At 60.0% G+C, this 111208-nt stretch carries 113 protein-coding genes (2 of these 113 running past the window's edge); 58 read left to right on the top strand and 55 right to left on the bottom strand.

What is annotated here, in order from left to right; translation table 11 throughout:
- On the bottom strand, positions 1–517 hold the 5' portion of the coding sequence (gene thpR, locus ACOYXJ_RS21250; RefSeq protein ID WP_460371295.1) for an RNA 2',3'-cyclic phosphodiesterase. The gene continues 5 nt to the left of window position 1, outside the view; only the first 517 of its 522 coding nucleotides appear in the window; the start codon lies at positions 515–517; its stop codon lies off the left edge, out of view.
- A 107-nt stretch (positions 518–624) separates the two neighbouring features.
- Here thpR and ACOYXJ_RS21245 point away from each other — a divergent pair, with 107 nt between their 5' ends.
- On the top strand, positions 625–819 hold the full coding sequence (locus tag ACOYXJ_RS21245) for a hypothetical protein (RefSeq protein ID WP_460371294.1): 195 nt from the start codon (positions 625–627) through the stop codon (positions 817–819).
- Positions 820–981: 162 nt separating this feature from the next.
- Here the strand turns inward: ACOYXJ_RS21245 and ACOYXJ_RS21240 are convergent, their stop codons facing one another.
- Both ACOYXJ_RS21240 and ACOYXJ_RS21235 read right to left on the bottom strand, forming a co-directional pair.
- Positions 982–1335 carry a DUF1428 domain-containing protein gene (locus tag ACOYXJ_RS21240; protein WP_150793721.1) on the bottom strand — a complete coding sequence of 118 codons (354 nt, stop codon included), beginning with the start codon at positions 1333–1335 and terminating at the stop codon, positions 982–984.
- Positions 1336–1337: 2 nt separating this feature from the next.
- A complete protein-coding gene (locus ACOYXJ_RS21235; RefSeq protein ID WP_460371293.1) occupies positions 1338–2420 on the bottom strand; it encodes a hypothetical protein in 1083 nt (360 codons plus the stop codon).
- Positions 2421–2707: 287 nt separating this feature from the next.
- Between ACOYXJ_RS21235 and ACOYXJ_RS21230 the strand changes: the two genes are divergently transcribed.
- Positions 2708–2983: a hypothetical protein gene (locus ACOYXJ_RS21230; protein ID WP_460371292.1), complete on the top strand. Its 276-nt coding sequence runs from the start codon at positions 2708–2710 to the stop codon at positions 2981–2983.
- Between the two features lie 95 nt (positions 2984–3078).
- Here the strand turns inward: ACOYXJ_RS21230 and ACOYXJ_RS21225 are convergent, their stop codons facing one another.
- Both ACOYXJ_RS21225 and ACOYXJ_RS21220 read right to left on the bottom strand, forming a co-directional pair.
- Positions 3079–4146 carry a hypothetical protein gene (locus ACOYXJ_RS21225; RefSeq protein WP_224793251.1) on the bottom strand — a complete coding sequence of 356 codons (1068 nt, stop codon included), beginning with the start codon at positions 4144–4146 and terminating at the stop codon, positions 3079–3081.
- 110 nt (positions 4147–4256) lie between these two features.
- On the bottom strand, positions 4257–4460 hold the full coding sequence (locus ACOYXJ_RS21220) for a hypothetical protein (RefSeq protein ID WP_007918829.1): 204 nt from the start codon (positions 4458–4460) through the stop codon (positions 4257–4259).
- 243 nt (positions 4461–4703) lie between these two features.
- On the opposite strand from ACOYXJ_RS21220, the gene ACOYXJ_RS21215 reads away from it, so the two are divergent.
- The 4 genes from ACOYXJ_RS21215 to paoC all read left to right on the top strand — a co-directional run bounded on the left by ACOYXJ_RS21215 (position 4704) and on the right by paoC (position 10653).
- On the top strand, positions 4704–6458 hold the full coding sequence (locus ACOYXJ_RS21215; RefSeq protein WP_460371291.1) for an L-lactate permease: 1755 nt from the start codon (positions 4704–4706) through the stop codon (positions 6456–6458).
- Positions 6459–6881: 423 nt separating this feature from the next.
- Entirely contained in the window at positions 6882–7505 is a 624-nt protein-coding gene (gene paoA, locus ACOYXJ_RS21210; RefSeq protein ID WP_095118347.1) for an aldehyde dehydrogenase iron-sulfur subunit PaoA, read from the top strand.
- Positions 7502–8458: an FAD binding domain-containing protein gene (locus tag ACOYXJ_RS21205; protein WP_460371290.1), complete on the top strand. Its 957-nt coding sequence runs from the start codon at positions 7502–7504 to the stop codon at positions 8456–8458. The genes paoA and ACOYXJ_RS21205 overlap by 4 nt, the downstream gene beginning before the upstream one ends.
- Positions 8455–10653 carry an aldehyde oxidoreductase molybdenum-binding subunit PaoC gene (gene paoC, locus ACOYXJ_RS21200; RefSeq protein ID WP_460371289.1) on the top strand — a complete coding sequence of 733 codons (2199 nt, stop codon included), beginning with the start codon at positions 8455–8457 and terminating at the stop codon, positions 10651–10653. Before ACOYXJ_RS21205 ends, paoC begins: the two co-directional genes overlap by 4 nt.
- Positions 10654–11942: 1289 nt before the next feature.
- Here the strand turns inward: paoC and ACOYXJ_RS21195 are convergent.
- Complete coding sequence (locus ACOYXJ_RS21195; protein ID WP_150793716.1) at positions 11943–12419, bottom strand: (R)-mandelonitrile lyase; 477 nt, start codon at positions 12417–12419, stop codon at positions 11943–11945.
- 97 nt (positions 12420–12516) lie between these two features.
- Here ACOYXJ_RS21195 and ACOYXJ_RS21190 point away from each other — a divergent pair, with 97 nt between their 5' ends.
- Positions 12517–13410 (top strand): LysR family transcriptional regulator, encoded by an 894-nt coding sequence (locus ACOYXJ_RS21190; protein ID WP_150793715.1) that lies wholly within the window; start codon positions 12517–12519, stop codon positions 13408–13410.
- A gap of 8 nt (positions 13411–13418) precedes the next feature.
- Here the strand turns inward: ACOYXJ_RS21190 and ACOYXJ_RS21185 are convergent, their stop codons facing one another.
- Together ACOYXJ_RS21185 and ACOYXJ_RS21180 are read right to left on the bottom strand one after the other, a co-directional pair.
- Positions 13419–13622 (bottom strand): hypothetical protein, encoded by a 204-nt coding sequence (locus ACOYXJ_RS21185; RefSeq protein WP_034156108.1) that lies wholly within the window; start codon positions 13620–13622, stop codon positions 13419–13421.
- A gap of 147 nt (positions 13623–13769) precedes the next feature.
- Positions 13770–14714, bottom strand: a complete 945-nt coding sequence (locus ACOYXJ_RS21180) for an aldo/keto reductase (protein WP_460371288.1) — start codon at positions 14712–14714, stop codon at positions 13770–13772.
- Positions 14715–14826: 112 nt separating this feature from the next.
- Between ACOYXJ_RS21180 and ACOYXJ_RS21175 the strand changes: the two genes are divergently transcribed.
- Entirely contained in the window at positions 14827–15597 is a 771-nt protein-coding gene (locus tag ACOYXJ_RS21175; RefSeq protein WP_460371287.1) for an alpha/beta hydrolase, read from the top strand.
- A gap of 274 nt (positions 15598–15871) precedes the next feature.
- Positions 15872–16738: a CAP domain-containing protein gene (locus ACOYXJ_RS21170; protein WP_460371286.1), complete on the top strand. Its 867-nt coding sequence runs from the start codon at positions 15872–15874 to the stop codon at positions 16736–16738.
- Here ACOYXJ_RS21170 and ACOYXJ_RS21165 read toward each other — a convergent pair.
- From ACOYXJ_RS21165 to ACOYXJ_RS21155, 3 genes are all read right to left on the bottom strand, one after another.
- Entirely contained in the window at positions 16708–17649 is a 942-nt protein-coding gene (locus tag ACOYXJ_RS21165; protein WP_460371285.1) for a DHH family phosphoesterase, read from the bottom strand. The genes ACOYXJ_RS21170 and ACOYXJ_RS21165 overlap by 31 nt on opposite strands.
- A gap of 101 nt (positions 17650–17750) precedes the next feature.
- Positions 17751–19034 (bottom strand): Zn-dependent hydrolase, encoded by a 1284-nt coding sequence (locus ACOYXJ_RS21160; RefSeq protein ID WP_150793711.1) that lies wholly within the window; start codon positions 19032–19034, stop codon positions 17751–17753.
- A gap of 136 nt (positions 19035–19170) precedes the next feature.
- Positions 19171–20655 (bottom strand): NCS1 family nucleobase:cation symporter-1, encoded by a 1485-nt coding sequence (locus ACOYXJ_RS21155; protein WP_460371284.1) that lies wholly within the window; start codon positions 20653–20655, stop codon positions 19171–19173.
- Between the two features lie 626 nt (positions 20656–21281).
- Here ACOYXJ_RS21155 and hydA point away from each other — a divergent pair.
- From hydA to preA, 3 genes are all read left to right on the top strand, one after another.
- Entirely contained in the window at positions 21282–22721 is a 1440-nt protein-coding gene (gene hydA, locus ACOYXJ_RS21150) for a dihydropyrimidinase (RefSeq protein ID WP_150708831.1), read from the top strand.
- A gap of 156 nt (positions 22722–22877) precedes the next feature.
- Positions 22878–24245, top strand: a complete 1368-nt coding sequence (locus ACOYXJ_RS21145) for an NAD(P)-dependent oxidoreductase (protein ID WP_460371283.1) — start codon at positions 22878–22880, stop codon at positions 24243–24245.
- Positions 24246–25520, top strand: coding sequence for an NAD-dependent dihydropyrimidine dehydrogenase subunit PreA (gene preA, locus ACOYXJ_RS21140; protein ID WP_077573438.1), 1275 nt, complete (start codon positions 24246–24248; stop codon positions 25518–25520).
- A 283-nt stretch (positions 25521–25803) separates the two neighbouring features.
- Here preA and ACOYXJ_RS21135 read toward each other — a convergent pair whose 3' ends face one another.
- Positions 25804–26424 carry a TetR/AcrR family transcriptional regulator gene (locus ACOYXJ_RS21135; RefSeq protein WP_007919317.1) on the bottom strand — a complete coding sequence of 207 codons (621 nt, stop codon included), beginning with the start codon at positions 26422–26424 and terminating at the stop codon, positions 25804–25806.
- A gap of 139 nt (positions 26425–26563) precedes the next feature.
- Between ACOYXJ_RS21135 and copC the strand changes: the two genes are divergently transcribed.
- Both copC and copD read left to right on the top strand, forming a co-directional pair.
- Positions 26564–26926 (top strand): copper homeostasis periplasmic binding protein CopC, encoded by a 363-nt coding sequence (gene copC / locus ACOYXJ_RS21130; protein WP_460371282.1) that lies wholly within the window; start codon positions 26564–26566, stop codon positions 26924–26926.
- Between the two features lie 3 nt (positions 26927–26929).
- Positions 26930–27787, top strand: a complete 858-nt coding sequence (copD, locus tag ACOYXJ_RS21125) for a copper homeostasis membrane protein CopD (protein WP_460371281.1) — start codon at positions 26930–26932, stop codon at positions 27785–27787.
- A 115-nt stretch (positions 27788–27902) separates the two neighbouring features.
- Here the strand turns inward: copD and ACOYXJ_RS21120 are convergent, their stop codons facing one another.
- Positions 27903–29045, bottom strand: a complete 1143-nt coding sequence (locus ACOYXJ_RS21120) for an HlyD family secretion protein (RefSeq protein WP_150793705.1) — start codon at positions 29043–29045, stop codon at positions 27903–27905.
- Positions 29042–30697, bottom strand: a complete 1656-nt coding sequence (locus ACOYXJ_RS21115) for an MFS transporter (RefSeq protein ID WP_460371280.1) — start codon at positions 30695–30697, stop codon at positions 29042–29044. The genes ACOYXJ_RS21120 and ACOYXJ_RS21115 overlap by 4 nt, the downstream gene beginning before the upstream one ends.
- A 294-nt stretch (positions 30698–30991) precedes the next feature.
- Between ACOYXJ_RS21115 and ACOYXJ_RS21110 the strand changes: the two genes are divergently transcribed.
- The 6 genes from ACOYXJ_RS21110 to ACOYXJ_RS21085 all read left to right on the top strand — a co-directional run bounded on the left by ACOYXJ_RS21110 (position 30992) and on the right by ACOYXJ_RS21085 (position 37238).
- Positions 30992–32287, top strand: a complete 1296-nt coding sequence (locus ACOYXJ_RS21110) for an OprD family porin (RefSeq protein ID WP_460371279.1) — start codon at positions 30992–30994, stop codon at positions 32285–32287.
- Between the two features lie 282 nt (positions 32288–32569).
- A complete protein-coding gene (locus tag ACOYXJ_RS21105; protein WP_460371278.1) occupies positions 32570–33394 on the top strand; it encodes an NAD-dependent epimerase/dehydratase family protein in 825 nt (274 codons plus the stop codon).
- Between the two features lie 30 nt (positions 33395–33424).
- Positions 33425–34318: an SMP-30/gluconolactonase/LRE family protein gene (locus ACOYXJ_RS21100; RefSeq protein ID WP_460371277.1), complete on the top strand. Its 894-nt coding sequence runs from the start codon at positions 33425–33427 to the stop codon at positions 34316–34318.
- A 64-nt stretch (positions 34319–34382) separates the two neighbouring features.
- Positions 34383–35354, top strand: a complete 972-nt coding sequence (locus tag ACOYXJ_RS21095) for a TRAP transporter substrate-binding protein (protein WP_095118327.1) — start codon at positions 34383–34385, stop codon at positions 35352–35354.
- Positions 35355–35430: 76 nt separating this feature from the next.
- Positions 35431–35958, top strand: a complete 528-nt coding sequence (locus ACOYXJ_RS21090; protein WP_150650396.1) for a TRAP transporter small permease — start codon at positions 35431–35433, stop codon at positions 35956–35958.
- Positions 35958–37238: a TRAP transporter large permease gene (locus tag ACOYXJ_RS21085; RefSeq protein ID WP_102899273.1), complete on the top strand. Its 1281-nt coding sequence runs from the start codon at positions 35958–35960 to the stop codon at positions 37236–37238. The genes ACOYXJ_RS21090 and ACOYXJ_RS21085 overlap by 1 nt, the downstream gene beginning before the upstream one ends.
- Before the next feature lie 49 nt (positions 37239–37287).
- On the opposite strand, the gene ACOYXJ_RS21080 is transcribed toward ACOYXJ_RS21085, so the two are convergent.
- The 3 genes from ACOYXJ_RS21080 to ACOYXJ_RS21070 form a co-directional block, all read right to left on the bottom strand.
- Complete coding sequence (locus ACOYXJ_RS21080; RefSeq protein WP_460371276.1) at positions 37288–38088, bottom strand: sulfite exporter TauE/SafE family protein; 801 nt, start codon at positions 38086–38088, stop codon at positions 37288–37290.
- A gap of 9 nt (positions 38089–38097) precedes the next feature.
- Positions 38098–39342: an NAD(P)/FAD-dependent oxidoreductase gene (locus tag ACOYXJ_RS21075; protein ID WP_460371275.1), complete on the bottom strand. Its 1245-nt coding sequence runs from the start codon at positions 39340–39342 to the stop codon at positions 38098–38100.
- Positions 39343–39507: 165 nt separating this feature from the next.
- Positions 39508–39849: an ArsR/SmtB family transcription factor gene (locus ACOYXJ_RS21070; RefSeq protein WP_007915092.1), complete on the bottom strand. Its 342-nt coding sequence runs from the start codon at positions 39847–39849 to the stop codon at positions 39508–39510.
- A gap of 92 nt (positions 39850–39941) precedes the next feature.
- Here ACOYXJ_RS21070 and ACOYXJ_RS21065 point away from each other — a divergent pair, with 92 nt between their 5' ends.
- Positions 39942–40805, top strand: a complete 864-nt coding sequence (locus ACOYXJ_RS21065) for an MBL fold metallo-hydrolase (protein ID WP_460371274.1) — start codon at positions 39942–39944, stop codon at positions 40803–40805.
- 125 nt (positions 40806–40930) lie between these two features.
- The gene (locus tag ACOYXJ_RS21060) at positions 40931–41788 is read left to right on the top strand and encodes a tyrosinase family protein (protein WP_460371273.1); all 858 of its coding nucleotides are present in this window, start codon (positions 40931–40933) and stop codon (positions 41786–41788) included.
- 3 nt (positions 41789–41791) lie between these two features.
- On the opposite strand, the gene bkdR is transcribed toward ACOYXJ_RS21060, so the two are convergent.
- Positions 41792–42280 carry a Bkd operon transcriptional regulator BkdR gene (bkdR, locus tag ACOYXJ_RS21055; RefSeq protein WP_016985245.1) on the bottom strand — a complete coding sequence of 163 codons (489 nt, stop codon included), beginning with the start codon at positions 42278–42280 and terminating at the stop codon, positions 41792–41794.
- A gap of 185 nt (positions 42281–42465) precedes the next feature.
- Between bkdR and ACOYXJ_RS21050 the strand changes: the two genes are divergently transcribed.
- From ACOYXJ_RS21050 to ACOYXJ_RS21030, 5 genes are all read left to right on the top strand, one after another.
- Entirely contained in the window at positions 42466–43701 is a 1236-nt protein-coding gene (locus ACOYXJ_RS21050) for a 3-methyl-2-oxobutanoate dehydrogenase (2-methylpropanoyl-transferring) subunit alpha (protein WP_102899278.1), read from the top strand.
- Position 43702: 1 nt separating this feature from the next.
- On the top strand, positions 43703–44761 hold the full coding sequence (locus ACOYXJ_RS21045; protein WP_003224000.1) for an alpha-ketoacid dehydrogenase subunit beta: 1059 nt from the start codon (positions 43703–43705) through the stop codon (positions 44759–44761).
- A complete protein-coding gene (locus ACOYXJ_RS21040; RefSeq protein ID WP_460371272.1) occupies positions 44762–46033 on the top strand; it encodes a dihydrolipoamide acetyltransferase family protein in 1272 nt (423 codons plus the stop codon). It begins immediately after the preceding gene.
- A gap of 7 nt (positions 46034–46040) precedes the next feature.
- Entirely contained in the window at positions 46041–47414 is a 1374-nt protein-coding gene (gene lpdA / locus ACOYXJ_RS21035; RefSeq protein WP_460371271.1) for a dihydrolipoyl dehydrogenase, read from the top strand.
- Positions 47415–47659: 245 nt separating this feature from the next.
- The gene (locus tag ACOYXJ_RS21030; protein WP_008086978.1) at positions 47660–48679 is read left to right on the top strand and encodes a branched-chain amino acid aminotransferase; all 1020 of its coding nucleotides are present in this window, start codon (positions 47660–47662) and stop codon (positions 48677–48679) included.
- A 270-nt stretch (positions 48680–48949) separates the two neighbouring features.
- Here ACOYXJ_RS21030 and ACOYXJ_RS21025 read toward each other — a convergent pair whose 3' ends face one another.
- From ACOYXJ_RS21025 to ACOYXJ_RS21015, 3 genes are all read right to left on the bottom strand, one after another.
- On the bottom strand, positions 48950–49774 hold the full coding sequence (locus ACOYXJ_RS21025; protein ID WP_460371270.1) for a TIGR03915 family putative DNA repair protein: 825 nt from the start codon (positions 49772–49774) through the stop codon (positions 48950–48952).
- Entirely contained in the window at positions 49771–50991 is a 1221-nt protein-coding gene (locus tag ACOYXJ_RS21020; RefSeq protein WP_257355460.1) for a putative DNA modification/repair radical SAM protein, read from the bottom strand. The genes ACOYXJ_RS21025 and ACOYXJ_RS21020 overlap by 4 nt, the downstream gene beginning before the upstream one ends.
- 147 nt (positions 50992–51138) lie before the next feature.
- A complete protein-coding gene (locus ACOYXJ_RS21015) occupies positions 51139–51897 on the bottom strand; it encodes an ArsR/SmtB family transcription factor (RefSeq protein WP_460371269.1) in 759 nt (252 codons plus the stop codon).
- A gap of 79 nt (positions 51898–51976) precedes the next feature.
- Between ACOYXJ_RS21015 and ACOYXJ_RS21010 the strand changes: the two genes are divergently transcribed.
- Positions 51977–53080, top strand: coding sequence for a cytochrome P450 (locus ACOYXJ_RS21010; RefSeq protein WP_460371268.1), 1104 nt, complete (start codon positions 51977–51979; stop codon positions 53078–53080).
- A 128-nt stretch (positions 53081–53208) separates the two neighbouring features.
- On the opposite strand, the gene ACOYXJ_RS21005 is transcribed toward ACOYXJ_RS21010, so the two are convergent.
- Together ACOYXJ_RS21005 and ACOYXJ_RS21000 are read right to left on the bottom strand one after the other, a co-directional pair.
- Complete coding sequence (locus ACOYXJ_RS21005) at positions 53209–54528, bottom strand: Nramp family divalent metal transporter (protein ID WP_095113623.1); 1320 nt, start codon at positions 54526–54528, stop codon at positions 53209–53211.
- Between the two features lie 72 nt (positions 54529–54600).
- Positions 54601–55137, bottom strand: coding sequence for a chalcone isomerase family protein (locus ACOYXJ_RS21000; protein ID WP_460371267.1), 537 nt, complete (start codon positions 55135–55137; stop codon positions 54601–54603).
- A 147-nt stretch (positions 55138–55284) separates the two neighbouring features.
- On the opposite strand from ACOYXJ_RS21000, the gene ACOYXJ_RS20995 reads away from it, so the two are divergent.
- A complete protein-coding gene (locus ACOYXJ_RS20995; RefSeq protein ID WP_460371266.1) occupies positions 55285–56058 on the top strand; it encodes a hypothetical protein in 774 nt (257 codons plus the stop codon).
- 84 nt (positions 56059–56142) lie between these two features.
- Entirely contained in the window at positions 56143–56700 is a 558-nt protein-coding gene (locus ACOYXJ_RS20990; protein ID WP_460371265.1) for a DcrB/PsbP domain-containing protein, read from the top strand.
- Here ACOYXJ_RS20990 and ACOYXJ_RS20985 read toward each other — a convergent pair.
- From ACOYXJ_RS20985 to ACOYXJ_RS20970, 4 genes are all read right to left on the bottom strand, one after another.
- Entirely contained in the window at positions 56690–57406 is a 717-nt protein-coding gene (locus ACOYXJ_RS20985) for an alpha/beta hydrolase (RefSeq protein WP_150793688.1), read from the bottom strand. The two genes, ACOYXJ_RS20990 and ACOYXJ_RS20985, sit on opposite strands and share 11 nt — an antisense overlap.
- A gap of 181 nt (positions 57407–57587) precedes the next feature.
- Complete coding sequence (locus ACOYXJ_RS20980) at positions 57588–58700, bottom strand: succinylglutamate desuccinylase/aspartoacylase family protein (RefSeq protein ID WP_460371264.1); 1113 nt, start codon at positions 58698–58700, stop codon at positions 57588–57590.
- 198 nt (positions 58701–58898) lie between these two features.
- On the bottom strand, positions 58899–59678 hold the full coding sequence (locus tag ACOYXJ_RS20975) for an ABC transporter substrate-binding protein (protein ID WP_460371263.1): 780 nt from the start codon (positions 59676–59678) through the stop codon (positions 58899–58901).
- A gap of 247 nt (positions 59679–59925) precedes the next feature.
- Positions 59926–60354: a rhodanese-like domain-containing protein gene (locus ACOYXJ_RS20970; RefSeq protein WP_460371262.1), complete on the bottom strand. Its 429-nt coding sequence runs from the start codon at positions 60352–60354 to the stop codon at positions 59926–59928.
- Positions 60355–60454: 100 nt separating this feature from the next.
- Between ACOYXJ_RS20970 and ftrA the strand changes: the two genes are divergently transcribed.
- The 3 genes from ftrA to ACOYXJ_RS20955 all read left to right on the top strand — a co-directional run bounded on the left by ftrA (position 60455) and on the right by ACOYXJ_RS20955 (position 62520).
- Positions 60455–61429 carry a transcriptional regulator FtrA gene (gene ftrA / locus ACOYXJ_RS20965; protein WP_460371261.1) on the top strand — a complete coding sequence of 325 codons (975 nt, stop codon included), beginning with the start codon at positions 60455–60457 and terminating at the stop codon, positions 61427–61429.
- Between the two features lie 438 nt (positions 61430–61867).
- Positions 61868–62248: a DUF6124 family protein gene (locus ACOYXJ_RS20960; protein WP_460371260.1), complete on the top strand. Its 381-nt coding sequence runs from the start codon at positions 61868–61870 to the stop codon at positions 62246–62248.
- Between the two features lie 2 nt (positions 62249–62250).
- Entirely contained in the window at positions 62251–62520 is a 270-nt protein-coding gene (locus ACOYXJ_RS20955; protein ID WP_116030089.1) for a hypothetical protein, read from the top strand.
- Positions 62521–62659: 139 nt separating this feature from the next.
- Here ACOYXJ_RS20955 and ACOYXJ_RS20950 read toward each other — a convergent pair whose 3' ends face one another.
- Both ACOYXJ_RS20950 and ACOYXJ_RS20945 read right to left on the bottom strand, forming a co-directional pair.
- Positions 62660–63073 (bottom strand): hypothetical protein, encoded by a 414-nt coding sequence (locus ACOYXJ_RS20950; protein WP_460371259.1) that lies wholly within the window; start codon positions 63071–63073, stop codon positions 62660–62662.
- A 35-nt stretch (positions 63074–63108) separates the two neighbouring features.
- A complete protein-coding gene (locus tag ACOYXJ_RS20945) occupies positions 63109–63447 on the bottom strand; it encodes an FKBP-type peptidyl-prolyl cis-trans isomerase (RefSeq protein ID WP_053121462.1) in 339 nt (112 codons plus the stop codon).
- 163 nt (positions 63448–63610) lie between these two features.
- Between ACOYXJ_RS20945 and ACOYXJ_RS20940 the strand changes: the two genes are divergently transcribed.
- Positions 63611–64684 (top strand): diguanylate cyclase domain-containing protein, encoded by a 1074-nt coding sequence (locus tag ACOYXJ_RS20940; RefSeq protein WP_460371258.1) that lies wholly within the window; start codon positions 63611–63613, stop codon positions 64682–64684.
- A 111-nt stretch (positions 64685–64795) separates the two neighbouring features.
- Here the strand turns inward: ACOYXJ_RS20940 and ACOYXJ_RS20935 are convergent, their stop codons facing one another.
- Both ACOYXJ_RS20935 and ACOYXJ_RS20930 read right to left on the bottom strand, forming a co-directional pair.
- Complete coding sequence (locus ACOYXJ_RS20935; RefSeq protein WP_460371257.1) at positions 64796–66493, bottom strand: ATP-dependent nuclease; 1698 nt, start codon at positions 66491–66493, stop codon at positions 64796–64798.
- A gap of 244 nt (positions 66494–66737) precedes the next feature.
- Positions 66738–67046 (bottom strand): RcnB family protein, encoded by a 309-nt coding sequence (locus ACOYXJ_RS20930; RefSeq protein WP_150793677.1) that lies wholly within the window; start codon positions 67044–67046, stop codon positions 66738–66740.
- Between the two features lie 125 nt (positions 67047–67171).
- On the opposite strand from ACOYXJ_RS20930, the gene ACOYXJ_RS20925 reads away from it, so the two are divergent.
- The 4 genes from ACOYXJ_RS20925 to ACOYXJ_RS20910 all read left to right on the top strand — a co-directional run bounded on the left by ACOYXJ_RS20925 (position 67172) and on the right by ACOYXJ_RS20910 (position 72082).
- Positions 67172–67768 carry a LemA family protein gene (locus ACOYXJ_RS20925; RefSeq protein ID WP_460371256.1) on the top strand — a complete coding sequence of 199 codons (597 nt, stop codon included), beginning with the start codon at positions 67172–67174 and terminating at the stop codon, positions 67766–67768.
- 22 nt (positions 67769–67790) lie between these two features.
- Positions 67791–69746, top strand: a complete 1956-nt coding sequence (locus ACOYXJ_RS20920; RefSeq protein WP_460371255.1) for a M48 family metallopeptidase — start codon at positions 67791–67793, stop codon at positions 69744–69746.
- A gap of 260 nt (positions 69747–70006) precedes the next feature.
- On the top strand, positions 70007–71299 hold the full coding sequence (gene tcuC, locus ACOYXJ_RS20915) for an MFS transporter (protein ID WP_077573511.1): 1293 nt from the start codon (positions 70007–70009) through the stop codon (positions 71297–71299).
- A 12-nt stretch (positions 71300–71311) separates the two neighbouring features.
- Positions 71312–72082, top strand: a complete 771-nt coding sequence (locus tag ACOYXJ_RS20910; RefSeq protein ID WP_460371254.1) for a substrate-binding domain-containing protein — start codon at positions 71312–71314, stop codon at positions 72080–72082.
- Here ACOYXJ_RS20910 and ACOYXJ_RS20905 read toward each other — a convergent pair.
- Positions 72072–72986 (bottom strand): LysR family transcriptional regulator, encoded by a 915-nt coding sequence (locus ACOYXJ_RS20905; protein WP_460371253.1) that lies wholly within the window; start codon positions 72984–72986, stop codon positions 72072–72074. The two genes, ACOYXJ_RS20910 and ACOYXJ_RS20905, sit on opposite strands and share 11 nt — an antisense overlap.
- Positions 72987–73238: 252 nt before the next feature.
- Here ACOYXJ_RS20905 and ACOYXJ_RS20900 point away from each other — a divergent pair, with 252 nt between their 5' ends.
- Positions 73239–75047: a monovalent cation:proton antiporter-2 (CPA2) family protein gene (locus tag ACOYXJ_RS20900; RefSeq protein ID WP_435037225.1), complete on the top strand. Its 1809-nt coding sequence runs from the start codon at positions 73239–73241 to the stop codon at positions 75045–75047.
- A 118-nt stretch (positions 75048–75165) separates the two neighbouring features.
- On the opposite strand, the gene hcnC is transcribed toward ACOYXJ_RS20900, so the two are convergent.
- The 4 genes from hcnC to ACOYXJ_RS20880 all read right to left on the bottom strand — a co-directional run bounded on the left by hcnC (position 75166) and on the right by ACOYXJ_RS20880 (position 78930).
- The gene (gene hcnC / locus ACOYXJ_RS20895) at positions 75166–76425 is read right to left on the bottom strand and encodes a cyanide-forming glycine dehydrogenase subunit HcnC (protein ID WP_460371252.1); all 1260 of its coding nucleotides are present in this window, start codon (positions 76423–76425) and stop codon (positions 75166–75168) included.
- Positions 76418–77827, bottom strand: a complete 1410-nt coding sequence (gene hcnB / locus ACOYXJ_RS20890; RefSeq protein ID WP_460371251.1) for a cyanide-forming glycine dehydrogenase subunit HcnB — start codon at positions 77825–77827, stop codon at positions 76418–76420. Before hcnB ends, hcnC begins: the two co-directional genes overlap by 8 nt.
- Positions 77824–78141, bottom strand: coding sequence for a cyanide-forming glycine dehydrogenase subunit HcnA (gene hcnA / locus ACOYXJ_RS20885; protein ID WP_034156200.1), 318 nt, complete (start codon positions 78139–78141; stop codon positions 77824–77826). Before hcnA ends, hcnB begins: the two co-directional genes overlap by 4 nt.
- 240 nt (positions 78142–78381) lie before the next feature.
- Positions 78382–78930 (bottom strand): hypothetical protein, encoded by a 549-nt coding sequence (locus tag ACOYXJ_RS20880; protein ID WP_318187453.1) that lies wholly within the window; start codon positions 78928–78930, stop codon positions 78382–78384.
- On the opposite strand from ACOYXJ_RS20880, the gene ACOYXJ_RS20875 reads away from it, so the two are divergent.
- Positions 78914–79120 carry a hypothetical protein gene (locus ACOYXJ_RS20875; protein ID WP_150793668.1) on the top strand — a complete coding sequence of 69 codons (207 nt, stop codon included), beginning with the start codon at positions 78914–78916 and terminating at the stop codon, positions 79118–79120. The two genes, ACOYXJ_RS20880 and ACOYXJ_RS20875, sit on opposite strands and share 17 nt — an antisense overlap.
- Before the next feature lie 24 nt (positions 79121–79144).
- Here the strand turns inward: ACOYXJ_RS20875 and ACOYXJ_RS20870 are convergent, their stop codons facing one another.
- Positions 79145–80074, bottom strand: a complete 930-nt coding sequence (locus ACOYXJ_RS20870; RefSeq protein ID WP_435037230.1) for a hypothetical protein — start codon at positions 80072–80074, stop codon at positions 79145–79147.
- Between the two features lie 307 nt (positions 80075–80381).
- Between ACOYXJ_RS20870 and ACOYXJ_RS20865 the strand changes: the two genes are divergently transcribed.
- Together ACOYXJ_RS20865 and ACOYXJ_RS20860 are read left to right on the top strand one after the other, a co-directional pair.
- Complete coding sequence (locus ACOYXJ_RS20865) at positions 80382–81065, top strand: response regulator transcription factor (protein WP_007914996.1); 684 nt, start codon at positions 80382–80384, stop codon at positions 81063–81065.
- Positions 81043–82437 (top strand): sensor histidine kinase, encoded by a 1395-nt coding sequence (locus ACOYXJ_RS20860; RefSeq protein WP_150793667.1) that lies wholly within the window; start codon positions 81043–81045, stop codon positions 82435–82437. The genes ACOYXJ_RS20865 and ACOYXJ_RS20860 overlap by 23 nt, the downstream gene beginning before the upstream one ends.
- A gap of 47 nt (positions 82438–82484) precedes the next feature.
- On the opposite strand, the gene ACOYXJ_RS20855 is transcribed toward ACOYXJ_RS20860, so the two are convergent.
- Genes ACOYXJ_RS20855 through ACOYXJ_RS20845 form a run of 3 tightly spaced genes read right to left on the bottom strand, consistent with a single transcriptional unit; the run spans position 82485 to position 84735 of the window.
- On the bottom strand, positions 82485–82895 hold the full coding sequence (locus tag ACOYXJ_RS20855; RefSeq protein ID WP_460371250.1) for an SRPBCC family protein: 411 nt from the start codon (positions 82893–82895) through the stop codon (positions 82485–82487).
- A 23-nt stretch (positions 82896–82918) separates the two neighbouring features.
- Complete coding sequence (locus ACOYXJ_RS20850; RefSeq protein ID WP_460371249.1) at positions 82919–83716, bottom strand: SDR family NAD(P)-dependent oxidoreductase; 798 nt, start codon at positions 83714–83716, stop codon at positions 82919–82921.
- A complete protein-coding gene (locus ACOYXJ_RS20845) occupies positions 83713–84735 on the bottom strand; it encodes an aldo/keto reductase (protein WP_460371248.1) in 1023 nt (340 codons plus the stop codon). Before ACOYXJ_RS20845 ends, ACOYXJ_RS20850 begins: the two co-directional genes overlap by 4 nt.
- A gap of 112 nt (positions 84736–84847) precedes the next feature.
- Here ACOYXJ_RS20845 and ACOYXJ_RS20840 point away from each other — a divergent pair, with 112 nt between their 5' ends.
- Positions 84848–85744: a LysR substrate-binding domain-containing protein gene (locus tag ACOYXJ_RS20840; RefSeq protein WP_460371247.1), complete on the top strand. Its 897-nt coding sequence runs from the start codon at positions 84848–84850 to the stop codon at positions 85742–85744.
- Between the two features lie 148 nt (positions 85745–85892).
- Positions 85893–86552: a methyltransferase family protein gene (locus ACOYXJ_RS20835; protein ID WP_460371246.1), complete on the top strand. Its 660-nt coding sequence runs from the start codon at positions 85893–85895 to the stop codon at positions 86550–86552.
- A gap of 123 nt (positions 86553–86675) precedes the next feature.
- On the opposite strand, the gene ACOYXJ_RS20830 is transcribed toward ACOYXJ_RS20835, so the two are convergent.
- Both ACOYXJ_RS20830 and ACOYXJ_RS20825 read right to left on the bottom strand, forming a co-directional pair.
- Positions 86676–87344 carry an HAD-IA family hydrolase gene (locus ACOYXJ_RS20830; RefSeq protein WP_460371245.1) on the bottom strand — a complete coding sequence of 223 codons (669 nt, stop codon included), beginning with the start codon at positions 87342–87344 and terminating at the stop codon, positions 86676–86678.
- A gap of 69 nt (positions 87345–87413) precedes the next feature.
- Positions 87414–87827: a response regulator gene (locus ACOYXJ_RS20825; RefSeq protein WP_110719418.1), complete on the bottom strand. Its 414-nt coding sequence runs from the start codon at positions 87825–87827 to the stop codon at positions 87414–87416.
- A gap of 199 nt (positions 87828–88026) precedes the next feature.
- Here ACOYXJ_RS20825 and ACOYXJ_RS20820 point away from each other — a divergent pair, with 199 nt between their 5' ends.
- On the top strand, positions 88027–88968 hold the full coding sequence (locus tag ACOYXJ_RS20820) for a class I SAM-dependent methyltransferase (protein ID WP_460371244.1): 942 nt from the start codon (positions 88027–88029) through the stop codon (positions 88966–88968).
- 121 nt (positions 88969–89089) lie between these two features.
- Here ACOYXJ_RS20820 and ACOYXJ_RS20815 read toward each other — a convergent pair whose 3' ends face one another.
- Complete coding sequence (locus ACOYXJ_RS20815; protein WP_150793659.1) at positions 89090–89869, bottom strand: helix-turn-helix transcriptional regulator; 780 nt, start codon at positions 89867–89869, stop codon at positions 89090–89092.
- A 110-nt stretch (positions 89870–89979) separates the two neighbouring features.
- On the opposite strand from ACOYXJ_RS20815, the gene ACOYXJ_RS20810 reads away from it, so the two are divergent.
- Together ACOYXJ_RS20810 and ACOYXJ_RS20805 are read left to right on the top strand one after the other, a co-directional pair.
- A complete protein-coding gene (locus tag ACOYXJ_RS20810; RefSeq protein ID WP_150793658.1) occupies positions 89980–91095 on the top strand; it encodes an extracellular solute-binding protein in 1116 nt (371 codons plus the stop codon).
- A 159-nt stretch (positions 91096–91254) separates the two neighbouring features.
- Complete coding sequence (locus ACOYXJ_RS20805) at positions 91255–92373, top strand: DmpA family aminopeptidase (RefSeq protein ID WP_460371243.1); 1119 nt, start codon at positions 91255–91257, stop codon at positions 92371–92373.
- A 348-nt stretch (positions 92374–92721) separates the two neighbouring features.
- Here ACOYXJ_RS20805 and ACOYXJ_RS20800 read toward each other — a convergent pair whose 3' ends face one another.
- Complete coding sequence (locus ACOYXJ_RS20800; protein ID WP_460371242.1) at positions 92722–93354, bottom strand: TetR/AcrR family transcriptional regulator; 633 nt, start codon at positions 93352–93354, stop codon at positions 92722–92724.
- Between the two features lie 161 nt (positions 93355–93515).
- Between ACOYXJ_RS20800 and ACOYXJ_RS20795 the strand changes: the two genes are divergently transcribed.
- Complete coding sequence (locus tag ACOYXJ_RS20795) at positions 93516–93956, top strand: hotdog fold domain-containing protein (protein WP_102899314.1); 441 nt, start codon at positions 93516–93518, stop codon at positions 93954–93956.
- Between the two features lie 64 nt (positions 93957–94020).
- Here ACOYXJ_RS20795 and ACOYXJ_RS20790 read toward each other — a convergent pair whose 3' ends face one another.
- The gene (locus ACOYXJ_RS20790) at positions 94021–94707 is read right to left on the bottom strand and encodes a GNAT family N-acetyltransferase (RefSeq protein WP_150793655.1); all 687 of its coding nucleotides are present in this window, start codon (positions 94705–94707) and stop codon (positions 94021–94023) included.
- 276 nt (positions 94708–94983) lie between these two features.
- On the opposite strand from ACOYXJ_RS20790, the gene ACOYXJ_RS20785 reads away from it, so the two are divergent.
- Both ACOYXJ_RS20785 and ACOYXJ_RS20780 read left to right on the top strand, forming a co-directional pair.
- Positions 94984–95307 carry a YXWGXW repeat-containing protein gene (locus ACOYXJ_RS20785; RefSeq protein WP_007908150.1) on the top strand — a complete coding sequence of 108 codons (324 nt, stop codon included), beginning with the start codon at positions 94984–94986 and terminating at the stop codon, positions 95305–95307.
- Positions 95308–95349: 42 nt separating this feature from the next.
- Positions 95350–95562, top strand: a complete 213-nt coding sequence (locus tag ACOYXJ_RS20780; protein WP_150793738.1) for a YXWGXW repeat-containing protein — start codon at positions 95350–95352, stop codon at positions 95560–95562.
- Positions 95563–95577: 15 nt separating this feature from the next.
- On the opposite strand, the gene ACOYXJ_RS20775 is transcribed toward ACOYXJ_RS20780, so the two are convergent.
- Together ACOYXJ_RS20775 and ACOYXJ_RS20770 are read right to left on the bottom strand one after the other, a co-directional pair.
- Positions 95578–96141 carry a YceI family protein gene (locus ACOYXJ_RS20775; RefSeq protein ID WP_460371241.1) on the bottom strand — a complete coding sequence of 188 codons (564 nt, stop codon included), beginning with the start codon at positions 96139–96141 and terminating at the stop codon, positions 95578–95580.
- Between the two features lie 74 nt (positions 96142–96215).
- Positions 96216–97571 (bottom strand): MATE family efflux transporter, encoded by a 1356-nt coding sequence (locus ACOYXJ_RS20770; RefSeq protein WP_460371240.1) that lies wholly within the window; start codon positions 97569–97571, stop codon positions 96216–96218.
- A gap of 200 nt (positions 97572–97771) precedes the next feature.
- On the opposite strand from ACOYXJ_RS20770, the gene ACOYXJ_RS20765 reads away from it, so the two are divergent.
- From ACOYXJ_RS20765 to ACOYXJ_RS20755, 3 genes are all read left to right on the top strand, one after another.
- A complete protein-coding gene (locus ACOYXJ_RS20765) occupies positions 97772–98335 on the top strand; it encodes a chorismate mutase (protein WP_460371239.1) in 564 nt (187 codons plus the stop codon).
- 164 nt (positions 98336–98499) lie between these two features.
- A complete protein-coding gene (locus ACOYXJ_RS20760) occupies positions 98500–98940 on the top strand; it encodes a phage infection protein (protein WP_460371238.1) in 441 nt (146 codons plus the stop codon).
- Positions 98941–99087: 147 nt separating this feature from the next.
- Positions 99088–100731, top strand: coding sequence for a sensor domain-containing diguanylate cyclase (locus ACOYXJ_RS20755; protein WP_460371237.1), 1644 nt, complete (start codon positions 99088–99090; stop codon positions 100729–100731).
- Here ACOYXJ_RS20755 and ACOYXJ_RS20750 read toward each other — a convergent pair whose 3' ends face one another.
- The 3 genes from ACOYXJ_RS20750 to ACOYXJ_RS20740 form a co-directional block, all read right to left on the bottom strand.
- A complete protein-coding gene (locus ACOYXJ_RS20750) occupies positions 100732–101025 on the bottom strand; it encodes a hypothetical protein (RefSeq protein ID WP_150708907.1) in 294 nt (97 codons plus the stop codon). It abuts the gene before it with no gap.
- A 187-nt stretch (positions 101026–101212) separates the two neighbouring features.
- Positions 101213–101599 carry a c-type cytochrome gene (locus ACOYXJ_RS20745; protein ID WP_150793647.1) on the bottom strand — a complete coding sequence of 129 codons (387 nt, stop codon included), beginning with the start codon at positions 101597–101599 and terminating at the stop codon, positions 101213–101215.
- Positions 101600–101651: 52 nt separating this feature from the next.
- Complete coding sequence (locus ACOYXJ_RS20740) at positions 101652–102983, bottom strand: aminotransferase-like domain-containing protein (protein ID WP_460371236.1); 1332 nt, start codon at positions 102981–102983, stop codon at positions 101652–101654.
- A gap of 89 nt (positions 102984–103072) precedes the next feature.
- On the opposite strand from ACOYXJ_RS20740, the gene ACOYXJ_RS20735 reads away from it, so the two are divergent.
- Positions 103073–103966 (top strand): DMT family transporter, encoded by an 894-nt coding sequence (locus tag ACOYXJ_RS20735; protein ID WP_460371235.1) that lies wholly within the window; start codon positions 103073–103075, stop codon positions 103964–103966.
- A 3-nt stretch (positions 103967–103969) separates the two neighbouring features.
- Here ACOYXJ_RS20735 and ACOYXJ_RS20730 read toward each other — a convergent pair whose 3' ends face one another.
- Entirely contained in the window at positions 103970–104785 is an 816-nt protein-coding gene (locus ACOYXJ_RS20730) for a cupin domain-containing protein (RefSeq protein WP_460371234.1), read from the bottom strand.
- Between the two features lie 131 nt (positions 104786–104916).
- Here ACOYXJ_RS20730 and ACOYXJ_RS20725 point away from each other — a divergent pair, with 131 nt between their 5' ends.
- Positions 104917–105429, top strand: coding sequence for a carboxymuconolactone decarboxylase family protein (locus tag ACOYXJ_RS20725; RefSeq protein WP_110719398.1), 513 nt, complete (start codon positions 104917–104919; stop codon positions 105427–105429).
- A 582-nt stretch (positions 105430–106011) separates the two neighbouring features.
- Here the strand turns inward: ACOYXJ_RS20725 and ACOYXJ_RS20720 are convergent.
- A complete protein-coding gene (locus tag ACOYXJ_RS20720; protein WP_150793642.1) occupies positions 106012–107457 on the bottom strand; it encodes a SulP family inorganic anion transporter in 1446 nt (481 codons plus the stop codon).
- 156 nt (positions 107458–107613) lie between these two features.
- Between ACOYXJ_RS20720 and ACOYXJ_RS20715 the strand changes: the two genes are divergently transcribed.
- Both ACOYXJ_RS20715 and ACOYXJ_RS20710 read left to right on the top strand, forming a co-directional pair.
- Positions 107614–107931: a DUF7693 family protein gene (locus ACOYXJ_RS20715; protein WP_460371233.1), complete on the top strand. Its 318-nt coding sequence runs from the start codon at positions 107614–107616 to the stop codon at positions 107929–107931.
- Between the two features lie 53 nt (positions 107932–107984).
- A complete protein-coding gene (locus tag ACOYXJ_RS20710; RefSeq protein ID WP_016986914.1) occupies positions 107985–108530 on the top strand; it encodes a hypothetical protein in 546 nt (181 codons plus the stop codon).
- Between the two features lie 41 nt (positions 108531–108571).
- Here the strand turns inward: ACOYXJ_RS20710 and ACOYXJ_RS20705 are convergent, their stop codons facing one another.
- Together ACOYXJ_RS20705 and ACOYXJ_RS20700 are read right to left on the bottom strand one after the other, a co-directional pair.
- Positions 108572–109207, bottom strand: a complete 636-nt coding sequence (locus ACOYXJ_RS20705) for a hypothetical protein (RefSeq protein WP_150793640.1) — start codon at positions 109205–109207, stop codon at positions 108572–108574.
- Between the two features lie 129 nt (positions 109208–109336).
- Positions 109337–109795, bottom strand: coding sequence for a GNAT family N-acetyltransferase (locus tag ACOYXJ_RS20700; protein WP_460371232.1), 459 nt, complete (start codon positions 109793–109795; stop codon positions 109337–109339).
- A gap of 143 nt (positions 109796–109938) precedes the next feature.
- Here ACOYXJ_RS20700 and ACOYXJ_RS20695 point away from each other — a divergent pair, with 143 nt between their 5' ends.
- Positions 109939–110583, top strand: coding sequence for a TetR family transcriptional regulator C-terminal domain-containing protein (locus tag ACOYXJ_RS20695; RefSeq protein ID WP_460371231.1), 645 nt, complete (start codon positions 109939–109941; stop codon positions 110581–110583).
- 19 nt (positions 110584–110602) lie between these two features.
- Here the strand turns inward: ACOYXJ_RS20695 and ACOYXJ_RS20690 are convergent, their stop codons facing one another.
- A protein-coding gene (locus ACOYXJ_RS20690) for a lysozyme inhibitor LprI family protein (protein WP_460371230.1) crosses the window boundary here: on the bottom strand, positions 110603–111208 show its 3' portion. 408 nt of this gene lie beyond the right edge of the window; only the last 606 of its 1014 coding nucleotides appear in the window; its start codon lies off the right edge, out of view; its stop codon occupies positions 110603–110605.

The raw sequence follows: 111208 nt of genomic DNA, 5'->3' as shown, positions 1-111208 counted from the left end.
TCAATGGCCAGTCCTGCAGGATCCGGTAGCGCCCTTTGTGCGATTCGAACAAGGCAAAACGCTCAGCGCGCAGGAAAAACTCTGGCGGCGTAGCAGATTCCGGTTCCGGCGCACGGTAGTCGCGGGCCAGGGTCAGGTGCGGGCGAAACTCGCGGGGCGTCTCTTCCAGACCAAAAGGTAACATCGCCTGTTCCAGCGCGTAGACCAGGCGCAGTAACGCCGGCGGTGCCTGCTCCGGCGCGAGCGACAACACCCCGGCGCGATGCCAGACCTGCAAACGATCCAGCGCAATCTTCAATGTTTCACCCGGCGTGCGCACTTGCCCGGCCGCTTCACAGACTTCACTGATCTGCGCCAATGGCACCGCGCCAAGGAACAGCAACGTCAGATGAAAATTATCCGCAGGCACCGGTTTGCCGGTTCTCAAACCCAGATCCGCTCGCCATTGCGCAATCGCCTTGCGCTGCGCCGGCGGGCAATCGAGGGCGAAAAACAGTCGCTTCGCTTCATCGGTCATGGCCCTGCTCCCCTGTTCATCGTGATCCGCCGGATTCTACACAGCCTGATCTGACGACTCGTGACAGGAAGCTATAGTTCAAGGATTGCCATCAACCGGAGGCCGCCATGCGCGAGATCCTCAGCAAAGAACCATGGTGGGCCCGACCGCCCAATCCCGGGCAGGATGAAAGCGAACTGGAATGGGGCTGGCTGGTGCATTACGGCGAGGGTGAGCCGCGTTTCGAGTTCGTCCGCGAACGCCCGACGGACGAGCAGATCCGCAACCGCAAAAGCTGCAGAATCACGCCCTCAACCGAGTGAATACAGCCGGTAAACACTCACCCTGTGGGAGCGAGCCTGCTCGCGAAAGCGGAGTATCAGTGACCTTTTTGTCGATTGACACACCGCATTCGCGAGCAGGCTCGCTCCCACAGGGGTTTGTGGTGAAGCATGAATCTTGCCCATTCCGCAATTGGCAGGGGTTCAAGGTTCGAGGATATTTTTAAAACCACCAAAGATCATGCGTTGACCATCGAACCCCATCGGGTTGACGTCCGGTTGCATGCGCGGGTCTTCCATCATTTTGCCCATGCCGGCGTCGCGTGTGGCTTTGTCCGGCCAGATCAGCCAGCCGGACGACACCGTCTCGCCTTCCTTGAGTTTGACCGCCATCGGGAATGAGGTGACTTTACCCTCCGGCACGTCATCGCCCCAGCACTGAACCACTTCCTGTGCGCCGTATTCCTTGAACAGTTTCGCCGCGATTTCACAGTGCTTTTTGTACTGCTCACGATTGGCAGTCGGCACCGGCGCTACAAAAATATCGATGTAAGCCATGATCACTCTCCTTGCACGTTGGGTTCGATCTGCTGACTGGTCGATTGCGGCGGTTGCCATTCGACAGCATTCACCCCCAACCCGACCGACGGTTCATCGCCCCCGCCCAGATTGCGCTCGACTTGCCCGGCCATGTGCAGCGTGCCGGCCATGACGCCGGTGGTCGGGTTCTGCACCAGTTTCAGCCAGGCCTTGTCGAAGGTGCTGCCCAGACTGCTGCGGATCAGCGCTTCGCTGTCAGGGCGGTCATTGGCCTGAATGATCGCGCGAATGCCCGCCACTCCCACCGAAATCAGTCCGCCAGCCAGTTTCCCGGCCGCTGCTGCCACTGCACTGGCAGCCCCACGCGGGGCCATTTCCGCTTCCATGCGCTGACTGGCGCGCTTGGCCACCGGCGCCATGCCCGCGTCGGTCGAGGCAATGCCCTTGGCGCCACCCTCGGTGTGAATCTTGTCGATCAGCGCGGCGTAGGCCGGCAGCGTGTTCAGCGGCTCGGTACTGATGATCTGAAACAGCGAAGCATCCCGCGCCGGCGGCGGGCCCAGCGCAATGGCCGGGACTTTCTGCAAATGCCCATTGAGCTGACCAACGGGCACACCATGACGCTGGGCGATGAGCGGCATCTGCTGTGCCATCAACTGCGCATAGAACGCCGTGGCCTGGCCGAGAATCGCGTCCGGATCGACCTCCACCGCCACTGGCGCCAGCACCCTTTCCTGATATTGCTCAAGCAGATACGCCGCCAGACGCTTGGCCGACGCATCTTGCTCACCACCGGCATTGATCGTGTACCAACTGACCTTCATCGACAGCCATTCCTGGGTCCAGTAGCTGCTGAACCACGGGATGAAATTTTCTTCAGTTTGCTGATAGACCCGAGTGCGCCAATGTTCCATCGAGCCACGGGCGAAGACTTTGACCTGCTCGGTGGACTGCTGCGAAGCACTGACGATTTCCCGGTCGATCTGCTGCCAGGTTGCAGGCGAGATGAACACGGCCTGGGGCGCTGCCACCGGGGCCCGCGCGGAAGTCGCGCAGCCGGCCAGCAGAAGCAGTGCGGCGACGAGCAGCGCACGCGGGTTCACGGTGGCGGTTTCCTTTAAACAGGGACGATGCAGATCTGAGTATAGGTGTGAGTATCGGGCCGTTTGTCCGGTTGTGGCTGGACTGGCGCCTTCGCGAGCAGGCTCGCTCCCACAGGGGAATGCATTTCAAAGTGGGAGCGAGCCTGCTCGCGAAGGCGCCATCAGCAACACCCCAAAAGCCCCAACCATCACTGCCATCGATATTCACCATCGCCACGAATGCCTTCCGCCCACCCCCCATGAAAGGCACGATTAGCCCATCCGGAACACAACGAGGAGTTCACAACATGATTCACACCCACGTCACACTCTCCGTGAGTTTCCCGGTGTTCGGCAGCAACTATTACGACCAGCACGGCGTGTCGCACAAGGCGCAGGCACTGGTGTTCAACGAAGATTTCGAAGATCTGCTGATGCCGGCTGCAACCAATCACTTCAGCAATGAAGTGGTCGGCATCAACGATCAGTTCCGTTTTCTGAGCGACATTCTCGCCACCCATTTGCTGGACATCGAGGCCGCCGTGCCTGCGCGATCCAGCGTCCGGGCGAGCGCTCACTTTTAATTGCCGTAACGGACGCCTGGACAACCGAGCGCCCATGAAAAAGCCCACTGGTCATCACGACTCAGTGGGCTTTTTTACATCGGCGATAAATGCAGTCAGCGCTTCCAGCACTCGGAATAACGCGAGCACACGTCGTACTGCGTATCCATTTGCGCCATGCGCTCGAGATGATGATTGATGGTCTCGGCCATCACCTTATTGGTGGCCTGGAAATAATCCATGATCGCCAGTTTTTCCTGCTCGGCCGGCGCCGAATTAGCGCGCTTGCCGGACGTATCTTCGCTGTGCGACCACTCTTTCAACTGCTTGTCGTCAACGCTGCGCAGGCGCTGGCGATATTCATCGGTGGCCACTTGCAGCGCCCGCGTCCTGTTAGTGCCCGCCTCTTTTTCGAATTCAACAAGGTTCTGACGGTACAGCGTCCAATACTCGTCTGGCAGGGCAAAACCGAGTTTGCCCTTGCGCTCGCTGATCAGCGATTCGAGTTTCTCAGGCGTCATGCTGGCAGGCGGCTCCTTGGCCGGGTCGGGCTTGATCATGACAATCACGCTGCCATTGACGATCTGCTCGATCAGCGCAGCACGCTCTGGCGTGTCCGGCAGCAGCTTCGGCGGTTGCGGGAAAAGTGCGTTGCGCCCGTAACAGGCAGGAAAACCGCCACGCTTGACGGTCAGAGGCATACGCACATCCTTGCCATCCACCCGCTGCAAACGCTCCACCAACGTCGAACACTGGCCACGTCCGGTAAAGCCGAAGGTCACCTCGTATTCGGCGCCGCGCTCCGGTTTCAAGTTGAATCCGGTACCACAGGTACCATGCCCCAACTGAGTCATGACCTGGAGATACAGGTCTTTTTCCGGCGGCAATTTGATTTCCAGATAACCACGGGCGTCTTTGGGTGCGGCGACGCTCATGCCGACCCGGCGCTGGCTCTCGGCGATAAACAGATTGTTCAGCGGCCCGGTGCTCATGCCATCGCAATGCTCGGCATCGAAATAATTGAGGGTGGCATTGGACATGTTAGCGACGAAACGCAGTTTGGCTGCGTCAGGCACGCTGGCGTCCTGATAAGTCCCCGTCTGCGTGCAGCCGACGAGTGCAAAAGCGGCTACGACAGAGCTGAACAGCGCAGGCGAATAGCGCAGAAAAGAAGCGACAGACATGATCATCCTTGGAGAAAGGCGCGAAAAAGCGGCGATGCTACTGAATTGCCACTACTGCGTCCACCCTCGTCATGTCTGTTCGCTTGGGTGTCTGCCGATTACTTCACGGCTCAGTCATCATCCCGATCGCGATAGTAACGACGCCCGTCGCGGCGATCATCGCGATCATCCCAACGCCGATCGTGGTCGTAATTGCGGCCATGATCGCGGTCGTAATGCCGGCCATGGCGGTGGTCATCATCAAAATCCGCGACGCAGCCGCCGAGCAATACGGCGGCAGTCACAGTCAGCAGCATCGTTGTTGCACGCTTCATTCAACACTTCCCTAAAACCAAGGTCTTGACGACGGAATCGGCCACGCTGCCCACGCCTTCAGGACGCGGTGCGCGCAGCCGCAGATACGACCGGGCAAATCAGCGTTGATTCAGTGGCCACCATTGACCGTTGGTCGCCCCGTCCGCGCTGTACGAGCGGCGGCGAAATGCCACCTATACTGCTTGCAACCTAGCCCCACGCAATGGATCTGCGCCCTCAATAACAACAAGCAGAGGTGGACCATGGTCTGGCAGCAAATTTACGACCCGTTCGGCAACCCGGTGATCTCCACGCTCATGGCCGCCGTACCGGTGGTGGTGATGCTCGCGGCGCTGGCGTTCTTTCATGTCAAAGCGCATCTCGCGGCGCTGTTGGCACTGGCGTCCGCCCTGCTGATTTCGACTTTTGCCTTCGGCATGCCGGCGAGCATGGCCGGCTCAGCGGCGTTGTTCGGTGCCGCGAATGGCTTGCTGCCAATCGGCTGGATCGTCCTCAACATCATTTTTCTGCATCGCCTGACCACCGAGAACGGCTCGTTCAAAGTGCTGCAGGATTCTCTCGCGCGGATCACCGATGACCGACGTTTGCAGCTACTGCTGATCGCGTTCTGCTTCGGTGCGTTTTTCGAAGGCGCGGCGGGGTTCGGTACGCCGGTGGCGGTGACCGGGGCGATTCTGATCGGGCTGGGGTTTTCGCCGTTGGCCGCGTCAGGTCTGGCGCTGATCGCCAACACCGCGCCGGTGGCATTCGGCGCGCTAGGCACGCCGATCATCACGCTGGCCAAAGTCACCGGGCTGGATGAAATGGAGCTGTCGATGATGGTCGGTCGGCAGTTGCCGTTTTTCTCGGTGCTGGTGCCGTTCTGGTTGATCTGGGCGTTTGCCGGTTGGCGCAAGATGCTGGAGATCTGGCCGGCGATTCTGGTGGCCGGCGTCAGCTTCGCGATCCCGCAATTTCTGGTGTCGAACTACCACGGGCCAATGCTGGTGGACGTGATCGCCGCGCTGATTTCCATGGCCTGTCTGACGCTGTTTTTAAAGGTGTGGAAACCGGCGACCATTCACACCTCCGCTGCGCTTTCGGGGCGCGTAGACAACTCCAAGGTCGATGAAGAAAAAGTCACCGCCAGCGCCGCGTTCAGTGATCAGGCGCGCCCGGCGGTGATGCGCGCGTGGATGCCATGGATCATCCTCACCGTGTTTGTGTTTGCCTGGGGCACGCAGGGCTTCAAGAATATGTTCGACACCCGGCCCGCCATTGATCCGGTAACCCACTCGGCCAAGCTCGATCCCGCCGGCAAACCGCTGCGCGAGGCCAACCCGATTTTCGCCCCGGCCGTGACCTTTACCACGCTGCACCTGCAAATCGAAAAAGTCCCGCCGGTGGTTGCCGCGCCGAAAGCGGAAGAAGCGGTGTACAAATTCACCTGGCTGACCGCCACCGGCAGCGGGATCTTGCTGGCGGCGATTGTCGGTGGCCTGCTGATGGGCTACTCGATTTCGCAACTGATCAAGCAGTATCTGCGCACGTTGTGGGTCGTGCGGTTTTCGCTGATTACCATCGCGGCGATGCTGGCGCTGGGGTTTCTCACGCGCTACTCGGGACTCGACGCGACCATGGGCCTGGCGTTTGCGGCGACGGGGATTTTCTATCCGATGTTCGGCACCTTGCTCGGTTGGCTGGGTGTGGCGTTGACCGGTTCGGATACGGCGTCGAACGTTCTGTTTGGCGGGTTGCAGCGGGTGACGTCGGAACAGCTCGGGATCAGTCCGGTGCTGATGGCGGCGGCGAACAGCTCCGGCGGGGTGATGGGCAAAATGGTCGATGCACAATCGATCGTGGTCGCCTCCACCGCGACCCGCTGGTATGGGCATGAGGGCGAGATTCTGCGCTACGTGTTCTTCCACTCGATCGTGCTGGCGATCCTGGTCGGCGGACTGGTGACATTGCAGGCGTATGTGGCGCCGTTTACTTCGATGGTGGTGGGCGGGCATTAGTCCGGCCGGACACATATCCAATGTGGGAGCGAGCCTGCTCGCGAAGGCGTCCGGTCTGCCAATGAAGATATTGGCTGTGCCGGCCTCTTCGCGAGCAAGCTCGCTCCCACAGGTTTCAAGTTGTGAATGAAATGGTGGTTACCACACAGATCCCTGTAGGAGTGAGCCTGCTCGCGATAGCGGTAGACCTGTGAACGATATAGCGACCGGCACACCGCTATCGCGAGCAGGCTCACTCCTACAGTGGATCTGTGTTGGCCAAGCGATTAATGAGCCACCCGCATAACTCTATAGCGCAAATCCGACAAAACCTTTTCCTCTTCCCGGCAGTCACTCCTTAACGAGACCGGCGATGACGCTGGCTGCCCGCTTGGGCCATCCACGACCCTGCTGCCCTGATGAAGAGAAAAAAGGAATCGAACCATGACGATTTCCCGACGCGGATTTCTGATCCTCGGCGCCGTGACCGCCACCGCCTTCGCGATGCCGCCGTTTATCAGCCTGAAGGCCTACGCGGCCAATCTGGAGCAACCGGCCATGAGCAAAGTGACGATCAACGTCAACGGCAAGCCGCGTGCGCTTGACGTCGACACCCGCACCACCCTCCTTGATGCCTTGCGCGAGCACCTGCACCTGACCGGCAGCAAAAAAGGCTGCGACCACGGCCAGTGCGGCGCCTGCACGGTGATCGCCGATGGTCGACGGATCAATTCCTGTCTGACCCTGGCGGTGATGCACGAAGGCAGTGAGATCACCACCATCGAAGGTCTCGGCATGCCCGACAATCTGCACCCGATGCAAGCCGCGTTCATCAAGCATGACGGCTATCAGTGCGGCTATTGCACACCGGGGCAGATCTGCTCGGCAGTGGCGGTGATCAAGGAAATCCGCGATGGCATTCCCAGCCATGTCAGTGAAAGCCTCACCGAGGCGCCACGGTTGATTGCCAGTGAGTTTCAAGAGCGGATGAGCGGCAATATCTGCCGTTGCGGCGCTTACTCGAACATCATCGAAGCCATCACTGAAGTCGCGGAGGTGCCGGCATGAGACCGTTCAATTACAGCCGCGCCGACTCCCCCGCCGCGGCCGCCGCACAAGCAGCACAAGTTGAAGGTGCGCGGTTTATCGCTGGCGGCACCAACCTGCTCGACCTGATGAAACTCGACATCGAAACGCCGTTGCACCTGATCGACGTCAATCACCTTGGCCTGGACCAGATCGAAGCCACGCCTGAAGGCGGATTGCGCATCGGTGCGCTGGTGCGCAACACCGATCTGGCCGCTGACGCGCGCATCAGAAAAGACTACGCCCTGCTCTCCCGCGCCTTGCTCGCGGGCGCTTCCGGGCAGTTGCGCAACATGGCCACCACTGCTGGCAACCTGTTGCAACGCACGCGCTGTCCCTACTTCTACGACACGAATCAGGCCTGCAACAAACGCCAACCCGGCAGCGGTTGTGCAGCGATCGGCGGGGTCAGTCGGCAACTGGGCATCATCGGCGTCAGCGACGCGTGCATCGCCACGCACCCGAGCGACATGGCAATTGCCATGCGCGCGCTCGATGCGCAGATTGAAACGGTGAAACCCGATGGCACGACCCGCAGCATCGCCATTGCCGATTTCCATCAGTTGCCCGGCACCACGCCAAACATCGAAACCAGCCTCACGCCCGGCGAGTTCATCACCTCGGTGACACTGCCCGCACCGCTCGGCGGCACCCACGTTTATCACAAGGTGCGCGATCGATCCTCCTATGCGTTTGCGCTGGTGTCGGTCGGTCTGATCCTGCAAAAGGACGGCAGTGGCCGCATCGCCGTCGGCGGTATCGCGCCGAAACCATGGCGGGTTGAAGCCGCCGAAGCGTTGCTGCCCCAAGGCGCCAAAGCCGTCAGTGCACGCCTGCTCGACGGCGCCACGCCGACCCACGACAACCAATTCAAACTGACCCTGGTCGAGCGCACGCTCGGTTCGGTGTTGGCGCAAGCGAGGGATGAAGCATGAAATTCGACACGCCCGCCACCACCAACCCGATCGACCAGTTGAAGGTCATCGGCCAACCCACAGACCGCATCGAAGGCCCGCTGAAAACCAGCGGTCAGGCGCCTTACGCCTACGAGCAGCACGAGGCGGTGGCCAATCAGGCTTACGGTGTCATGGTCGGCTCGGCCATCGCCAAGGGCCGCATCAACAATATCGATCTTGAACAGGCGAAAGCCGCGCCGGGTGTGCTGGCCATCGTCACCGCCGCCAACGCCGGCAAACTCGGCAAAGGCCAATACAACGCCGCGCATCTGTTGGCCGGGCCGGAGATTCAGCACTATCACCAGGCTGTTGCGCTGGTGGTTGCCGAGACCTTTGAACAGGCGCGCGCCGCTGCGCAATTGGTCAAGGTCGACTACGTCGCGGCCAAAGGCGAGTTCGATCTGGCCAGCGTGCGCGACCAGGGCGTCGAGCCGAAAGACGAGTTGCCCGACGTCAGCCACGGTGATTTCGCCAAGGCGTTCGCCGCCGCGCCGGTGCAGTTCGATCAGACCTACACCACGCCGGATCAGTCCCACGCGATGATGGAGCCGCACGCCACACTGGCGGCGTGGAAAGGCGATCAACTGACCTTGTGGACATCGAATCAGATGATCGCGTGGAGCGTCGGCGACATCGCCACGACGCTCGGTTTGCCCAAGGAAAAGGTGCGGCTGATTTCGCCGTACATTGGCGGTGGTTTCGGCGGCAAGTTGTTCGTGCGCGCCGATGCGATTCTTGCCGCCCTCGGTGCGCGCATGGCCGGCAGACCGGTGAAAGTCGCCCTCGCCCGCCCGCAGATCGCCAACAACACCACTCACCGCCCGGCGACGATTCAGCGCATTCGCATGGGCGCGACAGCGGACGGCAAACTCACTGCGATCGCCCACGAAGGCTGGTCGGGCAACTTGGCTGAAGGCAAGGTCGAGGTCGCAGCGCAGCCGAGTCAGTTGTTGTACGCGGCGGAAAATCGGCTGGTCAGCATGCGTCTGGCGCCGCTGGATTTGCCCGAAGGCAACGCCATGCGCGCACCCGGTGAAACGCCGGGGCTGATGGTCCTGGAAATTGCCATGGACGAGATGGCCGAGCAGCTCAAGCTTGATCCGGTCCAGTTCCGGATTCTCAACGACACGCAGGTCGATCCGGTGAAAACCGAGCGGCCGTTCTCGCAGCGGCGCCTGATCGAATGCCTGCAGACCGGTGCCGAGAAATTCGGTTGGGACAAACGCAATGCGCAACCAGGTACACGGCGTGAGGGTCGCTGGCTGATCGGCATGGGCGTGGCGGCGGCGATCCGCAACAACCTGCTGGTCAAGTCGGGCGCACGGGTGCGGCTGGAGCGCGATGGCAAGGTCACGGTGGAAACCGACATGACCGATATCGGCACCGGCAGTTACACGATCATCGCGCAGACGGCGGCCGAGATGATGGGCGTTGGTTTGAAGGATGTGAGCGTGCATCTGGGCGATTCGAGTTTTCCAGTGTCGGCAGGTTCCGGCGGACAATTTGGCGCTAACTGCTCGACTGCCGGAGTGTATGCCGCGTGTATGAAATTGCGTGAGGCGGTGGCGGGCAAGTTGGGGATGGCGGCGGATCAGGCGGAGTTTGTCGACGGTGAGGTGCGGCTCGGCAGCAAGAGCGTGCCATTGAGCAATGCCGCGCAGAACGGCGTTGTGGAGGCCGAGGACAGCATCGAATTTGCCGACCTGGCCGAGCAGTATCAGCAGTCGACGTTTGGTGCGCATTTCGTCGAGGTTGCGGTGGATGCCGCGACCGGTGAAGTGCGAGTCCGCCGGATGTTGGCGGTGTGCGCGGCCGGGCGAATTCTCAACCCGAAAGCGGCGCGCAGTCAGGTGATCGGCGCAATGACCATGGGCGTTGGTGCGGCATTGATGGAAGAGTTGGCGGTGGACAAGAAGCTCGGTTTTTTCGTCAATCATGATCTGGCCGGGTATGAAGTGCCGGTGCATGCCGACATACCGCATCAGGAGGTGATTTTCCTTGATGAGACGGATCCGGTGTCTTCGCCGATGAAGGCCAAAGGTGTTGGTGAGTTGGGGATTTGCGGGGTCAGCGCGGCGGTGGCGAATGCGATTTACAACGCCACGGGGGCCCGGGTGCGGGAGTATCCGGTTACGCTGGACAAGATTTTGTCGTCGTTGCCGGAGATGATCTGAATGACCTGAAAAAGCCCCTCACCCTAGCCCTCTCCCAGAGGGAGAGGGGACCGATCCGGGGATATTCGGAAGCTGCACCGACTTGAACGTCTTGCTGTGAATCCATAATCGATACCGCCATTTCAGGTCGATGGATAGCGTTTTGCTGTGAATCCATAATCGACTCGGTCTCCCAGGTCGATGGATAACGCCAGACACCTCGGTCGGCCCCCTCTCCCTCCGGGAGAGGGCTGGGGTGAGGGAAATGGAAGAATTTCACCGATCTGAAAACCCCAATGTGAATCCATAATCGACTCGGTCTCCCAGGTCGATGTATGACGCCAGACACCTCGGTCGGCCCCCTCTCCCTCCGGGAGAGGGCTGGATGAGGGAAATGGAAGAATTTCACCGATCTGAAAACCCCAATGTGAATCCATAATCGACTCGGTCTCCCAGGTCGATGTATGACGCCAGACACCTCGGTCGACCCCCTCTCCCTCCGGGAGAGGGCTGGGGTGAGGGAAGTCAGAGAATTTCACCGATCTGAAAACCCCAATGTGAATCCATAATCGACTCGGTCTCCCCAGGTCGATGTATGACGCCAGACACCTCGGTCGGCCCCCTCTCCCTCCGGGAGAGGGCTGGGGTGAGGGAAATGGAAGAATTTCACCGATCTGAAAACCCCACTGTGAATCCATAATCGACCCGGTCTCTCAGGTCGATGGATAACGCCAGACACCTCGGTCGGCCCCCTCTCCCTCCGGGAGAGGGCTGGGGTGAGGGAAATGGAAGAATTTCACCGATCTGAAAACCCCACTGTGAATCCATAATCGACCCGGTCTCTCAGGTCGATGGATAACGCCAGACACCTCGGTCGGCCCCCTCTCCCTCCGGGAGAGGGCTGGGATGAGGGAAATGGAAGAATTTCACCGATCTGAAAACCCCACTGTGAATCCATAATCGACCCGGTCTCTCAGGTCGATGCATAACGCCAGACACCTCGGTCGGCCCCCTCTCCCTCCGGGAGAGGGCTGCGGTGAGGGAAATGGAAGAATTTCACCGATCTGAAAACCCCAATGTGAATCCATAATCGACCCGGTCTCCCAGGTCGATGGATAACGCCAGACACCTCGGTCGGCCCCCTCTCCCTCCGGGAGAGGGCTGGGGTGAGGGAAATGGAAGAATTTCACCGATCTGAAAACCCCAATGTGAATCCATAATCGACCCGGTCTCTCAGGTCGATGGATAACGCCAGACACCTCGGTCGGCCCCCTCTCCCTCCGGGAGAGGGCTGGGGTGAGGGAAGCGCTTCACTCGGAACCCGGATACTGCTCATCACTCACCTGCTCCATCCAATCCACTACTTTGCCATCCAACACCTCAGCAATAGCAATATGCGTCATCGCCGCAGTCGGCGCCGCCCCGTGCCAATGCTTTGCCCCCGGCGCGATCCACACCGTATCCCCAGGACGAATCTCACGCACCGGCTGCCCCCATTCCTGCACAAACCCGGAACCGGCCGTGACGATCAAGGTCTGTCCCAATGGATGCGTGTGCCAAGCGGTACGCGCGCCCGGCTCAAACGTCACCGTCGCACCACTGACCCGCGCCTCGTCTGTGCCTTTGAACGGCGCATCGACACGGACAGTGCCGGTGAACCAATCCGTCGGGCCTTTGGCCGAAGGTTGCGAGCCATTGGGCGTGACCGTCACACGCGGGGTTTCATCGGCCTGCACCTCACCCGCCAACAGAGAAAGGGTCAACGCAGAAGCAGCAATCGGGTTCATGGTGGTTCCTCCGGATATTCAATGCCACCACTGTACCGACACCAACTCTTCAGATAATCGACTAGAATTCAAAAAAACTTATGCAGGACACTCATCAATGCTGCGTGAAAATGCCACCGATCTGCTCGCCTTCCTCGCCGTAGCCCGCGAGCGCAGTTTCACCAAAGCGGCGGCCAAACTCGGCGTATCGCAATCGGCGCTCAGCCACACCATTCGCGCACTCGAAGCCCGTTTGGGCCTGCGTCTGCTGACCCGCACTACTCGCAGCGTCTCGCCCACCGAGGCTGGCGAACACTTGCTGCAAACCATCGGCCCGCGCTTCGAAGAAATCGAACTGGAACTCGCGGCGCTGAGTAACCTGCGCGACACCCCCGCCGGCAAGCTCCGCATCAGTGCCACCGATCATTCGCTGGACTGGCTGCTGCGCCCGGTGCTCAAAGACTTTCTGCCGCAGTACCCGGACATCGCCGTCGAAGTCTGCTGCGATTATGGTTTCGTCGACATCGCCGGCCAGGGTTTCGACGCCGGCGTGCGCCTGGGCGAAGACGTCGCACAAGGCATGATCGCCACCCGCATCGGCCCCGACATGCGCATGGCGGTGGTGGGTTCATCCGCCTATTTCGCCAAACGCCCCCCGCCGCAAACGCCACGCGATCTGACCGACCACGCCTGCAATAACCTGCGCCTGCCCACCAATGGCGGGTTGTACAGCTGGGAATTCGAAAAGGCTGGGGAAAGCCTGAAAGTGCGAGTATCCGGGCAGATCACCCTGAACGGCGTCTACCCGTTGCTCGACGCTGCGCTGGACGGTTTTGGCCTGAGTTACATCCCGGAAAACGTCGTCGCGCCATATCTGGCCGACGGCCGTTTACTGCAGGTGCTGGAGGATTGGTGCCCGACGTTTGCCGGGTATCACCTGTATTACCCGAGTCGACGTCAGGCAGCACCGGCGTTTGCGTTGTTGCTGGAGGCGTTGCGCTATCGCACTTGAGCGACTTGTCACGTTTTAAAGCAACCCGCAGCGCCCCAAGACGCCTTGGCTATCTGCACGGCCGCGTACACAGAGTTCGCCGTCACGGTTGCAATCTGCCCGCGCTGCATGCCCAGACAAACATACTGTTCGTTATGGGCGTACGCAGCGAACAAAATCAGCAAGAGACAAACCCCGGTGCAATAGGTGAACCTGCGGCCTTGCACGTCCATGATCGTTCTTCTTTGGTGAGGCAGGAATCTCCATACTCACCGACAAACACCCCCCTTCCAACTGTCAGATATGACAGTCTTTCAGACCGTTTCGAAATTAATACAACCCTGAACCAACGCGAAGTCGCGATCGTTTGGGGAGCTCGATCAACCCATCAACGCAATCAACTGATGCCGCTGCGCATCCGTGAGCATCGGCCCGAACCCGGCCTTGGCGTTATCGGCCATGTAACGTGGATTGCCCGTGCCCGGGATCACGCAGGTCACCGCTGAATGCGACAGCAGAAACTTCAACGCCAGTTGCGGCCAACTGTTGACCTGCACGTCCGACACCCAGCCCGGCAGCGGTTTGCCTTTGAGCCGGGCCAGCAGTCCCCCGCCACCGAACGGCCGATTACAGATCACTGCCACGCCACGCTCGCGACACAGTGGCAGAATGCGTTTTTCCACGCCACGGTCATCGAGGGCGTAATTGATTTGCAGAAAATCCAGTTGTTCGGCCTTCAGCACCGCTTCGACTTCTTCATAGGCCGAGTCCGTGTAATGGGTGATGCCGATGTAACGGATGCGCCCCTGGGCTTTCCATTCACGCAGGGTCGGCAGGTGGGTTTGCCAGTCGAGCAGGTTGTGGATCTGCATCAGGTCGATGCGTTCGGTGCGCAGCAGGCTGAACGACTGCTCCATCTGCGCGATGCCTTCCTTGCGCCCGCGCGTCCACACCTTGGTCGCCAGAAACGCCGGCGAGCGTGGTTCGTGGATCGACAGCAGTTCACCGGTGGTCTGTTCGGCGCGGCCATACATCGGTGAACTGTCGATCAGCGTTCCGCCCTTGGTGAACAGTTCATCAAGCACCGCCGGCAACTGCCGGTAGGCCGGATCGCCGGGCGCGACGTCGAAGCCGCGATAGGTGCCCAGACCCACGATGGGCAGCGACTCGACGCTGGACGGGATGGCGCGGGTCTGCATGGCGTGGCCTCCGGTAGTCGCGGACGTGGTGGTTGTGGCCAACGCCCGATCAAAGGTGAAGACCGCCGAAACCCCGGCAGCCAGCGTGAGCAATCGGCGACGGGAGTAACCCTCAGTGTGGCTCATGCTGGTTCCCCTGCTGCGTGAATCTGTTGCATGTTGTGTGTGCGATCGGCCCGGTTGCAGGGCTGGACTACACTGCGACAGCGATCCTTCACACACCGTTAAAAGTAGCCGAATGTCCCGAACCCTGATGTCACTCGTCGCATTGATCGTTGCCGTGTACCTGGTGCTGTGTGCGGCGCTGTTCTTTTTTCAGCGCTCGCTGATCTATTTTCCGCAGCCCAATGCCGTCACTTCCGCTGATTCACGGATGACACTGTCGATGCCGGACGCGCAGATTTCGCTGATCACCCGCGAACGCGCCGGGCCAAGAGCGCTGATCTATTTCGGCGGCAATGCCGAGGACGTGTCGCGCAATCTGCCGGAGTTTGCCGAGGCGTTTCCCGATTACGCGGTGTATCTGCTGAACTATCGCGGTTTCGGTGGCAGCGATGGTTCACCGTCCGAGGCGGCGATTGCCGAGGATGCGCTGGCGCTGTTCGATCAGGTCTACGCCAGTCACCCGCAGGTGGCGGTGGTCGGGCGCAGCCTCGGTTCTGGCGTCGCGGTGCGTCTGGCCAGTCAGCGACCGGTGCAGCATTTGATTCTGGTGACGCCTTACAACAGCCTTGAAGAAATCGCGGCGCGGCAATATCCGTGGGTGCCGGTGAAGTGGTTACTCAAGGATCGCTTTGAATCCGGCAAATACGCCGCGCATATTCGCGTGCCGACGCTGTTGCTGGCGGCGAGTGACGACGAGGTGATTCCGCGCGCCAGCACCCAGCGCTTGCTGGAGAATTTCCCGCAAGGCGTGGCGGTGCTCCGGGTGGTGCCGGATTCGGGGCATAACTCGATTTCCGACCGTGTGCAGTATTTGCAGTGGATGGGGGATGTGTTGAATCGGTGATAGTGGTCTGCCTGTGTCTTTTGTATTGTTTTCAGTGACGCCATCGCGAGCAGGCGAAGGCCTACAGGGGAACGCATTCCAAATGTAGGCCTTCGCCTGCTCGCGATAGCGTCATCCGGCGCAACATAGCGCTCTGTTTGATTCCAATGTTCGTCGCTTCGCCGTAAAGCCTTCACCGCCCCTTGAACCAAGTCCAAAAAACCCAGTCCTAGTCGCGCCGCTTTCTGCGGTTCACTCAACTTTTGCGCTGTCCTCCTTCAGAGCTGCCCGTCTCATGCGCCACGCCGTTCGCTCGTCTCGCTTGGTTTCGCTGTGCCTGCTGATCCTTTCGCCGCTGTTCGCTGCAACCGCCCATGCCGGCGCGGAGCGGCAACTGGTGGCCGCCATCAACGACTATCGCGCCCATCCGCAACGCTGCGATCGGCGCCCGGCGCAACGGCTGGCACCGTTGGCGCTTAAGTCGAACCTGGCCTTGCCGATCGGTTATCGCTACGCCGGGGGCATGCGTGAAGCGCTGAAGTCGTCCGGTTATTCCGCCGTTGCGGTGCGCAGTATTCGCGTGATCGGGGCCGAGGACGCCGAAGAAGCTTTCGACCTGCTGCAAGACGAGCACTGCGCCGCGCTGCTGGATGCAAACTACGCCGACATCGGTGTCAGTCGTTCGCGCAATGAATGGCAAGTGGTACTGGCGCAACCGGTGCTCGACAGCCGCGTTGGCGATAACCGCAGCGTCGGCAAGGCTTTGCTCGCTGAGGTCAATGCCGCGCGCGCCCGGCCACGGATGTGTGGACGCCAGCGCTTCGCCGCCGCCCGGCCACTGAGCTGGAACGCCGCACTGGGCGCCGCCGCACAGGGGCACAGCAAAGCCATGGCCTACGGCAACTATTTCGCCCACCGCGATCCGGACGGCGACATGCCCGCCGATCGCGCCCGCGCGGCCGGCTATCGTGGTCGGCAAATCGGCGAAAACATTGCCGCCGGGCAGCGTTCACCGGGCAAGGCCATGGCCGGATGGCTGGCCAGCCCCGGGCATTGCGCCAACCTGATGAACCCGATGTTTACCCAGGTCGGCGCCGGATTTGCCAGTGAGGCGCGCAGTGATGAAGGGGTTTACTGGACGATGCTGTTTGGCGCGCAGTGAATGGCAGCGTCCAGTGCCAATTTCAACAGTTCCTTGCGCAGCATTGACGGCGACCGCACGGCCAATCCGGCCTGCCAGTCGAGTGGCAACAAGCGATTGAGCTTTTGCTGGCTGACCTCGGTTGGCGCCAGAAAGCAGCTTTTGTGGTCGCGGATACTGATCACATTCAGCAGCCAGTCATCGCCCTGCTCTGCCATCCAGCGCGTGATCATCGGACGGTGTTTTTGCAGCAAGGTGTCGGCATCCCAAACAGTCATTTGCGCGAAAAAGCCTGGCAGGTTGCTTTCGGGTTTCATCCATTTCGAGTCGGCTGCCAATGCAGCGACCAGGTCCGATTCGATCGAGGCCTGGCATTCTAGAAAGTATTGCCGAGGCCAGTCTGCCGGCAGTTTTGCCCGTGAAGCGAGGTCGGCGTAGGCCTCGATGTCCGCTGGCGTGGTCATCTGCCCGGTGAAGTTCAGCGTGTTGTCGAGAATCGCGGTGGCCAGTAATGCGGCACTTTGCACGCTGATCTGCGGCAGCACACCGGCCGTCTGCCAGCGCTGAAAAACCTGGGTTGCCGCAGCGCCGATCGGGCGGATATCGGCGGCAGACCCAAGCTTCTGCGCCCAATAATGCTCGAACCCCGGATGATGATCGATGATCTCTACCACCCGCTCGCGCACCACCAACGGGTCGAAATGGTAATAGTCGGAGACATCGACCATGACAAACTCATCGTCCAGCGTCGGCAGGTAATCGTCAAAAGCAGCAGCCCAGCCGAGTACGGTGTGCGAAACGCTGGCGTTGGGTTGCGCGCTGCTGACGGCGCGGGCGGGAATGCCTTGCAGGTTGAGCAATTCTGCGTAAGCGATGCAGCAGGCGTAGGCGTCGATGTCCAGATAGGACGCGCCGGAGGTGATGATTTTCATGGGGCGGCAACATCGCACAGGTTTGTGACGTTTGGGTGACAGGAAAAGATCGCAGCCTCGTTTCACTCGACAGCTCCTACAAGGCTACGACCTTTTGATCTTCAGGCTGCGCGCTGCCCTCCCGCGACCATCGCCGAAGCCGCCAGCATCGCCCGCAACAACACCGCACACCCGGCCGCCAGATCGTCCGGCGCGGCGTTCTCGATTTCGTTGTGGCTGATGCCGCCTTCGCACGGCACGAATATCATCCCGGCCGGGCCGAGTTCGGCGAGAAAAATCGCGTCATGGCCGGCGCCGCTGACGATGTCCATATTCGACAAGCCCAGCCCTTTCGCCGCGCTGCGCACCGCTTCCACACAGCCTTTGTCGAAGTACAGCGGCGGGAAGTCCGCGGTCGGGGTCAGTTCGTAAGTCAGGCCGTGTTCTTCACAGGTGGCCTCGATGACTTGCTTCACCTCGGCAATCATCGAGTCGAGACGCGCCGGTTCCAGATGACGGAAGTCGAGGGTCATGCGCACCTCGCCGGGGATGACGTTGCGCGAACCGGGATAGGCTTGCAGGCAGCCGACCGTGCCGCAGGCATGGGGTTGATGGCCGAGGGCGGCGCGGTTGACGGCGCCGACGATCACCGAAGCGCCGACCAGTGCATCTTTGCGCAGGTGCATCGGCGTCGGGCCGGCATGCGCTTCGACGCCGCGCAGCTTGAGGTCGAACCACTTCTGCCCCAACGCGCCCAGCACGACGCCGATGGTTTTCTGTTCGTCTTCGAGGATCGGGCCTTGTTCGATGTGTGCTTCGAAATAGGCGCCGACTTTATGCCCGCTGACGTTGCGCGGACCGGCGTAACCAATGGCGTTCAGCGCTTCACCAACGGTGACACCGTCGGCATCGACTTTGGCGAGGGTTTCTTCGAGGGTGAATTTCTCCGCGAATACGCCGGAGCCCATCATGCACGGAGCGAAGCGCGAGCCTTCTTCGTTGGTCCAGACCACCACTTCCAGCGGTGCTTCGGTTTCCACTTTGAGGTCGTTGAGGGTGCGCATAACTTCGACGCCGGCGAGCACGCCGAAGCAGCCGTCGAACTTGCCGCCGGTGGGTTGGGTGTCAATGTGGCTGCCGGTCATCACCGGTGGCAGGTTGGGATTGCGCCCGGGACGACGGGCGAAGATATTGCCGACGGCATCGACCGTGACGCTGCATCCGGCGTCCTTGCACCATTGCACGAACAGGTCGCGGGCCTGGCGGTCGAGATCGGTCAGGGCCAGGCGACAGACACCGCCCTTGACCGTCGCGCCGAGCTTGGCCAGTTCCATGAGCGAGGCCCACAGGCGATCGCGGTTGATGTGCTGATGGCTCGATTGCAGAACGTCTACGGCTGCGTTCATGGGGATCTCCTCAGTGCTGATACCGATAGTTCCCACGCTCTGCGTGGGAAATTATCCATGGACGCTCCGCGTCCGCTGTTGGGACGCAGAGCGTCCCGGGCTGCATTCCCACGCAGAGCGCGGGAACGATCATGTGCTACACCGCCGTTTTAACGGCAGAGGGCTGCGCGCGCATCACGCACAACCCGTAATAAATAATCCCGCCCAGCGCCGAGCCGGTGAACCAGCCATAGCTGTAGAACCAGCTGAACGCATCGCTGCCCAGCGACAACAAGGTCAACACCACCGGCACGCCGAACGCGAGAAACCCGGCCCAGTTCCATGCCGGATAGACGTCGTCGCGGTACAACCCGGCCAAGTCCAGTTGCTGTTTCTTGATCAGGAAATAGTCCACCACCATGATCCCGGCAATCGGCCCGAGCAGGCTCGAATAACCGAGCAGCCAATTGGAATACACAGTTTCCAGGCTCACATCCGAAACGATCAGACCGAGTTTTTTCAGCAGTTCATGACCCATCAACAACAGCCCGACCAACCCGGTCAGCAACACCGCTTTGGTGCGGTTGATGACTTTGGGCGCGATGTTCTGAAAGTCGTTGGTCGGCGAAACAATGTTGGCGGCGGTGTTGGTCGACAGCGTGGCGATGATGATCAACGCCATGGCCACCGCCACCCACACCGGGCTCTGGATATGCCCGATCAGAGTGACCGGATCGGAGACGGTCACACCGACCAGCTTCACCGAAGCGGCGGTCATGATCACGCCCAGCGATGCAAACAAAAACATCGTCAGCGGCAGGCCGAAAATCTGCCCGAGGATCTGATCTTTCTGGCTCTTGGCGTAACGGCTGAAGTCCGGAATGTTCAGCGACAACGTCGCCCAGAAGCCGACCATCGCGGTCAGCCCGGCGGCGAAGTAACTGACCACACTGGCGCCCTCCGGACGTTTGGCCGGAATCGCCAGCAGCTCGGTCATCGACACATTGGGCATCGCCCACACCAGCAGGCCAATACCGACCGCCACCAGCAACGGCGCCGACAAGGTTTCCAGCCACTTGATCGACTCGGCGCCACGAATCACCACCCACAGATTCAAAGCCCAGAAGATCATGAAGCCAATCACCTCCCCGGTGCCGCCGAGAGATTTCCAGCCCTCGAACACCGAGCCGAGAAACAGGTGAATCGCCAGCCCGCCGAACATCGTTTGAATGCCGAACCAGCCACACGCCACCAACGCCCGAATCAAACACGGCACGTTGGAACCGAGAATACCGAACGATGAGCGCAGCAACACCGGAAAGGGAATGCCGTACTTGGTGCCGGGAAAGGCGTTGAGCGTGAGCGGAATCAACACGATGACGTTGGCGAACAGAATCGCCAGCAACGCTTCGCCGACGGTCAGGCCAAAGTAGGCGGTGAGCACGCCGCCGAGGGTGTAGGTCGGCACGCAGATCGACATGCCGACCCACAACGCGGTGATGTGCCATTTGTTCCAGGTTCGTTCGCGCACCTTGGTCGGTGCCATGTCGTGGTTGTAACGGGGACTGTCGAGGACGTCGCTGCCGGCTTCGAGTTCATACAAGCCGTCGCGCTCGGTCACTTGCGATCTGTTCTGTTGCATGGCCGCTCCACTGTTCTTCTGATTATTTTTTTGCTCATCAGGCGGCTGACACACGAGGGTGCGAGCCGGACGATGGCCGGAGGAACTGACAACTTTCGTGCACCGGCCATGGTGTCAGCGGCGGCATCAATAAACGTGCCGGGTGACCCGCTTGCGCATCGGGCGGTGTTTCAAACGCTTTGCAACTTTCTGATATTCATCAGTTTTAATTATTCATCGGATGAGTTCGCGGAAACTTGTCTGGGTGCTCAGGCTAAACACCTGGCAAGTTGTCCGAACAGACAGGACTCAATCTGGTGCACTGCATTTATTTTCATCGTGAGCGAGCAACCGCAGCTCAACTTCAAGCGGCTGATTTCACATAGGAAATCTTGCTCATATTTCCATCCTGTCAAGTGCGTCAAAATGGTGAGCAGCCTCACCATTTTGGTGATTTCCTATTTTTATCGTTATTTTTCAAACACTTAAAACAGTCATAAGCTTATAAAAAATAATCTTGCTCTATTGCAAATCTGCGACTAGTTTCTATTCCTGACAGCGCTGACAGGAATACACCTTGCAACGCCGTACATCAATAAAACATCTAGAACCGGCACAAGTCGGTCAATGCCTGCGAGGAACTCGGAATGTCTCTGTTGATCCGTGGCGCCACCGTTGTTACCCATGATGAAAGTTATCGCGCCGACGTCTATTGCGCCGACGGCGTGATCAAAGCCATCGGTGAAAACCTTGATATTCCCGCCGGCGCCGAAGTCCTCGACGGCAGCGGCCAATACCTGATGCCCGGCGGCATCGATCCACACACGCACATGCAGCTGCCGTTCATGGGCACCGTGGCCAGTGAGGATTTCTACAGTGGCACGGCGGCCGGTCTGGCCGGCGGCACCACGTCGATCATCGATTTCGTGATTCCCAATCCGCAGCAGTCATTGATGGAAGCGTTTCATCAGTGGCGCGGCTGGGCTGAGAAATCGGCGTCGGATTATGGCTTCCACGTCGCCATCACCTGGTGGAGCGAGCAGGTGCGTGAGGAAATGGCCGAACTGGTCAGCCATCACGGCATCAACAGCTTCAAGCATTTCATGGCCTACAAGAACGCGATCATGGCCGCCGATGACACGCTGGTGGCGAGTTTCGAGCGCTGCCTGGAACTCGGTGCGGTGCCGACCGTGCATGCGGAAAACGGCGAACTGGTCTATCACCTGCAACGCAAGTTGATGGCCCAGGGCATCACCGGGCCGGAAGCGCATCCGCTGTCGCGGCCGTCGCAGGTTGAAGGTGAAGCGGCGAGCCGGGCGATTCGCATCGCCGAGACCATTGGCACGCCGTTGTATCTGGTGCACGTTTCGACCAAGGAAGCCCTCGACGAAATCACCTATGCGCGCAGCAAAGGCCAACCGGTGTATGGCGAAGTCCTCGCCGGGCATTTGCTGCTCGACGACAGCGTCTATCAACACCCGGACTGGCAGACCGCTGCCGGTTATGTGATGAGCCCGCCGTTCCGCCCGCGCGGGCATCAAGAGGCGCTGTGGCACGGACTGCAAAACGGCAATCTGCACACCACCGCGACCGACCACTGCTGCTTCTGCGCCGAGCAAAAAGCCGCCGGCCGTGATGACTTCAGCAAGATTCCCAACGGTACAGCGGGTATCGAAGATCGCATGGCAGTGCTTTGGGATGAGGGGGTTAACTCCGGGCGTTTGTCGATGCAGGATTTCGTCGCTCTCACCTCCACCAACACCGCGAAGATCTTCAACCTCTATCCGCGCAAAGGTGCGATTCGCGTCGGCGCCGATGCCGATCTGGTGCTGTGGGATCCGCAGGGCACGCGGACCATTTCCGCCAAGACCCACCATCAGCAGGTGGACTTCAACATCTTCGAAGGCAAGACCGTGCGCGGCGTGCCGAGCCATACCGTCAGTCAGGGCCGGGTGGTCTGGGCCGATGGTGATTTGCGCGCCGAGCGTGGTGCCGGGCGGTACATCGAACGGCCGGCGTATCCGGCGGTGTTTGATTTGCTGAGCAAGCGGGCTGAGATGCATAAGCCAATTGCTGTGAAACGCTGAAATCCAGGCCTTCGGCCTTCGCGAGCAGGCTCGCTCCCACATTTGAAATGCATTCCCCTGTGGGAGCGAGCCTGCTCGCGAAGAGGCCAGTCCAGGCAACACAAAAACCAATGCCCATCAGAGGCAGCACCTCAAATAACCGTGAGGCCATAAACCGTGATCGAGACCCTGAACCATCTCCCCCACCCGCACGAAAGCGCGGCCGCCCTCGCCGGGCATTTCACCGATCTGGCGCCGCCGCTCAATGACCGGCAGGCGCATCTGGAAGCCTCGCGCTGCCTGTATTGCTACGACGCACCGTGCGTGAATGCGTGCCCGAGCGAAATCGACATCCCCTCGTTCATCCGCAACATTCATCAGGACAACGTCCCCGGTGCGGCGCAGAAAATCCTCTCGGCGAACATCCTTGGCGGCAGTTGCGCACGAGTCTGTCCGACCGAAATCCTTTGCCAGCAAGCCTGCGTGCGCAACAACGCTCAGGAATGCGCGCCGGTGCTGATCGGCCTGTTGCAACGCTACGCCGTGGACAATGCGCATTTCACCGAGCACCCGTTCCAGCGTGCCGCCGCCAGCGGCAAACGCATCGCCGTGGTCGGTGCCGGGCCGGCCGGTTTGTCCTGCGCTCACCGCAGCGCCATGCACGGTCACGACGTGGTGATTTTCGAAGCACGGGAGAAGGCTGGCGGTCTCAACGAATACGGGATCGCCAAGTACAAACTGGTCGACGACTACGCGCAGAAGGAACTGGATTTTCTCCTGGAGATTGGCGGCATCGAGATTCGTCACGGGCAGAAGCTCGGCGAGAATCTGACGCTGAGCGAACTGCATCAACAGTTCGACGCGGTGTTCCTCGGCCTTGGCCTCAGCGCCAGCAAGCAACTCGGCCTGCTTCACGAAGATGCCCCGGGCCTGCTCGCCGCCACCGACTACATTCGCGAACTACGCCAGGCCGATGACCTCACGCAACTGCCGCTGGCCGAACGCTGCATCGTCCTCGGCGCCGGCAACACGGCGATCGACATGGCCGTGCAAATGGCCCGCCTCGGTGCCCGTGATGTGAATCTGGTGTATCGCCGTGGCGCGGCGGACATGGGCGCCACCGGCCATGAGCAAGACATCGCCAAAGCCAATCAGGTACGCCTGCTGACCTGGGCGCAACCGGAAGAGGTGCTGCTCGACGATCAGGGCCATGTGCGTGGCATGCGTTTCGCTCGCACCGATCTGGTCGACGGTCGCCTGCAAACCACCGGCGAAACCTTCGAGCTGGCCGCCGATGCAATCTTCAAAGCCATCGGCCAGGCCTTCGACGGCAGTGCCCTCGCCGACCCGCTGGCCCGTGAACTCAAGCGTCAGGGCGAACGCATTCAGGTCGATGAAAACCTGCGCACCAGCATCCCCGGCGTGTATGCCGGCGGTGACTGCACCAGCCTCGATCAGGACCTCACCGTGCAAGCCGTGCAGCACGGCAAACGCGCCGCCGAGGCGATCAACGCTCAACTGATGCTTAACGTGGAGGCTGCGTAAATGGCCGATCTGTCGATTGTCTTCGCTGGCATCAAAGCGCCGAATCCGTTCTGGCTGGCCTCCGCGCCGCCGACTGACAAGGCCTACAACGTGGTTCGCGCTTTCGAAGCGGGCTGGGGTGGCGTGGTGTGGAAAACCCTTGGGGAGGACCCGGCAGCGGTCAATGTGTCGTCGCGCTACTCAGCGCATTACGGCAACAATCGCGAAGTGCTCGGCATCAACAACATCGAGCTGATCACCGACCGTTCGCTGGAAATCAACCTGCGCGAAATCACTCAGGTGAAGAAGGACTGGCCGGATCGCGCGCTGATCGTTTCGCTGATGGTGCCGTGCGTCGAGGAGTCGTGGAAACACATTCTGCCGCTGGTGGAAGCCACCGGTGCTGACGGCATCGAATTGAACTTCGGTTGCCCGCACGGCATGCCCGAACGTGGTATGGGCGCGGCGGTCGGTCAGGTGCCGGAGTACGTCGAGCAGGTGACGCGCTGGTGCAAGACCTATTGCTCGCTGCCGGTGATCGTCAAACTGACGCCGAACATCACCGACATCCGTGTCGCCGCCCGCGCGGCTCATCGTGGTGGCGCGGACGCGGTGTCGCTGATCAATACGATCAACTCGATCACCAGTGTCGATCTGGAGCACATGGTCGCCTTGCCCACCGTCGGCAGCAAAAGCACCCACGGCGGTTACTGCGGCTCGGCGGTGAAGCCGATCGCGCTGAACATGGTTGCCGAGATTGCCCGCGATCCACAGACCCAGGGCTTGCCAATCTGTGGTATTGGCGGCATTGGCAGTTGGCGCGATGCGGCGGAATTCATGGCGCTGGGCAGCGGCGCAGTGCAGGTGTGCACCGCGGCGATGCTGCATGGTTTCCGCATTGTCGAGGAGATGAAGGATGGGTTGTCGCGGTGGATGGACAGTCAGGGTTACGCCAACATTGCCGAGTTTTCCGGGCGTGCGGTGGGCAATACCACGGACTGGAAGTACCTCGATATCAACTATCAGGTGATCGCCAAAATTGACCAGGACGCATGCATTGGTTGCGGGCGTTGTCACATTGCTTGCGAGGACACGTCACACCAGGCGATCGGCAGTCTGAAGCAGGCGGACGGCACGCATAAATATGAAGTGATTGATGAGGAGTGTGTGGGTTGTAACTTGTGCCAGATCACTTGCCCGGTGGCGGATTGCATCGAGATGGTGCCGATGGAGACTGGCAAGCCGTTTCTGGACTGGAATCATGATCCGCGCAATCCGTATCACGTTGCGGTCTGAATTGGGGGCTGATCCTGAAGGGCCCTCACCCTAACCCTCTCCCATAGGGAGAGGGGACTGATCGGGGGATGCTTCAGAAATCCACCGACGTGAACGATTTGCTTTGAATCCAAAATCGATGCATGCACAGGCACGAACTGCTTTGAATCCATAATCGATACATGAACTGGCAAGGACTGCCTTGAATCCATATTCGACTGGATTTTTCAGGTCGATGTACCTCACAAGACACCTCGGTCGGCCCCCTCTCCCTCCGGGAGAGGGCTGGGGTGAGGGTCTGCTTCTAGGGCTCCAACCCGATCCCACGCAAGATCACACTCGTCACCGTCTGCACCGCCCGCTCGAACTGCATGTCCGACAACGGCTGATGCTCATTCAGAATATTCACCTGATGATCAAAGTCGGCGTAATGCTGGGTCGACGCCCAGATCATGTACAGCAGACTCGACGGCTCCACCGGCAGAATCCGTTTGTCCTCGACCCACTGCCGAATCTTCGCTTCCTTCATTTTCGCCCAGTCATACAGGCTGACATCCAGCGCCTCGCCCAAGGTTGGCGCGCCGTGAATGATCTCGTTGGCCCAGACTTTCGAACCATACGGACGACTGCGCGAGTGATTCATCTTGGCGCGGATATAGCTGCTCAGCACCACACGCGGATCGTCGAACATTTCGAAGCACAGCGCGTCCTGCTTCCATACTTCCAGCAGGTCGAACAGCACCGCGCTGTACAGCTCGCTCTTGGTTGAGAAGTAGTAATGCAGGTTGGAACGCGGCAGTTGCACTTCAGCGGCGATGTCGGCCATGGCGGTGCCGCCGAAGCCTTTTTCGGCGAAGACTTTTTCCGCCGCCAGGAGGATTTTCTCGACGTTATTGCGACGAATCTCGATCTTGTGATTGCCCATGAGGGCTCCCTGACAACAGCGTTGCCCAAGACTAGCATCCGCTCTGGTCCGGGGGCGACCGCTGCAAACAAAACTTCGTACTGACGTGAGCGGATGGCTAAACTGATGCCTCTTCGATCCTGCCTCAGAGGTATCCGCGATGCTGCTCAAGAACGTCCTGACCACCACTGCCCTGCTCGCTTCGCTGTTCGCCGCATCTTCCGTATTTGCCCACGCCCATCTGAAAAGCCAGACCCCGGCTGCCGACAGCACTGTCACAGCACCGGCCGATTTGCGCCTGACCTTTTCCGAAGGCGTTGAAGCCAGTTTCACCAAAGTCACCGTGACCAAGGATGGCGCACCGGTCGCGGTCAAGGCGCTGACCACCGAAGGCGACAAGAAAACCCTGATCGTCACCCCTGCTGCTCCGATGACCGCTGGCGAGTACAAAGTCGAATGGCACGCGGTGTCGGTCGACACGCACAAAAGCGAAGGCGCTTATCAGTTCAAGGTTGGTCAGTAATTCATGAGTGAAGCGCTGGTGCTGTGTCGCTTTGTGCATTTCATCGTGGTGTTGATGCTGTTCGGGGCCTGGCTGTTCAGGCCGTTGCTGCTCAAGGATGAAGCGCCGCAAGTGGATCGGCACCTGGCGCGACTGGCGCGTTGGCTGGCTGCGGTGGCGCTGCTCAGCGGGATTGCCTGGGCGCTGTTGATCACCGCGAGCATGGCCGGTTCGGCAGCGGCGGCGTTTGATCCGGACACGGTTGCGCTGGTGCTGGGCCATACGTTTTTTGGTCAGGTGTGGCGTTGGCATCTGCTGATCAATGCTGTGCTGTTGGCGCTGTTATTTACGCCTTGGCGTTCGAATATGCCATTGCGATTGGGCGTGAGCGCGTTGTTGCTGGCGACCCTGGCACCGGTCGGGCATGGCGCCATGCTCGATGGCGTGAGCGGGCAATTGCTGATTCTCAACCAGATTGTGCATCTGACCTGCGTGGCGGCGTGGTTGGGCGGGTTGTTGGTGCTGGTGCTGATTTTGCGTCAGCCGACGGAGCCGATGCCGGCGATTTTGCGGCGTTTCAGCGGGGTCGGTTATGTCTTGGTCGCGGGGTTGCTGATTACGGGTTTGATTAACGTCCGCGTACTGACCGGCCAGTGGTGGCCGACGCCATTGTTCAGCGGGTTTGCCTTGATTCTGTTGATCAAGGCGATGATCGTGCTGGGGATGCTTGGCTTGGCGCTGTTCAACCGCTTGCGGGTTGAGGATTGCGAGCAGCGGATGGGCGCGCTCAGGCGCAGTGTGATGCTCGAATGGCTGCTCGGCATTGGCGCGGTGGCGGCGGTTTCACTGCTGGGCACCCTGCCGCCGATGATCGCTGGATAAACACCGTTCAAATGTGGGAGCGAGCCTGCTCGCGAAAGCGGTGTGTCAGATAAAGAAATGTGACTGATACGACGCTTTCGCGAGCAGGCTCGCTCCCACAGGGTTATGCATTGTGTCAGTGGGGTTGTGTATCGCCCGCTGCGGTGTCGATGCTGACCACCACCGACATCCCCGGCCGCAACCGTTCCTCTTCCTGCTGATCCGGATCGATGGTGATCCGCACCGGCACCCGCTGAGCAATTTTCACAAAGTTGCCGGTCGCGTTATCCGCCTGCAACAACGCAAACTCAGAACCAGTCCCTGGCGAAATATGCTGCACATGCCCAGTGAATTTGCGGTGGTTCAGCGCATCGACAGTGAAGCGCACCGGTTGCCCGACGCGCACGTTGTCCATCTGGGTTTCCTTCATGTTGGCGATCACCCATTTCTGGTTCGGCACCAACGCCATCAACTGCGCCCCGGAGTTGACGTAGGCGCCGAGGCGCACGCCGATCTGCCCAAGCTGACCGTCACGCGGCGCGACGATGCGGGTGTTCGACAGATCGATCCGCGCCAGTTGCACCGCCGCTTCGGCGCTGGCCACTGCCGCTTCCAGCGAGCCGCGATTGACGATCACCGTTTGCAGATCCTGACGGGCAATTTCCAGATTGGCCTTGGCTTGCGCGACCGCCGCAATGCTTTGCGCATTCGCCGCCAGCGCGACGTCCATCTCGCGCTTCGACACCGAACCGTCGCGCACCAATTCCTGGTTACGACGAAGATCGGCCTCGCTTTTGCGCAACTGCGCTTCGCTGTCGGCCTGTACGGCTTGGCGCAATTTGATCGTCGCCTCGGCGCTGTTGCGTTGCTGCACCACATTAGCCAATGCGGCCTTCTGCACCGCCAGTTGTGCCAGTGACTGATCGAGGCGTTGCTGATAGATGCGATCATCCAGACGCACCAGCAAATCGCCGGCCTTCACGTACTGGAAATCCTGTACCGGCACTTCATAGACGTAACCGGCGAGTTGCGGGCCGATGATCGTCACCTGCCCGCGCACCAACGCGTTTTCGGTGGTTTCGACCGCACTGCTGAACGGCGGCAATTGCCAGGCATACAACACGATCAACACACCGACGATGGCAATCGCCGCGAAGCCCATTGAAGAGATGATCCGCACCCGCAGCGAACGTGGCGCGGTGTTTGGCGATGACGGCGGCGCCTCACCCTCGGGCGTGGCAGCGATGGCATTGGTGGTCGTGGTGGTCGGTTCGGTCATGAAGAAGTGGCACCGCTGGAAGGTGTGGATGACGCTGGGGCGACGGCTTTGGTGGTGCTCATCAACCACAGCGCACGAATGGACAGCCAGATCATGGTCAACACCGCAATCACGGCGATCAGCATGAATACATCGTTATAGGCCAGCACGTTGGCCTCGCGGGTGGCAGCATTGGCCAGGCTGCGAATCCCCGCAAGGTTGCGCAGACTCGGGTCGGCCAACAGCGAACCGTACGCCGAGCCGCCGCTCTGTACGCGCGCGGCCACCAAAGGGTCAGACAGCGTCAGGTGCTCAACGATTTGACTGGAATGAAATTTTTCCCGGACGATCTGAAAAGTGCCCAGAAGTGCCGCACCGAGCAGGCCGCCGAGGTTATTGCAGATCCCGAACAGCACGGAAAAACTCACCAGATTGCGCGGATTGGTCAGCACGTTGCGCGTGCCGAAAACCATGGTCGGGCCAAGGAAAAACGTGCTGCCGAACGCCAGCAGAAACTGACTGAAGTAAAGATTTTGCGGGCGGGTCAGGTTGTTGGAAAAGCTGTCCATCACCGACCCGGTGGCCATCAGACCCAGCGAGATAATCAACGGCATCAGCAGGTGCTTGGGGTCGATCGTCAGTGCGCTGGTCACCAAACCCGCGACGCTGCCGATCAGCATCACCACATAAAGGCTGTGCAACTGCTCGTAGCCCATGTTCAGGTTCTGCATGAAACCGACCGCACCGGTGGACTGCTCCGAGGTGACCATGCGAATCAGGGTCACCGCCAGCGCCAGCCGGATCATCGTCCCGCTGCCCAGCCAACGGGTCATCAGCAGCGGGTTGCTGCGGTTATGTTCGATCGCCAGACCGGCGATGATCAAGGCAATCGAAGCAGCCAACGCATAGCCGATCCAGTCGGCCTCCAACCACCAATCGATCCGCCCCAGCGACAACACCGCGCACAACAACGCCACACCCGTGGCGAGAATGGCGAAGGTGAGAAAGTCGAGCTTTTCGAAGGTTTTGAAGCGGTCGCCGGGCGGTAATTTGAGCAGCAATACGCAGCCTAGCGACAGTAACGCCATGCCCAATTCGAACAGGTACAAGCCGCGCCATTCGGCGATCTGCAGCAAGTCTTCGGAAAACAATCGCGCCAATGGCAGCGCCAGTTGTGACGTGCCGAGGCCGAGCACCAGCGCCTTCAGCCGCCACTTCGCCGGGAAGGCCTGGACCATGTAATACAGGCCCAGCGAGCTGAGCGCCGCGCCGACCATGCCGTGGGCCGCGCGCACCGCCACCGCCGAATTGAGGTCATTGACGAACAGATGGGCGAAGGTCACCAGCGCATACAGCACCAGAAACACCTCGGTGAATGCACGCAAACCGAACTGCTGGCGAAACTTCACCAGCAGCAGGTTCATCGACACGTTGGTCATCACGTACGCCGCCGGTAACCAGGCCATTTCCGCCGTGGTCGCGCCGAGTGCACCTTGCAGATAAGGCAGGTTGGCCACCACCAGCGAGTTGCCCAAGCCACCGGTCACCGCCACCAGTACGCCGACCAGCGCATAGGCCAGGCGCTTGGGGGTGGAGTGCAACGGCGTCGAGGGAGAACCGGGCAGACTGGGCTTTTCGTGGGGCTGCCAGTTGCGCGGGGCGTATTGATCCATGGAAAGGCCTTGTGCGGAGAGTGGGTGAAGTTTGCCGCAAATTCACGGTTAAAACACTTTCCCCCTTGTGGGAGCGAGCCTGCTCGCGAATGCGGTGTGTCAGTCGACAACTTTGTCGGATGAAAATCCGTATTCGCGAGCAGGCTCGCTCCCACAAGGGTTCTGTGTGATGGTCGGAGTCATCGCATAACTTGCTGTTGACATTCCCGTAAAACCTAGGAAATATCCGCACCCACGTTGTACGACGACGTATAACAAATAATAAAAACAACAAACGAAACAGGGAGCGTCACAGTGAGCACACTCGTCTGCAGTTCCGTCCGCCCTTCCCGTCTTTCCGTCACCCGCCCGCGTACCGCTTTAAGTCTGATCGGCTGCAGCAGCCTCGCCCTCGCCTTGCCGATGAGCGCCGAAGCCGAAGGTTTTCTCGACGACAGCAAAGCCACGCTGAACTTGCGTAACGCCTACTTCAATCGCAACTTCGTCAACCCGGCCAACCCGCAGGGCAAGGCTGAGGAGTGGACGCAGAACTTTATCCTCGACGCCAAATCCGGCTTCACTCAGGGCACCGTCGGTTTCGGCATTGATCTGCTGGGAATGTATTCGCAGAAGCTCGATGGCGGCAAAGGCACAGGCGGTACGCAACTGCTGCCGATCCACGATGACGGGCGCCCGGCCGACAATTTCGGACGGCTCGGCGTGGCGCTGAAAGCCAAGGTGTCGAAGACTGAATTGAAGGTCGGCGAGTGGATGCCAGTGCTGCCGATCCTGCGTTCCGATGATGGCCGCTCACTGCCGCAGACCTTTCGCGGCGGCCAGATCACTTCCACCGAGATCAATGGCTTGACCGTCTACGGCGGGCAGTTCCGTGGCAACAGCCCGCGCAACGACGCGAGCATGGAAGACATGTCGATGAACGGCCGTGGCGCGTTCACTTCCGATCGCTTCAACTTCGGCGGCGGCGAGTACAGCTTCAACGACAAGCGCACGCAGGTTGGTGTCTGGTACGCCGAACTCACGGACATCTACCAGCAGCAGTATTTCAACCTCAGCCACAGCCAGCCTGTGGGCGACTGGACGCTGGGCGCCAACCTCGGTTTCTTCACCGGCAAGGAAGACGGCAGCGCCCAGGCCGGCGACCTCGACAACAAGACTGCGTTCGCTCTGCTTTCGGCCAAATACGGCGGCAACACGTTCTATGTCGGCCTGCAAAAACTCAGCGGCGACGACGCCTGGATGCGGGTCAACGGCACCAGCGGCGGCACCCTCGCCAACGACAGTTACAACGCCAGTTATGACAACGCCAAGGAACGTTCCTGGCAGTTGCGCCATGACTACAACTTCGTCGTTCTCGGCGTTCCCGGTCTGACCCTGATGAACCGCTACATCAGCGGCGACAACGTGCACACCGCCACCACCAATGACGGCAAGGAATGGGGCCGCGAGTCGGAACTGGCCTACACCGTGCAGAGCGGGCCACTGAAAAATCTCAACGTGAAATGGCGCAACGCAACGATACGCAGGGACTTCAGCACCAACGAGTTTGATGAAAACCGGATCTTTATCAGTTATCCGATTTCGTTGTTGTAACCACCGGGCGCCACACCGAGTTCCCCTGTGGGAGCGAGCCTGCTCGCGAAGGCGGCGTGTCAGTCGACATCAATTCTAAATGACACACCGCTTTCGCGAGCAGGCTCGCTCCCACAGGGGATTGCATTGCAAATACAGAACTGTGGTGATTGAAAAGAGGCCAGGCCTTCCGTCATCTACACCAAAAGTCGCGTTGACAAGTTCCGGAAACCCTACCGATACTTCAGCGCAGTCATACGACAACCTACAACAAACCTAATAACAATCGTGTAAGGGATTGCCATGACATCTACCTCCACTCCCCGCGCCCCGTTCAACCGCCTGCTGCTGACCGGCGCTGCCGGTGGTCTGGGCAAAGTTCTGCGCGAACGTATGCGCCCTTATGCCAATGTCCTGCGCCTGTCGGACATTGCCGCCATTGCCCCGGCCGTCGATGATCGCGAAGAAATCGTCCCTTGCGATCTGGCCGACAAACACGCCGTGCATCAACTGGTCGAAGGTGTCGATGCGATCCTGCATTTCGGCGGCGTCTCCGTCGAGCGACCCTTCGAAGAAATCCTCGGCGCCAACATCTGCGGCGTGTATCACATCTACGAAGCGGCGCGCCGGCATGGCGTGAAGCGGGTGATCTTCGCCAGCTCCAACCACGTCATCGGCTTTTACAAACAGGACGAACCGCTCGACGCCAGCTCCGCACGGCGCCCCGACGGTTACTACGGCTTGTCCAAGTCCTACGGCGAAGACATGGCCAGTTTCTACTTCGATCGCTACGGCATCGAAACCGTCAGCATCCGCATCGGCTCATCGTTCCCCGAGCCGCAGAACCGCCGAATGATGCACACCTGGCTGAGCTTCGACGACCTCACGCAATTGCTCGAACGCGCGCTGTACACGCCCAACGTTGGCCACACCGTGGTCTACGGCATGTCCGCCAACAAGGACGTCTGGTGGGACAACAAATTCGCCAGCCACCTCGGCTTCGAGGCGAAGGACAGCTCCGAAGTGTTCCGCGAAAAGGTCGAAGCACAGCCAATGCCAGCCGTCGATGACCCGGCGCGGATCTATCAGGGCGGCGCGTTTGTCGCGGCCGGACCGTTCGGCGACTGATCACTCTGACAACGACGCAAAGGAATGAGTATGCAAGCCGAATTGATCGTCGATGCCCGCAACGCCGTGGGCGAAAGCCCGGTCTGGGTGGCAGAGGAAAACGCGCTGTACTGGGTGGATATTCCCAACGGCGGCCTGCAACGCTGGAGCGCCGAGAGCGGCCATGTGCATGCCTGGAAAACCCCGGAAATGCTCGCCTGCATCGCCCGCCACAGCCGTGGCGGCTGGGTTGCCGGCATGGAAAGCGGCTTCTTTCATCTGCACCCGCACAGCGACGGCAGCCTCGACAGCGAGCAACTTGCCAGCGTCGAGCACGGCCGCAAAGACATGCGCCTCAACGATGGTCGTTGTGATCGCCAGGGCCGCTTCTGGGCCGGCAGCATGGTGTTGAACATGGGCCTGAACGCAGCCGAAGGTCGGCTCTACCGCTACGGCGCCGGGCAGTCTGGCGTGATTGAAGCGCAACTCGACGGCTTCATCGTGCCCAACGGCCTCGGTTTCAGCCCCGACGGCAAGACGATGTACCTGTCCGATTCGCACCCCGATGTGCAACTGATCTGGGCGTTCGATTACGACACCGAGACCGGCACGCCGTCGAACCGCCGCGTCTTCGTCGACATGAACCACTTCCCCGGCCGCCCCGATGGCGCGGCCGTGGACGCCGAAGGCTTCTACTGGATCTGCGCCAACGACGCCGGCCTCATCCACCGTTTCGCGCCGGACGGCCGACTCGACTTCTCGCTGGCCGTGCCGGTGAAAAAACCGACCATGTGCGCCTTCGGTGGAGCCCGGATGGACACCTTGTTCGTCACCTCGATTCGTCCCGGCGACGACCACGATCCGCAATCCCTGGCCGGCGGCGTGTTCGCCCTGAATCCCAACGTCAAAGGCCTGCCGGAACCGCTGTTCGACGATTTTCTGTAACACCCGCCTCTGCTGCACCGCTGCGCCTTGAACACAACAATAACAAGACTGGAGACTCACCCCCATGAACTTCAAACGCACCTTGCTGGCCGCTGCACTCCCGCTGATGTTTACCTTCACTGGCGCCGCTCAGGCACTGCAACTCAAATTCGCTGACATTCACCCCGCCGGCTACCCAACCGTGGTGGCCGAAGAAAACATGGGCAAGACCCTGACCAAGGAGACCAACGGCGAACTGACCTTCCAATACTTCCCCGGCGGTGTGCTGGGCTCCGAAAAGGAAGTCATCGAGCAGATGCAAGTCGGCGCCGTACAGCTGTCTCGCGTCAGCCTGGGTATCGTCGGCCCCGTGGTTCCGGACGTGAACGTGTTCAACATGCCGTTCATCTTCCGCGATCACCAACACATGCGTAACGTCATCGACGGCGCAGTGGGCGACGAGATCCTCGACAAAATCACCAACTCTGAGTTCGGCCTGGTGGCCCTGGCCTGGATGGACGGCGGCACGCGCAACGTCTACACCAAGAAACCGGTGCGCAAGCTCGAAGACCTCAAGGGCATGAAAATTCGCGTGCAAGGCAACCCGATGTTCATCGACATGATGAACGCCATGGGCGGTAACGGTATCGCGATGGACACCGGCGAGATCTTCAGTGCCCTGCAGACCGGCGTGATCGACGGCGCGGAAAACAACCCGCCAACCCTGCTCGAACACAACCACTTCCAGAATGCGAAGTACTACAGCCTCACGGGTCACCTGATCCTGCCAGAGCCGATCGTGATGTCGAAAATCACTTGGGAAAAACTGACGCCGGATCAACAGGCGCTGGTCAAGACAGCCGCCAAGGCTGCCCAGGCCGAAGAGCGTGTGCTGTGGGACAAGAAGTCCGCTGCCAGTGAAGAAAAACTCAAAGCCGCCGGCGTCGAGTTCATCGAGGTCGACAAAAAACCCTTCTACGACGCCACCGCACCGGTGCGGGAAAAGTACGGCGCGAAGTATGCCGACCTGATCAAGAAAATCGAAGCCGTTCAGTAACACCTCCCGCTCCGTCCTCATGAACAAGGCCCGGTGCGCCCGATGACTGCGGCGCGCCCGGTTACGGTGGAACCCGATGAAGAATCTACTGCTGCGTATCAACGACAAGATCTACATGACGTGCATCTGGGTCGCCGGCCTTTCCGTCCTGGCGATTTCCCTGATGATTCCCTGGGGCGTGTTCGCCCGCTACGTCCTGGGCACCGGTTCGAGCTGGCCCGAGCCCACGGCGATTCTGCTGATGATGGTGTTTACCTTCATCGGCGCCGCCGCCAGCTACCGCGCCGGCGCGCACATGGCCGTGGCAATGCTCACCGATCGCATGCCAGCGCACGTGAGATCCGCAGCGGCGATTTTTTCCCAGCTGCTGATGGCGGCGATCTGCATCTTCATGACGATCTGGGGCGCCAAGCTGTGCATGTCCACCTGGAACCAGTTCATGGCGGCCCTGCCCGATCTGCGCGTTGGCGTGACCTACTTGCCCATTCCCGTGGGCGGCTTGCTGACGCTGATTTTCGTGCTGGAAAAACTCTTGCTCGGTGACCAGAGCAAACGGCGCGTCGTGCAGTTCGACCTGGTTGAAGAAAGTGAAGGTGCCGCTTAATGGACGCTCTGATACTGCTGGGCAGTTTTATCGCTTTGATCCTGATCGGCATGCCGGTCGCCTACGCGCTCGGCGCGGCCGCGCTGATCGGTGCATGGTGGATCGACATTCCGTTCCAGGCGGTGATGATTCAGGTCGCTTCGGGGGTGAACAAATTCTCGCTACTGGCCATTCCGTTCTTCGTGCTGGCCGGTGCGATCATGGCCGAGGGCGGCATGTCCCGTCGCTTGGTGGCGTGTGCCGGGGTGCTGGTGGGTTTTGTCCGCGGTGGTCTGTCACTGGTCAATATTGTCGCCTCGACTTTTTTCGGCGCGATCTCCGGTTCGTCGGTGGCCGACACCGCGTCGGTGGGTTCGGTGCTGATTCCGGAAATGGAGCGCAAGGGCTATCCACGGGATTTCTCCACCGCCGTGACCGTCAGCGGTTCGGTGCAAGCCCTGCTCACTCCGCCAAGCCATAACTCGGTGCTCTACTCCCTGGCCGCCGGTGGCACGGTTTCGATTGCCTCGCTGTTCATGGCGGGCATCGTGCCGGGCTTGCTGATGAGCGCCTGCCTGATGGTGCTGTGTCTGATTTTCGCGAGAAAGCGCAATTATCCGAAGGGTGAAGTGATCCCGATGCGCCAGGCGTTGAAAATCGTCGGCGAAGCCCTCTGGGGCCTCATGGCGATGGTGATCATCCTCGGCGGCATCCTGTCCGGTATCTTCACCGCTACCGAATCGGCGGCCATCGCCGTGCTCTGGTCGTTCTTCGTGACCATGTTCATCTACCGCGACTACAAGTGGAGCGAACTGCCGAAACTGATGCACCGCACGGTGCGGACGATTTCGATTGTGATGATCCTGATCGGTTTCGCCGCGAGCTTCGGCTACATCATGACCCTGATGCAGATTCCGGCGAAGATCACCACGATGTTCCTGACCCTCTCGGACAACCGCTACGTGATCCTGATGTGCATCAACGTCATGCTGCTGTTGCTCGGCACGGTGATGGACATGGCGCCGCTGATTCTGATCCTGACGCCGATCCTGATGCCGGTGATTCTCGGCATCGGCGTCGATCCGGTGCAGTTCGGCATGATCATGCTGGTGAACCTCGGGATCGGATTGATAACGCCGCCGGTGGGTGCGGTGCTGTTTGTCGGTTCGGCGGTGGGCAAAGTGAGTATTGAAAGCACTGTTAAAGCGTTGCTACCGTTCTACGCCGTGCTGTTCCTGGTGTTGATGCTGGTGACTTACGTGCCGGCACTGTCGCTGTGGTTGCCGCACTTGGTGTTGTAAGCCGATAGAAAAATCGCAGCCCTTGATGGGCTGCGATTTCTTCAGAACCTCACGCCCGCAACAACATATACCCCGCCACCACCAGACAGACACTGGCAAACCCCACCTGCAACGCCCGCGCCGGCACCCGCGCAGAGAGCTTGCGGCCGATGATCATGCCGACAATGCTGGCGACGATGAACGCCGCGCCCTGCCCGTCAATCCGCACACCGGCGTGAAACGAGCCGATCACGCCAATCGCCGAAATCAGGCTGATCACCATCAATGACGTGGCGACAATCCCGCGCATCTGCACATCGGTCAGTTGCTTGAACGCCGGCACAATCAAAAAACCGCCACCGACACCGAGCAATCCGGACACCACGCCGGTAATTGCGCCCAGCGCCGCCAATGTAGCCGTGCATTTGGCGGTCCAGTCGAAGCGCCCGGTTTCTTCATTGAGCATGCAATTCTTCTGGCCCCAACTGGCGTGGCCATGATCGCTCGGCCCTTCCTGCTGACGCTCGCGGCGCAGCATGCGCCAGGCCACCATGACCATCAGCAGACTGAACAGGACCATCAGGATTTTCTCCGACAACTGGTGCGCGAAGTAAATGCCCAACGGCGAAAACACCGCGCCCAACGCCGCAATCAACAACGCCGCACGATAGCGCACCAGGCCATGACGCAGGCCATCGATCGCGCCGACCGCCGCCGCACTGCCGACTGCAAACAACGCCACCGGCGCTGCCTGGGTCATCGTCCAGCCCAACCCAAGCACCAGCGCCGGCACCGCAAGAATCCCGCCGCCGGCCCCGGTCAAGCCGAGGACCAACCCCATCACCACGCCAAACAGACTTGCCAGCAACATAGGGTTTTCTCAGTCAACCTTGGACAGACCAGTCAGCCACTCGCGGCCCTTGAGCATGCCGTTCCAGTAGAACCACGGCAGCAAGGTTGCCTTTAGAAACCACGCCGAACGCCGCGCCACGGTCGGGTCCACAGGAAAGGTCGGCAGCAACTTCCCGGCATAACCGAATTCGGCGAGGATCACCTTGCCCTTCTCCACCGTCAGCGGGCAGGAACCATAACCGTCGTACTTCAGCGGCAGTGGTTGTTGCTTGCGCAGGGCCAGCAGGTTTTCCGCGACCACGACCACTTGTTTGCGCACCGCTGCGGCGGTTTTCGCGTTGCTGGTGCCGCAGATATCACCGAGTGCAAACACCTCGGGATAACGCGGATGTTGCAGGCTGTGCGGATTGACTTCGCACCAGCCGGCGGCATCGGAGAGAGGACTTTGGGCGATGAAGTCCGGCGAGATCTGCGGCGGCACGACGTGCAGCAGATCGAAGGTTTTCGCCACACGGGTGACGTTGCCGTCAGCATCCTTGATCTCGAACCACGCGGTTTTCGCCGGGCCGTCGACCTTGACCAGATTCGAGTTGAACGCCAACTGCGCGTTGTATTTTTCGATGTACTTCATCAGCGGCGGAACAAACGTCGCCACGCCGAACAGCGCGGCGCCGGCCAGGTTGAATTCGACATTGATGGTGTTCAGCGCACCGTTTTTACGCCAGTGATCGCAGGACAGGTACAGCGCTTTTTGCGGCGCACCGGCGCATTTGATCGGCATCGCCGGTTGGGTGAACAGCGCTTTGCCGCCGCACAGTTTCTGCACCTGATCCCAGGTGTACTGCGCGTGCTGATAGCTGTAATTGGAGGTGACGCCATGCTGGCCGAGGCTTTCCTGCAAGCCTTCGATCTGCTCCCAGGCCAGACGCAAGCCGGGACAGACAATCAGGTTCTGGTAGCCGACCGTGCGTTGATCGTTGAGGGTGAGTTGGCGTTTGTCCGGGTCGATTGCAGTGACCGCCGCTTGCAGCCAGTTTGCTTGCTTGGGCATGACCTTGTTCATCGGCCGTGCGGTGTCTTTGACGTCGTAGGCACCACCGCCGACCAGCGTCCACGCCGGTTGATAGTAATGCTGGGCGCTGGGTTCGATCACGGTAACTTTCAGAGCCGGATCACGTTTGAGCAGACTGGCGACAAAACCGATACCGGCGGTACCGCCGCCGATGACCACGATGTCTGCACTGATGGATGGGCCCCAGTGTTGATCGTTCATTGCTTGTTCCTTTTGCTGCACGCAAGGATTTCTCAGCCTTCACACAAATCCATTGTAGGAGTGAGCCTGCTCGCGATAGCGGTGTGTCAGTTAATGAATGTGTGGCTGACACACCGCAATCGCGAGCAGGCGAAGGCCTACATGGGATAGTGTCATGGCTGGCATTTATTGATGGCCCAGACTTTTCAGCACGGCGCCGCAATAGAGCCCGGAGAGGGTTTTCATCACCTGGATGACTTCCGGACTGGCAAGGCCGTAGAAAATGTATTTGCCTTCACGACGGGTCGCGACCAGCCCTTCATCGCGCAGGATGCCCAATTGCTGGGACAGCGTCGGCTGGCGCACGCCGGTCATCTTTTCCAGTTCGCCGACATTGCGCTCACCCTGGGTCAGTTGACAGAGGATCAGCAGGCGATCCTCATTGGCCATGGCCTTGAGCAAGGCGCAGGCCTTGGAGGCCGAAGCACGGAGTTGGGCGACTTCACATTCGGTCAGACTGGATTGCATTTGCACGATGCCTTCAAGGTCACTTAAGCTGCGAACATTATGTTTTTAGATAAAGTGTTGCAACCCATTTCCCTTGTTCAAGGTTGGTGTCCATGCCCGCGCAGATTGAATCGTTCCTCGACCCCGCCTCTTCGACCTACAGCTATGTGGTCTATGAAGCCGACGGCGGGCAATGCGCAATCGTCGATCCAGTGCTCGATTACGACGGTGCTGCCGGGCGCACCTGCACCGTGCAGGCCGACAAAATCATCGCCTTCGTTCGCGCGCACGGCCTGCAGGTACAGTGGCTGCTGGAAACCCACGCCCACGCCGATCACCTGTCCGCCGCGCCCTATCTGCGCCGGGAGCTGGGCGGGAAAATCGCTATCGGTGAATCGATCAGCAAAGTGCAGAACGTGTTCAAGGCGCTGTTCAATCTGGAGCCGGAGTTCTGCGTTGATGGCTCGCAGTTCGATCACCTGTTTGCACCGAACGAATCATTCCGCATCGGCAATCTCAAGGCTACGGCCCTGCACGTCCCCGGCCACACCCCGGCGGACATGGCTTATTTGATCGATGGCGAGCAGATTCTGGTGGGCGATACGCTGTTCATGCCGGACGTCGGCACCGCGCGTTGCGACTTTCCCGGCGGCAACGCCCATCAGTTGTTTGCTTCGATCCATAAACTGCTGGCCTTCCCCGCCAGCGTGAAACTCTACGTTTGCCACGACTATCCGCCCGAGGGTCGCGCCTCGCAGTGTCAGAGCACGGTCGGCGAGCAGCGCAAAAACAATATTCATGTGCATGACGGGATCGATGAAGCGGCGTTCGTCGAGATGCGTACAAAACGTGATGCCGGGCTGGGCATGCCGACGCTGTTGCTGCCGGCGATTCAGGTGAATGTGCGGGCGGGGAATTTGCCACCGGCGGAGGAAAACGGCGTGGTTTACCTGAAGATTCCGCTCAATTCCTTATAGGAAAAAACCGCTCGGGACGTCGCCGGATTATTTTTCCTACAAGCGCTGGCGATAGTGATGAACTGGTGAAAATCCTCTCAGCGATCAGACTCCATTGGGCAAACATTCAATGGAGTTTTCGCAATATGGATATTCGCCGTAATCACCGTGACATGAACGCGCAACAGAAATCCGCATTCATCGATGCCATCCTGAGGCTGAAGAACAACGTCGACAGCGTACTGCGCCCCGGACAGCAAAGCCGCTACGATGATTTTGTCCAGATCCACAAAAATTCGATGGGCCGGGGCAATCCGCTGACGCCCAACCCGCATCGAAGCCCGCTGTTCTATCCGTGGCACCGGATTCTGATCCGCCAGTTCGAACTGGCCCTGCAGTCCGCCGCCAATGACCCGACCATCACCCTGCCCTACTGGAACTGGCAACTGACCGGGGCCGACAACCCCTTCACCTCGGACTTCATGGGTTCAAACGGTGACAACCTGCAAGACCAGCGCGTCACCGGCGGCCCGTTTTCCAGAGAGCAATCGCAGTTTGAAGTGAGAGTCTGGGACGAGGGCATCGGCAACACCGGCATTCGTCGAAATCTCGGGGCAAACGGCGCACTGCCCACCGCAGAGACCGTCATATCGACGCTCAACAGGACGCCTTACTGGATGGAAGCAAGCGGCTGGGAAAACATCTCGGAAACCGAACTGCACAATCCGGTGCATGCGTGGATAGGTGGCAGCATGGGGGAAGCTTCCTCACCCAATGATCCAGTATTCTTCCTGCACCACTGCTACCTCGACTTGTTGTGGGAGCGCTGGAAACATCAGCACCCTGGCACACCCGGTTTTACCAATGAGGCCGGCTCGGCAGACATGAATGAAACCGTGCTGAGCTTTCATCCCGCCAATGAACTGGCGCCCTGGGCGCAAACCTTTACCGTCCAGCAAACCCTCTTCACTGCCGAGCTCGATTACCGGTATGACTACATCTGACCCTCAACTGCCCAGTGTCAAACCGTTAGCGGGTAACGGCAGCGCGGTCTTGTAGCGCACCTGCTTCAGCGCAAAGCTTGACCGGATATTCGCCACACCCGGCACTTTGGTCAGGAAGTCCATCATGAAGCGTTCGAGCGACTGAATGGTCGGCACCAGGACCCGGATGAGGTAATCCGGGTCTCCGGCCATCAGATAGCACTCCATCACTTCGGGACGATCGGAAATGGCTTCCTCGAAATGCTGCAGCGCTTCCTCGACCTGCTTCTCCAGGCTGACGTGGATGAACACGTTCACGTGCAGCCCCAGCAGGTCGGCATCCAGCAGCGTCACCTGCTCGCGAATCAGGCCTAATTCTTCCATCGCCTTGACCCGATTGAAGCATGGCGTCGGCGACAGGTTTACCGAGCGCGCGAGGTCGGCGTTGGTGATGCGCGCATTCTCCTGAAGGCTGTTGAGAATGCCGATGTCGGTACGGTCCAGTTTGCGCATGAGACAAAACCACCTGTTTTTTATGTTTATGCAGAATTTCTATCTGCAAATCGTCTTCAGCGCAACGAAACAGAGATAAATATTCTTCTTGCCCGGGCCTATGATTGTTGTAGGACAAGATTTCTTCTACCGAAGAATGACTGCCAGCTCACTACAAGAAATTCACAAGATCGAGCGTAGAAGCCATGACCCAAGCGTATGAACCGCTGCGTCTGCACGTCCCTGAACCCTCGGGCCGTCCAGGCTGCAAAACCGATTTTTCCTACCTGCATCTGACCGATGCCGGTACGGTGCGCAAACCTTCCATCGACGTCGAACCTGCCGACACCGCCGACCTGGCCCGTGGGCTGATTCGCGTGCTCGACGATCAGGGCAATGCCCTCGGCCCATGGGCCGAAAACGTGCCGGTCGAGATCCTGCGTAAGGGCATGCGCGCCATGCTCAAGACGCGGATCTACGACAACCGCATGGTGGTCGCCCAGCGTCAGAAAAAGATGTCGTTTTACATGCAAAGCCTTGGCGAAGAAGCCATCGGCAGTGCTCAGGCCCTGGCCTTGAACATCGACGATATGTGTTTTCCGACCTACCGCCAGCAAAGCATTTTGATGGCGCGCGAAGTGCCACTGGTCGACCTGATCTGCCAACTGCTGTCCAACGAGCGCGATCCGCTCAAGGGCCGGCAGTTGCCGATCATGTACTCGGTCAAGGAAGCGGGTTTCTTCACCATCTCCGGCAACCTCGCGACCCAGTTCATTCAGGCGGTCGGCTGGGGCATGGCTTCAGCAATCAAGGGCGACACCAAAATCGCCTCGGCGTGGATCGGTGACGGCGCCACCGCCGAATCGGACTTCCACACCGCCCTCACCTTCGCCCATGTTTATCGTGCGCCGGTGATCCTCAACGTGGTCAACAACCAATGGGCGATTTCGACCTTCCAGGCCATCGCCGGTGGTGAAGCCACCACCTTCGCCGGACGCGGCGTCGGTTGCGGCATCGCCTCGCTGCGCGTTGATGGCAACGACTTCTACGCTGTGTATGCGGCCTCTGCCTGGGCTGCCGAACGCGCCCGCCGCAACCTCGGCCCGACCATGATCGAATGGGTCACCTACCGCGCCGGTCCGCACTCGACTTCCGACGATCCATCCAAATACCGTCCTGCCGATGACTGGAGCCACTTCCCGCTCGGCGATCCGATCGCCCGCCTCAAGCAGCACCTGATCAAGGTTGGCCACTGGTCGGAGGAAGAACACACCGCCGTCAGCGCCGAGCTCGAAGCCGAGGTGATTGCCGCGCAGAAACAGGCCGAACAGTACGGCACCCTCGCCGGCGGCCAGATTCCTAGCGCCGCGACCATGTTCGAAGACGTCTACAAAGAGATGCCGGAGCACTTGAAGCGCCAGCGTCAGCAGTTGGGGATCTGACATGAACGATCACAACAACAATATTCAGTTGGAAACCGCCATGACCACAACCACCATGACCATGATCCAGGCCCTGCGCTCGGCCATGGATGTGATGCTTGAGCGTGATGACAATGTCGTCGTGTTCGGTCAGGACGTCGGCTACTTCGGCGGCGTGTTCCGTTGCACCGAAGGCCTGCAGACCAAGTACGGCACCTCACGGGTGTTCGACGCACCGATCTCGGAAAGCGGCATCGTCGGCGTTGCGGTCGGCATGGGCGCTTACGGTCTGCGCCCGGTCGCCGAAATTCAGTTCGCCGACTACGTCTACCCCGCGTCCGACCAGATCATTTCCGAAGCGGCGCGCCTGCGTTATCGCTCGGCCGGCGAGTTCACCGCGCCGATGACCCTGCGCATGCCTTGCGGCGGCGGCATCTATGGCGGTCAGACCCACAGCCAGAGCATCGAGGCGATGTTCACCCAGGTGTGCGGCTTGCGCACGGTGATGCCGTCCAACCCGTATGACGCCAAAGGCCTGCTGATCGCCTCCATCGAAAACGATGATCCGGTGATCTTCCTTGAGCCGAAACGCCTGTACAACGGCCCGTTCGACGGTCACCACGACCGCCCGGTAACGCCGTGGTCGAAACACCCGCAAGCCCAGGTTCCGGACGGCTACTACACCGTGCCGCTGGACGTTGCTGCGATCACCCGTCCGGGCAAGGACGTGACCGTGCTGACTTACGGCACCACCGTGTACGTCTCGCAAGTTGCTGCCGAAGAATCTGGCGTGGATGCCGAAGTCATCGACCTGCGCAGCCTGTGGCCGCTGGACCTGGAAACCATCGTCAAGTCGGTGAAGAAAACCGGCCGCTGCGTGGTGGTTCACGAAGCCACCCGCACCTGCGGTTTCGGCGCCGAACTGGTGTCGCTGGTGCAAGAGCATTGCTTCCATCACCTGGAAGCGCCGATCGAACGCGTCACTGGTTGGGACACCCCCTACCCGCACGCGCAAGAGTGGGCGTATTTCCCAGGGCCGTCCCGAGTGGGCGCAGCGCTGAAACGGGTTATGGAGGTCTGAATGGGCACGCACGTTATCAAGATGCCGGACATCGGCGAAGGCATCGCAGAAGTAGAACTGTCGCAGTGGCACGTCAAGGTTGGCGATCTGGTGGTTGAAGATCAGGTGCTGGCAGACGTGATGACTGATAAGGCGATGGTCGATATTCCCTCGCCGGTCCACGGCAAGGTGATTGCACTCGGTGGTCAGCCGGGGGAAGTGATGGCGGTTGGCAGTGTGCTGATCAGCATTGAGGTTGAAGGTGCCGGTAACTTGAAAGAGTCCGCCGCACCTGCGCCTGTTAAAGAAGCACCGGTTGCGCCGAAAGTTGAGGCCGTTGTTGAGAGCAAACCTGCTCCAACCGCCCCGCGTCCGGCGGCTGCTTGCCAAGGCCCAATGGTTGCTCGCGAAGCAGACGAACGCCCGCTCGCCTCGCCGGCCGTACGCAAACATGCGCTGGATCTGGGCATTCAGTTGCGTCTGGTGCGCGGTTCCGGCCCGGCCGGTCGTGTGCTGCACGAAGACCTTGAGGCCTATCTGGCGCAGGGTCAGTCGAATGCCTCCGCGCCGGTTGCTGCCGCGTACGCACAACGGAATGACGAAGAACAGATTCAAGTGATCGGCATGCGCCGCAAGATCGCCCAGCGCATGCAGGACGCTACCCAACGTGCCGCGCACTTCAGTTACGTCGAGGAAATCGACGTCACCGCGATTGAAGAACTGCGCGCGCACCTGAATGAAAAACATGGCGCCAGTCGTGGCAAGTTGACCTTGCTGCCGTTCCTCGTCCGCGCCTTGGTCGTCGCCCTGCGCGACTTCCCGCAGATGAACGCACGTTACGATGACGAAGCCCAGGTCATCACTCGCCTCGGCGCTGTACACGTCGGCGTCGCCACGCAAAGCGATGTTGGCCTGATGGTGCCGGTGGTGCGTCACGCCGAGGCGCGCAGCCTGTGGGACAGCGCCACAGAAATCTCGCGTTTGGCCAACGCCGCACGCAATGGCAAGGCCAGCCGCGATGAATTGTCCGGCTCGACCATCACCCTGACCAGCCTCGGTGCATTGGGCGGCATCGTCAGCACGCCGGTGCTGAACTTGCCGGAAGTGGCGATCGTCGGCGTGAACAAAATCGTCGAACGGCCAATGGTCGTCAAAGGCCAGGTGGTGATCCGCAAGATGATGAACCTCTCCAGCTCCTTCGATCACCGCGTGGTCGACGGCATGGACGCGGCGCTCTTCATCCAGGCCATTCGTGGCTTGATCGAACAACCTGCCACTTTGTTTGTGGAGTAAGGCGCGCATGCAATCTCTGAACACTACGCTGCTGATCATCGGCGGCGGCCCCGGCGGTTATGTAACGGCGATTCGCGCCGGACAACTGGGCATTCCGACAATTCTGGTCGAAGGCCAATCGCTGGGCGGCACCTGCTTGAACATCGGCTGCATCCCGTCTAAGGCACTGATTCACGTGGCTGAGCAATTTCACCAGACCCAGCATCACAATCAGCATTCGGCGCTGGGCATCAGCGTTTCCGCGCCGAGCCTCGACATCACTAAAAGCGTCGAGTGGAAGGACGGCATTGTTGATCGCCTGACCACCGGCGTCGCAGCCCTGCTGAAGAAGAACAAGGTTCAGGTTATCAATGGCTGGGCGAAAGTCATCGACGGCAAAACCGTTGACGTTGGCGACACGCGCATCCAGTGCGAGCACTTGGTGCTGGCCACCGGTTCGACCAGCGTCAATCTGCCGATCCTGCCGATTGGCGGACCGATCATCTCCTCCACCGAAGCACTGGCACCGACATCCGTGCCGAAACGTCTGGTGGTGGTGGGCGGTGGTTACATTGGTCTGGAACTGGGCATTGCTTATCGCAAGCTTGGCGCTGAAGTCAGCGTGGTCGAGGCGCAGGATCGCATCCTGCCGGCCTACGACGCCGAACTGACGCAACCGGTGCATGACGCGCTGAAGCAACTCGGCGTGAAGCTGTATCTGAAGCACAGCGTGCAGGGCTTCGATGGCACCTTGCAGGTGCGCGACCCTGAGGGCGAAACCCTGAACCTGGAAACCGATCAGGTGCTGGTCGCCGTCGGTCGCAAACCGAATACCCAGGGCTGGAACCTCGAAGCGCTGAATCTGGACATGAACGGTTCGGCAATCAAGATCGACAGCCGCTGCCAGACCAGCATGCGCAACGTCTACGCCATCGGCGACCTGAGCGGCGAGCCGATGCTGGCCCACCGCGCCATGGCCCAAGGCGAGATGGTTGCCGAGTTGGTCAGCGGCAAAACCCGCGAGTTCAACCCGACAGCGATTGCTGCCGTGTGCTTCACCGACCCGGAACTGGTGGTGGTCGGCAAGACCCCGGACGAGGCCAAGGCTGCGGGGTTGGACTGCATCGTGTCCAGTTTCCCGTTCGCCGCCAATGGCCGGGCGATGACGCTGGAGTCGAAAAGCGGCTTCGTGCGCGTGGTCGCTCGTCGGGATAACCATGTGATTGTCGGCTGGCAAGCGGTGGGCGTTGGCGTGTCGGAGTTGTCGACAGCGTTTGCGCAAAGCCTGGAAATGGGCGCGCGGCTGGAGGACATCGGTGGCACCATTCATGCGCATCCGACTTTGGGTGAAGCGGTGCAGGAAGCGGCGTTGCGTGCCCTCGGGCATGCGCTGCACCTGTAGCTGCGTTGATCGTTCCCACGCTCTGCGTGGGAACGCAGCCAAGGACGCTCTGCGTCCCAAAAGCCGAACGCGGAGCGTCCGATGAGGCATTCCCACGCAGAGCGTAGGAACGATCAAGCGTGGGAACGATCAGTGGAGCGAATTCCGGCTGCGAAACCGCTCAAGAATGAAGTATTGTTGTGCCCATCCAAAAAACGTCAGAAGCCTTGAACCGTTTCGGCGGTTGTTCAGTGATAGAGGGTGTCATGGGTAACGAAAGCATCAATTGGGACAAGCTGGGTTTTGACTACATCAAGACCGACAAGCGCTATCTGTCGTACTTTCGCGATGGCGAGTGGGACAAAGGCACCCTGACCGAAGATAACGTGCTGCACATCAGCGAAGGCTCGACTGCCCTTCACTATGGCCAGCAGTGCTTCGAAGGCATGAAGGCCTATCGTTGCAAAGACGGCTCGATCAACCTGTTCCGCCCGGACCAGAACGCTCTGCGTATGCAACGCAGCTGCGCCCGTCTGCTGATGCCGACGGTCGACACCGAGCAGTTCATCGAAGCGTGCAAAGCCGTGGTTCGCGCCAACGAACGCTTCATTCCGCCGTACGGCACTGGCGGCGCGCTGTACCTGCGCCCGTTCGTGATCGGCGTCGGTGACAACATCGGCGTGCGCACTGCACCCGAGTTCATCTTCTCGATCTTCTGCATCCCGGTCGGCGCCTACTTCAAGGGTGGCCTGACCCCGCACAACTTCCAGATCTCCAGCTACGACCGCGCCGCCCCACAAGGCACCGGCGCAGCCAAGGTCGGCGGCAACTACGCCGCCAGCCTGATGCCGGGCTCGAAAGCGAAGAAAGCTAACTTCGCCGACGCGATCTACCTCGATCCGATGACCCACACCAAAATCGAAGAAGTCGGCTCGGCCAACTTCTTCGGGATCACCCACGACAACAAGTTCATCACCCCGAACTCGCCGTCCGTGCTGCCAGGCATCACCCGCCTGTCGCTGATCGAACTGGCAAAATCGCGTCTGGGCCTGGAAGTGGTTGAAGGCGATGTGCTGATCGACAAGCTGTCGGACTTCAAGGAAGCCGGCGCTTGCGGTACGGCTGCGGTGATCACCCCGATCGGTGGTATCAGCTACAACGATCATCTGCATGTGTTCCATAGCGAGACCGAAGTGGGTCCTGTGACCCAGAAGCTCTACAAAGAGCTGACGGGTGTACAGACCGGCGACATCGAAGCGCCAGCGGGCTGGATCGTCAAGGTTTGATTTGACGGGTGTTGATGTAGAAAAGCCCTCCACCGAGTGATTGGTGGGGGGCTTTTTTGATTGTGGTTGTTGGTTTTTATTGTGTACGGCTGGAGATCTTTTCCCCCTCACCCCAGCCCTCTCCCCCAAGGGGGCGAGGGGGAAAGGGGGCCGATCTCGGTTGTTCTCCAGACAGAAGTTCGACGCGAACTTTCAGGTCGGTGTAGTACGGGAGAACACCTCGGTCGGCCCCCTCTCCCTCCGGGAGAGGGCTGGGGTGAGGGTAAGCTTTTAGCTCTTCAAGGCAATCCGTTTACCAGAGCGCTCAGCAATCCCGCTCGCCTGCCCATTCTGCTGCTTGCCCATCCGCGCCTGCGTAATCAACCCGGGAATCAACTCCCCCTCCGGCAGATTCTTCCAGAACCGCGCCGGCAAATGCCCCTGCATAACCTTCTCGTTCAACCGCGCTGGATTAAAGATGTGGCTGTAATAAGTCAGCCACAGATCGCCATGAGGATCGTCGGCATTCTGCGCCAACTGCTGCCATTCCAGCGGGCATTGACGTTGATAAGTCAATTGCTCGCCATCGTAATAAACCCCATCACGCGGCGTGGCGATCAACCAGCGATGGCGGCCCATTCGCCCGATGAAATGCTCACTGGCGCTGTGCAGAATGTCGTGGGCCGGCTCATGCCAAGCCACATATTGCGGACCCGCGCTGGATAACGGCCGCTCGATGAAGCGCACAAATGCATGCAGATGATGGGCTTCGCGATTGACTTGTTTGATCCGTCGCTGCAACTCGCTACCGAGTTTGTCACCGGCCATCATCGCCGTGCGGTCGCCGTGGCTGACGCGCCATAACACTTCATACAACAGGCTCCAGCGTTGATCGCCGCGATAACGCGAGGCCTGTTCCAGGGTGTCGAGCAACGCTCGCGGAATACGTGCCTGAAACGGCCCCTGCCCTTCAGGCACCGGCTCATCACTGGCAAACAGATCACCCACACCGTCCGAGGCCCAGCTCACCAGACTCGGATCGACTTCATGGCTCAGCAGCCAGCGCGCCTGCTGGCGCCACGTGTCGAACAAATCGTCGCAATCGAGATTGATCATCCCCACAGCCCCATCTGCTGCGGCATCGGCCGGTCGCGCAATTGCTGATAAAGCATATGGCTGGTGACCTCGGCCTGCTGCGGGTGATAGTCGCTGGTGATGATGAACGGCTTGGCCTTGGCCAGCACGCAGCGCATGCGCGCGACGTCTTCGTAGCGAATGCGCCGCTGGCGGCGCAGCTCGACCAGACGTTCGGTGGTGCGCAGGCCGATACCGGGAATACGCGCGATCAGGGACGCTTCGGCACGGTTCAGATCCAGCGGGAACACTTCACGATTCTGCAACGCCCAAGCCAGTTTCGGGTCGATGTCCAACGCCAGATTGCCCGGGCCCTTGAGCAACTCATCGGCGCTGTAGCCGTAGCTGCGCAGGAGAAAATCGGCCTGATACAAACGGTGTTCACGCATCAGCGGCGGCGCGGCCAGCGGTACGCTTTTCGGGCTGTCGGGAATCGGGCTGAAGGCCGAATAGTAGACCCGGCGCAGTCGGAAGTTACCGTACAAGGCCTGCGCGCTATGGAGGATGGTGCTGTCATCGGTGTCGTCGGCGCCGACAATCAATTGTGTGCTCTGCCCGGCGGGGGCGAACTTCGCCGAGCGCGGTTCGTTCAACACGGTCTGCACGCCGGTGTAGATGGTGTTCATCGCCTGCTTGATCGAAGCGATATCCTTCTCCGGCGCCAGCACTTGCAGGCTGGCATCGGTCGGTAGTTCGATGTTGACGCTCAGGCGATCGGCGTAGCGCCCTGCTTCTTCGATCAATGCCGGATCGGCTTCGGGAATGGTCTTGAGATGGATGTAGCCGCGAAACTCATGCTCTTCGCGCAGCAGCTTCGCCACCCGCACCAGTTGCTCCATGGTGTAGTCCGCCGAACGAATGATCCCCGAACTGAGGAACAATCCGCTGACACAGTTGCGCCGATAGAAATCCATGGTCAGCGCCACGACTTCCTCGGGAGTGAAGCGTGCACGCGGAACATCGCTGGAGCGGCGGTTGACGCAGTACTGGCAATCGTAAAGGCAGAAATTGGTCAGCAGAATCTTCAATAACGACACGCAACGCCCGTCCGGCGTGTAGCTGTGGCAGATGCCCATGCCATCGGTCGAACCCAGCCCGCTCTTGCCCTCGGAGCTGCGCTTGGGCGCACCGCTGCTCGCGCAGGAGGCGTCGTACTTGGCGGCGTCGGCGAGGATGCTCAGCTTGTCGATGATTTGCATGGCGCGGGCCCTTTACTGTTTGCATATACAGTATAGGGTCGTCTGCGGTGATACAAGGTGGCAGATGCGCCCCTCGTCGGTCGGATGCGCAAAATCAAAAGATCGCAGCCTTCGGCAGCTCCTACATGGATTGGGTAGGATCGAGATTTATCGGGTGTACGCGACTCTCGTAGGAGCTGCCGAAGGCTGCGATCTTTTGATCTGCCCGTCTACCGGCCACTCAACACCAAACCGTGCGCTGATCTCCTTGCGCCCCAACGCCGTCAACGCCAGCGCCCGACTGTCCAGATCCTGGGTCACCCACTTGCGCTTCAACGCGGTCTGCAGCAACGCCGCGCCCAGCGAGCCACCAAGATGCGGCCGACGCATGCTCCAGTCCAGGCATGGGCAGGCAAATTTACGGCGCAGCGTCGTCAAATCCTGCACTTCTATTCCCAAACCGAGAAACAACGCCTCGCCCGTCTCACTCAAGCGATACGCCTGCTCGTCGGTTGCCACCAACCAACCGCCCTCGATCAAACGGTCATGCAGCAACACCGCCAGCGTCCCGGCCATGTGGTCATAGCAAGTGCGGGCGAATTGCAGGCGATCCGGAGTGTGCGCCTTGAACGTCGGCGCGGCGTTCTGGCCAATCACCATCAACGCTTCCAGCGCCTGCGCCACGCGCTGATCGGCGAGGCTGTAATAGCGATGGCGGCCCTGCACATGCAGGCGCACCAGAGCCAGATCCTTGAGTTTCGCCAGGTGCACACTGGCAGTCGAGGCGCTGACTTCGGCGATCGTCGCAAGCTCCGTGCTGGTGCGGGCGTGGCCGTCCATCAGCGAACAGAGGATTTTCGTCCGCGCCGGCTCGGCGATGGCGGCGGCCACTTGGGAAACGCCGATGTCTTGATGTTCTGCGTGCATAGTTCGCTCCCGGACGAATCATCGTCGTTGCGCAGTGGAGATAGTAGCAACACTTTCCCCACCGACAAGGATGCACACCATGAATCCGATCAGCGCGGCAACGCATACCGACCCTTATCCCTACTACGCCGAACTGCGCGCAGAAGGTGGGCTGACGTTTCATCCCGAGCTGAAACTGTGGGTCGCCAGCAGCGCCCGGGCGGTGTGTGCGGTGTTGGCCCACCCCGATTGCCGGGTGCGTCCGGCGCAGGAGCCAGTGCCCAAAGCGATTGTCGAAAGCATGGCCGGCAAAGTTTTTGGCCAACTGATGCGCATGAATGACGGCGAACGCCAGCGCTGTCCGCGTTCGGCAATCGAGCCTGAGCTGGCAGCGCTGGACCTTGAGACGATCAATGCTTTGGTCGCCGCACGGCTGATCACAGCGGACGCCGACGGTGTGTACAAGGCAATGTTTCGTGGCCCGGTGTGCGTGGTCGCGGCGCTGCTGGGATTCACGCCAGCACAGGCCCGGGCAGTCAGCGAGCTGACGGCGGACTTCGTCGCCTGCCTGTCGCCGTTGAGCAATGACCTGCAATTGGCCGCAGCGGACGCGGCGGCCGAACACCTGCGCGGCTACTTCATCGAACTGGTCGCCGAACCCGCCAGCGATTTGCTCAGCGCGATCCAGCAGCGCTTTGTCGGCGATGAGGAAACCCTGATCGCCAACCTGATCGGCCTCTGCTCGCAGACGTTCGAAGCCTGCGCCGGGCTGATCGGTAACACGCTGTTGGCGCTACGTCGTCAGCCAGCACTGCGCGGCGAATCCATCGATGCACTGCTCAGCGAAGTGCAGCGCTTCGATCCGCCCGTGCAGAACACCCGACGCTTTGTCGCCGCGTCCTGTGAGATTGCTGGCGTACGTGTCGAAACCGGCGATGTGATTCTGGTTTTGCTGGCCTCGGCCAATCGTGATCCGGCGCTCAACGAACAGCCCGAGCAGTTTCTGCCGCAGCGCGCCAATCGCCGCAGTTTCAGTTTTGGCAGTGGTCGGCACCATTGTCCGGGGCAAGCGTTGGCGATGAGTATTGCCGGGGCGACGGTGAGGGAAATACTTGGGCGTGGCATCGATCTGAATCGCTTGAACTGGCACTACCGGCCTTCGCTCAATGGGCGCATTCCAATATTTAGCGATGTCGGCGCCTGAAACTCCGCATTCGCGAGCAGGCTCGCTCCCACAAGGTTACGAGGTGTACACACTGTTGAAATCACCTTGGAAACTGTGGGAGCGAGCCTGCTCGCGAAGAGGCCAGCCCAGTCACTGCAAATTCTGACTCAAACCGCCCACTGCAAAATCAACCAACTGTTAGCACCACTGATCACCACAAACAACCCCCACGCCAACACCCGGGTTGGCCAGCGATTCACAAACGGCCCCATCAGCTTTTTATCATTGGTCATGCGAATCAATGGATACAAGGCAAACGGCAACTGCAGACTCAACACCACCTGACTCAGCACCAGCAACTTGCCAATCGCGTTATCGCCCATCAGCCACACGCCAATAAACGCCGGAATCAACGCCAGCCCGCGAGTGATCAAGCGTCGCTGCCAGCACGGAATCCGCAGGTTCAGGTACCCCTCCATGATCACCTGGCCGGCGATGGTGCCGGTGAATGTCGAACTCTGCCCCGATGCGAGCAGCGCCACGCCGAACAACACGCTGGCCAATGCACCACCGACCAGCGGATCAAGCAAGTGGTAAGCGTCCTGAATGTCCACCACGTCGGTGTGCCCGGACTGGTGAAACGCTGCCGCCGCGAGAATCAGAATCGCCGCGTTGACCAGCAACGCCAGGGCCAGCGAACCGATGGTGTCGATGCGCGCCAGTTTCACCGCGTCCTGCTTGCTCGCCAGGTCCTTGCCGATCATCCGCGTCTGCACGATCGAGGTGTGCAGATAGAGGTTATGCGGCATCACCGTCGCACCGAGAATACCGATGGCCAGGTACAACGGTGCGGCCTCGCCAATCGCCGCCAGCGACGGCTTGAAACCCTGGGCGACGTCCGGCCAGTAGGGTTTGATCAGCAACAGTTCAACGAAGAAACACACGCCAATGGTCGCGACCAACACCAGCATGATCGCCTCAAGCCTGCGGAAACCGCGATTTTGCAGGGCCAGCACCAGCAAGGTGTCGAACGCCGTCAGGGCAATGCCGAAGGTCAGCGAACAGCCGAGCAGTAAGTGAAAGGCCAGCGCACAGCCGAGCACTTCGGCCAGATCGGTGGCGATGATCGAGATTTCCGCCAACACCCACTGCAGGCGCGCGGTCGGTGTGCTGTAGCGCTCGCGGGACAGCTGCGCCAGGTCGCGCCCGGTGGCAATGCCCAACCGCGAGCACAGGCACTGCACAACCATGCCGGCCAGACTCGCCAGCAACACCACAAACAACAGGCTGTAACCGAAGCGTGAACCGGCCTCGATGGCCGTGGCCCAGTTACCGGGATCCATGTAGCCGATCGACACCAGCAAACCGGGGCCTGCGAAACGCAGCACGCGTTTGAAGAACGAGGCATTGGGATCTACCGCAACACTGCCGGCCACTTCCGGCGGGCAAAACGGCGCGGTGGCGATTTTGGGCAAACTGAATTTCACGCACACATCCAGAAACAAGTCGGAAAGACGCAGCTTAGAGGTTTCCGCCGGAGCCTTGAAGTGCAAAAGAATCTATCGACTCACCCCCAACAACTGCTCGCGCAACTCGGGATTGCGCGTGCGCGGATCCAGCCAGATATCAAAAAACGCTCGGGCAAACAGCGGGTCATCGATCTCATGCTGCAACTGCTGACCGACAAAAAACCGCGCGCCCTGCCCCGGCAGATACACGCCGGTAATCCGCATGCCGGCCTGCACATCGACGAATGATTGCTGCATCTGAATCTGCCAACCAGCCAATTGCGCCGGGCTGACGCGGCCATTGGCCAGGCGTTTGATTTCATCGACGCTGGCCTTGACCAGATCATCGCGGGAAATGCTGCGGCGGTAGATCAACTCCAGCGCAAACGGCTGGCCGTCGACCAGGGGCCGCGCGGCACTCCACAAGCGCGCGTTATAGACATCGAAACCGAACACGCTGAAATCACCAGTGCCGATGATTTGCGCGCCGGGCACCGCGTCCTGCCAATTGGCCCACGTCGGCGTCAGCAAGAGCGCCCACAAACCGATGCCGCAGCATCCCCGCAACACCTTGGGTGTTCTGTTCATCGCGGCATCGACTCCGGCAAGCCCTGATAATCAGAGCATAGCCGGGTATCGTCGCCGGCACTTTGTATACAAAATCTGCGCACATAGGCAGCAATCGCCGATCGACAATGCTAACGTGGCGAACCTTCAACGGATGGAGACTCCTGCGTGCTGATCCTCAAACTGCTGCTGATTCCCGGATTTCTGCTGCTGATTTCCCTGGCGGGCAAACGCTGGGGGCCTAGCGTGGCCGGGTGGCTGTCGGGATTGCCAGTGGTGGTCGGGCCGATTCTGTTTTTCCTCGCCATCGAGCAGGGTCCGGCATTCGCCGCGCAATCAGCGGTGGCGGCGTTGTCGGCGATGTTCGCGATGATTGCGTTCTGCATCACCTATGCGCAGGTGGCGCAACGAGCGGCTTGGCCGCTGGCGCTGACGGCGTCGCTGTCGGTGTGGGCCGTCATCGCGTTGGTGTTGTCGCTGATCCCGGCGTCGCTGCCGTTTTCCGTGGTGGCGGCGGCAATTGCGCTGCTGGCATCGCCATACCTGTTTCCCACGGTGCAACCGGTGTTGAACGGCCCGGCGCCGAAGTCGGACAGATTGATCTGGCGGATGATCGCCGGCGCCGCGTTGACGCTGGTGGTGACGATGCTCGCCAGCACCGTCGGCGAGCGCTGGAGCGGTTTGCTCGCGGTGTTTCCGGTGCTCGGCAGCGTGATGGCGGTGTTCTCGCAACAGACACGCGGCGCGGCATTTACCGCCGCACTGTTACGGGCGACGACGACCGGCATGTATTCGTTTTCGGCGTTTTGTCTGGTCTCGGCGCTGACATTGCCAACCATGGGGCTGAGTGGATTCGCCGTCGGTGTCGCGGTGGCGGTGGCCATGCTCGGCGTGACCAAACGCCTGTTGGCCCGTCCGTTGGCGAAAGCGCAGGCGCAGTAACCGCTCGGATGATTCGCGCTGGAACGCCCGGCCCCCTCCGTGGGATGATCGCCCGCCTCGCGCGACCATCCACCGGAGATTCACATGTCATTGTTGAGCAAAAAAAACGTCGTCCTGCTGGTGGCGGCCCTCGCCGGTTTCGGCGCCCTCCACGCGCAAGCGGCCAAGGCAAAAGCCAGCACCGAAAAAGTCTCGATGCTCGAGGGCAAGTTCACCTTTGTGCTGCCTAAAGGTTTCGTCGCCGACCCGCTGCCGACCAGCCCGAGCGGGACCACGGGCACGATGTACACCAACGAGGCCACAAAAACCGTGGTCATTACCGCTGAAAACAAGATCCCCGAAGGCCAGCACGTCAAGGACAACGACGGGCAGTTCCTCGACGGCAGCGTGTCGAGCTTCATCGAAGACCAACGCAAAGCGCTGCCGGATTTCAACAAACTCAGCGAGAAGAGCCTGACCCAGAAAGGCACCGGCCTTGGCTTGCGTCAGGTCGACAGCACCGCGACCCAGGGCGGCGGCCAGACCCTCAACACTACGCTGATGGCCGGCTCCGGCACGAAAATGGCGCTGGTGCAGGTAATCTCCCGCGCCAGCGACAAGAAAGGTCACGATGCCCTGGTGAAAACCATCCTCAAGGATTGAGCTGCTGCAACCAGCCGTTCAAGTCGCGCAGCTCGGCCGCACTGATACTGTGGCCGACGCCGGGGTAGGCATGGAACTGCGGTTTGTAGCCCAGCTTTTGTAGTTGCGCATTGGCCTCGGTGCCGTTTTTATACGGCACCGGATCATCGGCGGTGCCGTGGCCGATAAAGATGCTCAGTGGCAACGGCGCCTGCCCGGTCTTTAGTTCTGCCTTCAACACTGGCAATAAACGTCCGCTCAACGCGGCGATCCCGCCGACCGCCACTGGCGGCCGCAACCCGACCTCGTAGGTCATCATCGCGCCCTGGCTGAAGCCGATCAGGTACACCTTGTCCGGGGTGGTGTGATATTTCTGCGCCGCTTGCGCGATAAAGTCGCGCAGTTTCTGGCCGCTGACCTTCAGATCATCGGTCTCGCCGTTGTAGGCGCCTTCGCCCTTCTTGCGAAACCACTGGAAACGTCCTTCACCGAGCGCCAACGGCGCCTGCACCGACAGGTAGTTGTATTGCGCCGGCAGCTGAAATTTCATGCCGATCAGATCGGCTTCGTTACTGCCGTAGCCGTGCAGGAAAATCACCAACGGACGCGGTTCGGCATCGGCGTGAACCAGTTCGAGGTACTTGAGCGGCAGATCGGATTGCAGCGTGGTTTGCGCCTGCACGGCGGTGGACGCCAGCAGGGTCAGCAGAGCAAAGACCTTCAACATAGAGCCTTCCTTCACGGAGTGTCGGGTTCGGGGGGGAGCCTAACATCCTGCGGCGAGGATCCAAATTCGGTGGTGCTGTCGATGCCGCCATCGCGAGCAGGCTCACTCCTACATTTGGAATGCGTTCCCCTGTAGGAGTGAGCCTGCTCGCGATGAGGCCATTAGCCCCAACGAAGATCCGTCAGTCGTTCGTCAATTTGCCCGTCCGAAACGCCACCCGCCCCGCCACTTTCGCCTGCCAGATCCCCGGCTCGGTATAACGCCCACGATCAAGCGCAAACAGCACGCCGCTGGTGCCCGCGCGCACGGTGGTCACACGATCCTGCAACGGATCCACCACTTCAAACAGCGCATCACCCTTCTCCACCCACTCGCCGGCATTGCGCAGGAAACTGACCACGCCATGGTGCGGCGCAAACAGGTATTCGGTGCCCTCGAACGGCAGACCTTCGCAGCACTCGCTCGGCGCCGCCGGCCACTCGCCGCTGATGAACCCCTGCTCCGCGAGGAAACCGAGAATCGCCTCACAATTGGCCCGCGCCTGATCGACCCGGGTATCGCCCATGCTGCCCAGCTCCAGCGTGGTCGCCAGATTCGCTGCCGGAATCGCGGCATTGGGAAATGCCCGCGCCAGACGCAACCACGGCGTCGAGCAGGATTCATCGAACGAACTGCCGCCGGAATCTTCACACAACAATGCCACACCGGCCCTCAGTCGTGCCGCCAACGACTGCCACTGCGGCCAGTGCTGCGGCAGCGCGTACAGATGAATCGCGGCATCGAAATCACAATGCAGATCGAGGGTGATGTCAGCATCGCAGGCATGGCGCAGCAACAGACGATGCAAGGCTTGCAGTTGCGAGACCGGTGCCGGCAATTCATCGAACACCTGGCCCATGGTTTGGCGGATCAGCGCCACGTTGGCCTCGGCATCCGCGCCCAGACGCTCACCGATCAACGCCCCGACCGGTGCACTGAGTTCGACGAAGGCGCGGTTGAAGTTTTTACCGCTGCCCAGTTCAAAGCGGCCCATGTGCGCACCTTGCACATGTTGATCGAGGCCGATCGGGTTGGCCACCGGCACCAATTCGATCACACCCTGCAAACGGCCCTGCTGTTCCAGCTCATTGAGTCGTTGCTTGAGTTCCCACGCGGTGCGCATGCCCGGCAGTTCATCGGCGTGCAGGCTGGCCTGGATGTACACCTTGCGAGTGCCCGCGCCGTAGCGGAACACGCTGAGAGAGCGCTCGCTGCCCAAGTGGCTCCAGGGCAGAACATGGTCGATGCGTTGCATGGGTAACTCCTCAATATCTGGATCACAAAGATCCCCTGTAGGAGTGAGCCTGCTCGCGATAGCGGTGGGTCAGCCAACACATTCATTGAATGACACACCGCTATCGCGAGCAGGCTCACTCCTACAAGGGTCTCACCACAATTAGAGCGCAAAAAAAGTGGCCACCGCGCAAACGGGGCCACTTTTTTCTACGGCGTATTAATGGCCGTACACATCAAAGTCGAAGTACTTGTCCTGGACTTTCTTGTACTCGCCATTGGCGCGGATTTCGGTGATGGCTTTGTTGAATTGCTCGGCCAGCGCGGTATCGCCCTTGCGCACCGCGATGCCGGCGCCGCCGCCGAAGTACTTGGCGTCTTCGTAGGTCGGGCCAACGAATTCAAAACCTTTACCGGCGTCGGTTTTCAGGAAACCGTCACTCAGGTTGACCGAGTCGGCCAGCATCGCGTCGATACGCCCGGAAACCATGTCGAGGTTGGCTTCCTGTTGCGAGCCGTAACGCACCAGGTCGATACCGGCCGGCACCAGTACTTCGGTGGCGTAACGGTCATGGGTACTGGCACGCAGCACACCGACTTTCTTGCCTTTGAGCTCGGTCAGCGGGTCTTTGACACCGGAGCCTTCCTTCATCACGAAGCGCGCCGGGGTCTGGTAGTACTTGATGGTGAAATCGACGTTCTTCTTGCGATCATCGGTGATGGTCATCGACGACAGGATCGCGTCGATTTTCTTCACTTTCAGCGCCGGGATCAGGCCATCGAATTCCTGCTCGACCCAAGTGCATTTGACTTTCATCTGCGCGCACAGCGCATCGCCGATATCGACGTCGAAACCGGTGAGTTTGCCGTCAGGGGTTTTCATCGAGAATGGCGGGTAACCGGCTTCGATACCGATGCGGATCGGCTTGGCGTCTTCGGCCACGGCGGTCAGGGACAACATCGACAGTGCCAGGGCACCGAACATCACTAGCTTCTTCATTTATAACTCCTGTGTGCGGAGGCTTTTATTGGCAGCTTTCGATTCAGCGTTCGGTCATGGCCAATTGGCTGCAAAAACCGAAGTGGCCGGCAGTCTATGGCGGCGCGCACAGGGTAAATTGTGTTTAAGCGACAAATACTTATGAAAGATCGGCGCACCGATTGACCGGGGTCAACGGGTGCGCCGTCGTGGTGCAAAGGCTGTAGGACAAGCGCTTTTTTTGCTCAGGAAATCTCTTAAACGAACGTCAGCATTCGCAACCGATGGCGGTTTTGGCGGCTTGCTCAACGCTCAGTTGAAAGCCTTCATCCAGCCATCCGGTAACCCCGCCGATCATCTCCTTAACCGGATAACCCAGCGCCGCCAGTTTCACCGCCGCCTTGTTCGCGCCGTTGCAGTGCGGGCCGGCGCAATAGACCACGAACAGCGTGGTTTTCGGGTAGCTGGCCAGTTCTGCCGCCGTCAGCAAGCGGTTCGGAATATTGATCGCCCCCGGCACATGCCCGCGCTCATAGGCCAGCCGTCCACGGACATCGACCAGGACAAAATCGATCTCACCGGCCTCCTGGCTGCTGAACACGTCAGAACAATCGGTTTCGAAAGTCAGACGATTGCTGAAGTGCATCAGGGCGATCGCCGACGGTGCTGCGGGGATGTCGCGAACCAGACTGACCATGGGTGTTGCTCCTTATCTGAACGGGTGTGAGCAGACTTTATCGAGCGGCCGCTTGCGGCTACAGTGGCGCACAAGACACTCACCGGGAATTTTCCGCCAAATGCCGACATCACCAGGTCTGGTCGCAATTCTGGCCTACGACGGCCTCTGCACATTCGAGTTCGGCATCGCCGTGGAGATCTTCGGCCTGACCCGGCCGGAGTTCGATTTCCCGTGGTACACCCACGCCATCGCGGCGGTCGATCAAGGCCCGATGCGCGCCTTGGGCGGCATTCAGGTGCTGGCCGATGGCGGCCTGGAATTGTTGGCCGAGGCGTGCACCATCATCATTCCCGGCTGGCGCGACCGCAACGCGGCGGTACCTCCAGCATTGATCGACGCGTTGCGTCAGGCCCATGCCCGGGGTGCGCGATTACTGTCGATCTGCTCCGGTGTATTTGTGCTGGCGGCCACCGGCCTGCTCGACGGCCACGGCGCCACCACCCATTGGCGTTACACGGCGGAACTGGCGCAGCGCTTCCCGGAGATTGCCGTCGATCCGGATGTGCTTTATGTGGATTCCGGCCAGTTGATCACCTCGGCCGGCAGCGCTGCCGGGATCGACGCCTGCCTGCATCTGGTGGCGCGGGACTTCGGCACGCAAGTCGCCAACTCGGTGGCGCGGCGCCTGGTGATGTCGCCGCAACGCACCGGCGGCCAGGCGCAGTTCATTCCGACCCCGGTCAGCCCGACGCCGCGCAACGACCTGTCGCGGGTAATGCAGTGGGCGCGCGAGCGTTTGCATGAACCGCTTGAGGTGCGTGATCTGGCCAGTGAAGCGGCGATGAGTGAGCGTACGTTTCTGCGGCGATTTACCGAGGCCAGTGGGCAGTCGCCCAAGGCGTGGTTGCAGCATGAACGGTTGGCGCGGGCGCGGGAGTTGCTGGAGAGTACGCCGGACAATACCGAGCAGATTGCCGAGCGTTGTGGGTACCGGTCGGTGGAGAGTTTTCGTGTGGCGTTTCGCGGCGTGGTGGGGGTGCCGCCTTCGGTGTATCGGGAGCGGTTTGGGCGCGGCGTGAGGGTTGAATCCTGAGGTGATTATGAAGGCGCCTTCGCGAGCAGGCTCGCTCCCACAGGGGGTACGCATTTCAAAGGTGGGAGCGAGCCTGCTCGCGAAGGCGCCCGGTCAAACGCAGCATCATTTAGACATCAGCCACAAGGCTACAGCGCCTTGCGCCTTTGCCTACAACTACGCCAGAATCCGCCGGCTTGTGCGGCTTGGGGGCTGCCGGTAACTTGGTTCGCGTCACTGAATGTTCAGTGATCGGGTTTAGTCGCTCGGTGGTTTTTTGGCAGCATACAGTCCGTTCAGTCAGGCATTCTCGCGCCTGAGCTTAATGGTAGCTGTGCGCAGGGCGCCTTCGGGTGCGCCGGGACTGCTTAGAACCACCGGTCGACTAACCTGCGCATAGCTGCCACCCATTTGTTTAGTCGCAATGAACGTGTCGGCCTCATTAAAAGGTTCTAAGAAATGTTCAAAATTACGCCGAATCCGCCCGAAACAGATGCGGAAATCGATCAAAATCCGACATCCCCCTATTCCACGCCGGGCTCTAGAAAACTCCACGAAGCCGCCGAACGCGCCCTCGATCACTACCTGAAACCCACACCGCCGTCACCACCGCGCAGACCCAGCACCATGTTCCTCGTCGACCCGAACACCGGCGCCGAAGACCTCATGGCCCACGCCTGCGAATCCATGGCCTCGGCCAGCGTCATGCTCAGCGACTTCGCCGCCCTGCTCGACTCGCCCTACCGCAACACCGTGCTCGGCATCCAGCAAGTGGTCATGCTCGGCGAACTCGCGGTCAACCGCGCCCTCGACAAAATCGACCCCGCCCTGAGGCAATAACCATGTCCAATAAAACAGATGCACAAGTCGTCGCAGCATTGGTGGCCATGGGTTTCAACGAACGGGACGGACGCTGGGCACAGAACGCGTGTCTGGTGCTCTTCGAAAGCGAACGCGAATCCATCGTCGCCTCCGCCGTCACCGTCCTTCCCCAACTCGATGAACTGGAAATCGACGCCGTGCTACCCGCACTGCGCCGCGTCACCCGCAGGTTCCCCTCACTGCAAAGAACCGTGGCCGACACACTGGCCGAGATGGCGCACGCAGCCTGATTGACCGTGTAATCGTTCTTCGCGAGCAGGCTCGCTCCCACAGTTGTTCGCGGTTACTCGCGACATTCGAGTACACCGCCGTCCCAATGTGGGAGTGAGCCTGCTCGCGAAAGCGTTCTTTCTGCATCGGACGCGTGAGTCACGACGCTCGAAAATCCGCGAGGATAAAGGGTGTGTGGTCACGCAAGTAAACGTCGACATCGTCCAGCGAGTGCAACGCTTCACTGGATGACTCCACGCGCTCTTCATCATCATGACGAATGACCGTGACGAAAAAGGTTTCTGCCTGTCGGACCAACGTCGCAGTGCGTTTGACTGGTCGCCCATCCTCCTGAGCAAAGGACATCGCACGTAACGTTTCATTTTGCAGAGCTTCAGACACGCTTGCTTTTAGGGCCTTGCGTTTGGCGAGCAGTTCTTTCGCGACTACCCAGCTGCCAACTGCAGCGGCAGCGGAAACGAAATACATGTAGTTGTAAGTCGATCCTCTGCGCGAGGCATGCCTCTCCACCAGCCAATCGGCAACTTGTGAAACCCACTGCCACACATCCATCGCATTTATTCCCAAGCGTAAAAAACGACCCGGTATCAATCCTCCCGCGTCAGCACTTCCAACAACTCAATCTCAAACACCAGATTCGAATTCGGCGGAATCTTGCCCATCGTCCGCTCGCCATACCCCAGATGCGCCGGCACCAGCAATTTGCGCTTGCCCCCCACCTGCATCCCCATCAACCCCTGATCCCAACCCTTGATCACCCGCCCCGTACCAATCACGCACTGAAAAGGTTTGCCACGGCTGTAGGAAGAATCGAACTCGCTGCCATCTTCCAGCCATCCGGTGTATTGGGTGGTGATCAGCGCGCCTTTGACGGCGGCTTTGCCTTCGCCGACCTGAAGATCGATTACCTGCAGTTCATCATTCATAACATTCACTCTATTGTTCAGCCGGTCGCCGTTTTCCCAGAAATGCCGGGGATTGGCAACCTGCCAGCGCAGATCAACATGGTATCCGAACCGAGTAATGAAGCATTAACATAGCCAACCGCCACTACTCCACGGATCGACCCGCCATGCTGGCAGCGCCCGAATGACTCTGTTCTGGATCAGCCTTGCCGTGGGCGCGATCTTGCTCGCCATCATCGCTCTGCTGCTGTGGCGCGAACGCGATTTGCGCCGGCAGCTCGCGCAATATCGGGATCTGCTGAGACGGGCCGCCGATAGCCAACACATTCAGCAGGACGGCGACGTCGAGCGCTTTAAACGCAGCCAGTACTTTGCGCGCATCGGGACTTGGGACTGGGAAGTCGACACGGATCGGCTGTACTGGTCGGATGCGATTTACGGCATGTTCGGGTTCAAGATCGGCGAGATCACCCCGTCCTATGCGCTGTTCTGTTCCTGTGTCCATCCGGACGACCGCACCAAGGTGCGCGAAGGTGAACTGCGTTGCCTAGAGACCGGCGAAAACCACGATGAGGAATACCGCGTGGTGTGGCCCGACGGCACGATTCGCTGGCTACGGGAAACCGGCAACGTGGTGCGCAACGACCACGACGCGGTGGTGAAAATGATGGGTGTGGTGCGCGACATCACCGAAGAAAAAGCCTCGGCCAGCTACCTGCAACACCTCGCTCACTTCGATCCGCTGACCGGCCTGCCCAATCGCCTGGTGCTGGAACAACGCTTGTCGGAAGCGCTGGATCACGCGCGGCAGACCGAGACCCGCGTCGCACTGGTATTCGTCGACCTCAACGGCTTCAAAACCATCAACGACCGCTACGGCCATGCCGCCGGCGACCGGGTGCTGATCACCATGGCCACGCGGCTGAAACGCATCCTGCGCGCCACCGACACCGTCGCGCGCATTGGCGGCGATGAGTTTGTGGTGATCCTGCAAGGCCTGGCGCCGAGCCTGAGTTTGCAGGACGAAGCCCGCAGCATCTGCCAGAAAATCTTCATCGAACTGTCGCCCCCGATCAGCATCGGCAACGACCAGCGCCACATCGGCACCAGCCTTGGGGTGGCGGTGTTTCCGGACCATGCGACGGCGATGGACCGGTTGCTGCACATTGCCGATCTGGCGATGTATGAGGCCAAGCGCAGTGGCAATAATCAGTATCGGTTGGGGGGTGGGCAGGTGATGAACCACTTACCGATATAGAGGCTGAACGCGCCAAAGAACGTTAAGCCTTATGGAAAAATGCCCCGCGCATGGTTCGTCCACCAAGCCGAGGCAAATGATTTAGGTTTTATTAAATGCTTGAGCGACCAGCTACATAAAATTCCAGCTTCGAATACGGGAACATATTGCCTTCATATTCAATTCAATCTCAGGACGAAACTCCAAATTTTTTTGCGTAAAGTACTTTACATATTCTTTAGCTTTATCAAATTTTTGAGTGTATTCAGAGGCTTCAGTAACTTTATGCCGGGTCAAAAACTCCAGTATCGACTCATGCATTCCGATATTCGCAATATTACTTAATGCGTTTACCGACTGAAAGGCCTCCTTAGGAATACAATTTTCGATTTCTCTGCACTCTGTAACCCACGAATACCCGCCCGTAGATTTTAGGTCCTCCATAGCCTTTATCACTCTAGCCTTCAATGGATCACCTGGTTGACGCCTGTCACCATCACAAATAAGTACCGCATTTTTATTAATCCGCAAAACATTTAAAGCCTCACTGACATCATGCTCAGGGAGAGACATATCCAAATGTTTCAAGAGACTCCCGCCAAAGTAGGCATACTGAAAATGCACGCCTTCGCGAAGCTCTCCCTCGCCAAAAATATCAATAAACTTATTAATGTATATGCGATCTGATGGCCCTTCCACCCAGAGCAGACCATTGGCTTGCAACAGATCGCTGGCTCTATTCCCGAGGTCGGACAACACACGATACCCGTGGGAGTTGTCGCTAACAACGAACCCGGCCACTTCTTCATCTACTTTTTGAATATGATTTATCTGCGCATTATCCGAATAACTGTACGTATCAATGGCCACACTGGAGTGAGTGGTAATAAACATATGGCACTTATTACTCACCGCAAAATTCTCGAGATACTTGAATAATCTGCGCTGCAGGCTAGGATGCAGATTGTTCTCTAATTCTTCAAAAGAAAATATGTACTCAGAAACCGGAAAATCTTCAAATTTTGGCCGAACCAACAGATTCAGCAGCACCAGAATAATCGTCTTTAATCCACTTCCAGACTGGGACAGCGGATACAGCTTCGCCCCGTCTTCAGAAAGATAAATCTCCCAAAACTTTTCGGCCTTGTGATATTTCGTTGTCATTTCAATGAACCGAGTATCGGGACTGAACACCTCATTCAATGCACTTAAAAAGTTTTTTGTAATAAGCTCTCTATCCCGTTCAGAATGATGGGAGAGCGCATGAACTATTTGCGTCGCTCCAACCCCATTATCCGTGAAGGTAATATTTTGCACATCGACTTCTGGAACAATATCGCGATCGGCACGCAATCTTACATGTTTCTTATCGAGAATTTTTTCAGTCGCTAGATATCCTCCATTCACCTCACTACGAAACATATTTGTCGAATATCGATTTGTCAGACCAGACTGTTCATATTCCGAAACTTCACAATTGACCCCGACATACGCGGTATCGTGTTGACGTTCCCTGTATGTAACCACAGCTCCTCTGAGATGCTCGTGATCAACGGCTTCTGGCTCAGGCTCATCTACATAAGCTTGCTCATCAAAATCTATCCTTGCGAATACATCATCAGTAAGCGTTTCAAAGAGCTCTATTTCCTCAAATGGACTGCCGTCCCAGACATCGGCAGCACATAAAAAGTCCAACATTTCAAGAAAAGTCGACTTACCTACATTATTTCTACCGATCAACAAATTGATGGGCTTGATTTGGTGAATACTGGCTCCGCGTGACTTGAAACATTTGTAGTCTTTAACGGTGAATCCGAAATTGATAGTCATGACAGTCCATGTAGACGCGGCAAACCATCATTTTGCCATCACCCCATCCATTGCTGTCAACTCGATGGAATAGGCGAGTTAAATATCATTTCACCGAAGCGGGGAGTGCCTTGTTTTTGATGCCGTAGCTTGTTTTTTCATGATGCTGGCATTGACTTCGATTCATTCGAAACGTCGTACGAGGTTGTATTCATACGACGCTCGATTTTGATCGCCCGTTCATGGCCAGATATTGCCGTAAAAATTAACGCTCCACCGGTTGCATCTCGACAATCGTCCCGTTGGTAATCATCACCATCACGTACTTGTCGTTGATCTGCACCCATTGGGCCTGGTCGATCGGCGCTTTCAGACCTTTGGATTTCCAGTTTTCCAGTGCTTTGTCCTTGCGCTGATACATTTCAGGCGCACGGTCGTTGACCTTCAGTTCACGGTCGCTGGTCGGGGATTGCACGGCCTGTTCATTTGAGGTTTGCGCCGCTTGAACAAGTGGGCTGATCCCGGCAATGCCGGCGACGAGGGCCAGGCTGGCGATTAGGGTTTTGCTGTTCATCGGTGAACCTCCTGAGATGTGTGCTACCTGAACTCGGACTGCCGGGTTCGGGAATCATTCCTTGTTTTTTTGCATTTGCGCTAACATGCCGCGCCCCATTCCACCGTGTGAACAAGGACATCACCGTGAACAGCACCCTCGTCATCCTTTTGGTCGTTGGCGGCCTCCTCGCCCTCTATGCCATCTTCCTTTTCAACAGCCTCGTCGCTCGACGCAATCAAATCAAAAACGCCTTCGCGCAACTCGAAGTGCAACTCAAGCGCCGCTATGACCTGATACCCAATCTGGTGGCCACCGCCAAGGGTTATATGACCCACGAGCGCGAAACCCTGGAAGCGGTGATTGCCGCGCGCAACAACGCCGTCGCCGGTCTTCAGGCCGCTCAGGCGCAGCCGGGCAATGCCCAGAGCATCGCGCAACTGGGCCAGGCCGACAGCGCGCTGAGCAATGCCATGGGCCGGTTGAATGTAACGGTTGAAGCGTACCCGGAACTCAAAGCGTCGCAAAACATGCAGCAACTGAGTGAAGAGCTGAGCAGCACCGAAAACAAAGTCAGTTTTGCCCGCCAGGCTTACAACGATGCAGTGATGACCTACAACACGCTTAAGCAAAGTTTCCCGGCAGCCCTGCTCGCCCCGCTGTTCGGCCATGGTGCCGATGCCTCGGCGTTGACGTTCGCTGATAGCGCGGCCATTCAGGAAGCGCCAAAGGTTTCGTTCTGACCCTCAGCCAACGGATGGCAACATGAATTTCTTTGAACAACAGCGCCGGGCCAAGCGCCGCACCGTTTACCTCATTTTCTTGATGTTCATGGCGGTGCTCAGTCTGATCGCAGTGTCGTGTGTGCTGATGACCATTCCGGTCGAGGATGGCAGCGGTAAAGTCCTGATGGATCTGGAACTCGACCGGCAACTGGTCATGACCGTGTCAGCCGTGGTCGTCGGCATCGTGCTGCTGGGCAGTCTGTCCAAACTCATGGAGTTGTCAGAAGGCGGCAAAGTGGTTGCGCGGCGCCTCGAAGGACGCGTGATCAACCACAGCGCGCAAACGCTGGAAGAGCAGCGATTGATGAACGTGGTGGAAGAAATGGCCATCGCCTCCGGCACCGCCGTGCCCTCGGTGTACTTGCTGCCCGATCTGGGCATCAACGCCTTCGCGGCGGGACTCACACCACAGGACGCCGTCATCGGCGTCACTCAGGGCGCAATCAATGTGCTGACCCGTGAAGAGCTGCAAGGGGTAATCGCCCATGAGTTCAGTCATATCTATAACGGTGACATGCGCCTCAACACGCGACTGATTGCCATCGTCCACGGGATCATGGTTCTCGGGTTGACCGGCAGCTATATCCTGGAAGGCACCGAGCAGGTCGGTAAAACCCCGCTGCAGCGCAGCAAGTTCGTCGCGATACCGATGTTGATTGGTTTTGTACTGTTGTTTGTGGGTATAGCGGGGACGATTTTCGGCAATATGATCAAATCTGCCATCAGTCGACAGCGTGAATTCCTCGCCGATGCAACGGCGGTGCAATACACCCGCAACCCGCAAAGCATCGCCGGTGCGTTGAAGAAAATTGGCGGTTATGAACTGGGTGCACGCATCAATTCCGCGCGCGCGGAGGAATACAGCCATTTGTATTTCGGACCGGGTTACTCGAGCACCGACTCGACGGCTTCCCATCCGGATTTGAATGAGCGGATCCGTCGGGTCGATGCGCACTGGGATGGCAGCTTCATCAAAGTGGCGGCGCCGCCCGCAGATGCACAACCTTCGGTCGCTCTGCCGGTGCCCGATGCATTCGGCGGTATCCCCGCTGCGGCCAAGTCGGTGCTCTACGACATGAATGCGGTCCAGGCCTCCGTGGCAGCCATTGGCGCGCCGCAGCCAGAACATCTGATGGAAGCTCGCCGCGTGCTGGAAGACATTCCGCACGAACTCAAAATGGCAGCACGCAATATTGAGGGCGCCGAGGCCGTTGTGTATGGCCTGCTGCTGTCGCGTTCAGCCTCCCTGCTGGGCATGCAAGTCGAGTTACTGAAGTCGCAAATCGACGCCACGGTGTTCGACTATTTGAATCAGCTGCGTGAACCGCTGTCGTCGCTGAGTCCCGGCCTGCGCCTGCCGTTGCTGGATCTGGCCATCCCGAGTCTGCGAGAGCTTGGCAAAAAGCCTTTTGCCAAGGTCAAGCACAATCTGAATTTGCTGATCGAAGCGGATAACGAAACAGAGTTGCTGGAGTGGACGCTGTTGCGCATCGTCGAGCGCAATGTTGAAGGCGCGACACCGGTGCAGTTCAAATTCGGACTGTTCCAGTGCGCCGAAGAACTCATGACACTGTTAACCGCAATGGCCCGAGCCGGACAGGACAATCTATCGGCAGCGTCGCAGGCCATTCAGTTTGCCTGGCAAGGTCTTGCGTTCGAACAGCCCGAGGAAATGCGCGCCGAACTGGAAGATCTGGTGGGGCTGGAAGCGGCGATCAAGCGCCTGCGCCATCTCATGCCAGAGGAGCGTCCGGCATTGCTCGATGCCATGACCCGCTGCGTGATGCACGATGGCGTGATCACCGTGGCTGAAGCAGAACTGTTTCGCGCCGTCGCGGACTTGCTCGACTGCCCGCTACCACCATTGCTTGCCGCACACGCCGGAATGGCTGACAGCACCCGTGACACTGCTCACCGTGCAGTTGCAATGTCCTGAGTTTGCAGGTGCGACAAAACCTGCTCGCGAAGGGGTTGGCACATTCAACATCTTCATTGCTTGGGCCACCGCTTTCGCGAGCAGGCTCGCTCCCACAATGGTCTGCGGTATCGGCATAGACGGATTGATCCACTTTGCACATCAATCCATGCCAACAATGCAATTAACATCCAGTTACACCTGCGCCACCATCCGCCTCAATAAAAACCGTGCGCCGCCCTCCCGTCGCGCACGTCATAAAAGCGGTGGAGTACTTTTCTATGACAGCCTCAATCCCACACAACGGCTCGCGGGCCGGCGCCATTTTCCGGGTGACCTCGGGCAACTTCCTCGAACAGTTCGATTTCTTCCTGTTCGGTTTCTACGCCACGCAGATCGCGGCGGTGTTCTTTCCGGCGAGCAGTGAGTTCGCTTCCCTGATGATGACCTTTGCGGTGTTCGGCGCAGGCTTCTTGATGCGTCCGCTGGGCGCCATTGTGCTCGGTGCGTACATCGATGATGTCGGTCGGCGCAAAGGTTTGATCGTCACCTTGTCGATCATGGCCAGCGGCACGATATTGATTGTGCTGGTGCCCGGTTACGAAAGCATCGGCCTGTTTGCCCCCGCGCTGGTATTGATCGGACGCTTGCTGCAAGGCTTCTCGGCCGGGGCGGAACTGGGCGGTGTGTCGGTGTATCTCGCCGAGATCGCCACCCCGGGCCGCAAAGGTTTCTTCACCGCTTGGCAGTCGGCCAGTCAGCAAGTGGCGATCATTGTCGCCGCCGCTTTGGGCTATGCGCTGAACGCGTGGATGGCGCCGGAGGTGGTGGCCGATTGGGGCTGGCGGATTCCGTTTTTCGTCGGCTGCATGATCGTGCCGTTCATCTTTTTCCTGCGCCGTAACCTGGCGGAAACCGAAGAGTTCGCCGCACGCAAACACCGCCCGAGTATGGGCGAAGTGTTCCGCACCCTCGGCCAGAACTGGGGCGTGGTACTCGGCGGCATGTTGATGGTCGCGCTGACCACCACCGCGTTTTACCTGATCACCGTGTACGCGCCGACCTTCGGCAAAACCGTGCTGCACCTGAGCACCTCCGACGCACTGCTGGTGACGTTGCTGGTCGGTGTGTCGAACTTCTTCTGGCTGCCGATTGGCGGCCTGTTGTCCGACCGGATCGGCCGGCGTCCGGTGCTGATCGCCATGTCGCTGCTGGCCCTGGCTACCACCTATCCGGCGCTGTCGTACCTGGTGCAGGCGCCGAGCTTCAGCCACATGTTGCTGTCGCTATTGTGGCTGTCGTTTATCTACGGTTTGTACAACGGCGCGATGATTCCGGCGCTCACCGAGATCATGCCGGTTGAAGTGCGGGTTGCCGGTTTCTCCCTCGCCTACAGCCTGGCCACCGCCATTTTCGGTGGCTTCACCCCGGCGATGTCGACCTTCCTGATTCAGTACACCGGCGACAAAGCCGCGCCGGGTTACTGGATGAGCATCGGTGCGCTGTGTGCCTTGTGCGCCACTCTTTATCTGTACCGCCGTGCCGGTGGTCGTCTGCAACCTGTCGCGGCCTGAGGAAAACTCGCCATGAAAAAACTGTTTACTGTCACCGCCCTGCTCGCCGGTCTCGCGTTCAACCTCGCGGCCCAGGCCGAAGAATTGAGTGTGATGACCTCCGGGGGCTTCACTGCCGCCTACAAGATTCTCGGGCCGAAATTCGCCGCCGCCAGCGGCAACACACTGACCACCAGCCTCGGCCCGTCGATGGGCAAGGCGCCGGAGGCGATCCCCAATCGCCTCGCGCGCGGTGAGCACGCCGACGTGGTGATCATGGTTGGCTACGCCCTCGATGATTTGATCAAACAAGGCAAGGTCGATCCGGCTTCGCGCGTTGAGCTGGCAGATTCGCGGATCGGCCTGGTGGTGCGTGAAGGCGCGCCGAAACCTGACATCAGCAGCGTCGACGCCTTGAAGAAAACCTTGCTTGACGCGCAGTCCGTGGCCTACTCCGACAGCGCCAGCGGCGTGTACATCGAGCAGCAGTTGTTCAAGAAACTGGGGATCGAAGATCAGCTGAAAGCGAAGGCCAAAATGATCCCGAAAGTCCCGGTCGGCTCGGTGGTTGCTACCGGCGACTATCAATTGGGCTTCCAGCAGGTCAGCGAATTGCTGCCGGTGCCGGGCGTGAGTTTCGTGGCGAAGATCCCGGAATCGGTGCAATCGGTGACGCGGTTTGCTGCCGGGATTCCGGTCGGCGCACAGCATCCGCAAGAGGCCAAAGCCCTGCTCGCTTACCTCGCCGCTCCGGCCGCGCAAGCTGACGTGCAGGCCACCGGGCTGGATTCGGTCAAGCGCTGATCGTAGGCGGCTGGACTTTCATTTCTATCACCAGCCGCTCCAGTTCCAGTGCCGCCGGGGTCAACGTACGACCCCGGCGCTTGATGATGCCGACACTGCGCATCACTTGCGGATCGGTCAGCGGCACCCGCGTCAGGATCGGATGATCCGGCCCGGGCATCGCCATCAGCGGCACCGCCGCCACACCCAACCCCGCCTCCACCAGACCGATCATCGTCGTCACATGGCGGGTTTCGCAGATGCTCGAACGCTGCGGCACCACGCTGCTCAAGGCCTGATCGAGCAGAAAGCGGTTGCCGGAGGTCTTGTCCAGCGAGATGTAATCCTGCTGATAAAACTCGTCCCAGCTCACGCTGCTGCGTCCGGCCAACGCATGATCGCGGCGACAAGCGACGACGTAGCACTCCTGCACAAGCGGTTCGAACTCGACTTTGGCATCCTGCGTGCCGAGAAAACTCAAGCCGAAATCCGCCTCGCCATTGACCACCGCACTCAAGACATCGTGCGCGCTGGAGTCGAGCACTTTGACTTTGATGCGCGGGAATTGCTGGTGATAGCGCGCGATCACGCGGGGCATGAAGTAGTACGCCGCCGAGGGCACGCAGGCGACGGTGACGTGGCCTAAACGGGTCGAAGCGACTTCGCTGATGCCCAGCAACGCCACGTCGAGATCATCGAGCAAACGCTCGACACTGGGCATGAATCCGCGCCCGGCCTGGGTCAGGCTGACCTTGCGCGTGGTGCGTTCGAAGAGTTTGACGCCGAGGGCGTCTTCTAGCTTTTCGATGCGCCGGCTCAACGCCGGTTGCGACAGGCGCACGGTGTCGGCGGCCTTGCGGAAACTGCCCTGCTCGACCACGGCGCGAAAGGCTTGCAGATCGTTGAGGTCGAAGTTGATGGCCATGGCGGGAACTCGGGAGATTGATTTGCTTAGGTTATAAATGTAACCAATTGATGCCAGATATTATAGAAACGATGAAAATCCTCTGTGGGAGCGAGCCTGCTCGCGAATGCATTCTGTCAGTGACATCTATGCTGGCTGACACTCCGCATTCGCGAGCAGGCTCGCTCCTACAGGGGATCTTCGGTGGATGAAAAGTCGCTGTAGCCCTTATCCTTGTCCCCCCCGCCGTACCGTTGTCAGGAGTAACCCCCCATGCCCCATGAAGGCAATCTGTTGCAAGCCGCCGTCGTCTTTCTGTTCGCGGCCGTGCTCACCGTGCCTTTGGCCAAACGTCTGCAACTGGGCGCCGTGCTCGGTTATCTGTTTGCCGGGGTGATCATCGGCCCGTCGGTGTTGGGCCTGATTGGCAATCCGCAAAGCGTCGCGCATATTTCCGAACTCGGCGTGGTGTTGCTGCTGTTCATCATCGGCCTTGAGCTGTCGCCGCGACGCTTGTGGGTGATGCGCAAATCGGTGTTCGGCGTCGGTCTGGCGCAGGTGCTGCTGACGGCTTCGGTGATTGGCGTGCTGGCGCTGTCGGTGTTTGGCCAACCGCTGAACAGCGCAATTGTGCTCGGCCTCGGCCTGGCCCTTTCCTCGACGGCATTCGGTCTGCAAAGTCTCGCCGAGCGCAAGGAACTGACCAGCCCTCACGGGCGGCTGGCATTTGCGATTCTGCTGTTTCAGGACATCGCTGCAATTCCGTTGATTGCGCTGGTGCCGATGCTCGCCGGTGTCGATCACCACACCAGTACCGCCGACGATATTCGGCACAGCCTGCAGGTACTCGGCGGCATTGCCGTGGTGGTGATCGGCGGGCGTTATCTGCTGCGTCCGGTGTTCCGCGTGGTGGCGAAAACCGGGCTGCCGGAAGTGTCGACGGCCACGGCGCTGTTGGTAGTGATCGGCACGGCGTGGTTGATGGATCTGGTCGGTGTGTCGATGGCGCTGGGGGCGTTTCTTGCCGGTCTGCTGCTCGCGGATTCGGAATATCGTCATGAGCTGGAAGCGCAGATCGAGCCATTCAAGGGGCTGCTGCTCGGGTTGTTTTTTATCAGTGTCGGCATGGGCGCCAATCTCAGCTTGCTGCTCAGCGCGCCGATCACCGTGTTGGGGCTGACGCTGCTGTTGATCGGCCTGAAACTGCCGCTGCTGTTCGTCGTCGGGCGTCTGGCCGGTGGCTTGAACAAGGTCAGTGCGATTCGCCTCGGTATCGTCTTGGCGGCCGGTGGTGAGTTTGCTTTTGTGGTGTTCAAGATCGGTCGCGATCAGGGTCTGTTCGAACCGCGCCTGTATGACTTGCTGGTGCTGACCATCACCTTGTCGATGGCGGTGACGCCGTTGTTGCTGTTGCTCTGCGCGCGGCTGGTCAGCCCGAAAGTGCAGCCGGTGGAAGTGCCGGAAAAATACCGTGAGATCGACACTGACACGCCGCGTGTAGTGATCGCTGGCATGGGCCGGATGGGCCAGATCGTCGCGCGGATTCTGCGTGCGCAGAACATCAAATTCGTTGCGCTGGATACGTCGGTGGAAACCATTGAACTGTCACGCAGTTTCGGCGGTGTGCCGGTGTTCTACGGCGACCCGATGCGCCCGGAAATCCTCAATGCGGCCAAGGTCGGCGAGGCGGAATATTTCGTGATTGCCACGGATGATCCGGAGACCAACATCAAGACCGCCGAGGTGGTGCGCAAGCTGTATCCGCACATGAAGATCATCGCCCGGGCGCGTAACCGTCAGCACGTGCACCGTTTGGTCGATGTTGGCGCGGAGGCGATTCGTGAGACGTATTACTCAAGTCTGGAGATGAGTCGGCGCACGTTGGTCGGGCTCGGTCTCACCCAGGCCCAGGCCGATGCGCGGATCAAGCGCTTCAAGCATCACGATGAACAGGTGCTGGAGGCACAGCACGCGATCTACGACGACGCCGCCAAAGTGCTGCAAACCGCCCAGGAAGCCCGGGCGGAACTGGCGCGGTTGTTCGAGTCGGATCAGCTCGAAGAAGAATCGCGCAAATCCTGAGCCACATACAAAACCCCATGTGGGAGCGAGCCTGCTCGCGAAAGCGGTGTGTCAGTCAACCTATTCGTTTCTGACAGATTGCATTCGCGAGCAGGCTCGCTCCCACAGGGGATCGGTGTCAGGCCAGTTCCAGCTCCAGCGCTTGTTTGACCGGCGCCACCTCAAACCGATCCGCCAAAAACGGTGTGATGTCCAGCGGCAGCGGTTCGTCGTTGACCAGTTTATCCAGCAGTACACCGGTAATCGCCGAGGTCAGAATCCCGGTGCGGAAATGTCCGCAGGCATTCAGATAACCCTCCACCCCGCGCATCGGCCCGAGAATCGGCAACTCATCCGGCGAGCCCGGACGCAACCCCGCCCAAGTACGCTTCAGATTCACATCCTTGAGCTCCGGCAGACACCGCACCGCGCCCTGCACCAGTCCGGCGATTTCCGGGTAGGTGGTGGTGACGTCGAAGCCTTTGTCTTCGGTGGTGCTGCCGATCAGGATCTCGCCGTTGTCCTTCTGCGCCACGTAGCAGTCGCTGGTGGTCAGGCAGCCGTTGAGGATTTTCGGCATGCGCTCGGTGAGCAGAATCTGGCCTTTAACCGGTTTCACCGGAATGCGAATGCCCGTCGCCCATTCGCTCAGATCCGCCGCCCAGGCACCGCCAGCGTTGATCAGCGTCTTGCAGTGGAACACGCCCTCCTCGGCCGTCTGCACACCTGTGACGCGGCTGCCGTGATGCAACACGCCGGTGACGTTGGTGTTGACGAAGATGTCGACGCCGTTCTGCCGCGCGCCTTCCATGTAGGCATCGGCGAGGCGGAACGGGCTGACCTGATGGTCACAGAGAAACTCCAGCGCCCCGCGTGCTTCATGGCTGACGCTCGGCTCAGCCTCGCGCAGCGCAGCCTGATCGAGCCAGCGCACCTGATCGGCCAGGTGTGGAATGCAGCCGACGATGTGCTCGGCGTAGAGCCGATCTTCATCGTCATAAATGACGAACTTCAACCCGGTCTTTTCGAACTTGAAATCCATCCCGTGGTTGTCTTTGAGTTCGCGGTGCAGCGCCGGGTACAGCGCATTGGACTGCAAGGCAAAATCGAAAAACGACTCCGGCAGAATGTGCGGCGTGCTCGCGTCCACGGCGACCGCCGCGCCCTGGGTTTCGCGCTTGCGGTTGGCCGACATCATGCGGAAGAAAATCACCCCGCAACCGAGACCGACCGACTCACCGATCGCCCACAAACCACCGGCCGACGCACGAGTCGCGTTGCCGGGACGCTTGGCGTCGATCAGCGCCACTTTGAGGTTTTTGCGTTTGGACAGTTGATAGGCGCAGGACGCCCCGATCACGCCGCCACCGGCAATGACCACGTCATAGAACTTACTCATGGGCAGCGGCCTCCGTGCCGACAGACTGGAACGCGGAAAAAGGAATCGGATCGATCGGGAAACGCGGGCGCAGCCAACCGACATCCTTGCGGCCAGTCGCTTGACGCAGGCGATCGCTGCAGTAGCCGACGCACATCCGTCCCTGACAATCGCCCATGCTCACGCGGGTACGCATTTTCAGGCTGGCGATGTCTTGCACGCCCTGCTCCAGCGCCAGGTCGATGTCGGCGCGGGTGGCGTGCTCGCAACGGCAGATCACCGTGTCCGCGGCAGGCAATGCGGTCTGGCCGACGCCGCGTTCGGTGTAGCGATCCACGGCGGCGCGGAAGCGCACGATGGCTTTGAGTTTGCCCAAGTAGCGGTCGCGACGAACCCGCGCCAGCTCTTCTTCGAGCACTCCGCGTTGCAGCAGGATCGAGGTCGCGGCGATCTTGCCGGCGAGCATCGCCGCTTCTCCACCGCGAATCCCGCCCATGTCACCGGCCAGATGCACGTGAGGTTCGTTGCTTTGTTGCCAGACGTTGGCGTTGGCGCGCAGGTAACCGTCGTCGCTGAAGCCGTGATCCAGGCCCATTTGCTGGCTCAGTTGCGTGCGTGGAATAAAGCCGTAACCGACCGCCAGGGTTTTGGCTTCGAAGCGCTCGACGCGGGACATGTCCGGCTCCCAAGTGGCCGAGTACGGCGCGACGCTGACGCTTTTCAGCTCGCCCTCGCCGTGGGCTTCGACCACGCCCCAGCCGTAGTTCATCGGGATGCCGTGCAGTTTCAGGTAGGCGAGCATGCTCAAACCGTCGAGGAATAATTGCGGCTTGTTCAGCAGCGCCAGACTTTCGCGGGCGATTTTGCCGAACGCGCAAGCTTCATACACGCCCGCGACGCTGACGCCTGCGGCATGCAGTTGTGTCGCCACCAGCGGCAGCAGCGGCCCCGTGCCGGCGATGATCACCGGCCCTTGCGGCTTGACCACACCGCTTTTGATTTGCAGTTGCAGACCGCCGAGCATGATCACCCCCGGCAAGGTCCAGCCCGGAAACGGCACGCTGCGTTCGTGGCAACCAGCGGCCAAGAGCAATTGCGGGTAATCGATTTCGTGCAGTTGCTCGTCGCCATCCAGCACCACCAGGGCGCGGGTACCTTCGGCGCCGACCACGCGATGGTTGAGGCGCACGTCGATCAGCCCGGCCTGCTCCTGAAAATCACCGTGCAGTTTGCCCAGCGCTTCGGAGTAACGAGGGCCGAGATAATCCAGTTGCACGCCGTCACGCAACGGCCCGCGATAGACCACACCGCCGAGGCGCGACGCTTCTTCGAGCAAGGTGCAGCGCACGCCGTGGCGCGCCAGTTCGATGGCCGCTGCCATCCCCGCCGGGCCGCCGCCGACGATCACCGGTTGCAGGCTCATACGACCACCTCCTGCGCGGTGATGCGGTTGACCTGTGTTTCAATCTGCATGCCGTCGCGCACCACAGTCTGGCAGGCACGCCGTTTGTGTCGGCCGTTGATTTTCACCAGACAGCACTGGCAAACGCCCATGCCGCAATAGGCGCCGGTGATCTGGTCGTGATCGTTGCGGGCAATCTGGCGTACGCCGAGGGATTGAATAACGCTGAGGACGGTTTCGCCGATGGCGGCGGTGACCGCTTGACCGTTGATGTGGACGGTCATGTCCGCCTGCGCCAACGGCTGGATATCGAAGGTTCTTTCTTGGCAGTGCATTGCAATGTTCATCCGTGAAAGTTCGGTTGAGGTGGTGTCAGCTCCTTGCTGCACTACACCGGGTCGACGCGTTTATTGTGGCTGTGAGGGGCGTCGACACGGGTACTCCGTCAGCGCAACAAGGTGCGCGTGAAGCACTGTAGTTCATACCTCAGCAAAGGCCGGGATCATTTACGTTAGGCGATCTCGCCGCTCGAAATATTGATCCAGGCCAGTGAAAGCGGTTGGATTGTCCAACGATCAATTGGAGAAGACGAACTGCCCTTTGATCTTTTTTGCACCGAAGAAACCCAGGTCAGGAAACAGCAGGTTTTTCAGCCAAGCGACGAAAAAGACCATGGCCAACGTGATCGCTACGCCAATCACCGTGCCTATCGGATCTTCGCCATAGTCCTTGAACATACGTGGCATCTGGGTGATCGAGAGAAATACATACACGGTGTAGGCCTGCGCCACGTTGCGGTAAAAGCCCCAAGCGAACAGCAAAGGTACGACACCGGCAAACAACCCCATGCCGATGGCCCAACCGGTGCTGATCGTCAGACCGAGGAAATAACCGCCCACCAGCCCGATCAACGCCTGGATATAGGTCAGCCCGAGCAGCACCTTTATCTTGCCGGCGTGACGATCAATCAATTCTGGATCGGGCCACGAGCCGATCAGATACGCCAGCACCTTGTCCTTGACTGCGCCGCCGGACAACGCATTGAAGGTTTCGGTTTTCGAGCGACCGGCGTCGAGCATCTCGCTCACCTGACGTTTGATTTCCTTCTTGTTCAACGTTCTCATCCTTAATCAGAGGTCTATCGAAATACAGCACAGCGCGGATTCTCGCCTTGTTGCCCGCCAGAAAGCAAAAAGCCGCTTCCACCCGAAGGTGGAAGCGGCCGAGGCATGGGCCTCAATGGAGCAATCAGTGCACGAACAGGGCGATCAGGATGATGATCGGGATCGGTACGCCGAGGAAAAACAGCAGTAATGAGCGCATGGTCATGCTCCTTGTTTAACGGACTGGAGTGGTCGTGGTGTAGGTGTCGACTTCAACGTACTCGACGGCATCCCGGCGACGACCGCCGTAAGTAGCCGCGAGGCTGGCGAAAAACGCACCGGCCAACAGCGAGATGAACATCCACAGCGAGGTCCAGGCAGCGACTTTCGCAGCGGTGTCGGCGGCTTGTTGAGCTTTCAGCTTGGCGTCGGCCAGAGCTTTCTGAGTGCGCGCGTAGATTTCATCGACGCGACGCTCGGCATCGGCCTGAGTCAGGTTGGTCCGTTGGGCGACCAGTTGCGCGAGGTAGGTACGGTCTTCGGCACTCAGCTGACCGTTGGCCAGGCTTTGCGCGAAGATACGGGCCACGGCGCCATGCGCGGCGTCATCGCTGACGGAGGCCGGACGGTCATCGCGGAACAGGCTGTCGATGTAATAACCATACTGGTTACTGTCAGTGTTCGCCGCTGCGGTACCGGCTGCCTGAGTCATGGCACCAGCAGCACCGCCAGCAACACTGGCACCGGCCTGCACACCACCACTGATGACGCTGCTGACCGAACCGACCACCAGCACTGCGGTAACCAACGTAGCCACACACCAGGCAAGGAAGCCGTGCGCGGTGTCGCGGAAATACACTTCGTCACCGTGCATGTTCGCCCACTTCACCCGCAGGCGACCGGCGATGTAGCCGCCCATACCGGAAGCGATGATTTGCGTCGCCGCCAGCCAGACGATTGTCGAAATGCCCAGGCCCTTGGCACTGACGCCCTCTCCGGCCCACGGTGAAACGGCAGAGAAACCCAAACCGAACCCGAGCAGGACCAAAATCATCGACAGGGCAGCGGCAGCCGCAGCACCTGCGAAGATCGCGCCCCAGGACACGCCCGAAACGCTGCTCGACTCTTCAACGGCGGGATAAAACCCATCAGGGGATCTATTCATTGTTGTTCTGCTCCAGGCATGAAAAATGGTGTTACAACTCGTCATCAGAGGAATTGCAGCGACCGTGCCAGTCGAGAGAATTAAATAAATCCTTTAATTTCAAACTGTTATAAAGAATGAACTTCCTAAAACCTTGCAAATTGCAACAAGGGCCGGATAACAGCGGGTTTTATGCATTGGCCTCGAATACCCATTGCGCTCGAAATTTGCGTTTGTGACAGGTGAACATGAAAGTTAATTTAAAGCGTCGTCGGATTTTCTTGGCAAAATGCTGCCATTCCGTTTGAACCGATCAGCAGGCCTGCCTATGACTCGTATCTTGACCATCGAAGACGACGCCGTGACAGCGCGGGAAATCGTCGCCGAACTGAGCAGCCACGGGCTGGAAGTCGACTGGGTCGACAATGGCCGCGAAGGCCTCGATCGCGCCGTGAGCGGCAACTACGACCTGATTACCCTCGACCGCATGCTGCCCGAACTCGATGGTCTGGCCATCGTCACCACCCTGCGCACCATGGGCGTGGCCACGCCGATCCTGATGATCAGCGCCCTCTCTGATGTCGACGAACGCGTACGCGGCTTGCGCGCTGGCGGCGATGACTACCTGACCAAACCGTTCGCCACTGACGAGATGGCCGCACGGGTTGAAGTCCTGTTGCGTCGGCAGAACAGCGGCGCTACTCAGGCAACGACGCTGCAGGTCGCCGACCTTGAACTCGACTTGATCAGCCACGAAGCGCGCCGCGCCGAACAGGTGCTGACGCTGTTGCCGACCGAGTACAAGCTGCTCGAATTCCTCATGCGCAACAGCGGCCAGATCCTTTCGCGGATGATGATTTTCGAAGAGGTCTGGGGTTATCACTTCGACCCCGGGACCAACCTGATCGACGTGCACATCGGCCGTCTGCGCAAGAAAATCGACGCCGCCGGCCATGTGCCGCTGATCCGCACGGTACGGGGCTCGGGTTATGTCATTGCCGAACCCGTCTGACGGCTGGCGCTCCTCCAGCAGCCGATTGCTGGCGCTGTACAGTTCGCTGTTCGTGGCCTGGAGCGCGATCCTCATGGGGGTCATGTATTACGAGGTCTCCGGCTACCTCGACAACCTCGCCAAACACTCGCTGATGCAACGCCAGCACCTGTTTTCGCACTTTCGCGGTGAGCAACTGGAAGACGCGCTCGCCGCCAGCATGACTTTCGATATTCGCGGCATCGACGCTTATGGCTTGTTCGACGCGCAAGGCGTCTATCTTGGTGGCGCGTTGCAGCAGATCCCCGAAGGCCTGCCGCTGGACGGCAAGATTCATATGCTCGCCGAATGCGCCGACTCCGATGACCCGACCCTGCCCAATGACAGCTGCGATGCGGTGGCCACACAAACCCGCGACGGTCGCTGGCTGGTGTTGCTGCGCGACAACGGCTCGCTGTTCGCCGTCACGCGGATCATTTTGCATGCGTTGTTCTGGGGCGTGTCGCTGACGATTCTGCCGGGGATTGCCGGTTGGCATTTGCTGCGGCGCCGGCCGTTGCGGCGGATTCGAGCGATTCAGGACAGCGCCCAGGCGATTGTTGCCGGCGACCTGACCCATCGCCTGCCGCTGTCCAATCGCCGCGATGAACTGGACATGCTCGCCGCGATCGTTAACGCCATGCTCGAACGCATCGAGCGTTTGATGAATGAAGTCAAAGGCGTCTGCGACAACATCGCCCATGATTTGCGCACGCCGCTGACGCGCCTGCGCGCGCAGCTGTATCGCATGCAGCAGCAGGCCGGCGAAGGCTCGCAGGAAGCGGCGCAACTGGATCTGGTGCTGGCCGAAGCGGACACGCTGATGGCGCGGTTTCGTGGGTTGCTGCGGATTTCCGAACTGGAAGATCGCCAGCGCCGTTCAGGTTTTGTCGAACTCGATCCGGTGCAATTGCTGGAAGAACTGCATGAGTTTTATCTGCCACTGGCCGAGGAAGGCGAGCTGCGTTTCGACTTGAACATGCCGGAAACATTACCGGCGCTGAACGGTGATCGGGCATTGCTGTTCGAGGCATTGGCGAATCTGCTCAGCAACTCGATCAAGTTCACCCCGGTCGGCGGCACGGTGATGTTGCGTGGCGTCAACGCGGGTGGGCAGACGCGGATTGAAGTGCACGACTCAGGACCGGGGATTCCCGAGGCTGAGCGCGAAGCGGTATTCCAGCGCTTCTATCGCGCCGAGGGCGGGCAGCCGCAGGGTGGCTTTGGCCTCGGATTGTCGATTGTGGCGGCGATTGTCAGCTTGCATGGCTTCAGTCTTGAAGTCGGCAGCAGTGATCTGGGAGGGGCGAAACTGGTGCTCGATTGCCGGCAGAGCCTGATCGAAAACTCCTGATTCCCGACATGATCGTTCCCACGCAGAGCGTGGGAACGATCATCAGCTCAGGCGGGGTAATTGGCTCGGAGTGCCTCGAGGCCACCCTGATAGATGCCGCTGAACAACGCCACCACTTCCTCATCACTCACGCCTTTGGCGTTGAAACGACCCGACCACGTCACCCGTGCACCCTGCCCTTGGGCCTCAACCTTGATCGTCGCCAAGTAATCAGTCGCCGGGAACGGTGCCTGTTCGATCGAATAGCTGTAAGTCTTCGCCGCGTTATCGAACGCTTGCAGACGCTCGACCACCACGCCGCCGTCAGCGGTTTGCAAGGTGCGCACGCGGCCGCCGTCGCTCAGTTCACTGTTGGGAATAAACGGCAGCCAGTCCGGCAGCGTGTTGAAGCCGCCGATCAATTGCCAGACCTGTTCGGCCGAGGCCGGGATGTCGATGGTTGCAGATGCTGTTGGCATAAATAAACGTCTCTCTCGGGAATTCAGATAGTCAGGCTGTCGACCACACCGCCATCAACGCGCAAAGCGGCGCCGGTGGTGGCCGAGGACAGCGGCGAAGCGATGTAGGTGACCAGATGCGCGACCTCTTCAACATCCGCGACACGCTGGATGATCGACGTCGGCCGCGCCTTGCGCACAAAAGCGTCAGCTTCATCGCGCAGGTTACGCCCGGATTCGGCAGCGGCATCCTTGAGCATGTCTTCCAGGCCATCGGTGAAGGTCGGCCCCGGCAGGATCGCATTGACCGTCACCCCGGTGCCAGCCAGACGTTTGGCCAAGCCGTGGGACACCGCCAGATTGGCGCTTTTGGTCACGCCGTAATTGATCATGTCGGCTGGCGTGGCGACGCCGGATTCCGAGGACAGGAAGATCACCCGCCCCCAGCCCTGCTCGACCATCGCCGGCACGTAATGCCGTGCCAGGCGCACGCCGGAAATCACGTTGACCTCATAGAAACGCGTCCACTCGCTGTCCGGCGCTTCGAAGAAATCCACGGCGTCGAAGATGCCGAGGTTGTTCACCAGAATGTCGGCACGCGGCTCAGCAGCGAACAGTTTTTGCGCGCCTTCGGCGGTGCCCAGATCCGCGGTCAAACCACGCAACTGCGCGCCCGGCACTTTCTCGCGAATGCTCGCCAGCGCCTGCTCGACCTTGGCCGTATCACGGCCGATCACCACCACCGTGGCGCCGGAATCGGCCAGCGACTGGCTGATGCCCAGACCGATGCCGGCGGTGCTGCCGCTGACGATGGCCAGTTTTCCACTCAGATCAATCTTCATGCTTTCACCTCATCGATTGGCAATGGTGCACGTTCGGAAACCAGTCTGGCGTCGCGCATCGCCTGCCAGAAACCGGCAGGAATAACGGCTGACAATGCGGCGACATCTTCAGCAATTCGGCCGGGTTTGCTTGCGCCGGGAATGACCGCCGCAACAGCAGGGTTAGCCAGCGAAAACTGTAGCGCAGCGGCTTTGATATCGACGTTGTAAGCGGCGGCGATGCGTTTGATCTGTTCGACCTTGGCGATGATCTCAGGGCTGGCCTGCTGATATTCGAAGTGCGAGCCACCGGCGAGGATTCCCGAGCTGTAAGGGCCACCGACGACGATTTCAACGTTCTGCGCCCGTGCCGAATCCATCAAGCGTTGCAACGGGCGTTCGTGGTCGAGCAGCGTGTAGCGACCGGCCAACAGGAAGCCATCCGGCTGCGCTTCGCTGAGATCGAGGGTCAGTTCGCACGGCTCGACTTTGTTCACGCCCAGGCCCCAGCCCTTGATCACGCCTTCTTCGCGCAAGCGGGTGAGGACTTTGAACGCGCCAGTGCGGGCCTGGTTGAAGTATTCCAGCCACTGATCACCGTAGAAATCCTGCGCGATGTCGTGCACCCAGACGATGTCGAGGCGATCGGTTTGCAGACGCTTGAGGCTGTCTTCGATCGAACGCAGGGTTGCGTCGGCGCTGTAGTCGTTGACGATCTTGTTCGGACGACCGTGTTCAAACACCCCGCTCTTCTCGCCGAGATCGCGGGCGGCGGCGTCTTCGACTTCATCGAGAATCACCCGGCCGACCTTGCTGCTCAGCACGTAATCATCGCGCTTGTATTGCTTGAGTGCTTCGCCGAGGCGGATCTCCGACAGGCCGGATCCGTAAAACGGCGCGGTATCGAAGTAACGCACGCCGGCATCCCACGCGGCATGCACGGTGGCCTGCGCTTCTTCCTCGGGAATGGCGCGGAACATGTTGCCCAGTGGCGCGGTGCCGAAGCCCAGTTGGCCGGGCAGTTTGTCTTTCAAACTCATTGGATTTTCCTCGTAGGTTCTGGGTCGGTGTGACCGTTGAGCAGATCCTAGATTGCGACACCTAGACCGTCCAAGACATAATGCGCAGCACTTGAGTCCCTACAGGTCTGACATGATCGACATCCGCCAATTGCGCTACTTCGTAGTCGTCGCCGAGGAAGAACACGTCGGCCGCGCTGCCGAACGGCTGCACATTTCCCAGTCGCCACTGAGCCGGCAGATCGCCCAGCTCGAAGAGCGCTTGGGCCTGACGCTGTTCGAGCGCAGCCAGCAACGTATTCGCCTGACCCGCGACGGCCAGACTTTTCTTGCCGAAACCCGCGCCCTGCTGACCCACGCCAATCGCCTCGAATCCCTTGGCAAACGGCTCGGTCGCGGCGAAGAAGGCGGCCTGTGCATCGGCTATATCGAAAACGCGATGCATGCCGGGGTTCTGCCCAATGCCTTGCGCGTGTTGCGCGCCGATCGGCCGAATGTGCATGTCGCGTTGTACAACCTCAGTTCCGCCGAGCAGTTGGAAGGCCTGCGACAGCGTAGTCTCGATATTGCCTTGGTGAGTGAACCGCCGACCGATGACGATCCGGATCTTTTGAGTTTCCAGGTGCTGGATGATCCGATGCTGCTGGCGTTGCCGGAACAGCATCCATTGGCGCAGCAAGCGACATTGAGTCCCGAGGATCTGGCCGAGCAGGAATGGATCGGCGTGCAGCCGCGTCAGGATGCCAACGATCAGTTTCTCGGCGCGTGCATCCGCGCAGGGTTCACTCCGGATGTGCGCATGCAGGCGACCGAGCCTTTTACCGCGCTGGGCTTGGTAGCGTCGGGGCTGGGGATTGCGATGATCCAGAAAGGCCTGAGCCATAACGCCCCGCCGGGTGTGGTGTTGCGGGAACTGCCGTGGCTGACGCTGACTACGCCATTGTGGGCAGCGTGGCACCGGATTAATTTGCGGCCATTGGTAGAAACGTTCCGCAAAGTCCTGACTGACGACAAGGTATCTGCTGACTGACATGGCCCCTTCGCGAGCAAGCTCGCGAAAGGGCCGGCACATCCAAGATCAAAATTGACTGACCCAACGCTTTCGCGAGCAGGCTCGCTCCCACAGGTTTTGTGGCGGATCTACACTCAACGGATCAGCACCCAGCCGTGAGATCGCCATGAAAATGTCTGCGCAAATGACCGTCGTTGCGGTACTCGCCACACTGGCCTACCTCGGCCTGGCGGTGTGGGGCATTGGCGGAGTGGCGATGTTCTTTTCCCATGGCTCGCTGGTGATCGTCGCACTGGCGACGGTGGCGATGGTGATTGCTTCACTGTTCAGTGAGGTCAACCTGAGTGCTGGCGAGCGTGAAGACCGCGCCAATCGCTGGGTGATTCCGGCGTTCGGTGTGATCGGGCTGGTCAGTGGTTTTCTGCCGGCCTACTGCGACCGGGTGAACTTCTGGACTTTTGGTGGTGAAGGCGTGCGCTGGCTCGGCGCTTTGCTGTTTATCATCGGCGGCGCGCTGCGACTGTGGCCGGTGTTTGTGCTGGGGCGGCGGTTCAGTGGGTTGGTGGCGATTCAGCCGGGGCACCGATTGGTGACCGACGGCATTTACCAGCACCTGCGCAATCCGAGTTATCTGGGGCTGGTGGTCAATGCTGTGGGTTGGGCGCTGGCGTTTCGTTCGGTGGTCGGGCTGTTGCTGGCGGCGCTGACGCTGATCCCGTTGATTGCCCGGATTCATTCCGAAGAAGCGCTGCTGCGTGCGCAGTTTGGGGCGGAGTATGACGCTTACTGTGCGCGAAGTTGGCGGTTGCTGCCCGGCGTTTATTGATTTGCGAACACAGTCCCCCTGTAGGAGTGAGCCTGCTCGCAATAGCGGTGTGTCAGATAACACTTATTTGACTGAAAGACCGCTATCGCGAGCAGGCTCACTCCTACAAGGGATTGTGTTGTGTCAGTTTTTTTGCAGGTGGAGCTGGCCGTCGCTGTCGACTGCGACGCGGATGTCAGCGTAACCGGCCAGCGTCGCATGAGCCGTTTCCAGCGGATGCTGATGCGTGGTGGTGATGATCATCAGCGCCGCGCCAGCCGCTTCGGCCGCTTGAATACCCACCGTGGCGTCTTCGAAGATCAGGCAATCACGCGCTTCCAGACCAAGACGTTTGGCTGCCAGTAAATAGCCGGCCGGATCAGGTTTGCCGGCCTTCACATCTTCAGCCGTGATCATCAGCGCAGGCTCTGGAATCCCCGCCGCCGCCATGCGCCGCAAGGCCAGATCCCGTGGTGCCGACGTCACCATCGCCCAGCGATCAGTGGGCAGGCTGTTGAGAAACTTCGCCGCGCCGGGAATCTCGACAATGCCTTCAACGTCTGCGATTTCCGCCTCGGTGATGACCGCCGCTTGCGCCTCGGCATCCACTCCCGGCAGGTTGAGGCGCGTGATGGTATCAATGGCGCGCACGCCATGAATGGTCGGCAAAAAGGTTTCCACATCGACACCATGGCGCACGGCCCAGGCCGCCCAGATGCGCTCGGCGGCAGCAATGGAGTTAAGGACGGTACCGTCCATGTCGAACAGAAACGCGCCAAATGCGCGATCGAATACACAAGTGTGAGCAGACAAAGGGTCGCATCCTCTGGCAAAAGACCGGGCGGGCAATGTAGCACTTGCCCGCTCGATCCACCCAGCCTGTCAGTGCAGACGCGGTGCCTTGGACTTGAAAGCACTGTCGACGCAGTCGAGCAACTGGCCGATGGCCCAGGGCTTTTTGATGAACGCCACCGAATGCTTGACCCCGGAGGTCTCGGGCGTCTCGTAGCCGGACATGACCATCACCGGCTTGTCCGGCCAGCGGTCGCCGACCAGGTTAGCCAGATCAGCACCATTGAGGGTGCCGGGCATGGTGATGTCGGTCAGCAGCAGCGCAACTTCCGGCGCGTGTTGCTCGAGATATTGCGATGCGGCGTCGGCGCTGGTGTGCGGCTCGACCTTGAAACCTTCCTCCTGAAGAATTTCGCAAAGAAACTCCAGAATCAACGGATCGTCCTCGACTACCAGAATCAACCCGCCAGGAAGGTGCGCGCTCGCCGTCGGTGTTGGGCACATGGAACTGCACTCCCTGAATTGCATGAACGATTTAGCGGCTTGAATCCGCTGCTTATCTGGTATGAGCGGCGGGCTCTGCAGAAATTCATTTTTGATACAGGTCTTTTGTCAAACGTCGCTTTTGCCCCTCGGCGGCAATCGTTCGCGACGGCGTATTTGTGGTTAAAATGCCGGCCCTTTTGCTTGCCGATCCTGACCGATGAACCCTGAAGCCCTCGCCACCCTCCACGCCCATCTGCTGCCAGCCCTTGCGGCCGCACCGAGCGAAACCCGTCGCCTGTTCCACGGACGCGGACGCTGCTGGCCGGGGCTGGAGCAGTTGACCGTGGACTGGCTGCAAGGCGTGGTGCTGGTGTCGCTGTTCAAGGAGCCGGTGCCAGATCAACTGGACGATCTCAAGACGTTGCTGCTGGAACTCACGGTTTCCGCCGAATGGAAACAATCTGGCGCACACACCTTGCTGATCCAGCATCGCTACTTGCCACAAAGCACCGCCGAATGGCTGCTGGGTGAAGAGATCGACGAAATGAGCATCGTCGAGGGCGGCTTGCAGTATCGCGTCGATCTGGGCCGCAAACAGAACGCCGGGCTATTTCTCGACATGCGTTACGGGCGCAACTGGGTGCGCGAACAGGCCAGCGGCAAACGCGTACTCAATCTGTTTGCCTACACCTGCGGTTTTTCCGTGGCCGCCATCGAGGGTGGCGCCAGCCATGTGGTCAACCTGGACATGTCCCGCGCGGCCCTGAGCCGTGGCCGTGACAACCATCGTTTGAATGGCCATGACTTGAGCAAAGTCAGTTTCCTCGGCCACGACCTGTTCAAGTCCTGGGGCAAAGTGATCAACAGCGGCCCTTATGATCTGGTGATCATCGATCCGCCGTCGTTCCAGAAAGGCAGTTTCCTGCTGACCAAGGATTACCAGCGCGTGCTGCGTCGTTTGCCGGAACTGCTCACCGCGCAAGGCACGGTGCTGGCGTGCATGAATGATCCGGCGTTCGGTTCGGACTTTCTGATTGATGGCGTGACGCAGGAAGCGCCGAGTCTGCGTTTTGTAGAGCGGCTGGAGAATCCGCCGGAGTTTCCGGACATTGATCCTGAAAGCGGCCTCAAGGCATTGGTCTTCCACCGCACGATCTGACACCCAGAAGATCCCTTGTAGGAGTGAGCCTGCTCGCGATAGCGGTCTATCAGTCAAATAGGTGATATCTGACACACCGCTATCGCGAGCAGGCTCACTCCTACAAGGGGATTGTGTTGAGTCAGAGAGTTGGCGGGCGTAGCACCAACGCAAACAACTCACCATGCCCGGTGACATTGAGCTTGTGATACAGATTGCGCCGATGCACCTTGACCGTCTCCGGCGAGATGCCCATCTGCTGGGCCATCGCCTTGCTGGAGAAACCCTGCAAAATCAGCCGCGCCGTATCGACCTCGCGCACCGTCAGCCGCGCATCGAAACGGTCAAGCAACGTCGCCAGATCACCGACCACCGCTTCCGCCACCGCGCCCTGCGGCGGCAGCAACTGCACATGCCGACGCATCGCCGCCAGCACCCAATCGCGCACGCACAGCAACCTGCCCTGCTCGGCCATGTCGAACGGCGTCGAACGGCCCAATGACAAGCCGAGCACGCCGCCCTCGACGTTGATCATGAACTGCAACTCGTCCTCGCCCACCACTGAACGAAAGTAGCTCTGGTAGTACTCGCTGTGCAGAAACTGGTCCGGCGCCACCGAGGCGAGGCTGTGCAAGCCGTCGGCAATGCCGGTCGACGCGGTCTGATAGAACGGATCGAGCAGGTACATTCCGGCGCTGTATCCGGCCAGTTCTTCCTGCTCGTCGGGGCGGCCCTTGCTGTCGAAGTCGATCAGCAACTGCGGCGCCTGCCCGGCTTGCATCAGCGCCACCAGCGCGTTGTCCAGCGGCACCAGCAGCCGCAACGTGTCCACCAGCGCGCGCCAGAAACCGTCCTGACCGACACCGGCAAATACCCGCGCCAGGCTTTGATGCACTGGCAGTTCCTGCAACAACGCGTCCACGCACTACCCCTTTTGAGTAACCCATGATGGGAATGGGTCAGGCGTGACCGGCCCGATAGGCTGAGCACTCCTGTTCATCACCGGCCTGCACAGGCCAGGAGTGCCGCATCATGCGTCGTCACCGTGGCTGTATCAACCTCAGCATAAAACTGGGCCTGCTGGCCGGTCTCAGCGCCAGCTCAATTGCCATGGCCGCCGACGCGCCGAGCGTGCACGTCTACAACTGGTACGACTACATCGGCCCGAACACCCTCCACGATTTCCAGCGCGACAGCGGTATCCAACCGGTCTACGACACCTTCGACAGTGCCGAAGTCCTCGAAGGCAAACTGATGACCAGCCGCAGCGGCTACGACGTGGTGGTGGCGAGCAACTTCAGCCTGCCGACGCTGATCAAGGCCGGCGCCCTCGCCCCACTACCGCGCGAGCAACTGCCGGGCTGGAAGAATCTCGATGCCGACCTGTTGGCGAAACTGGCCAACAACGATCCCGGCAATCAATACGCCGTGCCGTATCTGTGGGGCACCAACGGCATCGGCTACAACGTCGACAAGGTGCGCGCGGCCCTCGGCGACAAGGCGCCGGTGGACTCGTGGGATCTGGTGTTCAACGCAGACAACCTCGCCAAACTCGGCCAGTGCGGCGTGGCGATGCTCGATTCGCCGTCGGAGATGTTGCCGGTCGCCCTGCACTATCTCGGCCTGCCACCGAACAGCACCGACCCTGAAGACTATAAAAAAGCCGAGGCGCTGCTGCTGAAACTGCGCCCGCACATCGCTTACTTCAACTCGTCGAAATTCATCAGCGACCTGTCCAACGGCAACATTTGCGTGGCGGTCGGTTGGTCGGGCGCGATGCTGGAAGCCAAGACCAATGCCGAGCAGGCCAACAACGGCGTGAAGATCGCCTACAGCCTGCCCAAGGAAGGCGCGCCAGTGTGGTTCGACACGCTGGTGCTGCTCAAGGACGCGCCGAATCGTCCTCAGGGCCTGGCCTTTATCGACTATCTGCTGCGCCCCGAAGTGATCGCGCCGGTCAGTGATCACCTGTCTTATCCGAATGGCAATCGCGCGGCAACAGCGCTGGTGGCCGCCGCGACTCGGGACAATCCGGCGGTGTATCCCTCCGCCGCAGCGATGGCCACGCTGTACACCCTTGAGCCTTTGCCGAAAGCCACCGAACGCGTGCGCACGCGGGTGTGGAGCAAGGTCAAGAACGGCCAGTAACCCGTTTTTGAACATTTCACAAAACCCTGTGGGAGCGAGCCTGCTCGCGAAAGCGGTGGGTCAGGCACTGATGTGTTGAAAGTGCCGACGTCTTCGCGAGCAGGCTCGCTCCCACAGGATCAGTGCACAACCCCGCATTTTTTAGAGAGACAGAAATCAATGAAACCTCGTGCCCGTGACCTCAACATCCGCATCGGCCAACTACATCCCGGTCCGCTCAACGCCATCACCGACGTCCCCGGCGTGCGCGTCGGCCACAGCAATGTGCGCGGACGCAGCAATGCCGGCCGGGACATCTGCACCGGCGTCACGCTGATCGAACCGCGCCCGGGCTCGACCAATCAGCAACCGTGTTTTGCCGGCGTGCATGTTCTCAACGGCAATGGTGACGCCACCGGGCTTGAGTGGATTCGCGAGGCGGGTCTGCTGACCAGCCCGATTGCCTTCACCAACACCCACAGCCTCGGAGTGGTGCGCGATGCCTTGATTGCACTGGATCGCCAGCAACAACCGGACGACGGGCGTCTCTACTGGAACATGCCGGTAGTGCTGGAAACTTTTGACGGTTTGCTCAATGACATCAACGGTTTTCACGTGCAGCCTGAACACGTCGCCGAAGCGTTGAGCGCAGCCGTCGACGGTCCCGTGGTAGAGGGCGCGGTCGGCGGTGGCAGCGGCATGATCTGCCATGAATTCAAGGGTGGCATCGGCACTGCGTCGCGACGTTTGAGCAGTGTTCAGGGTGGCTGGACTGTCGGCGCGATCGTGCAGGCCAACCACGGCATTCGCAGTGAGTTGCGGGTCGATGGCTATCCGGTCGGGCGCTACATGGAACAGAAAGATTCGCCGTTCCTGCGCGCCTCATTGCCGCATCCGGGGATGGGTTCGATCGTTGTGTGTCTGGCCACCGATGCGCCGCTGTTGCCGCATCAGTGCACACGTCTGGCACAGCGCGCGAGCCTCGGCCTGGCGCGCACCGGCGGCGGCAACGAGGATCATAGCGGCGACATTTTCATCGCGTTTGCCACGGGTAATGATCACGTACCGCCCGCTGCCTACGAAGGCAAAGGCGCGCCGACCTGTGACGGCTTGCGCATGGTCAATAACGACCATATCAGCGAGCTTTTTCTGGCCGCGACCGAGGCGGTTGAAGAAGCGATCATCAATGCATTGCTGGCCAGTGACAGCAGCGAAGGTAATGGGCATTCCGTACCGGGACTGGATGCGCAAACCCTGCTCGCAGCCCTCGAAAAATCAGGCTGGCCCGGCGCCCGCTGACACCGCGTTTCCCCTGTAGGAGTGAGCCTGCTCGCGATCGCGGTTCGTCAGTCGAAGTTGATTTGACTGACCCACCGCGATCGCGAGCAGGCTCACTCCTACACAGGATCACGTCAGTATTTGTGTACCAGGTTCTCGCCGCCGCCCGGGCGACTGGCGGTACTTGAGCCGCCACTTGCACACTCCTAGGATGGAATCACGCAGTGACTCCTCTATCGAGCGCTGCGTAGGCACGGGTGCTCTGAACCCCAATCAAGCCCGTGTCTTGCTTCATGCGCACCTTGAGCCTCACGGGCTCCACTTCCTCCCCATCAAAGAGCTTTGAGGCTCTTTTTTTGTCTGCGCAAATCAGCTGTCCGGCAGTGAGTCGGCGCGGATCGAGCGCCAGGCCGCTTGCGCCAGCAACGCGCGATATTCCGCCGGTCCACCCTTCACCCGCCCGGCCAACCAGGCACGGCAGTAACTGTCGGCCTGACCAATGATCAACGACGGTAACAGTTCGGCGGGCAGTGCCCTGAGTTCGGCAGCGCGCCCCGATTCGGCCAGCCAGTCGCGCAGACGCAGATTGCGGGTCTTGTTGCGCTCCGCCAGTTCGTCCTTGAACGGACCTTTGGTCACCGCAAACCGCGCGTGGTACTGGAAGCGCGCCCACTGCGGTTGACGTTCGACCCAATCGACGTAGCTGAACACCAGCGCCTGCACACCTTCCTCGGTGGTTTTCGCCGCCTCCAGATAGGCATCGCGCAGGCGCGCCTGATCCTCCAGCGCGGTGAAAAACAATGCGGCGACCAAGCCTTCCTTGTTGCCGAAATGGTGATAGATCGCCCCGACGCTGGTATCGCACTCAGCGCGAATCATCTCGATGGTGGTGGCTTCGATCCCCTGCTCGTTGAACAGGCTTAGCGCCTTGCGAAAGATATCGCGCTTGAGTTCGGCGCGGCGACCGGGGTAGCTGCGTTCAAGTAGATCTGCGGTGTCCATGCGGCTCACTGCCTGAAAATCGGGATTGAAAGGCACACCTCGTGCCCATGAAAAACACGCACAGGTTGACAGATTTCCCGCAGACAGAATACCGTTCCGTTACAGAATATTATTCTGTAACGGAACATCATTCTGCAAAATCACTTTCCGCGAGGCTTTCCATGAGTCAGTTTCTCAGCATGTTCAACAGCGCAGGTCCGCAAGCATTCAGCCAGATGGCCTGCCAGGTCGCACCGTACTTCAGCACCATCAACCCGCTGGTAACCGAGTTGCGCGCGAACGCGGCAACCGTGCAAGTGCCGTTCCGCCGTGAAATCACTAACCACTTGGGCAGCGTACATGCGATTGCCATGTGCAACGCCGCAGAACTCGCCGCCGGGATGATGACCGATGTTTCGATCCCGGCCGGCGCACGCTGGATCCCCAAAGGCATGACTGTGGAGTACCTGGCCAAGGCAAAAACCGATGTGACGGCGGTGGCCAGTGGTGAGGGCGTGGATTGGCAGAGCGAAGGCGACAAGATCGTCACCGTGGATATTCACGACACCGAGGGCAAGCACGTGTTCACGGCGCGGATCACCATGAACGTTAAACTCGGCTGAATGACGCGTATAAAAAAGCCCTTGCTGCGGGATCCATAGCAAGGGCTTTTTCGCTGATGAGGTGTCAGTGCACAGTCAGACGCTGGCGGACAAACTCCTCGACATGACGGCTGGTCTGATCGAGGTGGCGGTCGCGTTGTTTTTCAGCGTCGAGCATGGCGCGTTTGCCGTTTTTCTGCAGCAAATAGGTGTGGATCTGCTGCACCTCCAGCGACCGGTAAATCGGCGTGGTGTCGATAAATCCGCGCAGGCCGTTGCTGCGGTAATGCCGGGTGCTCATCAACACCTGAGTTTCACGCTGGCCAATCACCTCAAAGCCCAACGCTTCGAAGTACGGGACTTTGCCAACCGTGCAGGCCAGTTCCGCGTGGGGATAACGCCCGAGCATTTCGCCGATCATTGCCCGCGCCACGCCTTGACGCCGATGCCCTTCGCGCACCGCCATGTAGGCGACGCTGCACGCTTCCCAATCGCCCTGCACCGGCAGGTACAACAGAAAACCGATCACTTGCTCCGGATCATCCTCGTCGGTGGCGACCAGCAACTCGACGTCGGTGCCCTTCTCGCCATTCAACGCTTCCAGATACAGATGCACCTCATAGCCAACCGCGTATTGATAGACGTTGTACAGCAGGTTGCTTGGGCCGAGACCGACCGCGCTGATGTCGGTCAGGTAGTCAACGACCAGTTGCAGAATCTGGCTGTTGACGCTCTCGGGGCATGGGGATTTGTAGTGGGTGATGCGTGGCATGACAGGTGAACTCCGGCGGAAAACCGCGACATCATACCTTGCGGGCTGAGCCAGCCTGCATTGGCAATGAAATCAAAGGTGGGAGCGAGCCTGCTCGCGAATGCAGTAGCACCTTCAACATAGAAATTGACTGACCCGACGCCTTCGCGAGCAGGCTCGCTCCCACAGGCTTGTCCCTGACAAAAATTTCATCCGTCTCAGACAGGATCTTTTGCAAATCCGGCATCCAATTCTGCAGCTGCGCTCACTTTTCGACGCAGGCCTTGAGGAGTTGTCATGAGCGTTTTGCGTTCCCTGTCCAAATGGCGAAAAACCCTGCTGCTGGTGCCGTTGACGCTGGCCGCGCTGAGCAGCGCCCCGGTGTTTGCGCAACCGGTGGTGATCGTTCAGCAAGCTCCACCGCCGATGCGCATGGAAGTGATGCCCGGCGCGCGTCCTGGTTATGTCTGGGATCAAGGTCATTGGCGCTGGCAAGGACGCGGTTACGTGTGGATACCCGGCCACTGGCAACCGGTAAGGTACGGCGCGCGCTGGAAACCCGGGCACTGGCAGGCACGCGGGCCAAACTGGTTCTGGGTCGAAGGGCATTGGGTGCGATGAATGCGCGACAGCTTGACCATCACTTCTTGCGGGGACACCACCATGTGTAAAACCGTTAAAGCACTGCTGGCCGCTACGCTGGTGGCCGTTACGTTGTCCGGTTGCGTCGTCGAACCGGCTCGTCCGCATCGGCCTCCGCCGCTGGTCGAAGTCGTTCCGGTGATGCCAGCACCGGGTTATCACTGGGTTGCCGGGCACTATCGCTGGGGCGGCAATCAATGGCGCTGGGTGCCGGGGCACTGGCGGGCCTATTGATCGCAACGGCTGGCGTCACTGCTGTGGCGCCACCACCTTGAATTTGATGGCGATGTCCTTGGACACCACGGTGTCCGCCCACTCCCCCGCGCCGAGGCCGAACTCATCGCGGTTGAGCACCAGCTCACCGTCGAAAACGCCGATGGCGCTGTCCGGTTTCAATTCCACCGATACCTGAACCTCACGGGTGATGCCTTTGAGGGTGAGCTGGCCGTAGATCAAGTAAAGATTTTTGATTTTTGGATCTTGGGTAAAACGCTTGGATTCGAACACCGCCACGGGGAATTTTTCAGTGTCGAACCATGCCGGTTTCACCAGCTCGGTGTTGGCGTCTTCGCTGCCGGCATCGATGCTGGTGATGTCGATATGCAACGAGGTGTGGGCGTCGGCGAGGTTGTCGGTGTCAAAGTCCAGCGTCGCCTCGAACTTGCCGAAGGTGCCGTACACCCGCGAGCCCATCTGGTTGTAGGTGAAGCTGATCTGACTGGCGGTGATGTTGACGCGGGTGTACTCGACAGCCTGCGCGGCACAGACGACGCACAGCGAACTCGCGGCAGCCAGCAGCAATCGGATCGACATCGGATTCTCCAGGCGGGGCTTGCCGTCGAGGGCCTCGATTGAATTAAGCAAACATCCGACTGTTACGCCAGCGCCTACACCAAACGCTCGATCTTCTGATGCTGCCAGACCAGTCTGTAATACAGGGTCTGCAACACCAGCATGCCCAGATACGCCACCGGAAACGCCATCCACACGCCCTGCAAACCATATTGCCCGTCCAGCCAGTACGCCGCCGGTAGTTGCACGCCGACCACACAAATGATCGCAATGATCACCGGCACCAACACCGTGCCGCTGGCGCGCATGATCCCGCCGATGATCGCCTGGAAGCCGAATACCAACAGGCTCCACAGCATGATGTGCAGCAGATGCTCAGCCATTGCCCGGGTCGAGTCCTCGGTCAGGAACAACCCCAGCAGCCAGTGCGACAACAGGTAACCGAGCACAATCAAACCGCCGGTCAGGCACACGTTGATCAACAGTCCGGTGCGCAGAATCGGCCCCATGCGTTCCAGCCGCCCGGCGCCAATGGCCTGTGCGCCAAGAATCGACGCAGTGATCGCAATCGACAACGCCGGGAACTGCACATAGTTGACGATCTGCGTCACCGCGCCATACGCCGCCGTCGCTTGCGAGCCGTGCTGGTTGACCAGAGCCAGAATCACCAGCTCCGACAGCGACAGCACAATCATCTGCACGCCAGTCGGCAGGCCGATGCGCAAGACCTTGCCGAGAATCGCCCCGTCGAGGCGCAGCGCGGCAAAGAACTCTCGGTCCGGCGCCAACGGATGACCCTTTTTGATCAACCGCCAGGACAGCCACGCCATCGCCGCCAGATTACCGGCCAGCCCCGCGTACGCCGCACTCTGGATACCCATTTGTGGCAAGCCGAACCAGCCGCGAATCAGCGCCGGGGTCAGGGCCAGTCCGACACAGGTCGACACAACCAGCGCCAGCAGCGGCGACAGCGTATCGCTGACCCCGCGCAACAGTTGCGTAAACAACACGAACACCAGCAGCGACGGCAAGATCCACATCATCACATGGGCATACGCCACCGCATCGTCGAGCACATCCGCCGGCGTCCCCAACCCCGTCAGCGCCTGCCGCGCGAACACGCTGCCCAACACCGCAGCCACCAGACCGATCAATACGCCCAGCAACAGCGTCGCCCCGGCAATCGCCTTGACCATGTGCGGCTCACGTGCGCCCCACGCCTGACCGATCAACACACCGGCGCCCGCGCCGAGGCCGATCACCAGGGCGATAAAAAAGAACACCACGGGAAACATCCCCGACACCGCCGCCAGCGCCTGGGTGCCGAGCATCTGGCCGATATAGATGCTGTTGACCGTGCCCGACATCGACTGCAGAAAATTGGACAGCACCATCGGCGCGAGGAACAGCAGGTAGGTGTGCCAGAGTGGGCGTTGAGCGGCGGCTTGCATTGAATAGAGGTCCATCTCGAACGGCGGGAGGGCTGATGGAGGATAGCTTCGGCGAGTTGCACGCGGGGCGCAATTAACATTTCAAATCGGTGTTTATTGCCGGTGCCTACGCCTGTGTAATTGGCACGGATCTGTAGGTGTCGGTTCAGAGCTGTGGTAAACAACTGCCCACTCCCATTGCTCCCATTGAGGCTCTGTTCATGCCGCACTTTGCCAATCTGTTGACCGGCACCCTCCTCGCTCTGCTCGCCAGCAGCGCTCACGCCGCCGCGCCCGGCGAAACCTTGAAGCCGTTGCTGGAAACACTCAACGAACGCCTGAACATCGGCGACCTCGTCGCCCTGACCAAATGGGACAGCGGCAAGCCGATTCAGGACAGCCCGCGTGAGGCGCAGGTTATCGCCAATGCCCGCGCGCTGGCCGCCGAGCGCCAGCTCGACCCCGAAGAGGTGGCGCAGCTGATTGCTGCGCAAATGGAGGCGAACAAACTGGTGCAGTACGGTTTGCTTTCGCAATGGCAGGCGGCGGGTGCCGCGCCGGACACTCCGCGCCCCGACCTCGGCAAGCAGATCCGCCCGCGTCTGGATGAACTGCAAACCCGGCTGTTGCAGCAATACGCCGATTTTGCACCGTATCGCCATGATGCGAATTGCCCGGTGTGGCTGGCCAAGGCGCGCAGTGGCCTGACCCACGATGCGCTGCATGAACTTGCCCTGACACGGGCGACCGGTGAACTGTGTGTTCGGGCGGCGAAGTCACTCTGAGAAACCGCCAGATCAAAAGATCGCAGCCTGCGGCGGCTCCTACAAGAGATGGGTGAACCATCATTGCGGTCGATGTTCACCATCACGGCAATGAAGTTCTCATAAAAAATCCACGGCGTAACATCGGCTCCAGACAAACCAACAACACCCCGGAGCACACGATCATGAAACGCCAGACCCTTCTCAGCATCGCTTTCTCGGTTTTCGCCATTAACGCTTTTGCCGCCACCCCGGCACACACCCAGGTCGCTGAAGGCGGCTCGGACAGGTTGATTGAAAGTCGTGTTGCTGAGGGCGGTTCCGATCGTCTGCTCGAACGCCGCGTTGCCGAAGGTGGTTCCGATCGCCTGATCGAACGCCGCGTTGCCGAAGGTGGTTCCGATCGTCTGCTCGAACGCCGTGTTGCCGAAGGTGGTTCCGATCGTCTGATCGAGCGCCGCGTTGCTGAAGGCGGTTCCGATCGTCTGCTCGAACGCCGCGTTGCCGAAGGTGGTTCTGATCGTCTGATCGAACGCCGCGTTGCCGAAGGTGGATCTGATCGTCTGATCGAGCGCCGTGTTGCCGAAGGTGGTTCTGATCGTCTGATCGAACGCCGCGTCGCATAAGTCACTGGCTTCACTGCAATCCCCTGAAAAGCCCGGCCTGATCAGCCGGGCTTTTTCCTGCTCGCAACCATCCATTCCCCGACTGGTCACCCACCGCACATTGCGCATACCATGCGGCCACAACTCCAAAACAGACCTCGCCTGCCCATGCTTAAAGCCAGTCTGCGTAGCCACCTCACCCTTTGGTTTGCCGGTTTGTCCCTGCTGACGCTGCTCAGCGTGGGCTTCTATGTCGGCCACATCGCCACGGAGCAAATGAAGCAGGCCAGCGGTAATGCGCTGCTCAACACGGCGCGCTCGGCGGCATCGTTGCTGGGTGAACAACTGCGCGAACGGCAGTTGGAGGTTTATCTTCTTAGCCGCGCGCCGCATCTGGAGCGTGGCGATCTGGACAACCCGGCCATTCTCAAATCGATGCAGCTGCGCACCCAAGCGCGCGCCGAGTACGCGTGGATGGGCGTCACCGATGCCGAGGGCAAGGTGCATCAAGCGGTGAACGGCTTGCTGGTCGGCCAATCGGTGCAACAACGGCCGTGGTTCCAGGCCGGGTTGCGCAGTGAGTACACCGGCGACCCTCATGAAGCGGTGCTGCTGGCGAAAATGCTGCCGGGGCTGCCGAACGGTGAGCCGCTGCGTTTCATCGATTTCGCCGCGCCGATCCACAACGCCGACGGTCAGGTGATTGGTGTACTGGGCGCCCACGCACATTGGAGTTGGGTGACGCGCATTGTCGAGTCGGCGGCGTTTGCGCATAAGAACTCAATGCCGGATATCGAAGCGTTGATCATCGATCACGATGGCAAGATTCTCTATCCCGAAGCACTGATGGGCCAGCAACTGGCGGCGACTGATTCGAAATTGCAGAACTGGACGGCGGGTAACGGCTTCCTCACCAGTATGGTCACGGTACCGACGCCATCGAGTACGGCGCTGTCGTGGTCGATCGCGGTGCGCCAGCCATTGGAAACCGCACTGCAACCGGCGCGTCTGCTGATGTACAAATTGCTGATCCTGGGTGTGGCCGCAGCAGTGCTGTTCGGGCTGGTGGCCTATTACCTGGCGCTGTACCTGAGCCGCCCGATCGAACAGCTCGCCCGTTCGGCCCGGCAGGTGCAGAACAAAGAGCCCGGCGCGCAATTCCCGCTGCAACACCCGGTGCGGGAAATTGCCCAGCTCGGCCAATCCATCGATGCGATGACGCAATCGCTGCTCGGCAAAGAACGCGAACTGCAAGAGGCCAATGCCTCGCTGGAAGCCACGGTGGCGCAGCGCACTGCGGCACTGACGCAGGCCAACGCCGAATTGCTGAGTCTGGCGACCCACGACAGTTTGACCGGCGTTTACAACCGTCGCCGTTTCGACGAGAAACTCACCGAATACACACTGCTGTTCCGCCGCACGGGACGCCCGTTTTCTCTGCTGCTGATCGATGCCGACCACTTCAAGCGCATCAATGACACGCACGGTCACGCGGTGGGTGATGATGTGCTGCAACAATTGGCCCAGTTGATTCAGAGCAGCTTGCGCACCACCGATTTCGTCGCCCGTTATGGCGGCGAAGAGTTCGCCGTGCTGTTGCCGGAAATCGCCCAACCCGACACCCCGGAAGTGGTCGCCGAGAAGATCCGCGCGGCAGTTGCCGAGGCCGATTTCCCTGCCGTCGGGCACGTCACGGTGAGCATCGGCGTCGGCCTGGCGGATCCGGCCGACAACAGCCACAACGCGCTGATCAAACGCGCCGATCAGCAGCTCTATCAGGCCAAAGCAGCGGGCCGTAATCAGGTGGCGTGATCAGCCCTGCTTCACTTCACAAATCCCGTTGGCCCTGTTCTTCCCGGTGTACGACACCGCAGGCGAACCGTCGGGATTGATGCTCAGGGAAATGGTCACGCCAGCGCCTTTGGCTTCGAAGTAGTTGTCGTTGAATTTCTTCAACTGGCCTTCCTTGCCATTGATATAAATCGGGCCGCCCTCATCGGCGTGCACTTCGATCTTGCCCGGGCACGTAGCGTTGAGCAGGGGAATGCCGGCGTGGGCCAGTCCGGTGGCAAGCAACAGCGGCGCTGCCAATAGCAAAGATTTCATGGTGGGTTCCTTGAAGGCGGCAAAAACGCCGAATAGCTTTTTCATGTCATTTTTCAATCAGGGACTTGGGTACCCGGTATATGGCCCGAACACACCAACTTGAAGCGCGAACAAGGCTTAGCCGTGACGGTTATGGCTCCTGTGGGCTGCGTTCCCACGCAGAGCATGCCTGCGGCAGCTCCTACCGTTATTGCGTGAAGGTCTGGAGGTATGCCAGCAGATTGTCGAGTTTCTCTTCATCACTCAACCCCCAGAAAATCATCCGCGTACCGGGCACTACACCTTTCGGATCTTTCAGATAAGCGATCAACGTTTCACGATCCCAGGTCACTCCCGAGTTCTTCATCGCATCGGAATACACATAATTCGCTGACGTCCCGGCAGGCCGACCAATGATGCCATTGAGCTGCGGGCCAAACCCCGGGCGGGCCGATTCGCCGACCTGATGGCAGCCGCCGCACAGACGCGGGAAGATTTTCGCGCCGGCTTCGGGGTCGCCTGTGGCATGGCTGAATGGACTGAACAGGCTGGTGCCGAGCATCAGGGCGAGTGACAGTGCTGCGGTGTTTTTCATCGAGGGTTCCGGGTCGGTCTGCATCGGGCGGCGCAAGGGTAGCATTTTGTTTTTACCGGTAAGCGCCAATGATCCTCCTGACCGTCGTCAATGCCTGGCGCAACACATCCATCTCTACCGAACCCAGCGCCAGACGAATCGCATGCGGCGCATGGCCCGACACCGAAAACGGCTCGGCGGTGGTGACGGAAATCTGCTCGTGCATCAGCTCGACGACAATCTGATCGGCGCGCACATCTTCCGGCAGCGGTAGCCAGAGAAAATACGACGCCGGATGGCCAACACTCGGCAATCCTTTCAACACTTCGGCCGCCAGCGCCTGCCGCGCCTTGGCGTCTTTGCGTTTCTGCTCCTCGAGCAACGTCACTGTGCCGTCGTCGAGCCAGCCACAGGCGATGGCGGTCATGAGGCCCGGCGTGTTCCAGGTGGTGGCGCGGATGATGCGTTCCAGTGCCGGCATTGCTGCTGTCGGTGCGGCGATGAAACCGACGCGCAGGCCAGTGGCGATGTTTTTCGACAGGCCCGAGACGTAGACCGTGCGCTCCGGCGCCAGATCGATCAGCGTACGCGGTGGGTTTTCCACCAGAAATGCGTAGGCCGCGTCTTCGATGATCGTCAGATCATGTCGACGGGCAATCGCCACCAACTGCTCGCGCTGCGCCAACGGCATCACCCAACCCAGCGGATTGTGCAAGGTCGGCATGCTGTACATGGCGCGCACCGAGCGACTGCGACAGAGTTTGTCCAGCGCCGCGAGATCCGGCCCCTGCGCACTGACCGGAATCGCCACGACTTCCAGATGTAGCGCTTCGGCCAGTACCTTGAAGCCGGAATAAGTCAGCGCATCGGCGGCAATCACATCGCCGGGTTTGAGCAATGCCATCAACGTGACGGCGAGGCCTTGTTGGGCGCCGTTGACGATCAGCACTTGCTCGGCTTCGACCGTCACCCCGCGCGTCAGCAGGTGCCGGGCAACCGACGCACGCTCGTGGGCGCGACCGGCATGCGGCTGATAACGCAACAACGCTTCCAGATCACCGGACAACGCCAATTGGCGCAACGCGCTGCGCAACAAATCGGCCTGACCGGGCAACGACGGGTAATTGAAATTGAGGTCGATCATGCCGACCGCCACGTCTTTCTGATCGATGCCCTGCCCCGGCGACAGCGAGGTTTCGCGGACAAACGTACCACGCCCGGTTTCGCCGCTGACCAGGCCCATGGCCTCCAGCTCCGCGTACACCCGCGAGGCCGTGACCAGTGCCAGCCCTTCCTCAGCAGCCAGTTGCCGGTGAGTTGGCAACCGCGTACCCGGCGGCAACTGCCCCGAACGAATGTCCGCCGCATAGGCATCGACGATGGTCTTGTAGCGCGAGCGTGGCATGCCGGATGTATCCATGACAATTTTTTGATTGTGCTGATTCTCGGCTCTAGCATGCCCGCAACGCAACCCACTTCTGAGCGTGATCTGCTATGGAACGGACTTCGAATCTGACGACCCCGGCACTGGAAAAAACCAGCGGCTGGATCAACGGTTTTATCGGCGTGGTGATCTTCAGCGGTTCGCTGCCGGCCACGCGTCTGGCGGTGCTGGAGTTCGATCCGGTGTTTCTCACGGTGGTTCGAGCGGCCATCGCCGGGGTGTTGGCGGTGGCGCTGCTGTGGTTGTTTCGCGAGCGGCGCCCGGCGCGTAATCAGTGGCTGGGGCTGTTTATCGTCGCGATGGGCGTGGTGCTCGGTTTCCCGCTGCTGACCGCCCTGGCGCTGCAACACGTGACGTCAGCACATTCGATTGTGTTTGTCGGTTTACTGCCACTGGCCACGGCGATTTTTGCCGTGCTGCGCGGCGATGAGCGGCCGCGACCGGTGTTCTGGATGTTCTCGATTCTCGGCAGCGCGCTGGTGGTCGGCTTCGCCCTCGCGCAAGGCCTGAGCGCTTCGCCCACCGGTGACCTGTTAATGCTCGCTGCCATTCTCGCCTGCGGCCTCGGTTATGCCGAAGGCGCGAAGCTGTCGCGAACCCTCGGCGGCTGGCAGGTGATTTGCTGGGCACTGGTGCTGTCGCTACCGCTCATGGCGCTATTGAGTCTATGGCTGGCGCCCGCCTCGTTCAGCACGATCAGTCTGTCGGCGTGGCTGTGTCTGGGCTATGTGTCGCTGTTCAGCATGCTGGTCGGCTTTGTCTTCTGGTATCGCGGCCTGGCCCAGGGCGGGATTGCAGCGGTCGGTCAGTTGCAATTGCTCCAGCCGTTTTTGGGTCTGGCGCTTGCGGCAACCTTGCTGCATGAACAGGTCAGCGCCGGCATGCTCGCCGTGACGTTGGGCGTGATTCTGTGTGTGGCCGGGGCGAAGAAATTCGCCAAATGAGCCTCAGGCGCCCGCCTTCCACTCCCGCGGACTGAGCCCGGTCTTGCGCCGAAACGCCCGGGCCAGCGCCGAAGGACTTTCGTAACCGACCTCCTCGGCAATCAGCGCAATCGGCTTGCCTTCGCGCAAGCGCTTCTGCGCCAGACTGACCCGCCAGCTCAGCAGATAATCGGCCGGCGTCTGCCCGACAACGCGGCGAAACTGCTCGGCAAATCCGGCGCGGGACAGGTTGGCGACAGCGGCCAGATCCGCCACGCTCCATGGCTTTTGCGGTTGCTCGTGCATCGAGCTCAAGGCGCGCGACAGACGCGGATCAGCCAGCCCGGCGATCATCCCCGGTTGTTGTTCGCGACTGCTGATCAAGTGCCGCAACAGCAGAATCACCAGCAGTTCGAACAGTCGATCCATCACCGCCACGCGCCCGCAATGCCCCTCGAACGCTTCCTTGAACAGCCATTCCACGGTGTTGCCCAGCTCAGGAATGTCCGTCAGTTTCAGCACCAGATAGTCCGGCAGCGCCGCCGCCAGTGCATTGCCGGAACCGCCGTCAAACGTCAGCGTGGCGCAGACCACTTGGGTGTCCATCGCCTCGTCGGCGAACATGCGATGGGCAAAGGGTCGGGGGAAGAAGATCAGCGACGGCTCACTGAGGCGGATCTCGCGTTCGCTGCCCGGCTTGAGCAGCAACTCGCCGGCCTGCAACAGATGCACATGGCCGACCGGCTCATTTTCATGAACCGCGACGCCGCAGAACGCGCCGCTGTGAAAAGTCCCGGCAGACACGCCGAAATGGCTGAGCAATGTTGAAAGGCGATCCATGGACAACTCCAAGAGCATATCTGGACGATCTGCCGCATATCCTCGACGATTTGCCGCCAATCCACCAGCCTCACTCAATAACATGACCTCCATCCCCGGCGCACTACGCACCGGACTCTCGGAGAATCCCCATGAGCCGCATCCACGCTATCAGCCTCGAAACCGCTACCGACGCCAGCCGCCCAGTACTGGAAGGCGTGAAAAAGAAAATCGGTTTCCTGCCCAACGTCTTCACCACCCTGGCCAAAGCACCGGTAGCCCTCGAAACCTACGTGCAAGCCTCGGCGATCCTCGGCAAAACCTCGCTGAGTGCCCAGGAAAAAGAAGCGGTGTACCTCGCCACCTCACAGGTCAACGGTTGCGACTACTGCCTGGCGGCCCACACTTTGTTTGCCGGCAAGGCCGGGCTCTCGGCGCAAGACATCGTCGCCGCCCGCCAAGGCGAACTCAACGCCTACGCCACCCTCGCCCGTCAGCTGACCGAAAGCCGCGGACATTTGAGCGATGAACAGATCGCCGCCGCCCGCACTGCCGGCATCGACGACGTGAAGATCATTGAAGTGATTGCACTGGTGGCCGTGCAGAGCCTGACCAATTACCTGAACAATGCGGCGCTGACGGATATCGACTTCCCGGCCATCTGAAGTCTGGCCACACAACAACACCAGTGGGAGCAAGTCTGCAAGCGCTAGCGGCGTGTCATTCAAAGCATCTTTGACCGACCCGAAGCCATCGCGAGCAGGCTCACTCCTACAGTTGGATCGCCTACAACCCGCCAGAAACAGGTCGGCTGTCAGGCCGCCTTCGCGAGCAGGCTCGCTCCCACCGTTTTAATGTGCGTACAACCCAAGCGGCAAAGCCGCCCCACTCAACAGGATGAGCGTTAGCTCGGCTGCCGCTCTTGATCTTGATCCACGAGCGACGTCGGAAGGCTGAGTGGAGGGATTGATCCGGGCGTGGGAGCGCAGCGACCGTTTGGCGCAGCCAAACACAGCGAGAGGAGGTGCAGCGAAGCAAACCGTAGGCGCTGCGCCCGGATCGATCCCGGAGCGAAGGAACCCCGAGCCCCAGCGAGCGGGCCGCACGCAGGAGCAAGCGTTTTTGGTTACTTTTGAGGCGTTTGTCAAAAGTGACCCGCCGTAAGGGCGGAACCCTAAGCCGCCGTTACCGCAGCAACGGATATGTACTCCCTAATCCAGACAACCATAGCCAACGTCCACGGCTGATCAGTGATGCTCCTCCCCCGCCCGCTTAAGCAACTTCTTGCACCGCTCAGACAAATGAAACACCTGCAAATGCTTACCCGCCTTGGCATAGCGCTCGCGCAAAGTCTTCAACGCCGCAATCGCCGAATAATCGACAAAACTCAAATGCCGGCAATCCAAAGTCACCCGAGCCGGATCATTAGCCGGATCGAACTGATTGAGAAACGGCGCAGTCGAGGCAAAAAACAACGTGCCATGCAAACGATAAAGCTTGCTGCCGTCAGCCTCCAGATGCTCATCGGCATACAGCTCACGGGCCTGCTGCCAGGCAAAGTTAAGCGCGGCGATAATGATGCCGCACAGCACCGCAGTGGCCAGATCAGTGAACACCGTGATAGTGGTCACAGCAATGATCACCAGCACATCGTTTAGCGGCACTTTGTTCACCACCCGCAACGACGCCCAGGCAAAAGTCTGCTGCGACACCACAAACATCACACCCACCAGCGCCGCCAGCGGAATACGCTCGATCAGCGGCGACAGAAACAGAATGAACAAAAGAATCAGCACGCCAGCGACCACACCGGACAAGCGCCCGCGCCCACCGGAACTGAGGTTGATCACAGTCTGGCCGATCATCGCGCACCCGCCCATACCGCCGAACGCCCCCGAGACCATATTGGCCGCACCGAGCGCCACGCACTCACGATCCGGGTAGCCACGGGTTTCGGTGATTTCGTCGGTCAGGTTCAACGTCAGCAGGGTTTCCAGCAGACCGACCAGCGCCATCAGAATCGCGTAAGGCGCGATGATGCGCAGGGTTTCAAGATTCCACGGGATGTCCGGCAAAGCGAACGTCGGCAAGCCGCCGGCGATGTGCGCCATGTCGCCGAGGGTGCGGGTCGGTAGGCCGAACAGGTAGACCAGCAGACCGACGCCAAGGATCGCCACCAGCGCCGGTGGCACCGCTTTTGTCAGACGCGGCAGGATGTAGACGATGGCCATGGTCAGCGCCACCAGCCCGGTCATCAGGTACAGCGGCGTACCGCTGAGCCAGTCCTCACCGCTCTTGAAATGCTCGAGTTGCGCCAGCGCAATGATGATCGCCAGACCGTTGACGAAACCGAGCATCACCGAATGCGGCACCATGCGCACCAGTTTGCCCAGGCGCAGCAGCCCGAACGCCATCATGATCAAACCGCCAAGCAACACCGTCGCCAGCAAATACTGCACGCCGTGTTGCACCACCAGCGCGACGATGACCACGGCCATCGAACCCGCCGCGCCGGAGACCATGCCCGGCCGGCCGCCGAACAACGCCGTCAGTGTACAAATGATGAAGGCGCCATACAGACCCATCAGTGGATTGAGGTGCGCCACCAGCGCGAACGCAATGCATTCGGGCAACAGGGCAAACGAGGTGGTGAGTCCGGCCAGGACATCGGCGCGCAGACGAATCGGTTTCATGGCTTACCTATCGAGCAGCCACTGAGCGCGGCTGCAAGTGTTCGAGAAAAAGAGGGGTGAGGATGTTACGGAATTGTCGCGGATCGAGCCAGTGAACGCTGACACTTGTGGGTTCGGGCTTTATGCTGGCGCGTTCCTGTATCCATTGAGTTGAACATGTCTGCATTTCTGAGCGCCCGCGAGGTCTGCCAGCGTCTACGTGACGCTGCGCTGGGTGTGCTCGCTTTCAAAGTCTGCGAGATGCCTGACGAGGCGGGACGGGTCGCGGTCGATATCGAGGGCTGGCACCTGCTGCTGGATTTTGAAGGCAGCCGGTTACATCACTGTGAATTCGCCCGCAATGGTGATGGGCAACAAGGCGCGCTGGACAGCTGGCAGCGTTACGGCACCGATCCGGTGAGTTTGCTCAGTACTTGGGAATTGGCGCAGATCGAGCGATTGCTCAACACGCAGACGAACGAGGTTGCTCAATGATGGCACTCTGCCCATAATTCGCGCCCTCCTCTATTCCCACGCAAGGAACTGCCGTGAAGAAGTCGCTGTTGTTGATCCCGATGCTGGCCGTGCTGCTGCAAGGCTGTGGCATGACCATGACCCGCTACGAGCCGAGCTTTGAGAACGTGCAGAAGCTCAAGCAAACCCCGCCGCTGCATGCGATCAGCAATCCTCAGGTCACCGCCGAATCCGGTGAAGGTTCGCTGGTGGTCCGCGCCAACCCGGTGCGCTCGCCGTCCGGCAGCATCCCGGCGCATATTCAGGACGCGATCACTGAAGAACTGCGCAAGGCTGGTCTGCTCGATCCACAGGCGCAGCGTCAGTTGAAAGTACTGGTGGTGAAAAACGAACTGTCCGCCGGCATGGGCACGGGCGACGGCAAACTGGCGGCTCGTTTCACCCTGCTCAACGGCAACGATGTGGTGTACGACGCGACCAAGAATGTCAGCAGCCAGTGGAGCAGCAGCTTCTTCGGTTTCATTGCGATCCCGAACGCGGTCAACGCCTACAACCCGATGTTGCGCGACTTGCTGAAAGAACTGTACAGCGATCCGCAGTTCATTCAGGCCCTGAAGTAAGGACAAAAAAAGAGCCGCAATCGCGGCTCTTTTTTTTCGCATCAAGCCCGAGGAATACGGGTTTCGAGTGCCGAGTACTTCAGGTTCTTGCTATCGACCATTTGCTTGAGCAGCGCGTTGACCTGACGGGTGAACGTGTCATTCACCGCTTCTTTTGGCGTGTTGGCCATCAACGGAATGAACCAGATGCCGATCCAGGTGCCGATCGCATCGTGGTTGCTGGCGGTGGTCAGGGCCTGACCCGATCCGTCCACGGCTTCGAGGCTCATGGTGTACTGATCGGTGCCGTAAGCCGGGATAACCCCCAGGCTGAAACCACTGATGAAGCCCAGCACCATGGAACCGGCATTCGGCGGATGGTTGTACATTTTCAGACGCAGGCTGTAGTCGCCCGGCTGCTTCTGGAATTCATCCAGGGTGACACGGCCGAACAGGCCCGAGTCAGTGAGGATTTTTTGCAGCTGTGGTTTCAGTTGATCACGTGCTTGCGGCACTTCCACGGCGGAACCACTTTTCGGCTCGCCCTGATAGAAATCGAAATCGACGTAGACGTTTGGCTTGTTGGTGTAGCTGGCCATCGACGGCATGGTCACCGGCGCCACTTCGTCTTTGGTGAAACTGGCACAACCGCCCAGCGCGAGTACCAACCCCAGCGCCAGAATTTTCCCGAATTGCATGATGATCCGTCCCTATGTGTACACATCCAAATGATGGCATTGCGCCTTCATTTTGAAGGCCGGGCGGATTCTAGAGAGAGCAGCCCTCGGGCGGAAGTCTGAATTGGGGAAATCGGCAAAAAAACTTGCTCAGCCCTGCCGCAAGTCGAGGATGTAGGTGTAATAACCGCTGTCGCGTACGTAGCCGAGGGATTCGTACAAGCCTTGAGCGGTGAAGTTGTCGGTGGCGGTTTCCAGCACCAGCCCTTTGGCGCCGGTCGCCAAGGCGAAGTCGCGTGCAGTGTTCATCAGCAATCGACCCACGCCGCGCCCACGGGCGGCGGGTGCGGTGAACAGATCGCTGAGCAGCCAGGTGCGGTGCGCATCGATGGACGAGAACGTCGGATACAACTGCACGAAACCCAGCGCTTCGCCGTGTTCATCCTGCGCGAGAAAAATCGCTGATTCATCGCCGGCCATGCGCTCGGCGATGAAGGTACGCGATTGCTCAAGGTTCGACGGTTGCTCGTAGAAACCTCGGTAGGCATCGAACAACGGCGCGAGCGCGTCCAGATGCGTCGTGTTCGCCCGCAGTGCCTGAATTGACATGTCTGTGCTCCGTTTCACTGAAATGATCGAAACAGCATAGCGCTGCCCTTCAAGTGTGCTGGCCTCACCGCTATATAGTTTTGTATATTGCGAAACCGAAATCGCCAGAACCTTTCCATGCCATCCAGCCAACCTGTGTGTCCATGAGTGCCATCCGCGTACGCAACGAGCAGTTGATCCTCGCCGCCGCCAGCGAAGAATTCGCTGCCAACGGCTTCGACGCCACCCAGACTCGCGACATCGCGGCACGTGCCGGGGTGCCCAAGGCCAATCTGTATTACTACTTCCAGACCAAGGAAAACCTCTACGGCAAAGTGCTGCTGGGTTTTGTCGAACCGCTGCTGGAAGCCTCGGCAGTGCTGCGTGAAAGCGATGATCCGCTGACGGGGCTGCGCGCCTACATTGCCGCACGGATTCGGATTGCCCGCGAGCATCCGGCGATTGCCAAGGTGTTCAGCGGCGAGTTGCTGCTGGGTGCTCGACAGTTGCCGGACGAATGCCGCGATCTGTTGCAGGCCGAAGCACGGCGCAACGTTGAATGTCTGCGCAGCTGGATCGAACGCGGTTTGCTGGCGCCGGTGGATCCAGAGCATTTGATGCTGTTCATCTGGTCGGCGACGCGCACGTACACCAACATTGGCTGGCAGATGGGCCAGATCATGGGGCGCGAAGTGCCGCAGGATGAGGATTATCAAACGGCGGCGCAGACGATTACCCGGATGGTGCTGGAGGGCGTCGTGGTGGCGCCGCGGGTGGGTGGGATTCGTGGGGTTTTGTTTACGACGTGAGGGAGGGCTGCTGCGCAGATCAGGGCATGAAGTCTACGGGGAGTTCCAGATGATCTTTCATGCGCTCGTTCCAGTCGTGCAAGGCGTCGGGTAGACGTTTTTTCCATTTCGCAGCGTTGGTGTAATAGCGCAGACGCGAGTGGCCGGTACTGTCGTAGGTCACCAGCAGCACCCAGAAATGCCCAGCGGTTGACCGCATCACGACGCCGGTACCCCCGAGGCCGCGCATCCACATCTCCCAGACCTGACTGCCCGGCACATCAACAGAAGGCTCAGCGGTCATCAACGAGCCGGACTTTTCCACCAGCGTCTGATAATCAGTCTTGAGCAACGTGTGCAGTGCCTGGTTCTCTTCCGGAGTTTGCGCCAGGCCCAGGCTGAGCATGTCGTAATCCAGCGCCAGCGGTTGCGGCGACGCGACAAAACGGCCGGTGTAGTAGACGCCCAATCCGGCACTGCAATATCCGCCTGCACCCACGAACGAAATATCCAGCACACCGTTGATGGGAGTGAACAACAGGGTGCACTTGTCTTCCGAATAAACAGCCTTACCGTCCTTGAGTGTGGCGATGCCATCCAGATCACCGGAGTTGGCGCCCTCAGCTGCCGTAATGTCGATGCTGAT

Source organism: Pseudomonas sp. Tul2A7 (genome assembly GCF_054790505.1).
This window is presented reverse-complemented; position numbering and strand designations above follow the sequence as displayed.

Coding starts and splice junctions, on each gene's coding strand:
- ACOYXJ_RS21160 (WP_150793711.1), bottom strand. CDS start 19,034: ATGAACGCAGCCGTAGACGTTCTGCAATCGAGCCATCAGCACATCAAC.
- ACOYXJ_RS20700 (WP_460371232.1), bottom strand. CDS start 109,795: ATGTCAATTCAGGCACTGCGGGCGAACACGACGCATCTGGACGCGCTC.
- hydA (WP_150708831.1), top strand. CDS start 21,282: ATGTCTCTGTTGATCCGTGGCGCCACCGTTGTTACCCATGATGAAAGT.
- ACOYXJ_RS21230 (WP_460371292.1), top strand. CDS start 2,708: ATGATTCACACCCACGTCACACTCTCCGTGAGTTTCCCGGTGTTCGGC.
- lpdA (WP_460371271.1), top strand. CDS start 46,041: ATGCAATCTCTGAACACTACGCTGCTGATCATCGGCGGCGGCCCCGGC.
- ACOYXJ_RS20785 (WP_007908150.1), top strand. CDS start 94,984: ATGAGCGTTTTGCGTTCCCTGTCCAAATGGCGAAAAACCCTGCTGCTG.
- ACOYXJ_RS20985 (WP_150793688.1), bottom strand. CDS start 57,406: ATGTTGAAGGTCTTTGCTCTGCTGACCCTGCTGGCGTCCACCGCCGTG.
- hcnB (WP_460371251.1), bottom strand. CDS start 77,827: ATGAGCCTGCAACCGGTGATCGTCGGCGGCGGCCCGGCGGGGATGGCA.
- ACOYXJ_RS21085 (WP_102899273.1), top strand. CDS start 35,958: ATGGACGCTCTGATACTGCTGGGCAGTTTTATCGCTTTGATCCTGATC.
- ftrA (WP_460371261.1), top strand. CDS start 60,455: ATGCCGACATCACCAGGTCTGGTCGCAATTCTGGCCTACGACGGCCTC.
- ACOYXJ_RS20795 (WP_102899314.1), top strand. CDS start 93,516: ATGAGTCAGTTTCTCAGCATGTTCAACAGCGCAGGTCCGCAAGCATTC.
- ACOYXJ_RS20810 (WP_150793658.1), top strand. CDS start 89,980: ATGCGTCGTCACCGTGGCTGTATCAACCTCAGCATAAAACTGGGCCTG.
- ACOYXJ_RS21220 (WP_007918829.1), bottom strand. CDS start 4,460: ATGAAGCGTGCAACAACGATGCTGCTGACTGTGACTGCCGCCGTATTG.
- ACOYXJ_RS20695 (WP_460371231.1), top strand. CDS start 109,939: ATGAGTGCCATCCGCGTACGCAACGAGCAGTTGATCCTCGCCGCCGCC.
- ACOYXJ_RS20950 (WP_460371259.1), bottom strand. CDS start 63,073: ATGGATGTGTGGCAGTGGGTTTCACAAGTTGCCGATTGGCTGGTGGAG.
- ACOYXJ_RS21090 (WP_150650396.1), top strand. CDS start 35,431: ATGAAGAATCTACTGCTGCGTATCAACGACAAGATCTACATGACGTGC.
- ACOYXJ_RS20735 (WP_460371235.1), top strand. CDS start 103,073: ATGGAACGGACTTCGAATCTGACGACCCCGGCACTGGAAAAAACCAGC.
- ACOYXJ_RS20705 (WP_150793640.1), bottom strand. CDS start 109,207: ATGCAATTCGGGAAAATTCTGGCGCTGGGGTTGGTACTCGCGCTGGGC.
- ACOYXJ_RS20840 (WP_460371247.1), top strand. CDS start 84,848: ATGATCGACATCCGCCAATTGCGCTACTTCGTAGTCGTCGCCGAGGAA.
- ACOYXJ_RS21095 (WP_095118327.1), top strand. CDS start 34,383: ATGAACTTCAAACGCACCTTGCTGGCCGCTGCACTCCCGCTGATGTTT.
- ACOYXJ_RS21175 (WP_460371287.1), top strand. CDS start 14,827: ATGTCCCGAACCCTGATGTCACTCGTCGCATTGATCGTTGCCGTGTAC.
- ACOYXJ_RS21120 (WP_150793705.1), bottom strand. CDS start 29,045: ATGACCGAACCGACCACCACGACCACCAATGCCATCGCTGCCACGCCC.
- ACOYXJ_RS20730 (WP_460371234.1), bottom strand. CDS start 104,785: ATGGATCGCCTTTCAACATTGCTCAGCCATTTCGGCGTGTCTGCCGGG.
- ACOYXJ_RS20975 (WP_460371263.1), bottom strand. CDS start 59,678: ATGAAGAAGCTAGTGATGTTCGGTGCCCTGGCACTGTCGATGTTGTCC.
- ACOYXJ_RS20760 (WP_460371238.1), top strand. CDS start 98,500: ATGAAACGCCAGACCCTTCTCAGCATCGCTTTCTCGGTTTTCGCCATT.
- ACOYXJ_RS20970 (WP_460371262.1), bottom strand. CDS start 60,354: ATGGTCAGTCTGGTTCGCGACATCCCCGCAGCACCGTCGGCGATCGCC.
- ACOYXJ_RS20850 (WP_460371249.1), bottom strand. CDS start 83,716: ATGAAGATTGATCTGAGTGGAAAACTGGCCATCGTCAGCGGCAGCACC.
- ACOYXJ_RS21000 (WP_460371267.1), bottom strand. CDS start 55,137: ATGAACAGAACACCCAAGGTGTTGCGGGGATGCTGCGGCATCGGTTTG.
- ACOYXJ_RS20855 (WP_460371250.1), bottom strand. CDS start 82,895: ATGCCAACAGCATCTGCAACCATCGACATCCCGGCCTCGGCCGAACAG.
- copC (WP_460371282.1), top strand. CDS start 26,564: ATGCTGCTCAAGAACGTCCTGACCACCACTGCCCTGCTCGCTTCGCTG.
- ACOYXJ_RS21065 (WP_460371274.1), top strand. CDS start 39,942: ATGCCCGCGCAGATTGAATCGTTCCTCGACCCCGCCTCTTCGACCTAC.
- ACOYXJ_RS21025 (WP_460371270.1), bottom strand. CDS start 49,774: ATGATCAATCTCGATTGCGACGATTTGTTCGACACGTGGCGCCAGCAG.
- tcuC (WP_077573511.1), top strand. CDS start 70,007: ATGACAGCCTCAATCCCACACAACGGCTCGCGGGCCGGCGCCATTTTC.
- ACOYXJ_RS20940 (WP_460371258.1), top strand. CDS start 63,611: ATGACTCTGTTCTGGATCAGCCTTGCCGTGGGCGCGATCTTGCTCGCC.
- ACOYXJ_RS21165 (WP_460371285.1), bottom strand. CDS start 17,649: ATGAAAATCATCACCTCCGGCGCGTCCTATCTGGACATCGACGCCTAC.
- ACOYXJ_RS21070 (WP_007915092.1), bottom strand. CDS start 39,849: ATGCAATCCAGTCTGACCGAATGTGAAGTCGCCCAACTCCGTGCTTCG.
- ACOYXJ_RS20910 (WP_460371254.1), top strand. CDS start 71,312: ATGAAAAAACTGTTTACTGTCACCGCCCTGCTCGCCGGTCTCGCGTTC.
- ACOYXJ_RS20980 (WP_460371264.1), bottom strand. CDS start 58,700: ATGCAACGCATCGACCATGTTCTGCCCTGGAGCCACTTGGGCAGCGAG.
- ACOYXJ_RS21105 (WP_460371278.1), top strand. CDS start 32,570: ATGACATCTACCTCCACTCCCCGCGCCCCGTTCAACCGCCTGCTGCTG.
- ACOYXJ_RS21170 (WP_460371286.1), top strand. CDS start 15,872: ATGCGCCACGCCGTTCGCTCGTCTCGCTTGGTTTCGCTGTGCCTGCTG.
- ACOYXJ_RS20755 (WP_460371237.1), top strand. CDS start 99,088: ATGCTTAAAGCCAGTCTGCGTAGCCACCTCACCCTTTGGTTTGCCGGT.
- ACOYXJ_RS20765 (WP_460371239.1), top strand. CDS start 97,772: ATGCCGCACTTTGCCAATCTGTTGACCGGCACCCTCCTCGCTCTGCTC.
- ACOYXJ_RS20745 (WP_150793647.1), bottom strand. CDS start 101,599: ATGAAAAACACCGCAGCACTGTCACTCGCCCTGATGCTCGGCACCAGC.
- ACOYXJ_RS20990 (WP_460371265.1), top strand. CDS start 56,143: ATGTCATTGTTGAGCAAAAAAAACGTCGTCCTGCTGGTGGCGGCCCTC.
- ACOYXJ_RS20845 (WP_460371248.1), bottom strand. CDS start 84,735: ATGAGTTTGAAAGACAAACTGCCCGGCCAACTGGGCTTCGGCACCGCG.
- ACOYXJ_RS21015 (WP_460371269.1), bottom strand. CDS start 51,897: ATGCACGCAGAACATCAAGACATCGGCGTTTCCCAAGTGGCCGCCGCC.
- ACOYXJ_RS21050 (WP_102899278.1), top strand. CDS start 42,466: ATGACCCAAGCGTATGAACCGCTGCGTCTGCACGTCCCTGAACCCTCG.
- ACOYXJ_RS20900 (WP_435037225.1), top strand. CDS start 73,239: ATGCCCCATGAAGGCAATCTGTTGCAAGCCGCCGTCGTCTTTCTGTTC.
- ACOYXJ_RS20930 (WP_150793677.1), bottom strand. CDS start 67,046: ATGAACAGCAAAACCCTAATCGCCAGCCTGGCCCTCGTCGCCGGCATT.
- preA (WP_077573438.1), top strand. CDS start 24,246: ATGGCCGATCTGTCGATTGTCTTCGCTGGCATCAAAGCGCCGAATCCG.
- bkdR (WP_016985245.1), bottom strand. CDS start 42,280: ATGCGCAAACTGGACCGTACCGACATCGGCATTCTCAACAGCCTTCAG.
- ACOYXJ_RS21205 (WP_460371290.1), top strand. CDS start 7,502: ATGAGACCGTTCAATTACAGCCGCGCCGACTCCCCCGCCGCGGCCGCC.
- ACOYXJ_RS20835 (WP_460371246.1), top strand. CDS start 85,893: ATGAAAATGTCTGCGCAAATGACCGTCGTTGCGGTACTCGCCACACTG.
- ACOYXJ_RS20905 (WP_460371253.1), bottom strand. CDS start 72,986: ATGGCCATCAACTTCGACCTCAACGATCTGCAAGCCTTTCGCGCCGTG.
- ACOYXJ_RS21190 (WP_150793715.1), top strand. CDS start 12,517: ATGCTGCGTGAAAATGCCACCGATCTGCTCGCCTTCCTCGCCGTAGCC.
- ACOYXJ_RS20780 (WP_150793738.1), top strand. CDS start 95,350: ATGTGTAAAACCGTTAAAGCACTGCTGGCCGCTACGCTGGTGGCCGTT.
- ACOYXJ_RS20740 (WP_460371236.1), bottom strand. CDS start 102,983: ATGCCACGCTCGCGCTACAAGACCATCGTCGATGCCTATGCGGCGGAC.
- ACOYXJ_RS20820 (WP_460371244.1), top strand. CDS start 88,027: ATGAACCCTGAAGCCCTCGCCACCCTCCACGCCCATCTGCTGCCAGCC.
- ACOYXJ_RS20770 (WP_460371240.1), bottom strand. CDS start 97,571: ATGCAAGCCGCCGCTCAACGCCCACTCTGGCACACCTACCTGCTGTTC.
- ACOYXJ_RS20750 (WP_150708907.1), bottom strand. CDS start 101,025: ATGAAATCTTTGCTATTGGCAGCGCCGCTGTTGCTTGCCACCGGACTG.
- ACOYXJ_RS20805 (WP_460371243.1), top strand. CDS start 91,255: ATGAAACCTCGTGCCCGTGACCTCAACATCCGCATCGGCCAACTACAT.
- ACOYXJ_RS21245 (WP_460371294.1), top strand. CDS start 625: ATGCGCGAGATCCTCAGCAAAGAACCATGGTGGGCCCGACCGCCCAAT.
- ACOYXJ_RS21135 (WP_007919317.1), bottom strand. CDS start 26,424: ATGGGCAATCACAAGATCGAGATTCGTCGCAATAACGTCGAGAAAATC.
- ACOYXJ_RS21115 (WP_460371280.1), bottom strand. CDS start 30,697: ATGGATCAATACGCCCCGCGCAACTGGCAGCCCCACGAAAAGCCCAGT.
- ACOYXJ_RS20955 (WP_116030089.1), top strand. CDS start 62,251: ATGTCCAATAAAACAGATGCACAAGTCGTCGCAGCATTGGTGGCCATG.
- ACOYXJ_RS20960 (WP_460371260.1), top strand. CDS start 61,868: ATGTTCAAAATTACGCCGAATCCGCCCGAAACAGATGCGGAAATCGAT.
- ACOYXJ_RS20725 (WP_110719398.1), top strand. CDS start 104,917: ATGAGCCGCATCCACGCTATCAGCCTCGAAACCGCTACCGACGCCAGC.
- ACOYXJ_RS21075 (WP_460371275.1), bottom strand. CDS start 39,342: ATGAACGATCAACACTGGGGCCCATCCATCAGTGCAGACATCGTGGTC.
- ACOYXJ_RS20880 (WP_318187453.1), bottom strand. CDS start 78,930: ATGAGAACGTTGAACAAGAAGGAAATCAAACGTCAGGTGAGCGAGATG.
- ACOYXJ_RS21215 (WP_460371291.1), top strand. CDS start 4,704: ATGGTCTGGCAGCAAATTTACGACCCGTTCGGCAACCCGGTGATCTCC.
- ACOYXJ_RS20800 (WP_460371242.1), bottom strand. CDS start 93,354: ATGGACACCGCAGATCTACTTGAACGCAGCTACCCCGGTCGCCGCGCC.
- ACOYXJ_RS20935 (WP_460371257.1), bottom strand. CDS start 66,493: ATGACTATCAATTTCGGATTCACCGTTAAAGACTACAAATGTTTCAAG.
- ACOYXJ_RS21180 (WP_460371288.1), bottom strand. CDS start 14,714: ATGAGCCACACTGAGGGTTACTCCCGTCGCCGATTGCTCACGCTGGCT.
- ACOYXJ_RS21030 (WP_008086978.1), top strand. CDS start 47,660: ATGGGTAACGAAAGCATCAATTGGGACAAGCTGGGTTTTGACTACATC.
- ACOYXJ_RS20870 (WP_435037230.1), bottom strand. CDS start 80,074: ATGAATAGATCCCCTGATGGGTTTTATCCCGCCGTTGAAGAGTCGAGC.
- copD (WP_460371281.1), top strand. CDS start 26,930: ATGAGTGAAGCGCTGGTGCTGTGTCGCTTTGTGCATTTCATCGTGGTG.
- ACOYXJ_RS20720 (WP_150793642.1), bottom strand. CDS start 107,457: ATGAAACCGATTCGTCTGCGCGCCGATGTCCTGGCCGGACTCACCACC.
- ACOYXJ_RS21195 (WP_150793716.1), bottom strand. CDS start 12,419: ATGAACCCGATTGCTGCTTCTGCGTTGACCCTTTCTCTGTTGGCGGGT.
- ACOYXJ_RS21155 (WP_460371284.1), bottom strand. CDS start 20,655: ATGCAACAGAACAGATCGCAAGTGACCGAGCGCGACGGCTTGTATGAA.
- ACOYXJ_RS21040 (WP_460371272.1), top strand. CDS start 44,762: ATGGGCACGCACGTTATCAAGATGCCGGACATCGGCGAAGGCATCGCA.
- ACOYXJ_RS20865 (WP_007914996.1), top strand. CDS start 80,382: ATGACTCGTATCTTGACCATCGAAGACGACGCCGTGACAGCGCGGGAA.
- ACOYXJ_RS21045 (WP_003224000.1), top strand. CDS start 43,703: ATGAACGATCACAACAACAATATTCAGTTGGAAACCGCCATGACCACA.
- ACOYXJ_RS21100 (WP_460371277.1), top strand. CDS start 33,425: ATGCAAGCCGAATTGATCGTCGATGCCCGCAACGCCGTGGGCGAAAGC.
- ACOYXJ_RS20775 (WP_460371241.1), bottom strand. CDS start 96,141: ATGTCGATCCGATTGCTGCTGGCTGCCGCGAGTTCGCTGTGCGTCGTC.
- ACOYXJ_RS20945 (WP_053121462.1), bottom strand. CDS start 63,447: ATGAATGATGAACTGCAGGTAATCGATCTTCAGGTCGGCGAAGGCAAA.
- ACOYXJ_RS21060 (WP_460371273.1), top strand. CDS start 40,931: ATGGATATTCGCCGTAATCACCGTGACATGAACGCGCAACAGAAATCC.
- ACOYXJ_RS21020 (WP_257355460.1), bottom strand. CDS start 50,991: ATGCAAATCATCGACAAGCTGAGCATCCTCGCCGACGCCGCCAAGTAC.
- ACOYXJ_RS20825 (WP_110719418.1), bottom strand. CDS start 87,827: ATGTGCCCAACACCGACGGCGAGCGCGCACCTTCCTGGCGGGTTGATT.
- paoC (WP_460371289.1), top strand. CDS start 8,455: ATGAAATTCGACACGCCCGCCACCACCAACCCGATCGACCAGTTGAAG.
- ACOYXJ_RS21225 (WP_224793251.1), bottom strand. CDS start 4,146: ATGTCTGTCGCTTCTTTTCTGCGCTATTCGCCTGCGCTGTTCAGCTCT.
- ACOYXJ_RS20790 (WP_150793655.1), bottom strand. CDS start 94,707: ATGCCACGCATCACCCACTACAAATCCCCATGCCCCGAGAGCGTCAAC.
- ACOYXJ_RS21240 (WP_150793721.1), bottom strand. CDS start 1,335: ATGGCTTACATCGATATTTTTGTAGCGCCGGTGCCGACTGCCAATCGT.
- paoA (WP_095118347.1), top strand. CDS start 6,882: ATGACGATTTCCCGACGCGGATTTCTGATCCTCGGCGCCGTGACCGCC.
- ACOYXJ_RS21010 (WP_460371268.1), top strand. CDS start 51,977: ATGAATCCGATCAGCGCGGCAACGCATACCGACCCTTATCCCTACTAC.
- ACOYXJ_RS21185 (WP_034156108.1), bottom strand. CDS start 13,622: ATGGACGTGCAAGGCCGCAGGTTCACCTATTGCACCGGGGTTTGTCTC.
- ACOYXJ_RS21080 (WP_460371276.1), bottom strand. CDS start 38,088: ATGTTGCTGGCAAGTCTGTTTGGCGTGGTGATGGGGTTGGTCCTCGGC.
- hcnC (WP_460371252.1), bottom strand. CDS start 76,425: ATGAGTAAGTTCTATGACGTGGTCATTGCCGGTGGCGGCGTGATCGGG.
- ACOYXJ_RS20860 (WP_150793667.1), top strand. CDS start 81,043: ATGTCATTGCCGAACCCGTCTGACGGCTGGCGCTCCTCCAGCAGCCGA.
- ACOYXJ_RS20920 (WP_460371255.1), top strand. CDS start 67,791: ATGAATTTCTTTGAACAACAGCGCCGGGCCAAGCGCCGCACCGTTTAC.
- hcnA (WP_034156200.1), bottom strand. CDS start 78,141: ATGCACTGCCAAGAAAGAACCTTCGATATCCAGCCGTTGGCGCAGGCG.
- ACOYXJ_RS20715 (WP_460371233.1), top strand. CDS start 107,614: ATGTCTGCATTTCTGAGCGCCCGCGAGGTCTGCCAGCGTCTACGTGAC.